The 94,272-nt window shown below is 67.7% G+C and carries 79 protein-coding genes and 3 tRNA genes (1 of these 82 only partly in view); 57 read left to right on the forward strand and 25 right to left on the reverse strand.

The genetic code is table 11. The features are described from left to right. A protein-coding gene (locus SB816_RS25095; protein WP_082401852.1) for a phospholipase D-like domain-containing protein crosses the window boundary here: on the forward strand, positions 1-1,371 show its 3' portion. It extends 24 nt beyond the left edge of the window; 1,371 of the gene's 1,395 nt are visible here — the last part of the coding sequence; its start codon lies off the left edge, out of view; its stop codon occupies positions 1,369-1,371. A gap of 34 nt (positions 1,372-1,405) precedes the next feature. On the opposite strand, the gene SB816_RS25100 is transcribed toward SB816_RS25095, so the two are convergent. The 4 genes from SB816_RS25100 to SB816_RS25115 form a co-directional block, all read right to left on the reverse strand. Then, on the reverse strand, positions 1,406-3,076 hold the full coding sequence (locus tag SB816_RS25100; protein WP_054501297.1) for an FMN-binding glutamate synthase family protein: 1,671 nt from the start codon (positions 3,074-3,076) through the stop codon (positions 1,406-1,408). Between the two features lie 189 nt (positions 3,077-3,265). Next, positions 3,266-4,489, reverse strand: coding sequence for a YeeE/YedE family protein (locus tag SB816_RS25105; RefSeq protein ID WP_116791056.1), 1,224 nt, complete (start codon positions 4,487-4,489; stop codon positions 3,266-3,268). 149 nt (positions 4,490-4,638) lie between these two features. After that, positions 4,639-5,583 carry an AEC family transporter gene (locus SB816_RS25110; RefSeq protein WP_054433276.1) on the reverse strand — a complete coding sequence of 315 codons (945 nt, stop codon included), beginning with the start codon at positions 5,581-5,583 and terminating at the stop codon, positions 4,639-4,641. A 31-nt stretch (positions 5,584-5,614) separates the two neighbouring features. After that, complete coding sequence (locus SB816_RS25115; protein ID WP_410547683.1) at positions 5,615-6,523, reverse strand: DMT family transporter; 909 nt, start codon at positions 6,521-6,523, stop codon at positions 5,615-5,617. Positions 6,524-6,641: 118 nt separating this feature from the next. Between SB816_RS25115 and SB816_RS25120 the strand changes: the two genes are divergently transcribed. Then, a complete protein-coding gene (locus SB816_RS25120; protein ID WP_410547684.1) occupies positions 6,642-7,085 on the forward strand; it encodes a GNAT family N-acetyltransferase in 444 nt (147 codons plus the stop codon). A 135-nt stretch (positions 7,086-7,220) separates the two neighbouring features. On the opposite strand, the gene SB816_RS25125 is transcribed toward SB816_RS25120, so the two are convergent. Continuing rightward, positions 7,221-7,305 (reverse strand) — tRNA-Leu (locus SB816_RS25125). A gap of 192 nt (positions 7,306-7,497) precedes the next feature. Between SB816_RS25125 and SB816_RS25130 the strand changes: the two genes are divergently transcribed. Then, positions 7,498-8,109, forward strand: a complete 612-nt coding sequence (locus SB816_RS25130; RefSeq protein WP_269874608.1) for a tRNA-uridine aminocarboxypropyltransferase — start codon at positions 7,498-7,500, stop codon at positions 8,107-8,109. Between the two features lie 282 nt (positions 8,110-8,391). Here the strand turns inward: SB816_RS25130 and SB816_RS25135 are convergent. Continuing rightward, a tRNA-Leu gene (locus SB816_RS25135) sits at positions 8,392-8,476 on the reverse strand. 196 nt (positions 8,477-8,672) lie between these two features. Here SB816_RS25135 and rnr point away from each other — a divergent pair. From rnr to SB816_RS25195, 12 genes are all read left to right on the forward strand, one after another. Then, the gene (gene rnr / locus SB816_RS25140) at positions 8,673-11,138 is read left to right on the forward strand and encodes a ribonuclease R (protein ID WP_054501293.1); all 2,466 of its coding nucleotides are present in this window, start codon (positions 8,673-8,675) and stop codon (positions 11,136-11,138) included. 88 nt (positions 11,139-11,226) lie between these two features. Beyond that, on the forward strand, positions 11,227-11,964 hold the full coding sequence (gene rlmB / locus SB816_RS25145; protein ID WP_410547685.1) for a 23S rRNA (guanosine(2251)-2'-O)-methyltransferase RlmB: 738 nt from the start codon (positions 11,227-11,229) through the stop codon (positions 11,962-11,964). A 42-nt stretch (positions 11,965-12,006) separates the two neighbouring features. Continuing rightward, positions 12,007-13,251, forward strand: coding sequence for a cystathionine gamma-synthase family protein (locus tag SB816_RS25150; protein WP_054501292.1), 1,245 nt, complete (start codon positions 12,007-12,009; stop codon positions 13,249-13,251). Positions 13,252-13,304: 53 nt separating this feature from the next. Then, entirely contained in the window at positions 13,305-13,985 is a 681-nt protein-coding gene (locus SB816_RS25155) for a Fe2+-dependent dioxygenase (protein WP_144658058.1), read from the forward strand. A 356-nt stretch (positions 13,986-14,341) separates the two neighbouring features. Next, positions 14,342-14,614 (forward strand): HU family DNA-binding protein, encoded by a 273-nt coding sequence (locus tag SB816_RS25160; RefSeq protein WP_003812968.1) that lies wholly within the window; start codon positions 14,342-14,344, stop codon positions 14,612-14,614. Between the two features lie 148 nt (positions 14,615-14,762). Continuing rightward, a tRNA-Val gene (locus SB816_RS25165) sits at positions 14,763-14,838 on the forward strand. Positions 14,839-15,203: 365 nt separating this feature from the next. Next, entirely contained in the window at positions 15,204-16,001 is a 798-nt protein-coding gene (locus SB816_RS25170; RefSeq protein WP_049072584.1) for an energy transducer TonB, read from the forward strand. A 1-nt stretch (position 16,002) separates the two neighbouring features. Then, entirely contained in the window at positions 16,003-16,983 is a 981-nt protein-coding gene (locus tag SB816_RS25175) for a MotA/TolQ/ExbB proton channel family protein (RefSeq protein ID WP_054501290.1), read from the forward strand. Further along, a complete protein-coding gene (locus SB816_RS25180) occupies positions 16,983-17,450 on the forward strand; it encodes an ExbD/TolR family protein (protein ID WP_054501289.1) in 468 nt (155 codons plus the stop codon). The genes SB816_RS25175 and SB816_RS25180 overlap by 1 nt, the downstream gene beginning before the upstream one ends. A gap of 65 nt (positions 17,451-17,515) precedes the next feature. Further along, positions 17,516-18,187 carry a response regulator transcription factor gene (locus tag SB816_RS25185; protein WP_006218435.1) on the forward strand — a complete coding sequence of 224 codons (672 nt, stop codon included), beginning with the start codon at positions 17,516-17,518 and terminating at the stop codon, positions 18,185-18,187. An 87-nt stretch (positions 18,188-18,274) separates the two neighbouring features. Beyond that, entirely contained in the window at positions 18,275-19,390 is a 1,116-nt protein-coding gene (locus SB816_RS25190; RefSeq protein ID WP_395757518.1) for a sensor histidine kinase, read from the forward strand. Beyond that, a complete protein-coding gene (locus tag SB816_RS25195; RefSeq protein WP_064524117.1) occupies positions 19,387-21,315 on the forward strand; it encodes a potassium transporter Kup in 1,929 nt (642 codons plus the stop codon). Before SB816_RS25190 ends, SB816_RS25195 begins: the two co-directional genes overlap by 4 nt. Positions 21,316-21,501: 186 nt before the next feature. Here SB816_RS25195 and argG read toward each other — a convergent pair whose 3' ends face one another. Both argG and SB816_RS25205 read right to left on the reverse strand, forming a co-directional pair. After that, positions 21,502-22,842, reverse strand: coding sequence for an argininosuccinate synthase (argG, locus tag SB816_RS25200; protein ID WP_006388517.1), 1,341 nt, complete (start codon positions 22,840-22,842; stop codon positions 21,502-21,504). Between the two features lie 69 nt (positions 22,843-22,911). Continuing rightward, positions 22,912-23,883 (reverse strand): LysR substrate-binding domain-containing protein, encoded by a 972-nt coding sequence (locus SB816_RS25205; protein WP_054501287.1) that lies wholly within the window; start codon positions 23,881-23,883, stop codon positions 22,912-22,914. 102 nt (positions 23,884-23,985) lie between these two features. On the opposite strand from SB816_RS25205, the gene SB816_RS25210 reads away from it, so the two are divergent. The 5 genes from SB816_RS25210 to SB816_RS25230 are packed head-to-tail and all read left to right on the forward strand — an operon-like array spanning position 23,986 to position 27,887. Continuing rightward, positions 23,986-24,852: an amidohydrolase family protein gene (locus SB816_RS25210; RefSeq protein WP_175142284.1), complete on the forward strand. Its 867-nt coding sequence runs from the start codon at positions 23,986-23,988 to the stop codon at positions 24,850-24,852. Between the two features lie 58 nt (positions 24,853-24,910). Beyond that, entirely contained in the window at positions 24,911-25,867 is a 957-nt protein-coding gene (locus tag SB816_RS25215; RefSeq protein WP_269875040.1) for a Bug family tripartite tricarboxylate transporter substrate binding protein, read from the forward strand. Positions 25,868-25,869: 2 nt separating this feature from the next. Next, positions 25,870-26,400 (forward strand): carboxymuconolactone decarboxylase family protein, encoded by a 531-nt coding sequence (locus SB816_RS25220; RefSeq protein ID WP_269875041.1) that lies wholly within the window; start codon positions 25,870-25,872, stop codon positions 26,398-26,400. A 12-nt stretch (positions 26,401-26,412) separates the two neighbouring features. Beyond that, positions 26,413-26,976 (forward strand): DUF4286 family protein, encoded by a 564-nt coding sequence (locus SB816_RS25225; protein ID WP_116793241.1) that lies wholly within the window; start codon positions 26,413-26,415, stop codon positions 26,974-26,976. 23 nt (positions 26,977-26,999) lie between these two features. Continuing rightward, entirely contained in the window at positions 27,000-27,887 is an 888-nt protein-coding gene (locus SB816_RS25230; RefSeq protein WP_081273677.1) for an alpha/beta fold hydrolase, read from the forward strand. 66 nt (positions 27,888-27,953) lie between these two features. Here the strand turns inward: SB816_RS25230 and argF are convergent, their stop codons facing one another. Both argF and SB816_RS25240 read right to left on the reverse strand, forming a co-directional pair. Beyond that, positions 27,954-28,895 (reverse strand): ornithine carbamoyltransferase, encoded by a 942-nt coding sequence (argF, locus tag SB816_RS25235; protein ID WP_026382721.1) that lies wholly within the window; start codon positions 28,893-28,895, stop codon positions 27,954-27,956. Positions 28,896-28,951: 56 nt separating this feature from the next. Then, positions 28,952-30,133, reverse strand: coding sequence for an aspartate aminotransferase family protein (locus tag SB816_RS25240; RefSeq protein ID WP_144658056.1), 1,182 nt, complete (start codon positions 30,131-30,133; stop codon positions 28,952-28,954). 148 nt (positions 30,134-30,281) lie between these two features. Between SB816_RS25240 and SB816_RS25245 the strand changes: the two genes are divergently transcribed. Beyond that, a complete protein-coding gene (locus SB816_RS25245; RefSeq protein WP_006388526.1) occupies positions 30,282-30,572 on the forward strand; it encodes a DUF3579 domain-containing protein in 291 nt (96 codons plus the stop codon). Positions 30,573-30,714: 142 nt separating this feature from the next. Here SB816_RS25245 and SB816_RS25250 read toward each other — a convergent pair whose 3' ends face one another. Continuing rightward, positions 30,715-31,434, reverse strand: a complete 720-nt coding sequence (locus SB816_RS25250) for a GntR family transcriptional regulator (RefSeq protein WP_054501281.1) — start codon at positions 31,432-31,434, stop codon at positions 30,715-30,717. A gap of 248 nt (positions 31,435-31,682) precedes the next feature. Here SB816_RS25250 and SB816_RS25255 point away from each other — a divergent pair, with 248 nt between their 5' ends. From SB816_RS25255 to SB816_RS25290, 8 genes are all read left to right on the forward strand, one after another. Beyond that, the gene (locus SB816_RS25255; RefSeq protein ID WP_410547686.1) at positions 31,683-32,426 is read left to right on the forward strand and encodes an aspartate/glutamate racemase family protein; all 744 of its coding nucleotides are present in this window, start codon (positions 31,683-31,685) and stop codon (positions 32,424-32,426) included. Positions 32,427-32,497: 71 nt separating this feature from the next. Then, positions 32,498-34,075: an ABC transporter substrate-binding protein gene (locus SB816_RS25260; protein WP_064528746.1), complete on the forward strand. Its 1,578-nt coding sequence runs from the start codon at positions 32,498-32,500 to the stop codon at positions 34,073-34,075. An 86-nt stretch (positions 34,076-34,161) separates the two neighbouring features. After that, a complete protein-coding gene (locus tag SB816_RS25265; protein WP_054434346.1) occupies positions 34,162-35,154 on the forward strand; it encodes an ABC transporter permease in 993 nt (330 codons plus the stop codon). After that, complete coding sequence (locus tag SB816_RS25270) at positions 35,144-36,085, forward strand: ABC transporter permease (protein ID WP_049072608.1); 942 nt, start codon at positions 35,144-35,146, stop codon at positions 36,083-36,085. The genes SB816_RS25265 and SB816_RS25270 overlap by 11 nt, the downstream gene beginning before the upstream one ends. Positions 36,086-36,115: 30 nt before the next feature. Beyond that, positions 36,116-37,309 (forward strand): amidohydrolase family protein, encoded by a 1,194-nt coding sequence (locus SB816_RS25275; RefSeq protein ID WP_410547687.1) that lies wholly within the window; start codon positions 36,116-36,118, stop codon positions 37,307-37,309. Further along, the gene (locus tag SB816_RS25280) at positions 37,309-38,796 is read left to right on the forward strand and encodes an amidohydrolase family protein (protein WP_410547688.1); all 1,488 of its coding nucleotides are present in this window, start codon (positions 37,309-37,311) and stop codon (positions 38,794-38,796) included. The genes SB816_RS25275 and SB816_RS25280 overlap by 1 nt, the downstream gene beginning before the upstream one ends. Further along, complete coding sequence (locus tag SB816_RS25285; protein ID WP_269875042.1) at positions 38,793-39,800, forward strand: ABC transporter ATP-binding protein; 1,008 nt, start codon at positions 38,793-38,795, stop codon at positions 39,798-39,800. Before SB816_RS25280 ends, SB816_RS25285 begins: the two co-directional genes overlap by 4 nt. Then, complete coding sequence (locus tag SB816_RS25290; RefSeq protein WP_269875043.1) at positions 39,790-40,773, forward strand: ABC transporter ATP-binding protein; 984 nt, start codon at positions 39,790-39,792, stop codon at positions 40,771-40,773. The genes SB816_RS25285 and SB816_RS25290 overlap by 11 nt, the downstream gene beginning before the upstream one ends. An 839-nt stretch (positions 40,774-41,612) precedes the next feature. Here the strand turns inward: SB816_RS25290 and SB816_RS25295 are convergent. From SB816_RS25295 to SB816_RS25305, 3 genes are all read right to left on the reverse strand, one after another. Then, the gene (locus SB816_RS25295; protein ID WP_054501276.1) at positions 41,613-42,890 is read right to left on the reverse strand and encodes a TRAP transporter large permease; all 1,278 of its coding nucleotides are present in this window, start codon (positions 42,888-42,890) and stop codon (positions 41,613-41,615) included. Between the two features lie 34 nt (positions 42,891-42,924). Beyond that, entirely contained in the window at positions 42,925-43,425 is a 501-nt protein-coding gene (locus SB816_RS25300) for a TRAP transporter small permease (protein ID WP_269875044.1), read from the reverse strand. A gap of 111 nt (positions 43,426-43,536) precedes the next feature. After that, positions 43,537-44,511 (reverse strand): TRAP transporter substrate-binding protein, encoded by a 975-nt coding sequence (locus SB816_RS25305; protein WP_269875045.1) that lies wholly within the window; start codon positions 44,509-44,511, stop codon positions 43,537-43,539. Positions 44,512-44,624: 113 nt separating this feature from the next. Here SB816_RS25305 and SB816_RS25310 point away from each other — a divergent pair, with 113 nt between their 5' ends. The 9 genes from SB816_RS25310 to SB816_RS25350 all read left to right on the forward strand — a co-directional run bounded on the left by SB816_RS25310 (position 44,625) and on the right by SB816_RS25350 (position 53,492). Continuing rightward, entirely contained in the window at positions 44,625-47,156 is a 2,532-nt protein-coding gene (locus tag SB816_RS25310) for an ABC transporter permease (RefSeq protein ID WP_064526569.1), read from the forward strand. Further along, positions 47,156-47,578, forward strand: coding sequence for a group II truncated hemoglobin (locus tag SB816_RS25315; protein WP_081273551.1), 423 nt, complete (start codon positions 47,156-47,158; stop codon positions 47,576-47,578). Before SB816_RS25310 ends, SB816_RS25315 begins: the two co-directional genes overlap by 1 nt. Positions 47,579-47,633: 55 nt before the next feature. Further along, positions 47,634-48,299, forward strand: coding sequence for a 3-deoxy-D-manno-octulosonic acid kinase (locus SB816_RS25320; protein ID WP_372415894.1), 666 nt, complete (start codon positions 47,634-47,636; stop codon positions 48,297-48,299). Between the two features lie 150 nt (positions 48,300-48,449). Then, complete coding sequence (locus SB816_RS25325) at positions 48,450-49,553, forward strand: polyamine ABC transporter substrate-binding protein (protein WP_054501271.1); 1,104 nt, start codon at positions 48,450-48,452, stop codon at positions 49,551-49,553. A 5-nt stretch (positions 49,554-49,558) separates the two neighbouring features. Then, the gene (locus SB816_RS25330; RefSeq protein ID WP_049072627.1) at positions 49,559-50,686 is read left to right on the forward strand and encodes an ABC transporter ATP-binding protein; all 1,128 of its coding nucleotides are present in this window, start codon (positions 49,559-49,561) and stop codon (positions 50,684-50,686) included. Next, complete coding sequence (locus tag SB816_RS25335) at positions 50,683-51,603, forward strand: ABC transporter permease subunit (RefSeq protein WP_049072628.1); 921 nt, start codon at positions 50,683-50,685, stop codon at positions 51,601-51,603. Before SB816_RS25330 ends, SB816_RS25335 begins: the two co-directional genes overlap by 4 nt. Then, positions 51,600-52,409 (forward strand): ABC transporter permease subunit, encoded by an 810-nt coding sequence (locus tag SB816_RS25340; RefSeq protein ID WP_006384055.1) that lies wholly within the window; start codon positions 51,600-51,602, stop codon positions 52,407-52,409. The genes SB816_RS25335 and SB816_RS25340 overlap by 4 nt, the downstream gene beginning before the upstream one ends. Beyond that, positions 52,406-52,762 (forward strand): Spx/MgsR family RNA polymerase-binding regulatory protein, encoded by a 357-nt coding sequence (locus SB816_RS25345; RefSeq protein ID WP_049072630.1) that lies wholly within the window; start codon positions 52,406-52,408, stop codon positions 52,760-52,762. The genes SB816_RS25340 and SB816_RS25345 overlap by 4 nt, the downstream gene beginning before the upstream one ends. Before the next feature lie 49 nt (positions 52,763-52,811). Further along, positions 52,812-53,492 carry a DNA-3-methyladenine glycosylase gene (locus SB816_RS25350; RefSeq protein ID WP_254607734.1) on the forward strand — a complete coding sequence of 227 codons (681 nt, stop codon included), beginning with the start codon at positions 52,812-52,814 and terminating at the stop codon, positions 53,490-53,492. A gap of 9 nt (positions 53,493-53,501) precedes the next feature. On the opposite strand, the gene SB816_RS25355 is transcribed toward SB816_RS25350, so the two are convergent. Continuing rightward, complete coding sequence (locus SB816_RS25355; RefSeq protein ID WP_054501269.1) at positions 53,502-54,245, reverse strand: PhoP regulatory network YrbL family protein; 744 nt, start codon at positions 54,243-54,245, stop codon at positions 53,502-53,504. 165 nt (positions 54,246-54,410) lie between these two features. Here SB816_RS25355 and rmuC point away from each other — a divergent pair, with 165 nt between their 5' ends. From rmuC to phoU, 5 genes are all read left to right on the forward strand, one after another. Then, complete coding sequence (gene rmuC, locus SB816_RS25360; protein ID WP_155755567.1) at positions 54,411-55,814, forward strand: DNA recombination protein RmuC; 1,404 nt, start codon at positions 54,411-54,413, stop codon at positions 55,812-55,814. Between the two features lie 99 nt (positions 55,815-55,913). Then, entirely contained in the window at positions 55,914-57,443 is a 1,530-nt protein-coding gene (locus tag SB816_RS25365; protein WP_116792797.1) for an amidase, read from the forward strand. 67 nt (positions 57,444-57,510) lie between these two features. Next, positions 57,511-59,175, forward strand: coding sequence for an isovaleryl-CoA dehydrogenase (locus SB816_RS25370; RefSeq protein ID WP_410547689.1), 1,665 nt, complete (start codon positions 57,511-57,513; stop codon positions 59,173-59,175). 36 nt (positions 59,176-59,211) lie between these two features. After that, positions 59,212-59,892, forward strand: a complete 681-nt coding sequence (gene rpiA, locus SB816_RS25375) for a ribose-5-phosphate isomerase RpiA (RefSeq protein WP_054501267.1) — start codon at positions 59,212-59,214, stop codon at positions 59,890-59,892. A 157-nt stretch (positions 59,893-60,049) separates the two neighbouring features. Beyond that, a complete protein-coding gene (gene phoU / locus SB816_RS25380; RefSeq protein WP_049072639.1) occupies positions 60,050-60,775 on the forward strand; it encodes a phosphate signaling complex protein PhoU in 726 nt (241 codons plus the stop codon). 84 nt (positions 60,776-60,859) lie between these two features. Here phoU and SB816_RS25385 read toward each other — a convergent pair whose 3' ends face one another. From SB816_RS25385 to argA, 3 genes are all read right to left on the reverse strand, one after another. Beyond that, entirely contained in the window at positions 60,860-62,812 is a 1,953-nt protein-coding gene (locus SB816_RS25385) for a phosphocholine-specific phospholipase C (protein ID WP_410547690.1), read from the reverse strand. A gap of 128 nt (positions 62,813-62,940) precedes the next feature. Continuing rightward, positions 62,941-63,213 carry an oxidative damage protection protein gene (locus SB816_RS25390; RefSeq protein ID WP_006384045.1) on the reverse strand — a complete coding sequence of 91 codons (273 nt, stop codon included), beginning with the start codon at positions 63,211-63,213 and terminating at the stop codon, positions 62,941-62,943. A gap of 120 nt (positions 63,214-63,333) precedes the next feature. Then, entirely contained in the window at positions 63,334-64,692 is a 1,359-nt protein-coding gene (gene argA / locus SB816_RS25395) for an amino-acid N-acetyltransferase (RefSeq protein WP_049072641.1), read from the reverse strand. A 136-nt stretch (positions 64,693-64,828) separates the two neighbouring features. Here argA and hrpA point away from each other — a divergent pair, with 136 nt between their 5' ends. The 3 genes from hrpA to SB816_RS25410 all read left to right on the forward strand — a co-directional run bounded on the left by hrpA (position 64,829) and on the right by SB816_RS25410 (position 71,974). Further along, entirely contained in the window at positions 64,829-68,767 is a 3,939-nt protein-coding gene (hrpA, locus tag SB816_RS25400) for an ATP-dependent RNA helicase HrpA (protein WP_144658046.1), read from the forward strand. 169 nt (positions 68,768-68,936) lie between these two features. Beyond that, positions 68,937-70,670 (forward strand): ABC transporter permease, encoded by a 1,734-nt coding sequence (locus SB816_RS25405; RefSeq protein ID WP_116792801.1) that lies wholly within the window; start codon positions 68,937-68,939, stop codon positions 70,668-70,670. 8 nt (positions 70,671-70,678) lie between these two features. After that, positions 70,679-71,974: a nitrate/sulfonate/bicarbonate ABC transporter ATP-binding protein gene (locus SB816_RS25410; RefSeq protein WP_064526552.1), complete on the forward strand. Its 1,296-nt coding sequence runs from the start codon at positions 70,679-70,681 to the stop codon at positions 71,972-71,974. Between the two features lie 71 nt (positions 71,975-72,045). On the opposite strand, the gene lpxO is transcribed toward SB816_RS25410, so the two are convergent. Further along, on the reverse strand, positions 72,046-72,945 hold the full coding sequence (lpxO, locus tag SB816_RS25415; protein WP_054501263.1) for a lipid A hydroxylase LpxO: 900 nt from the start codon (positions 72,943-72,945) through the stop codon (positions 72,046-72,048). A gap of 129 nt (positions 72,946-73,074) precedes the next feature. Between lpxO and dnaE the strand changes: the two genes are divergently transcribed. From dnaE to SB816_RS25450, 7 genes are read left to right on the forward strand one after another with little or no spacing between them, the layout of a single operon-like run. After that, complete coding sequence (dnaE, locus tag SB816_RS25420; protein ID WP_410547691.1) at positions 73,075-76,566, forward strand: DNA polymerase III subunit alpha; 3,492 nt, start codon at positions 73,075-73,077, stop codon at positions 76,564-76,566. Beyond that, positions 76,566-77,657, forward strand: coding sequence for a glycosyltransferase family 4 protein (locus tag SB816_RS25425; RefSeq protein ID WP_313037295.1), 1,092 nt, complete (start codon positions 76,566-76,568; stop codon positions 77,655-77,657). Before dnaE ends, SB816_RS25425 begins: the two co-directional genes overlap by 1 nt. Beyond that, entirely contained in the window at positions 77,654-78,502 is an 849-nt protein-coding gene (locus SB816_RS25430; protein WP_054501260.1) for a polysaccharide deacetylase family protein, read from the forward strand. The genes SB816_RS25425 and SB816_RS25430 overlap by 4 nt, the downstream gene beginning before the upstream one ends. Then, on the forward strand, positions 78,499-79,254 hold the full coding sequence (locus SB816_RS25435; protein ID WP_054501259.1) for a glycosyltransferase family 2 protein: 756 nt from the start codon (positions 78,499-78,501) through the stop codon (positions 79,252-79,254). Before SB816_RS25430 ends, SB816_RS25435 begins: the two co-directional genes overlap by 4 nt. Then, positions 79,251-80,366, forward strand: a complete 1,116-nt coding sequence (locus SB816_RS25440) for a glycosyltransferase family 4 protein (RefSeq protein WP_054501258.1) — start codon at positions 79,251-79,253, stop codon at positions 80,364-80,366. The genes SB816_RS25435 and SB816_RS25440 overlap by 4 nt, the downstream gene beginning before the upstream one ends. 17 nt (positions 80,367-80,383) lie before the next feature. Next, on the forward strand, positions 80,384-81,109 hold the full coding sequence (locus SB816_RS25445) for a polysaccharide deacetylase family protein (RefSeq protein WP_410547692.1): 726 nt from the start codon (positions 80,384-80,386) through the stop codon (positions 81,107-81,109). Next, positions 81,084-82,232, forward strand: a complete 1,149-nt coding sequence (locus SB816_RS25450) for a glycosyltransferase family 4 protein (protein WP_054501256.1) — start codon at positions 81,084-81,086, stop codon at positions 82,230-82,232. Before SB816_RS25445 ends, SB816_RS25450 begins: the two co-directional genes overlap by 26 nt. A gap of 57 nt (positions 82,233-82,289) precedes the next feature. On the opposite strand, the gene SB816_RS25455 is transcribed toward SB816_RS25450, so the two are convergent. Genes SB816_RS25455 through SB816_RS25465 form a run of 3 tightly spaced genes read right to left on the reverse strand, consistent with a single transcriptional unit; the run spans position 82,290 to position 84,319 of the window. Continuing rightward, entirely contained in the window at positions 82,290-82,562 is a 273-nt protein-coding gene (locus SB816_RS25455; RefSeq protein ID WP_410547693.1) for a YkgJ family cysteine cluster protein, read from the reverse strand. A gap of 2 nt (positions 82,563-82,564) precedes the next feature. Then, complete coding sequence (locus SB816_RS25460; protein ID WP_269875053.1) at positions 82,565-83,332, reverse strand: YdcF family protein; 768 nt, start codon at positions 83,330-83,332, stop codon at positions 82,565-82,567. A 15-nt stretch (positions 83,333-83,347) separates the two neighbouring features. Then, a complete protein-coding gene (locus tag SB816_RS25465) occupies positions 83,348-84,319 on the reverse strand; it encodes a glycosyltransferase family 9 protein (RefSeq protein ID WP_144658041.1) in 972 nt (323 codons plus the stop codon). A gap of 108 nt (positions 84,320-84,427) precedes the next feature. Here SB816_RS25465 and msbA point away from each other — a divergent pair, with 108 nt between their 5' ends. The 3 genes from msbA (at position 84,428) to SB816_RS25480 (ending at position 88,433) form a co-directional block, all read left to right on the forward strand. Beyond that, on the forward strand, positions 84,428-86,203 hold the full coding sequence (msbA, locus tag SB816_RS25470; protein WP_054501253.1) for a lipid A export permease/ATP-binding protein MsbA: 1,776 nt from the start codon (positions 84,428-84,430) through the stop codon (positions 86,201-86,203). 39 nt (positions 86,204-86,242) lie between these two features. Further along, positions 86,243-88,060 carry a monovalent cation:proton antiporter-2 (CPA2) family protein gene (locus SB816_RS25475; protein WP_054501252.1) on the forward strand — a complete coding sequence of 606 codons (1,818 nt, stop codon included), beginning with the start codon at positions 86,243-86,245 and terminating at the stop codon, positions 88,058-88,060. 145 nt (positions 88,061-88,205) lie between these two features. Continuing rightward, the gene (locus tag SB816_RS25480) at positions 88,206-88,433 is read left to right on the forward strand and encodes a hypothetical protein (RefSeq protein WP_054501923.1); all 228 of its coding nucleotides are present in this window, start codon (positions 88,206-88,208) and stop codon (positions 88,431-88,433) included. A 51-nt stretch (positions 88,434-88,484) separates the two neighbouring features. Here SB816_RS25480 and SB816_RS25485 read toward each other — a convergent pair whose 3' ends face one another. Further along, positions 88,485-89,630: a GGDEF domain-containing protein gene (locus SB816_RS25485; RefSeq protein WP_054501251.1), complete on the reverse strand. Its 1,146-nt coding sequence runs from the start codon at positions 89,628-89,630 to the stop codon at positions 88,485-88,487. 126 nt (positions 89,631-89,756) lie between these two features. On the opposite strand from SB816_RS25485, the gene SB816_RS25490 reads away from it, so the two are divergent. After that, positions 89,757-91,229, forward strand: a complete 1,473-nt coding sequence (locus SB816_RS25490) for a sensor domain-containing diguanylate cyclase (RefSeq protein ID WP_054501250.1) — start codon at positions 89,757-89,759, stop codon at positions 91,227-91,229. 85 nt (positions 91,230-91,314) lie between these two features. Here SB816_RS25490 and SB816_RS25495 read toward each other — a convergent pair whose 3' ends face one another. Both SB816_RS25495 and rng read right to left on the reverse strand, forming a co-directional pair. Further along, the gene (locus tag SB816_RS25495; protein ID WP_054501249.1) at positions 91,315-92,016 is read right to left on the reverse strand and encodes a DUF3053 domain-containing protein; all 702 of its coding nucleotides are present in this window, start codon (positions 92,014-92,016) and stop codon (positions 91,315-91,317) included. A gap of 296 nt (positions 92,017-92,312) precedes the next feature. After that, positions 92,313-93,776 carry a ribonuclease G gene (gene rng / locus SB816_RS25500; RefSeq protein WP_006393908.1) on the reverse strand — a complete coding sequence of 488 codons (1,464 nt, stop codon included), beginning with the start codon at positions 93,774-93,776 and terminating at the stop codon, positions 92,313-92,315. Positions 93,777-94,272: the final 496 nt, after the last annotated feature.

Genomic DNA, 94,272 nt, shown 5'->3' on the forward strand with positions numbered 1-94,272 from the left:
TGCGCGGCCCTGCTGGCCGCCTGCGCCAGCGTGCCCGATGCGCAGGAACGCGCCGCCCGCAAGGCCCAGGCCGGCCTGTCCGCCGACGCGTCGCAGGCCAGTTACCGCCGCGGCCACGACATCGCGGCGGATCCCCGCAATGCAAGGAATGACTTCCTGGCGCGCCACCTGGCGGTCGAGGAAGCGGTCAGCGGCGCGCCGCTGTTGGCCGGCAACCGCGTGCGCCTGCTGGCCGACGGGCCGGGGACCTACCAGGCCATGCTGCGCTCGATCGCGCAGGCGCGGCGTTACGTGCACATGGAAACCTACATCTTCGAGGATGATGCGGAAGGGGCGCGCTTTGCCGAGGCCTTGATCGCGGCGCGCAATCGCGGCGCCGATGTCGCGCTGATGGTGGACGCGGTGGGCACGATCAAGACGCCCGACGCGCTGTTCCAGCGCCTGCGCGACGCCGGCGTGCAGGTCGCGGTCTTTAATCCGATCAGTCCCGTGAATGGCAGCCGCGCCGGCTGGTCGCCGAACCAGCGCAACCATCGCAAGGTCCTGGTGGTGGATGGCAAGGTGGGCTACCTGGGGGGCATCAATGTCAGCGCCGTGTACGCCTCGTCGCCCGCCAGCGGCAGCGGCGCATCGGGCGGCGTGGGCAGCGGAGCCGACGCGAAGCGAACCGACGCCCAGGCCGCGCCCTGGCGTGATACGCATCTGCAGATCGAGGGGCCGGCCGTGGCCCAGTTGGAGGCGGTGATCCGGGACGGCTGGCAGTCGCAGGCCAAGGAGCCCCTGCGTGGCGGCGGCACGGCGATCGCGCCGCCCGTCGGGCCCACGCGTGTGCGTATCCTGGCCAACCAGCCCGATCGCAGTGACGGCTACACCGTCTATCTGACGCTCATGTCCGCGTTCGAGAGCGCGCAGCGCTCCATTCACATCACCATGGCGTACTTCGTGCCCGACCCGGCCTTTGTCGACGTGCTGGCCGCGGCCGCGCAGCGCGGCGTGGACGTGGCGCTGGTGCTGCCGGGCTTCAGCGATTCGTCGCTGGTGTTCAATGCCGGCCGCTCCCATTACGGCAAGCTGCTCAAGGCGGGCGTGAAGATCTACGAGCGGCGCGACGCGCTGCTGCACGCCAAGACCGCGGTGGTCGACGGCGTCTGGTCCACCGTGGGATCCAGCAACATGGATTGGCGCAGCTTCGCTTTGAACTACGAGGTCAACGCGGTGGTGCTGGGACCGGAGTTCGCGGCCGACATGGAAGCGCTGTTCCAGCGCGACGTGACCGAGTCGGTGCGCATCACGCCCGAGGCCTGGCGCGCCCGGGGCGTGGATGACCGCTTTATGGAGTTCTTCTCGCGCATGTTCGAGCGCTGGCTGTAGGCCGCGGCGAGCGCCATCGCGGCCCGGCCCGCGCTCAGGCCGGCGTCGCCTGGGGCGGATGCGCCATGACGTATTCCTGCGCCAGCGCGGTGCTGATGTCGTGGGTGGGCTGGAACGAATCGGCGCGCGCCATCGACCAGCCGGCGCGGAACACCTGGTGACGGAACTCGCCGCGCAGCAGTTCGCCCGGCGCCAGCTCCGGGAACAGCGCCGACAGCAGCCGGATCTCGCTCGATGAAATGCGGCGCGCGATATGGTGCGGGCGCAACTGGTTCGGATGCGTCAGGCCGGCGGCTGCCAGCAGCTCGGCCAGCGCGTGCAGCGTGTTCTTGTGGAAATTGGCTACGCGCTGGGCCTTGTCCGGCACCACCAGAGCGCGCTGGCGCAGCGGATCCTGGGTAGTCACTCCGGTGGGGCACTTGCCGGTGTGGCAGGCCTGGGCCTGGATGCAGCCGATGGCGAACATGAAGCCGCGCGCGGCGTTGCACCAGTCCGCGCCCATGGCCATGACGCGGGCCATGTCGAACGCGGTGATGATCTTGCCCGAAGCGCCCAGTTTGATGCGGTCGCGCAGGTTCACGCCGATCAACGTGTTGTGCACCAGGCGCAGCGCCTCGCGCAGCGGCGTGCCGACGTGGTCGACGAACTCGACCGGCGCGGCGCCGGTGCCGCCCTCGGCGCCGTCGACCACGATGAAATCGGGCGTGATGCCGGTTTCCAGCATGGCCTTGACGATGGCGAACCATTCCCACGGATGGCCGACGCAGAACTTGAAACCGACCGGCTTGCCGCCGGACAGCTCGCGCAGGCGTGCCACGAACTTCATCAGGCCAATGGGCGAGTCGAAGGCCGAGTGGCTGGCGGGTGAGTTGCAGTCCTGCCATGGCGCCACGCCGCGCGCCTCGGCGATCTCGGGCGTGACCTTGCCGGCTGGCAGGATGCCGCCGTGGCCCGGCTTGGCGCCCTGCGACAACTTGATCTCGATCATCTTCACCTGCGGCGTACAGGCGTTCCTGACGAAGGCTTCCTCGGAGAAGGCGCCGTGCTCGTCGCGGCAGCCGAAGTAGCCCGAGCCGATGTTCCACACCAGGCTGCCGCCTGGCTGGCGATGATAGCGGCTGATGCCGCCTTCGCCCGTGTCATGCGCAAAGTTGCCTTGCCGCGCGCCTTCGTTCAGCGCAAGCACCGCGTTGGCCGACAGGGCGCCAAAGCTCATGGCCGACACGTTGAAGGCGGACATTGCGTACGGTTGGGTGCAGTCCGGGCCGCCCACGGTCACGCGAAAGTCGGTGTCGCCGATGTGGGTGGGCGACATGGAATGGTTGATCCACTCGTAGCGATCGCCGTACACGTCTTCCTGGGTGCCGAAGGGGCGCTTGTCGATCTCGCGCTTGGCGCGCTGATACACGATCGAGCGTTGCGCGCGCGAGAACGGCGAGGCCTGGGTGTCGTCTTCCAGGAAGTACTGGCGGATCTCGGGGCGGATGAATTCGAACAGGAAGCGCAGATTGCCCAGCACCGGATAGTTGCGGCGGATGGCGTGGCGCGTCTGGATCAGGTCGTACACGCCCAGCAGGCCCAGCAGCACCAGCGGCACGGCGGCCCACAACCACCAGTACGAATCCGTGAACACCAGGATGGTGGTCGCGGCGGCGGCCACCAGGGTCAAGATAAAGGCCGTGTAGCGGCCGGCAATCCATTGCATGTTCGTCTCCGTATTGCGGAATGCAGCAACCATACACCAGGGCGGCTGTAAAACCGGTAAACGCAAGGCGCGGCCCGGCGGCCGCGACCACCCCGTCCGCCATTGCGGAAACCGCGCCAATGCTGGCGTTGCGAGGCATGGACGAAAAAAAGCCCCCTCGGAAGGGGGCTGTTGCTGGAACAGTGTTTCTCAGCAGCTGGATGCCGACGGCGTTTTTTCCACCGCCAGGCCAAAAAGCGGACGCAGGCGCACGCCCAGGGCGCTGCCGGCAAACGCCGCCGGCAACCACAGCCAGGCATGCAGGCTGCCCGACAGGATGCCGCTGAAGTAGGCGCCGATGTTGCAGCCGAAGGCCAGGCGCGCGCCGTAGCCCAGCAGCAGGCCGCCGATGACCGCGCCGGCCAGCGAGCGGGCGGGCACCTTCCAGACCGGCGCGAACTTGCCGGCGGCGCTGGCCGCGGCCAGCGCGCCCAGCATCAGGCCGATATCCATTACCGTGGTCACGTCCTGGCGCAGCGGCGCGCCCAGCGCGGCCTGCTTGCTCCAGTAGGCCCAGGTGGCCACGTCGCCGCCCATCGCGTCCAGCGCCTTGGCGCCCCACAGCGCGAACGCCGAGGTGATGCCCCAGGGCCGGCCGGCCAGCGCCAGCGTGGCGAAGTTCAGCGCCACCAGCGCCACGCCGCCCCAGATCAGCGGCCACGGGCCTTGGAGCAGCGAGGCCGGGCGCGCGGTGCGCGAGGCGAACGAGATCACGTGGCCGTGGCGGCGTTTTTCCAGCACGGTGGCGATCCAGGCGATCAGCGCGAACACCGCCAGGTTGGCGATGATGGCGGGCGCCAGGCCCCAGGTCTTGATGAGCGAGGTCGGCGCCAGCGCGGGCAGGGTCGACCACCAGCCGAAGTGGGCGGTGGCGATGACCGAGCCGATGATGAAGAACAGCAGCGTGACCAGCATGCGGGTATTGCCGCCGCCCACCGCGAACAGCGTGCCCGAGGCGCAGCCGCCGCCCAACTGCATCCCGATGCCGAACAGGAACGCGCCCAGCAGCACCGACACGCCCGGTGGCGAGACCAGGCCGTTGACGGGTTGGCCGAACAGCGAGCCTTGCGCCAGGAACGGGAAGAACAGCAGCACGCCGATGGCCAGCATGAACATCTGCGCGCGCAGGCCGGCGCCGCGGCGGTCCGACACGAACACGCGCCAGGCCTGGGTGAAGCCGAACGACGCATGGTACAGCGCCACGCCCAGCAGCGCGCCGACGATCCACAACGCGCCCTGGCGCCAACTGACGGTCTGGTTCAGGTACAGGGCGCCGGCCAGCACCAGCAGCAGCGCGATCCAGAGCGGCTTGCGGTTGATCTGGATTGGCGGCAGCGCCGAGGGCAGGGGCAGGGTGGAAGTGTTGGCGCTCATGGGAGAGTCCCGGGAATTCGATAAGGGAAAAGCAAACGGGCGCGTAGCCGCACCCGTTGTCGTGGATAAAGTCTAAAGGCGGTCAATAATTTCTCAAAGCATTTATTGGTGCTTTTTTAATAACTTTTGATTATATAAAGATGCGCGGCTCAGGAGATCGGATGCGCGCTGATCCAGGCTACCAGCAGGCTCACGGTCAGGACGGACAGCACCGTGGACACCAGGATGGCGCGCGAGGTGACGCGCGCGTCGCGCCCGTACATCTGCGCCAGCATGAAGGGGCCTGTGCCGATCGGCAGGGCGCTCATCAACACCGCCGTCCAGGCCCACAGCGGCGGCATGGAGAACACCTGGAACGCCAGCAGCGCCGTCACGGCCGGTTGCAGCAGCAGCTTGCCGGCCACCAGCCGCAGCACGCCTGGTCCCGGGCTTGCGGTCTCGGTCTGCGCCAGGAACAGGCCGATGGTGACCAGCGCGCAGGGGCTGGCGGATGCGCCCAGCAGCGACACGTAGCGATCCAGCCCCTCGGGCAGCGCCAGCCCGGTGCCGGCCCACGCCAGGCCCAGCACCGGCGCGGCCAGCAGCGGATTGCGCATGAGCGCGCGGCCGACCTTCACCAGCGTGGCGCCCAGGCCTGGCGCCTGCTGGCGGTCGAATTCGATCAGGGCGATGGCGAAACCGAACAGCACGCTGGCCGTCATCAGTGTGGTGAAGGCCGCCGGCGCCAGGCTTTCGGCGCCAAACAGCGCCAGGCACAGCGGGATGCCCATATAGCCGGCATTGGCGTAGGCCGCCGCCAGTCCTTCGATGCTGCGGTCGGTCAGGCCGCGCGGGCCGCGTTTGCGCGGCAGGAACGACAGCGCGAACGTGACGGCGATGCCGCCGGCGAACGCGCCGACAAAGCCCCAGTGCGCCATGTGCGCCAGGTCCACCTGCGTCATGGCGCGGAACAGCAGCGCCGGCAACGACAGGTAGACCACGTAGCGGTTCAGGGCGTCGGTGGCGGCCGGCCCCAGGATGCGCCAGCGCGCCGCCAGCCATCCGGTCAGGATCAGCGCGAAGACCGGCAGGGCGGCGGTGATGACGGCATTCATGGCAGCGGCGGAAATGGGCGCGAAAGGGCGCTCATTCTACTTGCCGCGCCGGCGCGGGCGTGCGCGCCGAGCGGGTCACCAGCAGGATGCCGAGCGCGGCCAGCACCATGCCGGGCCAGGCCAGCGGCGGGATCGGCTCATCCAGCACCAGCAGTGCGATGACCGCGGTCGATGGCGGCACCAGGAAGAACAGCGCCGACACGCGTGACGCTTCGCCATGGCGCAGCATGGCCAGCAGCAACGTGATGGCGACCAGCGAATTGCCCACCACCAGGTACGCCAGCGAACCCAGCAACGGCCCGGTCCAGTCGATGCGCATCGGCTCCAGCCAGAAGGCCAGCGGCGCCGTGACCGCCAGGCCCACGGCGTATTGCACCGTGTTGGAGGTGACAGGGTGGGTCTGCACGCCAAAGCGCTTCTCATACAGCGTGCCGCTGGTGATGCAGAGCAGCGCGGCCATCGCGAACACCAGGCCGAGCGTCGAAGCCAGGTCGACCGAGGCCTTGGCGATGATGACCAGCGCGGCGCCCGACACGCCCAGTCCCAGCCCGGCCCAGCGCCGCGCATCGACGCGTTCGTGCGCGATCACCGGCGCCAGCAGCCCGATCAGGATGGGCTGCAGCGATGTGATCAACGCCAGTCCGCCGGCGGACATGCCTTGCTTGAGCGACAGGTAGGTGAAACAGAAGTAGCCCGCCTGCAGCAGCAGGCCGACCATGGCCAGGTGGCCCCAGGCGCGGGCGCCTTGCGGCAGCGGCGGCCGCAGCGCCAGGAGGAACGGCATCAGCAGCGCCACGACACAGGCGTAGCGCAGTGCCAGGAATGTCATCGGGTCGGCATAGGCCAGCCCCACTTTCAGCACGACGAAGCCGCTGGACCACAGCAGCAGGAAAAGCGCGGGCGCGAATTTCAACCAGGCGGGCGTTGCGGCTTGCGGCATGATGGCAATCAGCTGCGGGAATGGGCCAGCCGCGATGGTACGCCTGTTTCGCCGACACGCCATCCCTGCGAAAATGTCGACAGTGGATTCATATTCAGCAGTGGCGCGAGGGAAAAAAATGGCCAACCAACAAAAGCCGACGGTACGTATCACCCTGGGAACCTGGGATCGCCTGCGCGAGGACGCCTCGTCGGTCCGCTATGACGTTTTCGTGGTCGAGCAGAAGGTGCCGCCCGAGGTCGAGATGGACGACGACGACGCGGTTTCGGTGCATGCGGTGGCCTACGCCGCCGACGGCACGCCGCTGGGCACCGGCCGGCTGCTGCCCGACGGCCACATCGGCCGCATGGCCGTGCACAAGCGGGCGCGCGGCCTGGGCGTGGGCGGCCAGTTGCTCGACGCCCTGATCGGCCAGGGTCATGGCGATGGCCACCGCATGCTGGTGCTGCACGCGCAAACCCACGCCAAGGGCTTTTACGAGGCCCACGGTTTCCAGGTGGAAGGCGAGGAGTTCATGGAGGCCGGCATCGCGCACGTCGTCATGACGCGGATGCTGGCCTAGGCGCTTGCGAGCGAACGATCGGCCGGCTGTCCAGGCTGGCCTGATCATTCGGGCCGCAAAAGAAAAAACCCCGGACGCTTTCGCGAACGGGGTCTTTCTTGGCGCATCACGACAGGTACCTCGTGATGTAATAATTGGTGCCCAGGAGAGGACTCGAACCTCCACACCTTGCGGCACATGGACCTGAACCATGCGCGTCTACCAATTCCGCCACCTGGGCGCTGATGTCTTACCTTCCGCGTCGCTTTCCAGTTTGCATTCCATCTTTCGACTTCTTGCTACCGGCTGCGTTTCGTTTCGTGTTCAACAGCAGAGGAACGAGATTATGCATACTTTTTTGGAAGTGTGCAAGTCATGCAGCATTTTTTTCACTTTTTTTTCCATGCGGCCGGCTTCGCTATAGTGTCGCCCCATGTCACGCCCTGTTTGCCTGCGCTGTAAGCGCCCCGAATCCCATTGCCTTTGCGCCCTGATCCCGACGCTGACTCCGCGCACCCGCGTCGTGGTGTTGCAGCATCCGAGCGAGGCGCGCCATGCGCTGAACACGGCGCGGCTGGCGGTGCTGGGGCTGCAAGGCGCGCGGCGCCTGGTGGGCGAGCGCTTTCAATATGAGCAGTGGGCCGAGCCTGGGTATGCACCCTGCGTGCTGTTTCCCGGCGAGGGCGCGGAGGTATTGATTCCGGGGTGCGCCGCCGCGACGGGCGGGCCGGTGCAATTGATCGTGCCCGATGGCACCTGGACTCATGCGCGCAAGCTGCTGCACATCAATCCGCAACTGGCCGCGCTGCCGCGCGTGATGCTGCCGGCCGGCCTGACGTCGCGCTACCGGGTGCGGCACGCGGACATTCCGGGTGCGCTGTCCACCATCGAGGCGGTGACGCACGCACTCAATGCGCTGGAGGCGCCAGGTAATTTCGATGAGCTGCTGCGGCCGTTCGAGGCCTTGATCGATGGCCAGATCGCGGGGATGGGGGCGGACCTGTATGCGCGCCATCACCTGAACCGCAAGGTGCCTTGGCGCTGAAGGTTGTCCGATCGAGCAATACTGTCCCGGGGGGGGGCTAACGTTGGGGTGGGGGCATCACCATCCTTGTGATGGCCTTTGAATCTGGTCGCGGATGGGTCGGCACAGGGCAATTGATGCCGTGCAAAGCAGTTCACGCCAGACCATTCACGCAGCTCAAAGCAAAAACCCCGAAAATCTTGCGATTTCCGGGGTTTTCAACTTTTTTGCCAATGCTGTCTGTTTGATTTCACGGCGATGTTTTTTTCATCGCAAACCCAAACAGCCTCAGCTGAAATTCCGTGGTGCCCAGGAGAGGACTCGAACCTCCACACCTTGCGGCACATGGACCTGAACCATGCGCGTCTACCAATTCCGCCACCTGGGCACTGAGACATTCCAGTCAGAACTTTGTGATACGCTGCCACTTCGATTGCATGAGGTTTTTATTCCCATGTATTTAAAGCGCATGTATTCAAAGCGTAATTGCAAAATCACTCTACAATCCGTCTGACCATTTCTGCTTCAGTGTTCAGCCTTGGGCGAACCACAGAAGCTGCGCATTATATACGGAAAAATTAGCTTTGGCAAAACGATCGAATAACGAATCGAACAACAACAGATCCACTCCGTTGCCGGAAGCGCCGCCAGACTTCGATCCCGATGTCCCGTCCCGTGAAGCCATCCTGAAAGCGCTGCGATCCGCGGGGGCGCCGTTATCTCCGGTGGAGCTCGCCGAGCGCATGGGCGTGGAGCGTCCTGCGACGATGGTGGGATTCGAGCGCCGCCTGGGCGCGATGGAGCGCGATGGCCAATTGATGCCCAACCGCAAGGGCGTGCTGCTGCTGGCCACCAAGCTGGACTTCGTGGCGGGCAAGGTGCTGGGCCACCGCGACGGTTTCGGCTTCCTGCTGCGCGATGACGGCGGGCCGGACCTGTTCCTGTCGCCGCGCGAAATGCTCAAGGTGCTGCACGGCGACCGCGTGCTGGTCAAGCCGTCGGGCGAATACCGGGGCAAGCCGGAAGGCACCATCGTCGAGGTCATCGAGCGCCGCACCAACAAACTGGTGGGGCGCTTCCTGCACGAGCATGGCTTGTCCATCGTGGTGCCGGAAGACCAGCGCATCAAGCATGACATACTGATTCCGCCCAGCGACACCAACGGCGCCCAGCACGGGCAGGTGGTGTCGGTCGAGATCATGGAGCAGCCCACGCGCCATACGCAGCCGCTGGGCCGCGTGTCCGAGGTGCTGGGCGAGATCGACGATCCCGGCATGGAAATCGAGATCGCGGTGCGCAAGTTCGATGTGCCCGTCGAATTCTCCGAGGCCGCGCGCAAGCAGGCCGCCCGCCTGCCGGACGTGGTCCGCAAGGGCGACCTGAAAGACCGCGTCGACCTGCGCGACGTGCCCCTGATCACCATCGACGGCGAAGACGCGCGCGACTTCGACGACGCCGTCTATTGCGAGGCGGTCGAACTGGGCACGGGCCAGCGCAAGCGGCCGGGCTGGCGCCTGTTGGTGGCCATTGCCGACGTCAGCCACTACGTGCGTCCCGGCGACGCGCTGGACGATGACGCGCTCGAGCGCGGCACCAGTGTGTATTTCCCGCGCCGCGTCATTCCGATGCTGCCCGAGTCGCTGTCCAACGGCCTGTGCTCGCTGAATCCCGATGTCGATCGCCTGGTGCTGGTCTGCGACATGGTGATCCCGGCGTCGGGCGCCAAGGCCGGCACCGTTACGGCATACCAGTTCTACAACGCGGTGATGCACTCGCATGCCCGCACCACCTATACCAATATCTGGGCGGCGCTGCAGCAGCCCGGCGGCCCGGCGGCCCATGCCATGCGCGCCGTCATGCCGCAGGTGCAGAGCCTGTATGAACTGTTCCACCTGTTGTCGCAGAGCCGCAAGAAGCGCGGCGCGATCGATTTCGACACGGTCGAGACCAAGATCGTCTGCAACGAGTTGGGCCGCATCGAACAGATCGTGCCTTCGGTGCGCAACGATGCCCACAAGCTGATCGAAGAGTGCATGCTGGCCGCCAACACCTGCGCGGCCGATTTCATGACGCGCAGCAAGCATCCTGGCCTGTACCGCATCCACGAGGGCCCGACGCCCGAGCGCCTGCAATCGCTGCGCGAGTTCCTGCGCACGATGGGCCTGTCGCTGGGCGGGGGCGATACGCCCACGGCCAAGGACTACGGCGACTTCCTCGACTCCGTGCGCGGCCGTCCCGACTACCAGTTGCTGCAGACCATGTGCCTGCGCTCCATGCAGCAGGCCATCTATAGCCCGGACAACGTGGGCCACTTCGGCCTGGCCTATCCCGGCTACAGCCATTTCACCTCGCCGATCCGGCGCTATCCCGACCTGCTGACGCACCGGGTCATCAAGGCCTTGCTGGCCGGCCAGCGCTACGTGCCGAGCCTGGACGACCAGCCGGTCGTCATTGGCCGCACCCAGCGCGAGCACGAACACGCCATCTGGGAAAAGATGGGCCTTGTCCTGTCGGCCAGCGAACGCCGCGCCGATGAAGCCTCGCGCGACGTCGAGGCCTGGCTCAAGTGCTGGTTCGTCAAGGAGCGCGTGGGCGAGGACTTCAGCGGCACCGTCACCGGCGTGGCCAGCTTCGGCATCTTCGTCACGCTGGATACGCTGCACGTCGAAGGGTTGGTGCACGTGTCCGAGCTGGGCGGCGAATACTTCCAGTTCAACGATGCGCTGCACGAGTTGCGCGGCGAACGCACCGGCATGCGCTACCGCCTGACCGACAAGGTCCAGGTGCAGGTGTCGCGCGTCGACCTGGAGGCGCGCCGCATCGAGTTCCGCCTGGTGCAAGGCACCAGTTTCGACGCCCTGCGCAAGGCGTCCGCGCGTGGTCCGGACGAGGGTCCGCGCCGCGTCAAGAAGGCGGCGGCGCCCAAGCCGGCCGCGCTCAAGGGCCAGACCGCGAAGGAGCGGCGAGCCGAAGCCAAGAAGGCCGGCAAGCCGCCCAAGACCCCGCAACGCGCCGCGCCGGCCAAGAAGGCGGTGCGCAAGCGCCACTAAGGGGTAACATTGCGGCTATGGCCGGATACGTCCGGCGGCCCGCCCCCCTCTGGGGCGGGCATCCGTTTTTCTAAAGGTATTTGCATTTATGGCGTCGACCCAAGTCCTTGCCGGGTTTCACGCGGTTGTCGCGCGGCTGCGCCACGCGCCCGACTCGATCAAGGAAATCTACGTAGAAGCGTCGCGTCGCGACAAGCGCATGCAGACGTTCATCGAGCAGGTTGAGAAGGCGGGCTGCCGTCTGCATCCGGTCGCCATGGAGCGCCTCGATGGCCTGGCGCGCGGCACCCGCCACCAGGGCGTGGTGGCGCTGGCCGAAGAACGCCAGTTGGCGGTGGACGTGGATGAAGTGCTCGACGTGATCGAGGGGCCGCCGCTGCTGCTGATCCTGGACGGCGTGACCGATCCGCACAATCTGGGCGCCTGCCTGCGCACGGCGGACGCCGCCGGCGTGCATGCCGTGATCGCGCCGCGCGACCGCGCGGTGGGATTGAACAGCACGGTGCAGCGCGTGGCGTGTGGCGCGGCCGATACCGTGCCCTACCTGATGGTCACCAACCTGGCACGCACCATGCGCGGCCTGAAGGACCGTGGCGTGTGGCTGGTGGGCACCGACGACCAGGCGAGCGACAGCATGCACCAGATCGACGCGCGCCAGCCGATGGCCTGGGTCATGGGCGCCGAAGGCGAGGGCATGCGCCGCCTGACGCGGGAAACCTGCGATCAGCTCGTGAACATCCCGATGCTCGGATCGGTCGAGAGCCTGAACGTCAGCGTGGCCAGCGCCGTCTGCCTTTACGAAACCGTGCGCCAGCGTCGCGCCTGAACTGTCTTTTCCATCGCTATCTTCCTTCCCGCGCAGCCCATCATGCACCAGAACGGCTTTACCACCACGATCCTCCATTCCGACCGCCAGCAATCCGTCGAGCACGGAGCGGTGCACAAGCCCATGCATCCCTCGTCGGAGTTCGCCTACGCCGATGCGCGCGAGCTGGCCGCGGTGTTCCAGGGCAAGCCTGGTTTCACCTACGCTCGCCAGGGGACGCCGACCACCACGGCGCTGGAAGCGAAGATCAACCACATGGAAGCCGGCAAGGGCACGGTGAGCTTTGCCACCGGCATGGCCGCGCTGGCCGCCATTTTCACCACGCTGCTGCGCCGGGGCGACCATCTGGTGTCGAGCCAGTACGTGTTCGGCAACACCAACAGCCTGCTGGGCACGCTGCTGGAACTGGGCGTGGAGATCACTTTCGTGGATGCCACCGATTCGGCGCAGGTGCGCGCGGCGATCCAGCCCAACACCCGCATGGTGTTCACCGAGACCATCGCCAACCCCGGGACCCAGGTCGCGGACCTGGCGGTCATTGGCGAAATCTGCCGCGAGAAGGGGCTGGTCTACGTCGTGGACAACACGCTGACCTCGCCGTGGATGTTCCGGCCGTCGACGGTCGGCGCGTCGCTGGTCATGAACTCGCTGTCGAAGTACATCGGCGGCCATGGCAACGCGCTGGGCGGCGCGGTCACCGACACCGGCCTGTTCGACTGGGCAGGCTATTCGAACATCTACGACGCCTATCGCAAAGGCCCCTCCACCGGTTGGGGGCTGACCCAGATCAAGAAGAAGGGCCTGCGCGACATGGGCGGCACGCTCGCGGCCGAGCCCGCGCATCGCATCGCGGTGGGCGCCGAGACGCTGGCGCTGCGCATGGCCAAGCATTGCTCCAACGCGCTCGCGCTGGCGCGCTTCCTGGAAGAGCATCGCGGCGTGGCCAAGGTGCATTATCCGGGCCTGGCCAGCCATCCGCAGCATGCGCGCGCCGCGGCGCTGTTCGGCGCGCGCTTCGGCGGGCTGCTGGGCGTGGAGCTGGCCGACGGCGTGGACTGCTTCGATTTCCTGAACCGCCTGCGCATCGTGCTGATGGCCACGCACCTGGGCGACACGCGCAGCCTGGCGCTGCCCGCCGCGCACACCATCTACTACGAGATGGGCGCCGAGCGTCGCAAGCAGATGGGCATCGCCGATAGCCTGATCCGGGTGTCGGTGGGCATCGAGGATGAGACTGATCTGCTATTTGACTTCGATCAGGCGCTCAACGGCTGCCTGCAGGGATAATCGGGCGGGGCTTCGGCGCGGTGACGCGCCGGCCGTGACCTGCGCAGGAATCCATGCTCATACAGATCGCCGAAGTATTCACTCCCGACGAGGCGGCCGCCATCCGCCAGCGTCTCGATGCCGCCGAATGGGTGGATGGCAAGGTTACCGCGGGCTTCCAGTCTGCATCGGTCAAGCACAACCGCCAGTTGTCCGAGCAGCATCCGCTGGCGCAGGAACTCGGCAACCTGATCCTGCAGCGCCTGTCCGGCAACAACCTGTTCATGTCGGCGGCGCTGCCGCGCAAGATCTTCCCGCCGCTGTTCAACCGCTACGAGGGTGGCGAGGCCTTCGGTTATCACGTCGACAACGCCGTGCGCGGCATCGCCGGCACCGCCGAGCGGGTGCGCACCGACCTGTCGGCCACGCTGTTTTTTTCCGATCCCGATTCCTACGACGGCGGCGAGCTCGTCATCGACGACACCTACGGTCCGCGCACGGTGAAACTGCCCGCCGGCCACATGGTGCTGTATCCCGGCACCAGCCTGCACAAGGTCAACCCGGTGACGCGTGGCGCGCGCGTGAGCGCGTTCTTCTGGATGCAGAGCCTCGTGCGCGAGGACAGCCAGCGTGCCTTGCTGCTCGACATGGACGTCGCCATACAGCGTCTGAACCAGGACGCGGCCGGCCATCCCTCGATCGTGCAGCTCACCGGCATCTATCACAACCTGCTGCGCCGCTGGGCCGATGTGTGAGCGAATTTCGGGGCGTTGCGCCGGTGTCGCGCAAACCCCGAAATGCGCGTTTTTGTTTATTGCGAAAAGGCCTAAAAGCTAGTATTGGTGCGGCTTGACGTGAGGTTTTCGCTTGACAGCCGCTCTACGCCAAGGCCTAATACATGTCTGCGTCGCTGACGGTTCACGGGCTCGAAAGCCCTTGAAACCTAGGCGGCGCAGCAGTTTAAAAGTTGTGCTTTGCAGCGCAAGAAAAAGTTTATCCACTAGTCTGTTCGTCGTTTGTCGGGTCTACGCGCAAGTCGTGATGTCCAAGATGGCAGCCATGATGAACTGCACTCCCGGCAGACTCCATACCTTGTGAGGGGTACACCTGAATGAACAAAACCGAACTCATCGATCACATTGCCAGCAAGGCCGATATCTCCAAGGCTGCCGCCGGTCGTTCGCTTGACGCCCTGATTGGCGCCGTCAAGACCACCCTGAAGAAGGGCGGTACGGTCACCCTGGTGGGCTTCGGCACGTTTGCCGTGTCGGCTCGCGCCGCTCGCACCGGCCGCAATCCGCGCACGGGCGAAACCATCAAGATCAAGAAGGCCAAGGTGCCGAAGTTCCGTCCGGGCAAGGCCCTGAAGGACGCCGTCAACTAATTGACGGATCGGCGAATCGAGCGGGCACGGCCTGCGTTGATTTGCCGACAGGTACGCGGTCCGGTATACTCCGGCCCGCGTATTGCTTTTGAGTACCCCGGCTAGCGTTTTCTCCGCAGTTCGTTCGCGGCGAAACCATCATCAGGACGGGTGCTTAGCTCAGTTGGTAGAGCGGCGCCCTTACAAGGCGTAGGTCACAGGTTCGACCCCTGTAGCACCCACCATCAGCAAGCCAAAACAGAAACCCGCACACGGTAACGTGGCGGGTTTTTTGTTTGCGCGCTTCGGGTTCGTGTTTCGGCTTCGTGTTTCGTTCGCATGCCTGGGTTGCGGTATGGGTCGCGTGCATTGGGAACGCGCGTTGGCGGTGTGCGTTGGCGGCGCTGCATTGGCAGCGCGCGTTGGTGGCGTGTATTCCGGCGCGGGGTTGGCGCCGCATCAGGGTGTTACGCTATTGCAGACGAAATATGACGTGCGAATCATTCGCATTTAAGCTATGATCTTTGGCTTGTACCGGTCAGCCGGCGTGCGCTCGTTGCGCGCGTTTTTTCCTGGCTGGCCAGATAAGTTAATGCACCCTGGCTGATTCATGCCTAGCTTTCAACGTGGTTTGAACTCTTCACCGCCGTCTTCCCTTGGTATACGCATAGGCGCAGGCCTGGCGGTCGTTGCGCTACATGCCGCGGTGGTCTATGCCATTTACCTGGCGCCCGAGAACCGCCCTGAACTGGAGGAACCCGAGGCCATCATGGTCAGTGTGGTGGATGCGCCCACGCCGCAGATCGCCAAAGCCGAGCCCACGCCGGAAGTGCCGCAGCCGGTGACGGAACCGCCGCCCGAGCCGCAGCCCGAGATCGAGCCCGAAACCGAACCGGATCCCAAGGTGGAGCCGGAACCCGAGCCCGAACCCGAGCCGGTGGTCGAGAAGCCGCCGATGCCGGCCCCCAAGCCGAAGCCCAAACCCAAACCCAAGCCCCAGCCCAAGCAGGAAGTCAAACCCGAGCCCAAGCCAGAGACGCCGCCGGTGGAAACGCCGCCGGCCGGCGCCACGGAAGGCGCGCAGACCACCCAGGCCCCGCGCCAGGGTCCGCCGCCCGACCAGATCCTGCAGGAAACCCAGATCGAATACCTGGGCGCGCGACCGATGCCCAACTACCCGATGGCATCGCGCCGCATGCGGGAAGAGGGGCGGGTGGTGGTGCTGGTGGAAATCAATACCCAGGGGCTGGTCGAGCGGGCCACGATCGACGCGTCCTCGGGCTTCCCCAGGCTGGACGAGTCGGCACTGGCCGCCGCGCGCAAGGCCCGCATGAAACCCTATAGCCGCAATGGCGTGGCATATCCCGCCAAAGCAAAGATTCCGTTCGATTTCGTAATGAGGAACTGAGATGTCCAACGCAATGCACAGCGCCACCCTGGTGGCGCAGGCGGCCACCAGCCCGGCAGCGGCTCCGGCGGCCGCGGCACCCGCCGCCGCCGCGGCGCCCGCCGCCCAGCAAGCCGCGACCGCGGCTGGCGGCATCGTCCAGCAGGCCACCGGCGCCGTCCAGCAATCCGCGGATGCGCTGCACAGCGCCGCCGCGGCGCTGCCTGCGGTCGCCCCGGCGCCCGCGCCCGTCCCCGACATGGGCTTCCTGCACTTCGTCGCCCAGAGCGACTTCGTCGGCAAGAGCCTGTTCATCATCCTGATCCTGATGTCGCTGGTGACCTGGTACCTGATCCTGGTCAAGGTCGGCAGCAACATCAGCATGCGTCGCCGCTCGGTCGATTTCCTCAACAAGTTCTGGAACGCCAGCTCGCTGGAGCAGGTCGAGCACGAGATCACCACGCACGGCGCGCGCGATCCGTTCTCGCATCTGGCCAGCCACGCCATGCATGCCCAGGCGCACCACAACAAGTTCGGCGCCACCAAGCTGGAAGAGGCGGGTTCGAGCAGCGATTTCGTCACCCGCACCATGCGCAAGGTGATCGACGAGGAAACCGCGAAGCTCGAAAACGGCCTGACGGTGCTGGCCTCGGTGGGGTCGACGGCGCCGTTCGTCGGCCTGTTCGGCACGGTGTGGGGCGTGTACCATGCCCTGGTCGGCATCGGCCTGTCCGATGGCGTCACCATCAACCGCATCGCCGGTCCGGTGGGCGAGGCCCTGATCATGACCGGCCTGGGCCTGGCGGTCGCCATTCCGGCGGTGCTGGCCTACAACACCTTCGTGCGCAACAACCGCGTCTACCTGTCGCGCCTTGACGCCTTCGCGCACGACCTGTTCGCCTTCCTGACGACCGGCCAGCAAGTGGCGCTGTCGGACAGCAAGGTGCGCGCCCTGCGCCGCCAGCACGGTAACGGCGCCGCGGTCCAACGCGGGAGCGAATAATGGCTTTTGGCAGCTTCGAGGGCAAAGGGTCCGGCACCCATACGGTTTCCGAGATCAACATGGTGCCGCTGATCGACGTCATGCTGGTGCTGCTGGTGATCTTCATCATCACGGCGCCGCTGCTGGCGCATTCGATCAAGATCAACATGCCTCAGGTGGCCGCCGAGCAGATCGAGGAAGAACCCAAGACCGTGGACCTGGCCATCGATGCCGGGGGCGCGCTGTTCTGGGACGAAAAGCCGGTCAATATCGACGACCTGCCCAATCGCTTCAAGTCGATCGCCGGCACCAAGCCGCAACCCGAGATCCGCATCCGCGCCGACCAGAACACGCGCTACGAGACGCTGGCCAAGGTCATGGCCTCGGCTCGCCGCTCGGGGATGACACGCATCGGCTTCGTCACCACGCCGCCCTCGAGCGGGGCGGCGGCAGAGGCCCCGGGCACCCCGGCGCCATCCGCCCGTTGAACGATTCCCAACAACGGGGCGCATTTCGCGCCCCGTTTTTTCCGGGATCGCGCTAGAATCGCGGCATGCGAGTTCTGGTAATCGAAGACGACACCACCCTGGGCCACGCGCTCCAGGAATTCCTGGCCGACCAAGGTTATGCGGTCGACTGGCTGACCGAGGGCGACCGGGTTCTGGGCGCACTGGCCGGCCAGCCGTATGACCTGATGCTGCTCGACCTCAATCTGCCCGGCATGAGCGGCCTGGACGTGCTGCGCCAGTTGCGCCAGGATGGCAACCAGGTTCCGGTGCTTATCCTGACCGCCCGCGACGGCATCGAGGACCGCGTCGCCGGCCTGGATGCCGGCGCCGACGACTACGTCACCAAACCCTTCGAGCTGCCCGAACTGGCCGCCCGGGTGCGCGCCTTCGGCCGCCGGCGGGCCGGACAGGCGCAGCCGTTGATCGAGGTCGGTCCGCTGGTGTTCGACACCGTCGGCCGCGAGGTGCGGGCCAACGGCCAGCGCCTGTCGCTGTCGGTGCGCGAGCTGTCCGTGCTGGAAATGCTGATGGCGCGCGTCGGCCGCGTGGTCACCAAGCGCCAGATCGTCAATTCGCTGTCCGCCTGGGACGCCGACTTCAGCGAGAACGCAGTGGAAGTCTATGTGTACCGCCTGCGCAAGCGCCTGGAAGGCACGGGCGCCAGCATCCAGACGGTGCGTGGCTTCGGCTACATGCTGGATGTGGAAACGGCCTGACGGCCCGGCTGGCCGCCCGAAGCCGGTTGGCCCCGCCAGCCCGCGGCGGCCTGACTCCCCATCCGCCCACAGCGAGGGCACCGCGTCATGATGTCAGAACGCATTCCTTCCGCTCCGCCCGCCCCACGCCCCTTGCTCCCGTCCCGCTCGCTCGCGCGGCATCTGGTCATCCGGCTGATGCCGCCGATCCTGTTGCTGGTGCTGCTGGACCTGGCCGCCACCTGGGTCATCACCCACAAGATCGACATGTCGCTGTGGATGCTGGAGGATTTCTTCTGGCTGATGGTGGTGGGGCAGGTGATGCTGATCGGCCTGTTCACCTGGGTGGTGGTGCAGGGCGTGCGTTCCGGCCTGCGCTCGGTCAATCATCTGTCCGAGGAAATCCGCCAGCGTTCCATCGACGACATGCAGCCGCTGGAAGTGGCCGGCGTGCCGGTCGAGATCGAACCGCTGGTCACTCACACCAACGATCTGCTGCTGCGGCTGGATGCCTCGCTGGCGGCGCAGCGCCGCTTCATCGGCCACGCCGCGCACCAATTGCGCACGCCGCTGTCCGGCCTGCGGCTGGAATCCGAACTGATGCTGGCGCGGCCCTTGCCCGACGACGTGCGCGCGCGCGCCGAACGCATCAAGGCGGTCAGTGACCGCATGATCCGGCTGGGCCAGCAACTGCTGGTGCTGGCGCGCGCCGATCCCAATGCGCGGCCGCAGGATAGTTTCGTGCGTATCGACCTGTGCGAATGGGTGCGGGCGCATGGCGCCGAATGGTTCCCGCGAGTGCGCGAAGCGCGCTATGAACTGGACCTGGTGGCGCCGGACGCGCCGATCTGGATCGACGCCGATCCCTTGTTGCTGGCTGAACTGCTGGGCAACCTGATCGACAACGCGCTGCGCTACGGCAACGCCACCGGCAAGATCACCCTGATCGTCGGCGCCAATCCGCCGTCGCTGACGGTGGAGGACGACGGCCCCGGCATCCCCCCCGAAGAACGCGATCGCGTGTTCGAGGCGTTCTATCGTTCGCCGTCGGTCACGGCCGGCGGTTCGGGATTGGGCCTGGCGATCGTGCGCGAGATCGCGCACGCCCACGGCGCCTGGTGGAAGCTCACCAGCCGGCCCGATTTTTCCGGAACGCGGCTTTCCGTCGTGTTTCCCGGCCCTCGCAAGGGGGCTCAACTCACTCGGCAAGAACCCACATCATGAGCCAGGGCTCGGTCAGCGTTCCTTCTTCTTCCACCGGTGGGGCGCCCGCCGGCCACGCCCCGTCCTCCCGCGCCGCCCTCGTCCTGGGGGCGCTGGGCGTGGTGTACGGCGATATCGGCACCAGTCCGCTGTACACCCTGCGGGCCTGCCTGACCGGGCTGAGCGTGCACACCGACCTGGAGCCGGCCCACTTGCTGGGCGTGCTGTCCATCCTGTTCTGGATGCTGATGGTGGTGGTGTCGCTGAAATATGTGACGCTGATCCTGCGCGCCGACAACCGCGGCGAAGGCGGCACGCTAGCGCTACTGGAGCTGGCGGTGCGCAACCGGGACGGCAAGCTGCGCTGGATCCTGATCGTGCTGGGCATCTTCGGCGCGGCGCTGTTCTATGGCGACAGCATGATCACGCCGGCGATTTCAGTGCTGTCGGCGCTGGAAGGGATTGGCATCGTTTCGCATACGCTGGATGCGTGGGTGGTGCCGCTGGCGCTGGTGGTGCTGGTGGCGCTGTTCGCGATCCAGTCGCATGGCACGGGCGCCATGGGCAAGCTGTTCGGCCCGGTGATGCTGCTCTGGTTTGGCACGCTGGCCGCGCTGGGCGGCTGGCAGATCTGGCAGACGCCCGAGGTGCTGGCGGCGCTCAATCCGATGTGGGGCCTGCGTTTCATCGTCGAGTTCCCGTGGATCAGTTTCGTGCTGCTGGGCGCGGTGGTGCTGGCGCTGACGGGCGCCGAGGCCCTGTATGCCGATATGGGCCACTTCGGCCGCCCGGCCATCCGCAGCGCCTGGTTCAGCATGGTGCTGCCGGCGTTGACGCTGTGCTATTTCGGCCAGGGCGCGCTGCTGTTGCGCGATCCCGGCGCGATCCGCAATCCGTTCTTCATGATGGCGCCGGAATGGGGCCTGGCGCCGCTGGTGGCGCTGGCCACGGTGGCCACCATCGTGGCGTCACAGGCGGTGATCTCCGGCGCGTACTCGGTGACGCGCCAGGCGGTGCAACTGGGCTTCTGGCCGCGCATGCAGATCCTGCATACGTCGGCGGTGGAGAAGGGCCAGATCTATCTGCCGCAGGTCAATGCGCTGCTGTTGTGCGCGGTGCTGGTGCTGGTGCTGGTGTTCCGCAATTCGGACAACCTGGCGGCGGCCTACGGTTTCGCGGTGACGGGGACGATGCTGACGACCTCGGTGCTGGCGTTCGCGGTGCTGCCCCGCGGCACCACGGGCGCCAAGCGCATGCTGTGGTTCGTGGTGCTGGGCCTGTTGCTGCTGTTCGATGTGCTGCTGTTCTCGGCCAACGTGTTCAAGATCCATGAAGGCGGCTGGCTGCCGCTGGTGGTGGCGATCGTGGTGTTCACGCTGATGATGACGTGGCGCCGGGGCCGCCGGCTGCTCTCGGACATGCAGCAGCGCGATCGCCAGCCGCTCAAGGAGTTCATGGAGCAGTTGGAGGCCTATCCGCCGTCGCGGGTGCCGGGCACGGCGATTTTCATGACGATGAATTCGGGCAACGTGCCGCCGGCGCTGCTGCACAACCTCAAGCACAACAAGGTGCTGCATGACCATGTGCTGTTCCTGACGATCCGGGTAGCCGACGTGCCCTATGTGTCCGAGGACGAGCGCTTCACGGTGCAGAAGATGAGCGCGTCGAGCTGGGCGGCGACGATCAACTACGGTTTCAAGGAAGATCCGGATGTGCCGGAGGCGCTGCGGCTGGTGGCCGAGGCGTATCCGGAGCTGGATCTGGAGCCGATGCGCACGTCCTATTTCCTTTCGCGGCAGACGGTGGTGGCGGCCAGGAAGCCGGCGCTGTGGCGCTGGCGGCGGGCGGTGTTCTCGTTCATGGCGCGCAATTCGACGCGGAGCACGAAGTTTTTCAAGATTCCGGCGAATCGGGTCGTGGAGATGGGGATGCAGGTGGAGTTGTAGGCGTTGTTGGGCTGGGGCGGTTGTTGTTTGAGTTCTTGAGACGCCCGTTGGCGGCTGCTGGGGCGGGTGGTTTTCTTGGCGTGCTTGCCTACAGTTTGTTGGCAGGGGCGAGTATCTTGTGGTTGTTGCGTAATAAAAAAGCCCCTCGGTGTTGCCGAGGGGCTTTTTGTTGGGCGGGAAGAAGTATTACTTCTTCTTGGCCTCGTCCTTCAGTTGCGGCAGCGAGGTGCCGGAGGCGGAGAGCAGGCCGGTCTTCGTGTAGGTGAACAGCTTGGCGCGGGTGTCGACGATGTCGAGGTTGCGCATGGTCAGCTGGCCGATGCGGTCGGCGGGGGTGAAGGGGGCGTTCTCGACCTTTTCCATCGACAGGCGCTCGGGAGCGTAGGTCAGGTTGGGCGATTCGGTGTTGAGCAGCGAGTAGTCGTTGCCGCGGCGCAGTTCGATGGTGACTTCGCCTGTGATGGCGCGGGCGACCCAGCGCTGGGCGGTTTCGCGCAGCATGATGGCTTGCGGGTCGAACCAGCGGCCCTGGTACAGCAGGCGGCCGAGCTTGCGGCCGCTTTCGCGGTACTGCTCGATGGTGTCTTCGTTGTGGATGCCGGTGACCAGGCGCTCGTAGGCGATGAACAGCAGGGCCAGGCCCGGGGCTTCGTAGATGCCGCGGCTCTTGGCTTCGATGATGCGGTTTTCGATCTGGTCGCTCATGCCCAGGCCGTGGCGGCCGCCGATGCGGTTGGCTTCGAGCATCAGCTCGACCGGGTCGCTGTATTCCACGCCATTCAGGGCGACCGGCTGGCCTTCCTCGAAGCGGACGGTGACTTCCTCGGCCTTGACGGCGACGTCATCGCGCCAGAACGCCACGCCCATGATGGGCTTGACGATGCGGATGCCGGAGTTCAGGTGTTCCAGGTCCTTGGCTTCGTGGGTGGCGCCGAGCAGGTTGGAGTCGGTGGAGTAGGCCTTTTCCGCCGACATCTTGTAGTCGAAGCCGGCCTGGCGCATGTACTCGGACATTTCCGAGCGGCCGCCGAGCTGGTCGATGAACTGCTGGTCGAGCCAGGGCTTGTAGATCTTCAGGTCCGGGTTGGTCAGCAGGCCGTAGCGGTAGAAGCGCTCGATGTCGTTGCCCTTGAAGGTGCTGCCGTCGCCCCAGATGTTGACGTTGTCTTCCTTCATGGCGGCCACCAGCATGGTGCCGGTGACGGCGCGGCCGATGGGCGTGGTGTTGAAGTAGGTGATGCCGGCGGTCGAGATGTGGAAGGCGCCGGCCTGCAGGGCGGCGATGCCTTCGGCCACGAGCTGCGCGCGGCAGTCGATAAGGCGGGCGTTCTCGGCGCCGTAGGCCATGGCCTTGCGCGGGATCTCGTCGTAGTCGGATTCGTCGGGCTGGCCCAGGTTCGCGGTGTAGGCGTAGGGGATGGCGCCGTTGTTGCGCATCCAGAGCAGCGCGGCGCTGGTGTCGAGGCCGCCGGAAAAGGCGATGCCGACCTTCTGGCCGGTGGGAAGGTTCGGGAGGATAGTGGTCATTGTTTGAGGTGAGACGCCAACGGGACTTTGACAGCAACGAGCCGCCAAACAAGAAATCTGTCCGCCATTTTAACGCGTTTGGGCGGTCCGGGCGGGGGGCCGGGCAGGGGGGCGGCCGGCGCTCCGGGCGGAGGGGGCGGCGGGCTCGAACAGGGCCGCCAGGTTCAACTGGCGGATCAGCTCGCCGGTGGCCGTGGCCAGCCGGGTGGCGGGGCGGTGGCGGGCGCTGGCCAGCACCAGATTGTTGGTGATGCCGGGCGCGACGATTTCGCTGAGCGATAGCGCGTGTTCGGCCGCCGGCCCGCGCGCGGCCGAACGCGGCAGGATGGCGTAGGCGTCGCCCTGCGCCGCCAGTTCGACGATGGTCTGCACCGCATCGACCTCGGCCGCCACCTGCAGGCGCACGCCCTGGGCGCGGCAGATGCTCTCGACCAGGGTGCGGATGGCGTTGGGCAGGCTGGGCAGCACCAGCGGATAGGCGCCCAGCCCGGCCACCGCGACGCGCGCGGGCAGCGGCGGCTGATGGTTGGCCGCGGCCACCAGCACCAGGTTTTCCCGGAACAGCGATTCATAGCCCAGTTGCGGCGACGGCGCCGGGTCGTACAGCAGCGCCAGATCGACGCGGCCGGCCAGCAGCCATTCGCGCATCTGCGCGCTCAGGCCTTCGGCCACGGCGATCGAGGCGTCGGGAAAACGGCGGCGGAAAGCCTGCACCAGGGGCGGCGTGAGGACCCGCGCGATGCGTGGCGGCAAGCCCACCACCACTTTGCCCGTCGGCGTTTCGCGCAGGGTCTGCAGGTCCTGCTTGGCGCGGTCGGCCAGGGCCAGCAGGGCGCGGGCATGTTCCAGAAAGCGCAGGCCGGCCTCGGTCGGTTCGGCGCCGCGGCCGTTGCGGTAGAGCAGGTGCTGGCCCAGCTCCAGTTCCAGCAGGCGCACCTGGCGGCTCAGCGTCGGTTGGGCCACGTCGAGCATTTCGGCGGCGCGCGAGAAGCTGCGGCGCTCGGCGACGCGCACGAAGTATTCGATCTGCTTGAGGTCCATGGCGATTTGATATTTATATTTTCTATATCTGAAATCAAAGATATAGCATTGTTCGGCAGGCCGCAATCCGCGAGGATGACGTTTTCCCCGCTGGATTCCGCCGTGCCTGACTGCCGTCCTCCGCTTGCCACGCCTTCCCGTCCCCGCCACGCGCTGCCGGCCGGGGCCTGCGACACGCATTGCCACGTGTTCGGTCCGGCTGACCGGTTTCCCTATGCCGAAGGACGTTCCTACACGCCGCCCGACGCGCCCTACGCCAGGATGGCGGCGCTGCACGCGCACCTGGGCGTGCAGCGCGCGGTGGTGGTGCAGGCCAATTGCCATGGCGGCGACCACGCCGCCTTGCTCGACGCGCTGGCGCAAAGCCAGGGCCGCTATCGCGGCGTGGCGCTGCTGGGGGCGGACGCCACGCCGGCCAGCGTGCGCCGGTTGCATGATGGCGGCGTGCGCGGCGCGCGCTTCAATTTTGTGCCGCACCTGGGCGGCGCGCCCGATCCGGCCGTGTTCGACCACGTCATCGGGCTGATCGCGCCGTTGGGCTGGCACGTCTGCCTGCACCTGGACGGCGCCATGCTGCCCGAGCTGCTGCCGCGCCTGCGGGCGCTGCCGGTGCCGTTCGTGATCGACCACATGGGCCGCGTCAAGGCCGCCGACGGCGTGGACGCGCCGGCGTTCCGCGCGCTGCTGGACCTGGCGCGCGAGCCGCTCGCCTGGGTCAAGGTGTCCGGCATCGACCGCATCGCCTCGGGCAAGCGCCCCTTTGCCGAAGGCATTCCGTTCGTGCGCGCTCTGGTGGACGCGCTGCCCGAGCGTACGCTGTGGGGCACCGACTGGCCGCATCCGAACGTGGCGGGCGACATGCCCGACGACGGCGAGCTGGCCGACGCTTTTTTCCTGGCCTGCCCGGATGCGGAAACGCGCCGGCAGGTCCTGGTGGACAACCCGGCGCGTCTCTACGGCTTCCTGTAGCCGCGCCATCGCCCGATACCGGGCAACAAGAAAACACGATATCCCGAGGAGACAATCCATGTTCAAGAAATTCCTATTCGCCGGCCTGCTCGGCTTGGCCAGCCTGGCGCCCGCGGCGCATGCCGATGGCCCGGTGCGCCTGATCATTGCCTTCCCGCCGGGCGGCCCGGTGGACCTGGTCGGCCGGGTGCTGGCCGAACAACTGGGCAAGGAGCTCAAGCAGTCGGTCATCGTCGAGAACAAGGCGGGCGCCAACGGCAACATCGCCGCGGCCTACGTCGCCAAGGCGCCGGCCGATGGCTCGGTGCTGTTCCTGACCAGCGTCGGCGCGGTGTCCATCAGCCCGGCCCTGTACAAGGACCTGCCGTATGACCCGGTGCGCGATTTCGCGCCGGTCTCGCGCGTGGTCAACAACGCCACCGTGTTCGTGGTGAACCCGGCCAACCCGGCCACCGACGCGGCCGATTTCGTCAAGCGCTCGCAGGCGGCCTCGCAATCCGTGGCGATCGGCTCGTCGGGCATCGGCAGCATCCCGCACCTGACGCTGGAAATGTTCGCCGACGCCAGCAAGGCCAAGGTGCTGCACGTGCCCTACAAGGGCGCCGCGCCGGTGATCAACGACGTGCTGGGCAACCAGGTGAACGGCTTCTTCGGCGACGTGCCTGGCCTGATCGGCCACATCCAGAGCGGCAAGCTCAAGGCGCTGGGCATCGCCGCGCCGACCCGTCATCCGCTGCTGCCCGACGTCAAGACGCTGGCCGAGCAGGGCATCGCCGGCGTCGAATCGAACAACTGGTATGGCATCGTCGCGCCCGCCGCCACGCCGCTGGCCACGGTCGAGAAACTGAACCAGGCCCTGCGCGCCGCGCTTGGCAACGAGGCGGTGCGCGCCAAGCTGGAGAAGTTCGGCGCCCAGGCCGCGCCCAGCTCGCCGCAGGAACTGGCGGCGCTGATCGCGGCCGACCGCGAGAAGTGGGGTTCGCTGATTCAACGCAAGAACATCCGTCCGGAGTGAGCATGAGCGATTGTCGAGTCTCGCCGGTCGTGCCGGGCACGCGCCCGGCCCTGGCCGAAATGGAAGCGCGCATCGCGGCCGCGCGCGGCCGCATCTCGCCGCTGTACCAGGTACTGCTGAACAGCCCCGCCGTGGTGCAGGGCTGGGAGGCGATGTTGACCGCGATCCGCCTGAACACCTCACTGTCGCCACGGGTGCGCGAACTGATCATCCTGCGCGTGGCGACCCTGAACAACGCGCCGTACGAGTTCGACGCGCACGTGCCGCACGCGCTGGCGGCGGGCATGCCGCAGGCGGTGGTCGACCAGTTGCGCGGCGGCCCGCAAGCGGACGCGGTGCAGGGGCTGGCGGCGGGCGAGGCCGACGTGCTGGCCCTGACCGACGCCATGACCCGCGACATCGAGGTGCCGGACGCGCTGTTCGCGCCGCTGCGTTCGCGCTACAACGACCAGGAGCTGGTCGAACTGGCCGCGACGGTAGCCGCCTACAACATGGTGTCGCGCTTACTGGTGGCGCTGCGCGTCGGGCACTGATAGGAGCTTTGCATGGACAAGACGGTATTGCTGGTGTCGCTGGGCGAGCGTTTCGACGCGGCGCGCGCGGCCGACATGGCGCAACGCCTGACCGAGGGCCTGGACGGCGTGCGGCTGCGCGCTTTCGCCGCGGTCGAGGAGGACGAGACCTATGTATATGTCGACGGCGACGCCGGTCGCCAGCCGGAAGTGCAGGCGCGCCTGGCCGAACTGTTCCCCGGGGCGCAGGCGCGCGTGCTGCACCTGACCCTGGACCTGGCCGGCGCTTCGGCCGGCTCGGATGCGCCCTGGCACTACATCGTCGAGACCGACGTGCTGCCCGAGGCCGAGGCGGACCTGAATGCCTGGTACGACCAGGAACACCTGCCAGGGCTGGCCTCGGTGCCCGGCACCGTGCGCGCGCAGCGCTATGAATGCCGCGACCAGGGGCCGCGCTACCTGGCCTGCTATGACCTGGAGACGCGCGAGACCTTCGGCAGCCCGCCGTGGCTGGCGGTGCGCGCCACTGACTGGAGCAGCCGGGTGCGGCCGTCGTTCCGCAACACGCGCCGCACCATGTTCCAGAAGATTCTTTGACACAGAAGAACGAGGAGACAACGATGAGCAAGCGATGGGCGAGGGTTGTGCTGTGGGGCGCGTTGAGCGCGGCCGGGCTGTCGCTGGCCGCGCAGGCCGCGCCGACGCCTGCCGCGGCAGCGGCGGCCGACAAGGTCGAGCGGGTCACGGTGCTGCCGGGCAACGGCGCCCGCATCGAAGTGCTGGTGCAGGGCCAGGGCCCGGCCCTGGTGCTGTTGCCGTCGCGCGGCCGTGGCCAGGAGGATTTCGACGACCTGGCGGCGCGGCTGGCGCAGGCCGGTTACCGCGTGCTGCGGCCCGAGCCGCGCGGCATCGGCGGCAGCAGCGGACCGATGAAGGACATCACGCTGCATGACTTCGGCAACGACATGGCGGCGGTGATCCGCGATGTCGCCAAGCAGCCGGTGGTGATGATCGGGCACGCGTTCGGCAACTGGGTGGCGCGCACCACGGGCGTGGACCATCCCGACCTGGTGCGCGGCGTGGTGATCGTGGCGGCGGCGGCCAAGAAATATCCCGCCGGCCTGAGCGAGCACGTCGACCGCAGCGCCGACCTGTCGCTGCCCGACGCCGAGCGCCTCAAGTCCATCCAGTACGCGTTCTTCGCGCCGGGCCATGACGCCAGCGTCTGGCTCAACGGCTGGTACCCCCAGGTCAGCGAAAGCCAGCGCCTGGCCGGCAAGGCCACGCGCCAGTCGGACTGGTGGTCCGGCGGCAGCAAGCCGCTGCTCGATCTGCAGGCGGGCGCCGACCTGTTCAAGCCGGAATCGACCCGCAACGAGATCCGCGACGAATTCGGCGAGCGCGTGTCGGTGGTGGTGATCCCGGGCGCCGGCCACGCGCTGGTGCCGGAAGCGCCGCAGGCGGTGGTCGACGCCATCGTGCGCTGGGAAAAGTCGCTCAAGCCCTGAATGCCGTGCCTGGCGCGGACAAAAAAAAGCAGCCCCACGAGGCTGCTTTTTTCATGGGCGCGCCGCTTACTTGAGCTGGCCCAGCAGCAGGAACTCCATCAGCGCCTTCTGCACGTGCAGGCGGTTCTCGGCCTCATCCCAGACCACGCTCTGCGGGCCGTCGATGACTTCGCCGGTGACTTCCTCGCCGCGATGGGCGGGCAGGCAGTGCATGAACACGGCCTGGGGATCGGCGGCGGCCATCATCTCGGCGTCCACGCACCAGTCGGCGAAGGCGGCGCGGCGCTCTTCGTTCTCGGCCTCGTAGCCCATGCTGGTCCAGACGTCGGTGGTGACCAGGTGCGCCCCCTGGCAGGCCTGCATCGGGTCCTTGAACTGGCGCAGCACCTTGTCGGACGGCGAACCGATGCGGGCGGCTTCGAGCTCGTAGCCGGCCGGGGTCGACACGTGCAGCGTGAAGCCCAGCATCTCGGCGGCCTGCAGCCAGGTGTAGGCCATGTTGTTGGCGTCGCCGACCCACGCGACCGTCTTGCCGGCGATGGGGCCGCGGTGCTCGATGTAGGTGAAGATGTCCGCCAGGATCTGGCAGGGGTGGAATTCGTTGGTCAAGCCGTTGATCACGGGCACGCGCGAGTGCGAGGCGAAGCGCTCGATGCGGGTCTGCTCGAACGTGCGGATCATGACGATGTCGACCATGCGCGAGATGACGCGCGCGGTGTCCTCGATGGGCTCGGAGCGGCCCAGTTGGGAATCGTTGGAGGTCAGGTTGATGACCGAGCCGCCCATCTGGTACATGCCGGCCTCGAACGAGACGCGGGTACGGGTGCTGGCTTTTTCGAACACCATCGCCAGCGTGCGGTCGTGCAGCGGCATGTGGGGTTCGTAACGCTTGAATTTTTCCTTGATCAGCCGCGCGCGGTCCAGCACGTAGGCGATCTCGGCGGACGAGAAGTCCTTGAACTGCAGAAAGTGCCGCAAGGGGCCGTTTTGAGTCGTGGGAGGAGTCATGGTGATGTCGCAGGTCATTGGGCCCGGACGGGCTCGTGGCCCGGGCGGGAGGTTGATTATGGATGTTCGGCCAGGAACTGTCGAATCAGCGGCGCCAGGATGTCTACGATCCGGTCGGCTTCGGCGCGCGACAGGACCAGGGGCGGCAGCAGGCGGATGACGCGGTCGCGGGTGACGTTGATCAACAGGCCCGCTTCCAGGGCGCGCAGCGCCAGCACGCCACAGGGACGGGCCAGCTCGATGCCCAGCATCAGGCCGCGCCCGCGCACATCCGCCACGCCGGGCAGGCCGGCCAGTTCCTGCGCCAGCCGCGCCTTCAGGTGGCCGCCGACGCTGTGCGCGTTGTCCAGCAGGTTTTCCGATTCCAGCGCGTCCAGCACCGCCAGGCCGGCCGCGCAGACCAGCGGGCCGCCGCCGAAGGTGGTGCCGTGGCTGCCGGGGGTGAACACGCCCGCCGCGGGGCCGGCGGCCAGCATCGCGCCGATCGGCACGCCGCCGGCCAGGCCCTTGGCCAGGGTCATGACGTCCGGCACGATGTCGGCCCACTGGTGGGCGAACCATTTGCCGGTGCGGCCGATGCCCGACTGGACCTCGTCGATCATCAGCAGCCAGCCGCGCTCGGTGCACAGTTGTCGTACCTCTCGCAGGAAGGCGGCATCGGAGGGACGGATGCCGCCTTCGCCCTGCAGGGCTTCGAGCAGCACGGCGGCCACGCGCGGCTCGGCGTCGCCGGCGGCGCGGATCGCGGCGGCGTCGTTGTACGGCACCTGGATGAAGCCGGAGGGCAGGGGCTCGAAGCCCTTGCGCGCCTTGTCGCTGCCGGTGGCCGCCAGCGTGGCCAGGGTGCGCCCGTGCCAGGACGAATCCATGGTGATGATGTGGGCGTGGCTGTTGCCGCGCTGATAGGCGTAGTAGCGCGCCAGCTTGATGGCGGCCTCGTTGGCCTCGGAGCCGCTGTTGTTGAAGACCACGTCGCGCATGCCGGACAACGCCGCCAGGCGCGCGGCCAGCTCGGTCTGCTGCGGGACTTCGTAGATATTGGAGGTGTGGATGACGCGCGCGGCCTGCTCGCTGATGGCCGCGACCAGCCGGGGATGGGCGTGGCCCAGACAGGAGACGCCGATGCCCGCCAGCGCGTCCAGGTACTTGCGGCCCTGCGCGTCCCACAGCCAGACCCCCTGGCCGTGCGTGAACGAGACCGGCAGCCGGGCGTAGATATTGGCCAGAGGCGAGGTCATGACGGGTCCTCCTGGGCATTTTTTCCCTGGGCGGAGCGCCTTTCGGGACAGGGCAAAGGATCAATCATATACAATTCGCGGCGCGGGGCGCATGTTTGATCACGCCGAAGATCCGGCCCAGTGAAGGGCGTCCCGTAGTGAAGAATCCATGGCAACTCGCGTCAGACAATTCGTAATTCATGGCGTTACCGAAAGCGGTAGCCGCTTTCGCCCCAGCGATTGGGCGGAACGGCTCGCCGGCGTAATGGCACAGTTCCGGCCCGCCGGCTGTGCGGGTAACCACCTCACCTATTCGCCCTACGTGCTTCCCGTCGTGATCGACGGCGTGCGCGGCATCGTGGTCGACCAGCGCTTGCGCGATCTCGAACCGCTGGCGTACAAGTTCGTGGTGGATTTCGCCCGCGACAACCACCTCAAGACGGAAGAACGCGAAATCTAGGCTTGCCGAAACCACAAAGCGCCCGAACCGGGCGCTTTTCCATTTCAGGCTTGCCACGTCAGGCCACGCCCCATTCGCCGGGGGCGGGTCGTCTCCTACCCGCGCGCCGCGCCCGCCCGCGGGCCGCCGCGCCGCGGTCCCCCTAGGTGCCGTAGCGGTCGAGGATCTTGCGGATGTCGCGCACGCCCGCGCCGTCCGGACTGAGCAGCGCGCGCGCCGTGACCGACTCCAGATGATGTCCCAGCAGGTGCAGCACGTGCTTTTCGTCGCGCGCACGCAGGCCGGCGACGATTTCGCGGTGCTCGCTGACCGCGCATTCGCTCGAATGCGGCCGGCCGTAAAGCGCCAGGATCAACGAGCAGCGCGACACGATCTCGTTGACGTAGCGGGCGTAGACCGCATTGCCCGATAGTTCCGCCATCAGGATGTGGAATTCGCCGGACAGGCGGATCGACTCGTTGACGCTGTTGCGCGCGCGCGCGGCTTCTTCCTGCGCCACGTGCTGTTCCAGCCGCGCCAAGCCGGCCTCGGTGACGTGCTGCACCAGCCGGCGCGCCACGTCGCGTTCGAGGCAGCGGCGCGCCTCGAAGATGTCGTGGGCTTCTTCCAGGCTGGGGCGCGCCACCGCCGCGCCGCGATTGGGACGCAGGTCGACCAGCCCCTCGCTGAACAGGCGCGTCAGCACGCCGCGCACGATGGTGCGGCTGACGCCGAAACGCTCGCCGATGACGTCCTCGGGCAATTTGTCGCCCGGCAGCAAGGCCTGCTCGATGATCGCCTGCCGCAAGTTTTTGTATACGATTTCCGTGCGGTTTACGTCTTTCCGTGCGGGCTCCGCCGCGTCGGCAATGGGGGCCGTCATCTGGTGTGGATCTCCGATGCGTACGCGTTCCGGTGGGGGGAATCTGCCGGCGGAACCGCGCCGGTGCGCACTTTTCTAAGTGTGAAACAGCATACACCATCAGCCGCTAAGGGTTAGCGATAGCTTGAAGCGGCAGACCAATGGCGTACATTGTCGGCATAAATCGTATACAAACATTTATACAAAATTCAGGAATCCGTGGGTTTTGTAAGGGTGGATTTGTATACAAACCATCAGGGGTCCGATTCATGTCCGCAGCACCCGCCGTCCTTCCCGACCGCCTGGCCGTCACGCCCAGCCGCCTGCTGGTGATCAATGGCAACACCACCGCCGACCTGACCGCCAGCCTCGCCGAGCAGGCGCGCGCCTTTTTTGGCGACGCGGCCTGGGTGCATGCCGTGACGGTGCCGTTCGGGCCCGCCTATATCGCCAGCCGGGCGCAGGCCGCGGTGTCGGCCCACGCCGTCTGCGAAACCGCCGAGCGCGAGGCCACCCAGGCCGAGGCCGCTGGCGAGCCATTCGACGCCTGCCTGCTGGCCTGTTTCGGCGAACCCGGCATCGGCGCGGTGCGCGAGCGCCTGCGCATGCCGGTGGCCGGCATGGCCGAGGCCGCCATCCTGACCGCCTTGCAGCGCGGCGACCGCTACGCCATCGTGACCGTCGGCCGGCTGTGGCCGGGCATGCTGCGCGAGCAGATCCGCCAGCTCGGGCTGGAGTCGCGCTGCGCCGGCCTGCTGGCGCTGCCGGGCAATGCGCTCGACTACGTCACGCGCTCGCCCGCGACCATCGCCGCCGTGGGCCAGGCGCTGGACGACGCGGTCGCCCAGGGCGCCGACGTGGTCATCGTGGCCGGCGCCGCGCTGGCGGGTTTCCTGCCCAGCCTGCCGCGCCTGCCCGCCGTGCCCGTGATCGATTCCTATCGCGCCGCCCTGTCGCAGGTGCTGGCGCTGGCCACGCTCGAGCGCGCCCAGCGCCAGACCGCCGGCCACTGATTACCGCCGCCGGCCGTCCGCGCCGGCCTCCAGACGTATTCCATACCCACCTCCAAGGGAGCATTGCCATCATGAAGACGCTGCTGAAGTGGACCGCCGGGGCCGTGATCGCGCTATCGGCCATCACCGGGGCATCCGCCGCCAACACCCTGAAGTGGGGCGCCGCCCGCGACCTCGACTCGCTCGATCCGTATTCCTACGGCAGCACCTTCAACCTGGCGTTCCTGAACCACGTGTACGAAGCGCTGATCCGCTACGACGACAAGTTCAACATCACGCCGGCGCTGGCCGAGTCGTGGGAGTCGCCGTCGCCGACGGTGCTGCGCTTCCACCTGCGCCGCGGCGTCAAGTTCCACAACGGCGCGCCGTTCTCGGCCGACGACGTGGTGGCGTCCATGACCCGCGTGTCCGACGACGCCTCGCCGCTCAAGGGCAACCTGCCGGCCTTCAAGGCGGCGCGCAAGGTGGATGACTACACGGTCGACATCGAGATGACGCATCCGTATCCGCTGATGCTCAATGACCTGACCAACATCTTCATCTTCAACCGCCAGTGGCTGGTGGACAACAACAGCCTGAAGCCCACCGACGCGGCCAAGAAGATCGAGGGCTACGCCACCCACCACGCCAACGGCACCGGCCCCTTCAAGGTGGAGTCGTACCGGCCCGACACCCGCACCGTGCTGGTGGTGAATCCGGACTGGTGGGACAAGCCGCGCCACAACCTGGACCGCATCGAGTTCACGCCGATCGCCTCGGCGCCGACGCGGGTGGCGGCGCTGCTGTCGGGCGACATCAACTTCACCGAGAACGCGCCGCTGCAGGACCTGGACCGCCTGCGCGCCGCGCCCAACGTCAAGGTGCTGGCCGCGACCGAGCTGCGCACGCTGTATTTCGGCTTCAACCTGGGCGACAAGCTGGTCGGCTCCAACATCACCGACAAGAACCCGCTCAAGGACCTGCGCGTGCGCCAGGCGCTGTACATGGCGCTGTCGCCCGAGCTGCTGCAAAAGCGCGTGATGCGCGGGCTGTCGCGCACCACCGGCGCGCTGGTGGCGCCGTCGATCCCGGGCTATGACGCCCGGCAGGAGGAACGCCTGCCATTCGATGCCGCCCGCGCCAAGAAGCTGCTGGCCGAGGCCGGCTACCCCGACGGCTTCACGTTGTCGCTGCTGTGCTCGAACGACATGTTCGTCAACGAAGAGGAACTGTGCCAGGCCGCCGCCTCGATGTGGGCGCGCATCGGTGTGAAGGCCTCGCTGGCCAGCGGTCCGCGTTCGCTGCAGAACCCCAAGCGCTCGCGCGGCGAGTTCGACATCACCATCCACGGCTGGGCCAACGAGCCGCAGATCGATGCGCTGTCGATCCTGCTGCAGGTGATGCACAGCCGCACCGGCCCGGCCGGGGTCTTCAACTGGGGGCAGTGGGGCGATCCGGCGCTGGACGCGCGCATCGACGCCGCCGCCGCCGAGATGGACCGCCCCAAGCGCGTGCAGATGATGAGCGACATCCTGCAGACTCTGCACGACGACGTGCGCTTCCTGCCGCTGCACCAGCAGCCCATGGCCTGGGCGGTGGGCGCCAACGTCGGCGACGTGCTGCAGATGCCCGACAACAAGGCGCGGCTGTGGACGGTGCGCATGAAGTGATGGGCAAGGCGCCGCGTCCTGCATCGGCCGCGGCGCTCCTGGCTTGGAATGTCGAGATGCCCCCCAGGGGCTGACAGGAGGCGCACATGCTGGCGTTCATAGTTAGGCGGGTCTGCAATGCGGTCGGCGTGATGCTGGCGGTGGCGTTGCTGGCCTTCGTGATTTTCCGTTTCGTCGGCGACCCGGTCGACATGATGCTCAACGAGCAGGCCTCGCAGACGCAGCGCGACGAGCTGCGCGAGCGGCTGGGCCTGAACGCCTCGGTCGGCATGCAGTTCGTGCACTTCGTCGCCAACGCGGCGCGCGGCGAGTTCGGCATTTCCTACCGCAACCAGCAGGATGTGTTCGCGCTGGTGGCCGAGCGCTTCCCGGCGACGTTCGAGCTGGTGATGATGGCGACGCTGCTGTCATTGGTGATCGGGGTGCCGCTGGGCGTGCTGACCGCCATCTACCGCAAGTCGCGCCTGGCGCAGGCGCTGCAGTTCGTCTCGATCCTGGGAATTTCGCTGCCCAGCTTCGTGGTCGGCATCATGCTGATCCTGGTGTTCTCGGTGCAGTTGGGCTGGCTGCCCGGTTTCGGGCGCGGCGACACGGTGCGCATCGGCGGCTGGACCACCGGCCTGCTGACGCCCTCGGGCCGCGCCGCGCTAGTGCTGCCGTCGATCACGCTGGCGCTGTTTCAGATCACGCTGATCATGCGGCTGGTGCGGGCCGAGATGCTGGAGACGCTGCGCACCGAGTTCATCAAATTCGCCCGCGCCCGCGGCCTGCCGGACCGGGTGGTGCATTTCCGGCTGGCGCTGCGCAATTGCCTGATGCCGGTCATCACCGTGACTGGCATGCAGATCGGCAACCTGATCGCCTTCGCGCTCATCACGGAAACCGTGTTCCAGTGGCCCGGCATGGGCCTGCTGTTCATCCAATCGGTCATGTTCGTGGACATTCCCGTCATGGCCGCCTATCTGGTGATCGTGTCCTTCATCTTCGTGGCGCTGAACACGCTGGTGGACATGATGTACGGCGTGGTCGATCCGCGCCTGCGCAGCCAGCACGTCAAGGGAGGCGCCAATGCTCACTAAACCGATGTCGAACGCGGGCCGCGGCCGGTTGGCGCGCTTCTTCCAGGGCGACCTGTGGTGGAGCCTGCGGCAGGATCCGGTGGCGATGGGGGCGGGCGTGGTGCTGATCGCCGTGGTGCTGCTGGCGCTGTTCGCGCCCTGGATCGCGCCGCAGAACCCCTACGACCTGGCGCAGCTCGACCTGCTCAACGCCGAGCTGCCGCCGCGCTGGATCGCGGGCGGCGAGGCCCAGTTCCTGCTGGGCACCGACACCCAGGGGCGCGATGTCTGGTCGGCGATCCTGTATGGCTCGCGCATGTCGTTGGTGATCGGGCTGGCCACGGTGGTGCTGTCGCTGGCGATCGGTCTGCTGGTGGGACTGGCGGCCGGCTATTTCGGCGGCTGGATCGACAATGCGCTGATGCGCCTGGGCGACACGCTGCTGAGCATTCCCACCATCCTGGTGGCGATCCTGGTGACGGCGGTGTTCCGGCAACTGCTGCCGCCGGGCCTGCGCGAGACGCTATCGGCGGTGATCCTGATCCTGGCGATCTCGATGACCAACTGGGTGCAGTACGCCCGCACCGTGCGCGCCTCGGCGCTGGTCGAGCGCGGCAAGGAATACGTGCAGGCGGCGCGGCTGATCCGGGTCAGCCCGCTGCGCATCATGCTGACCCACATCCTGCCGAACACGCTGACGCCAGTGATGGTGACCGCGACCCTGAACCTGGGCCTGGCGATCCTGATCGAGGCCACCCTGAGCTTCCTGGGCGTGGGCATGCCGCCGACCGAGCCGTCGCTGGGTACCCTGATCCGGCTGGGCAACCAGTTCCTGTTCTCGGGGCAGTGGTGGGTGGTGGTGTTTCCCGCGCTGTACCTGAGCCTGGTGGTGCTGGTGGTGAACCTGCTGGGCGACTGGCTGCGCGATGCCCTCAATCCCCGCCTGCGCTGAGCGCGGCAAGAACACGGAGACAAGAGAACCATGGACAACGCAACCCTGTATACCCATGTCCGCCCGGCGGGTGGCGAAGCCACCTCGGTGCTGGTGCGCGACGGCCGCTTCGCGGCCATGGACGGCGCGGTGCCGGACAGCGTGCCGCGCGTCGATGGCGGCGGCGCACTGCTGCTGCCCGGCCTGATCGACGCCCACGCGCACCTGGACAAGACCCTGTACGGCATGCCCTGGTACCGCAACGAGGTGGGCCCGCGCCTGATCGACAAGATCGAGAACGAGCGCGCCGAGAAGCGCCGCCTGGGCATCGATCCCTATCGCCAGTCGGCGCGGCAACTGGTGATGTCGGTGGCCGACGGCACCAGTCACGTCCGCAGCCACGTCGACGTGGATACCGACATTGGCGTGGCGGCGATCGAGGGCGTGATGCGCGCCCGCGACCAGTACCGCGACCAGATCGACGTGCAGATCGTGGCCTTTCCGCAGAGCGGGCTGCTGATCCGCCCGGGCACGCTGGAACTGATGGAGCAGGCCCTGCGGATGGGGGCGGACGTGGTAGGCGGGCTGGATCCGGCCGGCATGGACCGCGACCCCAAGGGCCATCTGGACGCGATCTTCGCGCTGGCCGACAAGCACGGCAAGCCGATCGACATCCACCTGCACGAAGCCGGCGAACTCGGCGCGTTCTCGATGCAGATGACCATCGACCGGGTGCTGGCGCTGGGCATGCAGGGCAAGGTGACGCTGTCGCATTCGTTCTGCCTGGGCATGCCCGACGCGCAGGCGGTACAGGGGCTGGTGGACGGGCTGGTGGAGGCGGGCGTGCACATCATGACGACCGGCTCGGCCTCGCGTCCGGTGCCCAATGTGGCGCGGCTGCACGCGGCCGGGGTCACCGTCTGTACCGGCAACGACGGCATGCGCGACACCTGGGGCCCCTACGGCAAGCCGGACATGCTGGAACGCACCATGCTGGTGGGCCTGCGCAACAACTTCCGCCGCGACGACGAACTGGCGCTGGCGCTGCATGTGGCGACCTATGGCAATGCGCGCGTCATGGACCTGGCGGACTACGGCCTGGCGCCGGGCTGCCACGCCGACTTCGTGCTGGTGGACGCCGAGACGGTGGCCGAGGCGATCGTCTCGCGCCCGGTGCGCAAGCTGGTCGTTAAGCGCGGCCGGGTGGTGGCGCGCGATGGCCGCGCGCTGGTGGAGGCGCCGTGATGGCCGCTCGCGACGACGCCACGCTGCTGACCGCGCGCTGGGTGGTCGGCCACGAAAACGGCCGCCACTGCCTCTACGAGAACGGCGAGGTGGTGTTCCAGGGCGACCGCATCGTCTATGTCGGCCCGCGCTATCCGGGCCCGGTGGCGCGGCGCCACGACTATGGCCGCGCCCTGATCGGCCCGGGCTTCGTCGACCTGGATGCGCTGTCGGACCTGGACACGACCATCCTGGGTTTCGACAACTCGCCGGCCTGGCGCAAGGGCCGCATCTGGCCTGACACGTATATGCAGCGCGGCCCGTACGAGATGTATACGCCGGACGAGCTGGCGTTCCAGAAGCGCTATGCCTTCGCCCAGTTGATCCGCAACGGCATCACCACCGCGCTGCCGATCGCCTCGCTGTTCTACCGCGTGTGGGGCGAGACCCGCGAGGAATTCCTGTCGGCGGCTCGCACCGCCGGCGAACTGGGGCTGCGCGTCTACCTGGGGCCGGCCTATCGCAGCGGCCACACCTATGTGGACGGGGAAGGACGCATCTGCTGCCATTACGATGCGGCGCGCGGCATGGCCGGACTGGAACAGGCGGTGGCGTTTGCCGACGAGGTCGAGGGCCTGTACGACGGCCGCGTGCGCGCCATGCTGTCGCCGGACCGCATCGAGACCTGCACGCCCGAGCTGCTGCGCGCCTCGGCCGCCGCGGCGCGTGAACGCGCCATCCCGATCCGCCTGCATTGCTGCCAGTCGCGCCTGGAATACGACCTGGTGCTGGCGCAGCACGGCATGAGCCCGCCTGAATGGCTGCGCAGCCTGGGCTTCCTGTCCGAGCGCGCGCTGCTGCCGCACGGCACCTACGTGTCCGGCTCGCGCCAGATCGAACGGCCGGGGCAGGACCTGGAGATCATCCGCGACGGCGGCGCCACGGTGGTGCATTGTCCGCTGGTATCGGCGCGCCATGGCGCCACGCTGGAATCGTTCGCCCGCTACCGCAAGCTGGGCGTGAAGATCGGCATGGGCACCGACACCTGGCCGCCGGACATGGTGCTGAACATGCAGGTCGGCATGATGCTGTGCCGGGTGATGGACCAGTCCACCGAGGCGGTGCGCTCGGAAGACTATTACGACGCCGCCACGGTGGGCGGGGCCGACGCGCTGGGCCGTGCCGACCTGGGGCGGCTGGCGCCGGGCGCCAAGGCTGACATCGTGGTGTTCGATTTTTCCCACGACCGCAACGGCCAGTTGATCGATCCGATCCAGACGCTGATGGTCGGCGGCAGCGGCCGCGACGTGTCGCAGGTGGTGATCGACGGCCGCTTCGTCATGGTCAATGGCCGCATTCCCGGCTTCGATGCCCGGCTGGCGCAGGACCAGGCGCAAGCGCAGTTCGACCGGCTGGTGGCACGCTACCCCGACCGCACCTGGGGCCATCCGCCGGTCGACGAGATCTTTTCCTCCAGCTACCCGAGATTTCCGAGGAGCCCGTCATGACGACCGTTCCGAATCCCGCCGCGCCCACCCTGTCGGTGCGCGGCCTGTCGGTGGAGTTTCCTTCCCGCCACGGCCTCCTGGTGGCCACGCGCGATATCAGTTTCGACATCCAGCCGGGCGAGATCCTGGGCATGGTGGGCGAGTCCGGCGCCGGCAAGTCGCTGACCGGCATGGCCGTGATCGGCCTGCTGGAACCGCCGGGCCGCCTGGGCGGCGGCGAGATTCACCTGGCTGGCCGCCGCATCGACAACCTGCCGGCCCGCGCGCGTCAGCAACTGCGTGGCAAGGAGATCGGCGCGATCTTCCAGGATCCGCTGACCAGCCTGCACCCGCTGTTCACCGTAGGGGACCAACTGATCGAGACCATCCGCCACCACGACAAGGTGTCGGCCGCCGCGGCCCGCCAGCGCGCGCTCGAACTGCTGCTGGCGGTCGGCATTCCGGCGGCGGACCGTCGCATCGACCACTATCCGCACCAGTTCTCCGGCGGCATGCGTCAGCGGGTGGTGATCGCGCTGGCGCTGGCGGCGCGGCCGCGGCTGATCATCGCCGACGAGCCGACCACCGCGCTGGACGTGTCGGTGCAGGCGCAGATCACCGCGCTGCTGCGCCGGCTGTGCCGCGAGCAGGGCACCTCGGTGCTGCTGGTCACGCACGACATGGGCGTGATCGCCGAGACGGCCGACCGGGTGGCGGTGATGTACGCGGGCCGCATCGTCGAGATCGGCCCGGTGCTGGAGGTGCTGCGGCGTCCCGGCCATCCGTATACGCAGGGCCTGATGAACGCGATTCCCGGCCTGCGCCAGCGCGCCGCGCGCCTGAACCAGATCGACGGCGCCATGCCGCGCCTGCACGCGATGCCGGACGGCTGCGCGTTCCATCCCCGCTGCGCCATGGCCGGTCCGCGCTGCGGCATGGACCGCCCGGCGCTGGCGTCCACTCCGTCGGGCGCGACCCTCAGCGCCTGTTGGCTGCACCAAGGAGGCGTTGCCCATGCCGCATGACGATGACATCCTGTTGCGGGCCGATGACCTGGCCTGCTGGTTCGACGTTTCGCCGCCCTGGCTCGAACGCACCTTGTCGCGCCAGCCGCCGCAGACGCTCAAGGCGGTGGACGGCGTGTCGCTGGCGGTGCCGCGCGGCACCACGCTGAGCATTGTCGGCGAGTCCGGCTGCGGCAAGTCGACGCTGGCCAAGCTGCTGGTGGGCCTGGTGGCGCCGACCCGCGGCACGCTGCGCTATGGCCGCAGCCGCACGGGCGGCGCGCTGCATCCGCAGATGATCTTCCAGGACCCGTACGCCAGCCTGAATCCGCGCTGGCGGGTGGGCGCGATCGTGGCCGAGCCTATCGTCACGCTGGGCCTGCGCGCCACGCCGGCGGACACGCGGCGCCGGGTGGAGGAGCTGCTGACTCTGGTGGGCTTGTCGCCGAACGACGCGTCGCGCTATCCGCACGAGTTCTCGGGCGGCCAGCGCCAACGCATTTCGATCGCGCGGGCGCTGGCGACGCAGGCCGAATTCCTGGTGTGCGACGAGCCGACCTCGGCGCTGGATGTGTCGGTGCAGGCGCAGATCCTGAACCTGATGGGCGATCTGCAGAAGGAGTTCGGCCTGACGTATGTGTTCATCAGCCACAATCTGTCGGTGGTGCGCCACGTGTCGGACCGGGTGGCGGTGATGTACCTGGGCCGGATCGTGGAGCAGGCTCCGGCGGACGAGTTGTTCGATGCGCCGGAACATCCGTACACAAGAATGCTGCTGGATACGATTCCAGATCTGGACTCCCCCAGGCGCGACCGCGAGCCGATGGGCGGCGAGGTGCCGAATCCGATTCAGCCGCCGAGCGGGTGCACGTTTCATCCGAGGTGCCCGAACGCGAGGGCGGTGTGTCGGGAGAGGGCGCCTGAGGTAGCGGTTGTTGGCGGGCGTGAGGTGCGGTGTCATGCCGTGGAGTGGGCGATGTTGCGGGCGGCTTGATGGCTTTCCTGGTGGGGGTTTGGTGCGGGAACGGGGTTCGTAGGTCGCCCCTCGGTCGGGCGGACCCGATGGCGGGCGCCCCACGATTGCGGTCCGGAGCGTTCGCTCCGGACTGCCCCATCCTCATCCTCGTCCTCGCCTTCGGCGACTCCTTCGGATTCCGTCGGGCGCATCGAGGTTGCCCGCCATCGGGTCCGCCCGACCGAGGGGCTGCGAGCGTCTTGGCTTGTTGCGTTGTTAGACCTGTGTGCAGGGTATGAAATCTACAGGGCTGCCCATCGCGGCCGCGCGGGCGGCCACGCTGGGCGTCTGTGCATCTGAAAGTAGGGCGGGGGCGCTGTGCGCGGGTGGCGAGCGGTTTTCTGGTGGTTCCGCACGTCAGGGGGAGGGGCGGTGGTGGTCGGCGCGATGTGCACCGTATTGCTTGTGAGGAGCTTCGCGCGCCGACCACAAACAGTCTTGGTGCCTACGATCTCTCAATAGCACTCGATTTCGCCATTCCCACACGCGATAGCGTCATCATCCCGACGCAAGACCCCGCGTAAGCCCCAAAAGGCCGCCCGCGCGGCCGGCCTGGGGCGGGCCCCGCAAATCTCTCTCCCCACACCTCGATGTAGCAGCGCCCCATGTCTGGATGCCGGTAGCCTGTTGCGGCGGGGTGGGCCGGGTGGGGCGCCGTCGATGCGCCCGACGGAATCCGAAGGCAGTCGCCGCAGGCGACTACGAGGATGAGGATGGGGCAGTCCGGAGCGAACGCTCCGGACCGCAATCGTTGGCGCCCCACCCGGCCCACCCCGCCGCAACAGGCGGCCTACGAAGCCCCCCCGCAATCAAAAAACCTACTTCGAATAAACCAAATCCCGTAGTCCCAACGACAACCCCGGCCAATAAGTAATCACCATCAGACAAACAATCACCACCCCCACGAACGGAATCAACGGCTTGATCAACCGCTCCAACGGCAGCTTCGCCACCGCGCAGGCCGCGAACAGATTCACCCCGAACGGCGGCGTGATCATGCCCAGGGCCAGGTTGACCACCATGATGATGCCGAAGTGCACCGGGTCCACGCCGAACTTCAGCGCCACCGGCAGCAGCAGCGGGGCCAGCACCACGATCGAGGCCGAGGTCTCGATGAACATGCCGATCACGAACAGCGCCAGGTTCACGCCCATCAGGAACGAGAACTGGGTGTCGAACAATTGCGCCAGCCACACGCCCAACGCATCGGGGATGCCGGCGCGGTTCAGCAGGAAGCTGAACACGCCGGCGTTGGCGATCACGAACATGATCACGGCGGTGGACACGACCGACTTGTGCAGCGTGTCCGACAACTGCCTGAAGCTCAGGCGGCGGTAGATGAACTTGCCCACCACCACCGCGTACATCACCGCCACCACCGAGGCCTCGGTCGGGGTGAAGACGCCGCCGTAGATGCCGCCCAGGATGATGACCGGCATCATCAGCGCCAGCCAGGCGCGCTTGAAGGCCGGCCACAGCGGCAGGCGGCCTTCGCCGTCGCGCTTGCCCAGGTTGTTGCGCTTGGCGTAGAGCCAGACGTAGAACATCAGCGCCACGCCGATCAGGATGCCGGGCATGACGCCGGCGATGAACAGCTCGCCGGTGGAGGTGTCGGTGGACACCGCGAACAGGATCATCGGGATCGACGGCGGGATGATCACGCCCAGCTCGGCCGCGCTGGCCTGCAATGACGCGGCGAAGGGGGCGGGGTAGCCGTGGCGGATCATGGCCGGGATCAGGATGGCGCCGACCGCGAAGGTGGTGGCGACGCTGGAGCCGGCCACGGCGGCGAAGATCATGCAGGTCAGCACGCAGGTGCAGGCCAGGCCGCCCTGGATGCCGCCGACCACGCTCTTGGCGAACTCCACCATGCGTTCGGAGATGCCGCCGGCTTCCATCAGGTTGCCGGCCAGGATGAAGAACGGGATCGCGACCAGCGGGTACTTGTCCAGCGCGGCATAGAGCTGCTGGGCCACCACCAGCCAGGGCAGGTTGGCGGCGCCGACCCCCGCCAGGCTGGCCAGCCCGATCGACACGGCGACCGGCACGGACAGCCCGAAGAAAATCAGCATCGAGACAATCATTAATTGGGACATGGCGATATCGGCTGCTTGGATTCGGGACGGGGGCTCAACCCTGCGCGTCGTTGCGCACGGGCGTGTTGTCTTCCTCGCCGGCGCACCAGCGCGCCAGCACGGCGATGGCGGCGAGCGTCGCGCCCACCGGGATCGCCAGGTAGATCCAGGAGATCGAGACGTCCAGGCTGGGCACGTTCTGGAAACGCACGCGGTAGGTCATCTGGCCGCCGATCCAGGCGATGAAGCCGAGAAAGCCGGCGCAGACCAGGCCGATGACGGCTTCCAGGATGCGGCGGCGCATGCCGCCCAGCAGGTTGCGCAGCAGTTCGACGCTGATCATGGCGCCGTGGCGGAAGGCCAGGGCCACGCCCAGCAGCACCGTCCAGATCAGCAGGGCGCGGGTCAGCACCTCGCTCCAGTCGGCGGGCGAATGCAGCACGAAGCGGGCGATGACCTGGTAGAAGGCGGCGGCCGCGGCGGCCACCAGCAGGAGTTGGGCGATGACCGACACCAGCTTGAACAGGATGCGGTCGAAGGCGCAGAGCAGACGCATGGGGGTTTCCAGGACGGATGGCGGAGTGCGCGGAGGGCGGAGCGGCAGGCGCCGCCGGGGACGAAATTCGCTTTCGTCATCCCGGCGCCTCGCGCCGTGCCGGCCTTGCGCTTACTTGGTGTCGCGGATCGACTCGATCAGCTTCTTGTCGAACTTCTTGTAGTACTCGGGGTAGGCCGGCTCGACGGCGGCCGCGAAGGCGGCGCGGTCGACTTCCGTGACCTGCATGCCTTCCTTCTTGAGCTGCTCGACGCCGGTCTTCTCGATGTTGTCGACGTAGGCGCGCATGGCCTGGGCCGATTCTTTGCCGGCTTTGTCGAACTTGGCCTTGTCCTCGGCCGACAGTCCGTCATAGACGTTGGACGACATCAGCACCAGCGCCGGGCCGTAGACGTGGCCGGTCAGCGCCAGGTACTTCTGCATCTGCGACAGCTTGGCCGAGGTGATGACCGACAGCGGGTTTTCCTGGCCGTCGATCGTGCCCTGCTGCAGGGCGGTGGCCACTTCCGGCCAGGCCATCGGGGTCGGCAGGATGCCGATCTGGCGGAAGGCGGTGATGTGGATCGGGTTTTCCGTGGTGCGGATCTTCAGGCCCTTGGCGTCGGCCGGCGTCTTGACCGGACGCACGTTGTTGGTCAGATGGCGAAAGCCCTGTTCGCCCCAGGCCAGCGCGATGATGCCGCGGCTGGGGAACTTTGCCAGCATATCCTGTCCGATCTTGCTGTCGAGCACGTTGCGCGCATGTGGCAGGTCGCGCAGCAGGAAGGGGATGTCGAAGACGCCGGTCTCGGGCACGAAGTTCAGGGTGGCGCCGGTCGAGACGATGGCCAGGTCGATGGTGCCGATCTGCAGGCCCTCGATCACTTCGCGTTCGCCGCCCAGCGCGCTGTTGGCGAATTGCTGTACCTTGTACTTGCCGTTGCTGGACGCCTCGATCGACTTGGCCAGGGCGTCGGCGCCGGCGCCATAGTGCGACGACGTCGACAGGGCATAGGCCATCTTCAGGGGAGTCTGGGCCGAGGCGGCCAGGGGCGCGGCGACCGCGCAGGCGGCCAGGATCGTGGCCGCGAGCCAGGAATTACGCATTGTCTTCTCCAGGGATTCGGTATTTTTTTGCAGTGGGTATGCGGCGCCGCAAGGCGCTTCGCGCATGATAGCGGGATTCGGCCCCCATTCCGGCCGTTGGTTAACATTGGCAGATGATGGATTTCCCTGATGTCTCACGGGCCAGGCGCCCCGGCTTTTGGACCACCCTGGCGCTGGGCGCCCGCATGATGATGCGCGACGCCCGCGCCGGCGAGCTGCGGCTGCTGGTGCTGGCCCTGGTGGTGGCGGTGGCCGCCGTCACCAGCGTCGGCTTCCTGGCCGACCGCGTCAGCCGGGCGCTGGAGCGCGACGCCGGGCAGATGCTGGGCGCCGACCTGGTGCTGGACGCGGACGAACCGGTGCCGGCGGCCTTCCTCGATCAGGCCCGCGAGCGGGGCCTGTCCGTCTCCAATACCTGGCAGTTCCCGTCCATGGTCAGCGCCGGCGACGGCGCCCAGTTGGCGGCCCTGAAGGCGGTCGAGCCGGGCTATCCGCTGCGCGGCGCCCTGCGGGTGACCGACGCGCCGTTCAATCCAGACGGTCCCACCCGCGACATTCCGCCCGAGGGCGCGGTCTGGGTGGACGGCCAACTGCTGTCGCTGCTGGGCCTGAAGGTCGGCGACACCCTCAACGTGGGCGACGCCCACCTGCGCATCGACCGGGTCATCACCTATGAGCCGGACCGCGGCATGCAGTTCGTCAACGTCGCGCCGCGGGTGATGCTGCGCGCCAGCGACCTGCCGGCCACCGGGCTGATCGCGCCCGGCAGCCGCATCGGCTACGCCCTGCTGGTGGCGGGCCAGCCGGACGCGGTGGCCGGCTACTCCGCCTGGCTGGGCCAGAACCTCAAGCGCGGCCAGAAGGTCGCCACGCTGGAATCGGGCCGGCCCGAGGTGCGCCGCACCCTCGACCGGGCGCAGCGCTTCCTGTCGCTGGTGGCGCTGCTGGCGGTGCTGATCTCGGCCGTGGCGGTGGCGTTGGCGGCGGGCCGTTACATGACGCGCCACCGCGACGGCATCGCCGTGATGCGCTGCCTGGGGGCGGTGCAGTCGCAGGTCTCGCGCATGCTGACCCTGGAATTCGCGCTGGTCGGCCTGTTCGCGTCGGCGGCGGGCTGCCTGCTGGGCTATGCGGTGCACCAGGTGCTGGTGATGGTGCTGGGTTCGCTCATCGACACGACCTTGCCGGCGCCCTCGGCCGTTCCGGCCCTGCAGGGCCTGCTGACCGGCCTCCTGCTGTTGCTGGGCTTCGCCCTGCCGGCCCTGGCGCAGTTGCGCCACGTGCCGCCGGCGCGGGTGCTGCGGCGCGACGCCGACGTCATCAGCGCGCGCAGCGCGCTCGGCTACGGCGTCGGCGCGGTCGGCTTCGCGCTGCTGATCTGGTGGTTCGCCGGCGACGCCAGGCTGGGCGGCGTGGTGGCGGGCGGGTTCCTGGGGGCGTTCGCGCTGTTCGCGCTGGTGGCCTGGCTCTGCATCCTGGGCCTGGCGCGCCTGCGCGGCCTGGCCGCCGGCCTGCCGGCGCTGCGGTTCGCGCTGGCCGGCGTGGTGCGCCGGCGCGCCGCCACCATCACCCAGGTGTGCGCGCTGGCGGTGGGCCTGATGGCCCTGCTGCTGCTGGCCATGACCCGCACCGACCTGATCCAGGGCTGGCAGCGCACGCTGCCGCCGGACGCGCCCAACCGCTTCCTCATCAATGTGCAGCCCGACCAGCGCCAGGCCGTGACCGACGCGCTGACCCGCGAGGGGCTGGGCCGGATCGTGCTGTCGCCGATGGTGCGCGGCCGCCTGATCGCCGTCAACGGCAAGCCGGTGGGACCGGACGATTACGAGGAACCGCGCGCCAAGCGCCTGGTGGACCGCGAATTCAACCTGTCCTACGGCGAGCAGATGCCGTCGTCCAACCGCATCGAGCAGGGCCGCTGGCTCAAGCCGGGCTCGGCCGAGGTGTCGCTGGAGTCGGGCCTGGCCAAGACCCTGGGCATCAAGCTGGGCGACAAGATGACCTTCGACGTGGCCGGCCAGCAGTTCGAGGTGGCCGTCTCCAGCACCCGGCGGGTGGATTGGGATACGATGCGCGTCAATTTTTTCGCCATCCTGACGCCTGAAACCCTGGCCGACATGCCGCAAAGCTGGATCACGTCCTTCTACCTGCCGCCGGAAAAGGCCCAGGTGCTGCCCGCGCTGGTGCGGCAGTTCCCGAACCTGACGGTGTTCGACGTGGGCGCCATCCTGCAACAGTTGCAGTCGGTGCTCAACGAGGTCGGCCGCGCGGTGCAGCTACTGTTCCTGTTCACCCTGGCAGCCGGCGTGCTGGTGCTGTCGGCCGCGCTGACCGCCACCCGCGACGAACGCATGCGCGAGGCCGCGGTGCTGCGCGCGCTGGGTGCCACCCGGCGCCAGTTGGCGCGTTCGCAGCGCATCGAGCTGTGGGCGGTGGGCGGCCTGGCCGGCCTGCTGGCGGCCGCCGGCGCCAGCGCGATCGCTTGGGTTTTATCAACCCAGGTGTTCGATTTCACGATTACCCTCAGCCTCTGGCCCTGGCTGGTGGGGATCGGCGCGGGTATGCTCGGCGCCTGGGCCGGTGGCGCGCTGGCGCTGCGCGGCGTGCTGCGCACCCCGCCGCTGGTCACCCTGAGAGAAACCTGATGACGTCTTCCGTCCAAACCCCTACCGAACCCGTGGAAACCTCCCGCAGCATTTTCGATCTCCTGGGCGGCGAACCCGGCGTGCGCGCCCTGGTCGACCGCTTCTACGACCTGATGGACATGGAGCCGGACCTGAAGGAACTGCGCGCCGCCCACGGCCCCAGCCTGGACGAGGCCCGCGACAAGCTGTTCTGGTTCCTGTGCGGCTATTTCGGCGGCCCCGACCACTATATAGAGCGCTTCGGCCATCCGCGCCTGCGGGCGCGGCACCTGCCGTTCTCGATCGGCGAGATCGAGCGCGACCAATGGGTGGCCTGCATGGGCCGCGCCATGGAGGACGAGGGCATCGACCCCGCCCTGGTCGAGCGCCTGCTGCAATCGTTCTTCGGCGTGGCCGACTGGATGCGCAACCGTGAAGGCTGAGCGGGATCCTTCCGGCGCCCGGCGCCACCGCTGGCCGGCGCCGCTGGCCGGCGCCATGCTGGCCGATCCGCGCCTGGGCGAATCCGGCCCGGAACTGTTCAACCCGGCCCACTATGGCGAGCGCGCCCGGCCGGTGGACGCCGGCGGCCGCCAGGCGGCCTGGTTCGTGCAGGGGCAGGGCTGGCAGGGCGTGCTGCGGCGCTACCGGCGCGGCGGCCTGATCGCCCGGCTCAGCCGCGACACCTACCTGTGGGCGGGCGAGGCGCGCACCCGCAGCTTCCGTGAATTCCGCCTGCTGGCCGCCATGCGTGCCCAGGGGCTGCCGGTGCCGGCGCCGCTGGCCGCGGCCTACTGGCGTCAGGGGCCGACCTACCGCGCCGCCATCGTGGTCGAGCGCATCCCGGGCGTGCGGCCGCTGGCCCAGGCGCTGGCCGAACCCCTGTGGCAGCCGGTGGCTGAGGCCATCGTGCGCATGCACCGGGCTGGCGTCTGGCACGCCGACCTGAACGCCTTCAACATCCTGATCGGCTCGGACGGCCGGGTCTGGCTGATCGATTTCGACCGCGGCACCCAGGGCGGGCTGTCCGACCGCCAGCGCCAGGGCAACCTGGAACGCCTGCGCCGCTCCCTGGTCAAGGTGGCCGGGGAGGACGGCGAGCGTTTCTGGCTCAAACTGCGCGATAGCTACTGGACCGCCTGGGGGGTTGGCGTACAGCCTTGAGGCAGGCAGCGCCGCGGCCCTGATCCGGGCCCAATTGCGCCAAATTACGCTAAATCTCCCGGTAAAGTTGGGCAGGCCAGCGCTAAAAGGCTTTATGATTCCGCCTTTTGGTACTCCTGTAACTTACGGCATATCGCTGGGGGGCTGGTAATGAAACTACGGGCGGGAATGCGCTGGGCGCTGGGGACGATGCTGGTCGCGGCAGCCACGTCGGCGGCGATGGCGCAGAACAAGGTCGTCAACGTCTACAACTGGGCCGAGTACACGGCCCCGGACACGATCTCGGGTTTCGAGAAGGAAACCGGCATCAAGGTCCGTTACGACGTCTACGACAGCAACGACACGCTGCAGGCCAAGCTGCTGGCCGGCAAATCGGGTTACGACGTCGTTGTCCCGTCCACGCATTACGCCTCGCGCCAGATCGAGGCCGGCCTGTTCCAGAAGCTGGACAAGTCCAAGATCCCCAACTGGAAGTACCTGGATCCCGACGTCATGGCGCTGGTCGCCTCGGTCGATCCCGGCAACGAATACGCCATTCCGTGGGGCTACGGCACCAATGGCCTGGGCTACAACGTCACCAAGGTCAAGCAGATCATGGGCGAGAACGTCGACCTGGCCAACTGGGACATGATCTTCAAGCCCGAGAACGCCGCCAAGCTCAAGGAATGCGGCATCTCGATGCTGGACGAGGCCGCGCAGGTGTTCCCGGCCGTGCTCAAGTACCTGGGCAAGGACCCCAACAGCGCCAACCCGGACGACTACAAGGCCGCGCTGGACGTGCTCAAGCAGATCCGTCCGTACATCCGCCAGTTCAGCTCGTCGGGCTACATCGACGAGCTGGCCGTGGGCGACCTGTGCATGGTCTACGGCTTCTCGGGCGACGTCATGATCGCCCGCAAGCGCGCCCAGGAGGCCAAGAAGCCGTATGAAGTGAACTACTTCATTCCCAAGGGCGGCGCCCCGGCCTGGTTCGACCTGATGGTCATTCCGAAGGACGCGCCGCATCCGGAAGAGGCCCTGGCGTTCATCAACTACATCGAGACGCCGCAGGTGCACGCCGCCATCACCAACACCATGTTCTACCCCAACGCCAACAAAGAGGCGCGCAAGTACGTGGTCAAGGACGTGGCCGACAACCCCATGATCTACCCGTCGCCCGAGGTCTCCAAGTCGCTGTATGTCATCAAGGCCCAGCCCTTGAACATCCAGCGCCTGCAGACGCGCATGTGGGCCGAGCTGAAGTCGGGGCGCTGAGCATCATGAGCGATAGCCGTTACTCGGCGCAGCATGCGGCCGATCCGGACGAGTTCGTCCGCGTCGCCGACGTGGTCAAGATCTTCGGCGACGTGGTCGCCGTCCGTTCCGTCAATCTCTCGGTCAAGCGCAACGAGATCTTCGCGCTGCTGGGCAGTTCCGGCAGCGGCAAGTCGACGCTGCTGCGCATGCTGGCCGGTTTCGAGGAAGCCACCTCGGGCCAGATCCTGCTCGATGGCGAGGACATCACCAGCGTGCCGCCGTACCGGCGGCCGGTCAACATGATGTTCCAGTCGTACGCGCTGTTCCCGCACATGACGGTCGAGGCCAACGTGGCCTTCGGCCTGAAGCAGGAAGGCGTGGACCGCGCCGAGATCCACGACCGCGTGTTCGAGGCGCTCGACCTGGTGCAGATGGCCGGCTATTCGCGCCGCAAGCCCAATCAGTTGTCCGGCGGCCAGCAGCAGCGCGTGGCGCTGGCGCGCAGCCTGGTCAAGCGGCCCAAGCTGCTGCTGCTGGACGAGCCGATGTCGGCGCTGGACAAGCAGATCCGCCAGAAGACCCAGATCGAGCTGGTCAAGATCCTGGAGCAGGTCGGCGTGACCTGCATCATGGTGACCCACGACCAGGAAGAGGCCATGACCATGGCGCATCGCCTGGCGGTCATGACCGAAGGCCAGATCGTCCAGTGCGGCACGCCGCAGGATGTCTACGCCTTTCCCAACTCGCGCTTCGTCGCCAGCTTCATTGGCTCGACCAACATGTTCACCGGCACCATCGTGGTCGATGAACCCGACCACGTCGCCATCGAAAGTCCCGAGCTGAGCCGCCCGCTGTACGTCAGCCACGGGGTCAGCGAGCCGCTGGGCATGGACGTGCACGTCTCCATCCGCCCCGAGCGCATGGTGGTGTCGCGCGAACAGCCGACGGGCGACTACAACTGGGCCCACGGCATGGTCAGCCACATGGCCTGGATGGGCAGCTACGCGCTCTACCAGATCCGCCTGGACTCCGGCGCCATGGTCGAGGCCAGCGTACCCAGCCTGCAACTGGCCCAACTGGACGCCCCGGGCATCGACGAAGACATCTTCGTCAGTTGGGACGCCGACAGCGCGACGGTGCTGGCGTCATGAGCCGCTTCTCGCCCCGCGACTGGCTGCCCTCGGGCCGGGCGCTGGCGGTGGTGCCGCCGTTCGCCTGGCTGGTGCTGTTCCTGCTGGTGCCGTTCCTGCTGGTGTTCAAGATCAGCTTCGCCGAGCTCAAGTTCGGCATTCCGCCGTACACCTCGCTGGCCGAATTCAAGGACGAGGCGGTGCAGTTCAGCCTGCACCTGCGCGGCTACATCCTGCTGTTCACCGACAGCCTGTATTTCGCCACCTACCTCAGCTCGGTCAAGATCGCCGCCATCACCACGCTGGCCTGTGTGCTGATCGGTTATCCCATGGCGTACTACATCGCGCGCTCGTCGCCGCGCGTGCGCAACCTGCTGCTGCTGGGCGTGATCCTGCCGTTCTGGACCTCGCTGCTGTTGCGCGTGTACGCCTGGGTCGGCATCCTGCGCAACGACGGCCTCTTGAACAACTTCCTGCAATGGCTCGGCATCATCTCCAGCCCGCTGGAGATCTACCGCACCGACCTGGCCGTGTACATCGGCATGGTCTATGCGTACCTGCCGTTCTTCATCCTGCCGCTGTACGCCACGCTGGTGAAGATGGACCTGCGCCTGCTGGAAGCCGCCTACGACCTGGGCGCCAAGCCGTGGCAGGCGTTCTGGCAGATCACCGTGCCGCTGTCGCGCCAGGGGGTCATCGCCGGCGCCATGCTGGTGTTCATCCCGGCGGTCGGCGAATACGTCATCCCCGAAATGCTGGGCGGCGCCAACACGCTGATGATGGGCCGCGTCATGTGGAACGAGTTCTTCAACAATACCGACTGGCCGATGGCCTCGGCGGTGACCTGCGTGATGGTGCTGTTGTTGCTGGTGCCGCTGGCGCTGTTCCAGTACAACCAGGTCAAGCAGCAGGAACTGGCCAGCGGGGGGCGCAAATGAACGGTCCCAACAAGACCCTGCGCGCCGTGGTGCTGGGGCTGGGCTACTTCTTCCTGTACGTGCCCATCATCAGCCTGATGGTGTTCTCGTTCAATGAGTCGCCCGCCGTCACTTCCTGGACCGGTTTCTCGTTCCGCTGGTACCACTCGCTGTTCAACGACGACGCGCTGTTGCGCGCGGCCTGGCTGTCGTTCCGCATCGCGGCCATGACCGCCACCGCGGCCGTCATCATCGGCACCTGGGCCGGCTACGTGCTGGGACGCATGGGCCGTTTCCGCGGCTTCGCGCTGTACGTGGGCATGCTGAGCGCGCCGCTGGTGATCCCCGAAGTGGTGCTGGGCATCTCCCTGCTGCTGATGTTCGTGGAGTTGCGCGGCCACCTGGGCTGGCCGGCCGAGAACGGCATCTTCACCATCTGGGTCGGCCACGTGACGCTGTGCATGGCCTTCGTGGCGGTGGTGATCCAGACCCGCATCCGCGACCTCGACCGTTCGCTCGAAGAGGCCGCGCTGGACCTGGGCGCCACGCCGATCACGGTGTTCTTCAAGATCACGCTGCCGCTGATCGCGCCGGCGCTGGCCTCGGCCTGGCTGCTATCCTTCACGCTGTCGCTGGACGACGTGGTGCTGGCGTCGTTCCTGTCCGGCCCCAGCTCCAGCACGCTGCCGATGGAAGTCTTCTCGCGCGTGCGGCTGGGCCTGAAACCCGAGATCAATGCGTTGGCGACGCTGTTCATCCTGGCGGTGGGCACCTGCGTCATCCTGGCCAACCGCATGCAATGGCGCAAGGAGTCCGAACCCAAATGAAGCAAACCACCCTGTATGGCCTGACCAAGTGCAGCACCTGCGTCAAGGCGCGCGAGTGGCTGACCGCGCACGGCGTCGACCACCAGTTCATCGACTATCGCGATCATCCGGTGCCGGCGGCCACCCTGAAGGAATGGGCCGGCCAGCTCGGCGGCTGGGAAAAGCTGGTCAACCGCGCCTCGATGACCTGGCGCAACCTGCCCGACGAGCGCAAGACCGCCAGCACCGACGCGCAGTGGACCAAGCTGATCGCCGAGTTCCCGGCGCTGGTGCGCCGCCCGGTGGCGGTGACGCCCGATGGCGAGGTCGGCGTCGGTTTCAGCGAAAAGCGCTACGGCGAACGCTTCGCCTGATCCCGTGGCGGCCAGGGCCGGCAAGGCATCGCGCGGCGCCGGCAAGGCGTTGCCCGATGCCTTTTTCAATCGCGATGCGCGCCAGGTAGCGCGCGAACTGCTGGGCAAGGTGGTGCGCCATCGCGTCGACGGCCTGTGGCTGTCGGCGCGCATCATCGAGACCGAGGCCTACTATCTGGAAGAAAAGGGCAGCCACGCCTCGCTCGGCTACACCCACAAGCGCCGCGCCCTGTTCATGGACGGTGGCGTGGTCTACATGTATTACGCCCGCGGCGGCGACTCGCTCAACTTCAGCGCCGGCGGTCCCGGCAATGCCGTGCTGATCAAGTCCGCCTATCCCTGGGTCGACGCCCTGTCCGGTCCCGACGCGCTGGCGCGCATGCAGGCCCTGAATCCCGATGCCCAGGGTCGGCCACGCCCGCCGGGCAGGCTGTGCGCCGGCCAGACGTTGCTGTGCCGCGCGCTGGGTCTGAAGGTGCCGGACTGGGACGCGCGGCGCTTCGATCCCGAGGCGCTGTACGTCGAGGACGTGGGAGAGTCGCCGCAGGTCCTGATCAGCACCACCCGTCTGGGCATTCCGGCCGGACGCGACGAACACCTGGAATACCGTTACGTCGATCCGGCCTACGCGGCGTGGTGCACCCGCAATCCCCTGCGGCGCGGGCAGCAGGCGGGGCGGGACTATCACTGGGTAGACCTGCAGGGCAGGCCGCTGGAGCGGGCGCCCTGAGCGCGCGATTCAGGTCGTGGGGGCGCCGCCGCCGTCGGCGCGGCCTGCGGCCCTGAGCGCCGCTTCCCGCGCGCGCCGCGCCATGGCGGCCCGCATATCGGCATACTTGCGCTGGATGCGCCTGCGGTTCAGGCGCTTGCTCCAGGCGTATACCGGCACCAGCGGCAGTACGCCGAAGCCGTCGATCAGGAACAGGCCCGACTTGCCGTCGGCATTCAAGCCGCAGGCGATGTTGCTGGGCGACAGGTCGTGCAGCACCACGTGGGCGTCGGCCAGGTCCTCGATGAATTCGTCCAACTGCGCCGACAAGGTTTCGTTCATCTTGCCCTGGCGCGCCAGGTCGGCCACGGTGGGCGCGATGTTGCCGGCTTCGTCCGTGATCTTTTCGACCAGCAGGCCCAGGCCCAGCGAGGTCTGGGCCACGCCCAGGATGCGCGCCATCGGCACTTGCCATACGCCCGACGGGCGCGTGGTGGTGGTGACGTATTCGGTGATTTCGTTCAGGTAGACGCGGTACGCGCTTTCGCGCTGGTACTGCTTGTACCAGCGCTTGAACGGGCGGGTTTCGAGATAGACGGCACGCGCCTGCATGTCCATGACCTTGACCAGCAGGGACGGCGCGTGGGGATGCTGGAAGATATGTCGGTCCCCCCCCATCGCGACCGGCGTTTCGTCATTGAGATTCAATGGACCGAAGACCGAGCCGAAGGCGACCGGGGGAGGACAGAGTGTGGAAAGATCAGCTGTATTCAACTGTTTTTAAGGTTATATGTAAGTTGTTAACAGTTTAATGCCGTTGCTTGCTTTTCGCCTTTTAATGGGTCTGGGAAGTCGTTTCCGATGGCTACGGGGGGGCGGATTAGAGTCCTATAATTTCACGCGCCGGGCGTGGGTGCGCGGCGTTGAAAAGGGGCCACTTTGTCGAATGAAGTTCTGCTGTGGGTTGCCGCCGGCGGCGCGGTGCTGGCTTGCCTGATCGCCTTGTCGGCATGGTTGTCGCGGCCGGCGCGCGATGACCGGCTCGACGCGCTGCTCGAGGGGCTGGAGCGCACAGAGCGGGCCCTGCGCGCCGATATGGCGGAAAGCCAGCGCGGCCTGCGCGCCGAGTTTGCCGAATCCACCCGCGGCCTGCGCCAGGAACTTGCCCAATCCCACGGCGACCTGCGCGCCGCCCTGACGCGGGACGCGCAGGCGGCGCGGGCCGAATCGGCCGAGTCGCTGGCGCGCTTCGCCGCCGGTTTCGGCGAGCAGTTGCAAGGGCTGATCCAGATCAACGAGCGACGCCTGATGGAGGTGCGAACCACCGTCGATCAGCGCCTGCAGGCGTTGCAAAATGACAACAGTGCGAAGCTGGACGATATGCGCCGCACCGTCGACGAAAAGCTCCACGCCACGCTCGAGCAGCGCCTGGGGGAATCCTTCAAGCAGGTATCCGACCGCCTCGAGGCCGTGCACAAGGGGCTGGGCGAGATGCAGGCGCTGGCCGCCGGCGTGGGCGACCTCAAGCGGGTGCTGACCAACGTCAAGTCGCGCGGCACCTGGGGCGAGGTGCAACTGGCGCGGCTGATTGAAGACAACATGACTCCCGAGCAGTACGCCGCCAACATCAAGCCGGTGCCGGGCAGCGACGCGGTAGTCGAATTCGCCATCCGCCTGCCGGGGCGAGGCGATGGCGGCGCGCCGGTCTGGCTGCCGATCGATGCCAAGTTTCCGAAGGAAGAGTACGAGCGCCTGATGGATGCGCAGGAAGCCGCCGACGCCGAGGGGGTGAAGGCGGCCGGCGCCGCGTTGGGCAAGGCGGTGGAGGTGCAGGCGCGGCTGATCGCCGGCAAGTACGTGGCGCCGCCGCACACCACCGACTTCGCCATCATGTTCCTGCCGACCGAAAGCCTGTATGCCGAAGTGCTGCGGCGCCCGGGGTTGCTTGACCGCCTGCACGACCTGCGCATCAACGTGGCCGGTCCGAGCAACCTGGCGGCGCTGCTCAACAGCCTGCAGATGGGCTTTCGCACGCTGGCCATCGAGCAGCGCTCGTCCGAGGTCTGGCAGGTGCTGCGCGCGGTCAAGACCGAGTTCGGCAAGTTCGGCGACGCGCTGGCCGGCGTCAAGAAAACGCTGGACACCGCCAGCAGCAAGATCGGCCAGACCGAGGTGCGCACGCGCGCCATGCTGCGTAACCTGAAGAGCGTCGAGGCCTTGCCCGAGGCCGAGGCGCTGCGCCTGCTGGGCGGCGAGGGCGCCACGGCCGACGAGGGCGCGGACGAGGCCGCCGCCACGGACGACGCGCCGGCCACGAAGGCTGCCCACGGTTCCGGCGCCTGATTCGCGCGCCGGTCGCCCGGCCCGGCTTGTGACCCGGCCGCTCTGTCGATATCCTCATCGTTGCGGCATTCCGCCGTCGATATCTGGAGCATCGTAAGCATGGGCACGGCTGACCGAGTTGATTCCTCTTCCTTCGACGCGATGGCGCTGGGCGCCGATATCGCCCAGGGAGCCACGACGGCGCATGCCGCGATGCAGCAGGCGCTCGAGCGGGTGGCGGCGCGCAATCCGGCGATCAACGCGGCCTGCGGCGTGCAGGCCGAACTGGGCCTGGATCTGGCGCGCGCGCTGGACGGCGAGCTGGCGGCGCTGACCGCCCAGCAGCGGCTGGCCCTGCTGGACGAGCGTCCGTTCCTGGGCGTGCCAACCCTGCTCAAGGACCTCGGCACCGCCGCGCTGGGCCTGCCCAGCGCCATGGGCTCGGTGCTGTACGGCAAGGTCGACTGGAGCGTCGACGCCGAGATCGTCAAGCGCTATCGGCGCGCCGGCCTGATCCCGTTCGGCCGCAGCACCAGCGCCGAACTGGGCCTGAGCCCCACCAGCGAATCCCCGGTCTACGGCGCGCCCACCCAGAATCCATGGAAGGCCGGCCACAGCGCCGGCGGCTCCAGCGGCGGCGCGGGCGCGGCGCTGGCCAGCGGCATGGTGCGCATCGCCCACGGCAGCGACGGCGGCGGCTCGATCCGCATCCCGGCCTCGTGCTGCGGCGTGCTGGGCCTGAAGCCCTCGCGCGGCATGATGCCGCTGGGACCGCTCAAGGGCGAGGGCTGGGGCGGGCTGGCCACCGAACACATGATGACCCTGTCGGTGCGCGACTGCGCGGCGGCGCTGGATATCAGCGCTGGCGCCGACGTCGGCGCGCCCTATGCGGCGCCGGCCAGACCGGGCGAATCGTATCGCGACATCGTGGCGCGGGTGTCGGCCGATCCGCGCTCGTCGCCGCGCCGCCGCATTGCCTACATCAACACCACCTACGAAGGCGGGGCGATCCATCCCGAGGTCGCGGCGGCGGTCGATGAGGCCGCGCGCCTGTTCGCCGGCCTCGGCCACGAACTGGTTCCGGCCGCGCCGCCGGTGGGGTCGGAGGAAGTGCTGTCGCCGATGCTGCCGCTGATCGCCAGCGCCGCGGCCAACGCCATCGACAGCCACGTCGGCGCCCGCAACCGCCGGCTCGCCGCCGACGAATTGCAGCCCACCACGCTCGGCGCGCGCGAATACGCCCGCGCCATTTCCGGCGCCCAGTACGTGGCCTGCGTCGACACCTGCCACGAGATCACGCGCCGCATCGGCCGCTTCCTGCATCGCGAAGGCACGCAGGGCCATGACCTGTTCCTGTCGCCGGTGCTGGCGCAGTTGCCGGCGCCGCTCGGCCGCTATGCGATGGACAACGCCGACTACCTGGCCTACCGTCTGGGCAAGAAGGGCGTGATCGGCTATTCGCCGTTCGCGCCGCTGGCCAACCTGACCGGCATGCCCGCCATTTCGATTCCGTTCGGCCTGTCGGCCGACGGGCTGCCGATCGGTATCCAGGTCATGGGCCCGCTGGGCAGCGAGGCCTGGCTGCTGGAACTGGCCGCCCAGGTCGAGGCCCTGCGGCCCTGGCAGCGGGTCGCGCCCATCGCCCGATAGGCGCGGGGCGGGGCGCGTCGTCAGCCGGGGGCGCGCCGACGAATGAATAGCGAATAGGAGCACCAGCATGCCGTCGTTCGTGACCCATACCGTCCTCAACCAGGTCCCGCCCCTGGAAGACTATTCGTTGTTCGACACCGACCCGGCGCTGCGCGAGGCCGCCGCGCGCGAGGGCGCCGGCGCCTGGAGCGGCGACCTGGCCGCGCATGGCGCCTGGCTCGGCCGCGCCCAGACCCTGGCTGCTGGCGTCGACGCCAACCGCTATCCGCCGCGGCTGCAGGCCTATGACCGGGCCGGCCATCGCGTCGACCACGTTGATTTCCATCCCGCCTGGCAGTTGTTGATGAGCGGCATCGTGGCGCGCGGCCTGCACAGCCGTGCCTGGGCGCAGCCGGTGCCGGGCGCGCAGGTGGCGCGGGCCGCGGCCTACCTGATGCAGGGCCAGGTCGAGGCCGGCACGCTGTGCCCCACCACCATGACCTTTGCCGCCGTGCCACTGCTGCAACGCGAGCCGGCGGGCGTGATCGACTACACCGGCGACTGGCTGCCCGCGCTCTATTCGCGTGAATTCGATGGCGCCGACGCGCCGCTGGCGGGCAAGCGCGGCGCGCTGATCGGCATGGGCCTGACCGAGAAACAGGGCGGCTCCGACCTGCGCGCGGTCACGACACGCGCCTCGCCGCTGGGCGCCATCGGGCGCGGTTGTCCCTATTCGCTGGTGGGCCACAAATGGTTCTTCTCGGTGCCGCAGGCCGACGCCCATCTGGTGCTGGCGCAGACCGACGAGGGTCTTAGCTGCTTTCTGGTGCCGCGCTGGATTCCGGAAGGCCCGCGCAACGCGGTCCGCATCCGTCGCCTGAAAGACAAGCTGGGCAACCACAGCAATGCCAGCGCCGAGGTCGAGTTCGAGGATGCCTGGGGCGTCATGGTCGGCGAGCCCGGCCGCGGCCTGGCGGTGCTGCTGGAGATGGCCGCCACCACCCGACTCGACTGCGTGCTGGGCAGCGCCGCGCTGCTGCGCCAGGCGCTGGTGCAGTCGCTGCACCACGCCGGGCACCGCCAGGCTTTCGGCAAGCCGTTGCTGGCGCAGCCGCTGATGCGCAATGTGCTGGGCGACCTCGCGCTGGAGTCGGAAGCCGCCCAGGCGCTGGCGCTGCGCCTGGCGCGCGCGGTGGACGAGCGTGGCGACCCTGGGGCGCGGGCCCTGGCGCGGGTCGGCACGCCGGCCGCCAAGCTGTGGATCTGCAAGCGCGCGATCGCGGCGGTGGCCGAATGCATGGAGGCCTGGGGCGGCAACGGTTACGTCGAGGAAGGCCCGATGCCGCGCCTGTACCGCGAAACGCCGGTCAATTCGATCTGGGAGGGTTCGGGCAACGTCATGGCGCTGGACGTGCTGCGCGCGCTGCAACGCGAACCCGAGGCGCTGCCGGCGCTGGAGGGCGAATTCGCGCCCGCCGCCGGCCGCTACCCGGAATTCGATGCGGCCCTGGCGCGGTGGCGCGCGCTGCTGGCCGATTCGGGCCAGGCCGAGTTCCAGGCCCGCCGCATTGCCTGCGACCTGGCGCGCCTGTGGCAGGCGGCGCTGTTGATCCGGCATGCGCCCGAGCCGGTGGCGCGGGGTTTCGTCGGCAGCCGGTTGGGCGCGGCGGGCGGCGTGTTCGGCGAGCTGGCGGCCGGCACCGAGGTGGCCGCGATCCTGGCGCGGGCCTGGCCGGCGGCGGTCGCATGCTAAATTTCCCTGCTTCACTCACCTTTCCGCATTTTCGCCATGCTCTCCCAGCAAGAACTCAAGCAGCAAGCCGCAGACGCCGCCCTGGAACTCGTTGAACAGGTCGCAGGCCCCGATGTCATCATCGGCGTGGGCACCGGCTCGACCGCCGATCTCTTCATCGACGGCCTGGCGCGCTTCAAGGGCCGTATCGGCGGCACCGTCGCCAGCTCCGAGCGCAGCGCCGCGCGCCTGGCCGGCCATGGCCTGAAAGTGCTGGACCTGAACGACGTGGCGTCGATGCCGATCTACGTGGACGGCGCCGACGAGATCGATGCCAACCTGCACATGATCAAGGGCGGTGGCGGCGCGCTGACGCGCGAAAAGATCGTGGCCTCGGTTGCCGACCGATTCGTCTGCATTGCGGACGAATCCAAGCTGGTCGAGGTCATGGGCAAGTTCCCGCTGCCGATCGAGGTCATCCCGATGGCCCGTGAATCGGTGGCGCGCGCCATGACGGCCATGGGCGGGCAGCCGCGCCTGCGGGAAGGTTTCGTGACCGACAATGGCAACATCATCCTGGACGTCTCCGGGCTGTCGATCACCGACGCGCCGGGCCTGGAAGCCCGCGTCAACAACCTGCCGGGCGTGGTCACCTGCGGCCTGTTCGCCATTGCCGGCGCCGACGTGGCGCTGCTGGCCACCCAGAACGGCATCCGCCGCCTGGATCGCCGCGCCTGAGCGCAAATCGCGCGTCCCGGCCGCCCTTGCGGGCGGTCAGGCCGCGATTCATAATCCTGTCACACTTGGGTCATAACCTTGCGGATTGTGCAGGCCCATACTTGAAACGCTTTCATATCGGGGCAATGCAATGAGACCAACCACGCAGGGAGCCCGGATGACGGAGCATACAAACAAGCAGTTCGACGCTGATCTGGAAAGCGTCCGTTCGCAATTCTTGCAAATGGGCGGCGTGGTCGAGGCCATGATCCAGGAGGCCATCGACGCGCTGGCCAGCGGCGACCTGACGCTGGTTGAAAAGGTGCGCGAGCGCGAAAAGGAAGTCAATCGCCACGAAGTGGAGATCGACGAAAGCATCAGCCGCATCCTCGCCCGCCACCAGCCCACCGCCATCGACCTGCGCATGCTGATGGCCGTATCGAAGATGCTGACCGACATGGAGCGCTCCGGCGACGAGGCCGAGAAGGTGGCCACCGTGGCGCGCCGCATCCACGAATCGGAAGTCCGCCACATCCCGGTGATCGAACTGCGCCACATGGCCTCGAACGTGCGCACCATGCTGCACCAGGCGCTGGACGCGTTCGCCCGCCTCGATCCCATCCTGGCCGCCGCCGTCGTGCGCAGCGACAAGGAAGTGGACAAGGAATGGAAGGGCGCGCTGCGCCACCTGATCACCTACATGATCGAAGACCCGCGCACCATCTCGCGCGCCATCGACATGATCTTCATCGCCCGCGCCCTCGAACGCATCGGCGACCATGCCAAGAACATGTCCGAACGCGTGATCTACATGGTCAAGGGCGCCGACGTGCGCCACACCGGCGTCAAGAACACCGAGCGCCTGGCGCGCGGCGAAGAAGATACCCCCGAACAGGACGACTGATCGCCGCGGCCGCCCGGTCGCCCGCCGTCAGGCAAAAAAACCCCAAGCCGCCTTGGCGCTTGGGGTTTTTCTTTGCGCGCGCGCCTACAGCGGCAGGTCGGCGCCCTGGCACAGGCGCGGGTCCGGCACGCCGGACTTGCCCGCGTTGATGCGGCCGGCCAGCCGGCGGCCAAACCGCGGCAGGCCCTGCGCGCTGACCTCCAGGTCGTACCAGCCTTCGCAGCCGGCGTATTTCAACTCGAGCGCGCCGCCGGCCTGCACGTGCGCCATGGCGCGCCAGCCGTCGCCCATGCGCGATTCGATATGCACCGGCTGGTGCGCGTCGCCATGGTTGATGAGGCGCAGGCGCAGTCCCGAGGTCACCGGCACCAGTTGCGTTTCCAGCAGGCCGGCGTCGCGGCGGTCGCCGCGGAAGTGGCGATGGAAGCCATCCGGGCCCAGCAGCCACAGGTCGTAGATGCCGTCGGCATCCAGGCGCCAGCCGTCGTCCAGCCGCGCGCCCGCGCCCACCGTGTAGCGGCGCGGCGCGTGCGCCAGCGCCCGCCGGTCGTAGACGTGCAGCACGGCGCCGACCGTGCCGGCATTGCGGAAGGTCAGGCGGTAGTGCTCGCTGTCGGCGGTCATGCGGCCCACCGTCTCCAGCGCGTAGGGCAGGGCACAGGCGTGACGCACGCTGTCGGCGTGTTGCAGGGCGCGGTCCCCGGCGAAATCGAAGGCCGAGGTCAGATCGCCGGCCACGGCGCGGCGCCAGGCGCTGATATTGGGCTCGGCCACGCCGAAGCGGGCTTCGAGGAAGCGGATCACCGAGGTGTGGTCGAACACCTGCGAATTGACCCAGCCGCCGCGGCTCCAGGGCGACACCACCAGCATCGGCACGCGCGGGCCCATGCCGAAAGCGCGGCCGTGCAGGGCGGGCGGATCGTCCGGGGTGGCGGCGCTGGGGCCGTGGCGCACGTCGTGGTATTCGCCGTCCAGCTCGATGGTTGACAGGCCGCCCGAGCGCCCGTCGGGGGCGCGCGCCGGCGGGGCCGGAGGCGGCATGTGATCGAAGAAACAGTCGTTCTCGTCGTAGGTGACCAGGAACACACAGCCGCTCCAGACCTCGGGGTTGCGGGCCAGGATCTCGAGCACGCGTTCGGTGTAGGCGCCGCCCTGGCGCGGCGACGAGACTTCGGGATGTTCCGAGTCGGCGGCGGGGGCGATGATCCAGGAGACCTGCGGCAGCGCGCCCTGTTCCACGTCGCGCGCCAGGTCGTCCAGGGTGTGGGTGGACAGGCCCCGGTCGCGCAGCGGCGCGTCGGCGCCGCCGGCATCGTGCTGGCGGCGGAACTGGCGAAAGCCGGCCAGCGGATTGTCGTGGAAGTTGTCCGCCATGTCCTGGTAGATGCGCCAGTCGATGCCGGCGGCCTGCAGGCGTTCCGGGTAGGTGGTCCAGCCGTAGCCCAGGTCGGCCGGCCCGAGGCGGTCGAAGGTGTTGACCAATGCCGGACCGCCCGCGCGTCCCAGCGGATCGTTGGTGCCGGTCCACAGGAACAGCCGGTTCGGATTGGTGCCGGCCTGGATCGAGCAATGGTAGGCGTCGCACAGCGTGAAGGCATTGGCCAGCGCCGTCTGGAAAGGCACCTCGGCGGGACGGTAGGCGCCCAGGCCGAGGCGGCTCTTGGCCGCCAGCCATTGATCCATGCGGCCGTCGTTCCAGGCGCGCTGGGCGTCGTCCCAGGTATGCGGGGTGATGTAGCCCACCGGCGTGTCGCTGGCGTACTCGCCCTGCAGCGCATAGGGACGCAGCCGCTGGGCGCCGTCGGCCTGGGTCAGCACGTCGCCGGCCAGTGTCGGCGCGGGATACGGGTCGGCAAAGCCGCGCACGCCTGGCAGGGCGCCGAAATAGTGGTCGAAGGAACGATTCTCCTGCATCAGGATGACGACGTGCCGCACATCGTTGATCGTGCCGGTCTTGCGGTCGGCGGCGACTGCAAGCGCGCGCCGGATGGCCGGGGGCAGGTCGGAGGCGTCGGCGGAACTCGGTTCTTCTTTCATGACGGCATTAGTACGGCCAGCAATGGCGCAATCTTAAGGCAGGGCGGCCGGGCGCACCGGCCAGAAGCAAGAAGCCCCTCGCGGACGAGGGGCTTCGCAGGCGTGCCGCGCATGGCGGCGCGGCGGCATCAGGCCGAGGGCGGAACGTAGCCCTGGGCTTCGACGCTGCCGTCCTCGAACAGGAAGCGTTCCATCTGCTGCTGCAGGTACTTGCGGGCGCGGGCGTCGGCCAGGTTCAGGCGGTTTTCGTTGACCAGGCGGGTCTGCACCTGCTTCCACTCTTCCCAAGCCTCCTTGGAAATGCTCTGCCAGATGCGGGTGCCGAGTTCGCCGGGGTAGGGCGGAAAATCGAGCCCTTCGGCTTCACGCTTCAATTTCACACAGTTGACGGTACGGGCCATGGTTCGCTGCCGGAAAGAATGGGTAATGCGCCATTTTAGCGGGCTTGGCGCCGGAAGGCCGCCAAGCCCCTGCGGGCACTGCGGGTAGGGCCCCCAAAAAGCCGCGGGGGCGGGCCCGCCTCACAGCTTCTTGATGAACACCAGGCTGTTGCGCGAGCGGTTGTAGTTGTTCTGCTTTTCGCGCGGCAGGTCGGTGATGCCGCCCTGCACGAAGCCGCGCTTCATGAACCAGTGCGAGGTGCGCGTGGTCAGCACGAACAGCCGCTTGGCGCCGGAAGCGCGGGCGCGCGATTCCATGTGGCGCAGCAGGATCTCGCCCTCGCCGGACCCCTGCCATTCGGGGTGCACGATCAGGCAGGCCATCTCGGCCATGTGATCCTCGGGGAAGTTGTGCAGCGTCGCGCAACCGTAGATCACGCCGTCGTGCTCGAGCACGGTGAAGTTCTCGACGTCGCGCTCGATCACGCTGCGCGGGCGCGGCACCAGCGTGCCGTCGGCTTCCAGCGGCTCGATCAGGCTGAGGATGGCGCCGACGTCATCCAGCGTGGCCGGGCGCAGGTCGTCCAGCGTGTCTTCGACCACCATGGTGCCGACGCCATCGTGGGTGAAGATCTCCAGCAGCACGCTGCCGTCCAGCGAGAACGGCACCAGGTGGGCGCGGGCCACCCCGCGCTTGACCGCCAGCGACGCGTATTGCAGGTAGGCGCCGGTTTCCTCGTCCAGCGAGCCGGCCGCCAGCAGCGCGTCGGCGTCGACCCGGGCCAGCTCGGTGTCGACCGAGCCGTCTTCGTTCAGCACGCCCTGTTCGCTGGACAGGAAGATCAGCTTTTCGGCGCGCAGCGCCACCGCCACGCTGGTGGCCAGGTCTTCCATGGCCAGGTTGAAGGCGTCGCCGGTGGGCGAGAAACCCAGCGGCGACAGCAGCACCACCGACGAACCCTTCTCGATGGCGAACTTGAGCGCGTCGACGTCGATCTTGCGCACCTGGCCGGTGTGCTTGTAATCGACCCCGTCCAGCACGCCGGTGGGACGCGCCGTGACGAAATTGCCAGAAATGACACGGATGTGCGCGTGCGACATCGGCGTGTTGGGCAGGCCCTGGCTGAAGGCGGCCTCGATGTCCAGGCGGATCTCGCCGGCGGCTTCCTTGGCGCATTCCAGCGCCGCGGCGTCGGTGGGCGCCAGGCCGCGGTCGAACTGCTGGGTGAAGCCCTTCAGGCGCAATTGTTCATTGACCTGGGGGCGCGAGCCGTGCACCAGCACCAGGCGGATGCCCAGCGACGACAGCAGCGACAGGTCCTGCACCAGCGCGTTCAGCGCCCCGGCCTGCACCAACTCGCCGCCAAACGCCACCACGAAGGTCTTGCCTCGGAACGCATGCACGTAGGGCGCGACGTCTCGGAACCATCGGACGAACTGGGCAGGGGCGAATTCGGGGGCTTCAAGGGCAGAGACGGTGTCTGGTTCCAGGTCGGGCATGATGGGTGGGGCAATTCCTGAGAGTGGCAACAACGCGGCCCGGGGGCCGCGTCAACGCGCCGTCACGGGACGGCGTGGCGAAATTATATGGCCGCGCGGCGTTTATATAATAGGCAGCTAACCGGACAAATCGTACATGCCAGAATCTTCCCGCCCGCGGCCGCCCGTACAGGCCGACGGGCCGACCCGGGCCCCGGGCAAGCCGCGCGCCGACGCCGCGGCCCCGGCGGCGCGCCAGGCGCCCCGCCCCGAGCGGCCCATTCCCGCCGTGACCTACCCCGAGGACCTGCCCGTCAGCGCGCGGCGCCAGGAAATCGCGCGCGCCATCGCCGGCCATCAGGTGGTCATCGTCAGCGGCGAGACCGGCTCGGGCAAGACCACCCAATTGCCCAAGATCTGCCTGGAACTGGGCCGCGGCCGCCAGAAGATGATCGGCCACACCCAGCCGCGGCGGCTGGCCGCCACCTCGGTGGCCAAGCGCATCGCCGAGGAGCTGAATACGCCGATGGGCGAGGTGGTGGGCTACCAGGTGCGCTTCAACGATCGCACCGGCCCCAATGCGTCGATCAAGCTGATGACCGACGGCATCCTGCTGGCGGAGTCGCAGCGTGACCCGCTCCTGCGCCGCTACGACACCATCATCATCGACGAGGCGCACGAACGCAGCCTGAACATCGACTTCCTGCTGGGTTATCTGAAGCAGCTACTGCCGCGCCGCCCCGACCTGAAAGTCATCATCACCTCGGCCACCATCGACGCCGAGCGCTTCGCCCGTCATTTTGCCGCGTCCGAGGACAAGCCGGCGCCGGTGATCGAGGTCTCGGGCCGGCTGTACCCGGTCGAGGTGCGTTACCGCCCGGTGCGCGAGGAAGCCGAGGAAGACGCCGCGCCGGCCAAGCCGGGCCGCGACCGCGAGCGCATGTCGGGCGACGAGGAACGCGACCTGATCGACGCCATCGTCGACGCGGTCGACGAATGCGCCCGCCATGGCCCCGGCGATGTGCTGGTATTCCTGCCGGGCGAGCGCGAGATCCGCGAATCGGCCGAAGCGCTGCGCAAGCGCCACCCGGCCGGCACCGAGGTATTGCCGCTGTACGCGCGCCTGTCGCAGGCCGAGCAGGAACAGATCTTCCATCCGCGCGGCAACGCGCGCCGCATCGTGCTGGCCACCAATGTGGCCGAAACCTCGCTGACGGTGCCCGGCATCCGCTTCGTGGTCGATAGCGGCCTGGCGCGGGTCAAGCGCTATTCCTGGCGCAACAAGGTCGAGCAACTGCGCATCGAGCCGGTCAGCCGCGCCTCGGCCAACCAGCGCGCCGGCCGTTGCGGCCGCGTGGGCCCGGGCCTTTGCATCCGCCTCTACGACGAGGCCGACTTCAACGCCCGCGCCGCCTTCACCGACCCCGAGGTGCTGCGTTCCTCGCTGGCCTCCGTGATCCTGCGGATGAAGTCGCTCAAGCTGGACGACATCGAGCAGTTCCCGTTCGTCGAGGCCCCGCCCGGGCGCGCGGTGGCCGACGGCTACCACCTGCTGCAGGAGCTGGGCGCGATCGAGCTGGCCGCGGCCGACGACGGCGACGACGCCAGCCGCACCGGCGCCTCGTTCGTCCTGACCCGCACCGGCCACGAGCTGGCCAAGCTGCCGGTGGACCCGCGCATCGGCCGCATGATCCTGGCCGCGCGCGAGCACCAGTGCCTGGCGGAAATGCTGATCATCGCTTCGGCGCTGTCGGTGCAGGACGCGCGCGACCGGCCCATGCAGGAGCGCGAGGCGGCCGAGGCCGCGCACGCCAAGTTCGCCGACGACAAGTCCGAGTTCATTTCCTTCCTCAAGCTGTGGCGCTGGTACGGCGAGCAGGTGCAGCACAAGGCCTCGCAGCGCAAGCTGGTGGGCCTGCTGCGGCAGAACTTCCTGTCGCCCATCCGGCTGCGCGAATGGCATGACGTCCACACCCAGTTGGCCGCCCTGGTGGGCGAGCAGGGCTGGCGCGTCAACCAGGTCGAAGCCACTTACGAACAACTGCACATGGCGCTGCTGTCGGGCCTGTTGGGCAACATCGGCTTCAAGAGCGACGAGGGCGGCCATTACCAGGGCGCCCGCGAGATCCGCTTCCACATCCATCCGGGCTCGCGCCTGGTGAAGAAGGCCGGCCGCTGGATCGTCGCCGCCGAACTGGTCGAGACCACCCGCCTGTACGCGCGCTGCGTGGCGCGCATCGACCCGGTCTGGCTGGAAAAGGTCGGCGCCCACCTGATCCGCAAGAACTGGTCCGACCCGCGCTGGGAAAAGAAGGCCGGCCAGGTGGTGGCCAACGAACGCGCCACGCTCTACGGCCTGACCATCTACAGCGGCCGCCGCATCCAGTACGGCCGGGTTCATCCGCGCGAGGCGCGCGAACTGTTCATCCGCCAGGCGCTGGTGCCGGGCGAGATCGACACGCGCTTGGCCTTCGTGGCCCATAACCGCAAGCTGATCGCCGGCATCGAAAAGCTGGAACACCAGACCCGCCGCCCCGACATCCTGGTCGACGACGAGCTGATCTACGCCTTCTACGACCGCCAGCTACCAGCCGACATCTCGCAGACCGCGACGCTGGAAAAATGGGTCAACGGCCTCGACAAGGCAGAGGCCGCCAAGCTGCTGCTGACGCGCGACGAACTGATGCGGCACGAGGCCGCCGGCGTCACCACCGACGTCTTCCCCAAGAAGGTGGAGTGGCAGGGCGTGTCGATGGCGCTCGATTACCACTTCGAGCCCGGCTCGCCGCGCGACGGCGTGACGCTGGCGGTGCCGCTGTTCGCCCTGAACCAGATCGATCCGGCGCGCTGCGAATGGCTGGTGCCCGGCATGCTCAAGGAGAAGGTGCACCTGCTGCTCAAGTCGCTGCCGCAGAAGCTGCGCCGCCATTGCGTGCCGCTGCCCGACTACGCCGCCGGCTTCTACGACCGCTGGTTCGAGCGCCTGGGCGACCCGCAGACCGGCCTGGTGGACGCGCTGGTCGCCGACATGTGGGACCAGGTGCAGGTGCGCCCGGCCGCCGCCGACTTCAAGCTCGAAACGCTGCCGGCGCACCTGTTCATGAACTTCCGCGTGGTCGACGAGCACGGCCGCATGCTGGCCGCCGGCCGCAACCTGGCACAGTTGCGCGCCGAGTTCGGCAAGCAGGCCCAGGCCACCTTCCAGCAACTGGCCGCCAGCGACACCCAGGTGGCGCAGGCGCTGGCGCACGAGAACCTGACGTCCTGGACCTTCGGCCCGCTGCCGGAAATCATGGAGATCAAGCGCCGCGGCCAGTCGGTCATCGGCTACCCGGCGCTGGTTGATCGCGGCGCGCATTGCGACCTGGACGTGTTCGACGACCCGGACGAGGCGCGCAAGGCGCACCGCGCCGGCCTGCTCAAGCTGTTCCGGCTGGGCCTGCGCGAGCAGGTCAAGTTCCTGGAAAAGAACCTGGCCGACCTCACCAAGATCAGCATGCTCTACATGACGCTGGGCACGCAGGAGGAACTGCGCGACCAGATCATCGACTGCGCGCTCGGCCAGGCCTGCCTGGCCGAGCCCTGGCCGGTCAATGAACAGCAGTTCGAGGCGCGCCGGGCCGAGGGCAAGGGCCGGCTGGGCCTGCTGGCCCAGGAAGTGGCGCGCCTGGCGGGCGCGGTGCTGACGGAATACGCGGCCCTGCAGCGCAAGCTGCCGCAGGCCAAACCGCACGCCGCGGCCTACGCCGACCTGCAGCAGCAGTTGGGGGCGCTGATGCCCAAGTGGTTCATCCGCGATACCCCCTATGCGCAACTGTCGCACTTCCCGCGCTATCTGAAGGCGGCGGTGGCGCGCATCGACAAGCTGCGCGCCGATCCCGGCCGCGACGCCAAGCTGGTGGCCGAGATGGCGCCGCTCGTGACGCAGTACCAGCGTGCGCGCTCGGCCCTGAAGGGCGCGCCCGATCCCCGCCTTGACGAGTTCCGTTGGCTGCTGGAAGAGTTGCGGGTGGCCCTGTTTGCGCAGGAGCTGCGCACGCCGATGCCGGTCTCGGTCAAGCGCCTGATGAAAAGCTGGGAGTCCCTGCAACGCTGAATTGCGGATTCGGGCCGGGGCGGCCGCGGCCTCCTCGCGGGGCAATGCGGGGCGGCGCGAGCCGTCCCGTATTACCGCCAGATTTCAGTCGTTTTCTGTTCAGTGACGCGTCATCTGGTTATGCTTCAATTCGCGGGCCTTCACCCCCGCTCCCTGGAGCATTGCCGACATGTTCGAGCTCTTCAGCACCCGGACGCGCCCGTCCTCGTCGTCCCGCTCCGCGCCCAACCGCTGGGATTGGGCGCTCCTGCCTTTGGTGCTGGTGGTGCTGGCCGCCATGGCCTACGGCGCCTCGCAGATGAGCCGTCCCTTCGCCGTCGGCGAAGCGCTGCCGATCTCGCTGGATCCGATCTACCTGCCGTATTACCTGCTGCGCACCATCCTGCGCATGTTCACGGCGCTGGCCTTTTCGCTGCTGTTCAGCTTCATCTTCGCGGCCATCGCGGCCAAGTTCCGCACCGCCGAAAAAGCCATGATCCCGATGCTGGACATCCTGCAATCGGTGCCCATCCTGGGTTTCCAGGCCATCGCCATCGCGCCCTTCATCGCGCTGTTTCCCGGCAACCTGCTGGGGGTCGAGTGCGCGGCGATCTTCGCCATCTTCACCTCGCAGGCCTGGAACATGGCGTTCAGCCTGTACCAGTCGATGCGCACCGTGCCGGCCGAACTGAACGAGGCCGCGCGGGTGTTCCGGCTGTCCGGCTGGCAGCGCTTCTGGCGGCTGGAACTGCCGTACGCCACCCCGGGCCTGCTGTGGAACATGATGATGTCCATGTCGGGCGGCTGGTTCTTCCTGGTGGCGGCCGAGGCCATCTCGGTGGCCGGGCAGGACATCAAGCTGCCCGGCATCGGCTCCTACATCGCGGTGGCCATCGACGCCGAGAACGGCCGCGCCATCGCCTGGGCCATCGGCGCCATGATGGCCGGCATCCTGCTCTACGACCAGTTGTTCTTCCGGCCGCTGCTGGCCTGGGCCGACAAGTTTCGCTTCGAGGAATCGCAGGCCGACGTGGCGCAGCAGTCCTGGCTGCTGGACTGGACCCGCCGCAGCCGCTGGATGCAGGCGCTGTCCAATATGTTCTGGGCGCAGATGCGGCGCGCGCTGGGCTGGTTCAGCGTGTCGTACGACGGCACCTCGATCCGCGCCCGCGCCAAGGCGCCGGACCCGCGCTGGACGCGCGTCTGGGATGCGCTGCTGGCCGCCGGCGCCTTGCTGGCCACCTACAAGCTGGTGGTGTTCGTGCACGCCGAAGTGGGCTGGAGCGAGGTGCTGCATGTGGTCGGCCTGGGGGGCATCACCCTGGTGCGGGTGATGGTGCTGATCGGGCTGGCGTCGATGATCTGGGTGCCGATCGCGGTCTGGATCGGCCTGCGACCCAAATATTCGCAGCGGGTGCAGGCGGTGGCGCAATTCCTGGCGGCGTTTCCGGTCAACCTGCTGTTCCCGGCGGTGGTGTTCGTGATGGTGGCGTTGAAGCTCAACCCCAACATCTGGCTCAGCCCGCTGATCATCTTCGGCACCCAGTGGTACATCCTGTTCAACGTGGTGGCCGGCGCCTCGACCATTCCGAACGAACTGCGCCTGGCCGCCAGCAACCTCGGCCTGAAGGGCTGGCTGCTATGGCGCCGGGTGTACCTGCCGGCGGTGTTCCCCAGCTTCATCACCGGCGCCATCACGGCCAGCGGCGGCTCCTGGAACGCCAGCATCGTGGCCGAGTACGTGTCCTGGGGCAATACCTCCCTGGTGGCCGATGGCCTGGGCAGCTACATCAAGCAGATGACCGAGCAGGGCGATTTCCACCGCATCGCGCTCGGCATCGGCGTCATGAGCATTTTCGTCATGCTGCTGAACCGGTTTTTCTGGCGCAAACTGTATTTGCTGGCCGAAGACCGCGGCCGGTAGGAGTCCTCATGAATTCCAATTTCCTGATCGAACTGCACGACGTCGGCAAGTCGTTCCGCGCCGCGGACGGCACCGCCCGGCACGTGCTGGAACACGTGGACTTCACGTTGCGCGAAGGCGAGATCGTGGCCCTGCTGGGCAAGTCCGGCTCGGGCAAGTCCACGCTGCTGCGCATCATGGCGGGGCTGGTCAACGCCGACCAGGGCACCGTCACCTACCGCGGCCAGCCGGTGTACGGCCCGGCGGCGGGCATCGCCATGGTGTTCCAGTCGTTCGCGCTGTTTCCCTGGCTGACCGCGCAGCAGAACGTCGAGCTGGGCCTGGAGGCCCAGGGCGTGGCGCCGGCCGAGCGCGCCAGGCGCGCCGATGCGGTGCTCGACCTGATGGGCCTGGGCGGGTTCGGCGGCGCCTTGCCGCGCGAACTGTCCGGCGGCATGCGCCAGCGCGTCGGCATCGCCCGCGCGCTGGTCATGAACCCCGACGTGCTGCTGATGGACGAAGCCTTCTCGGCCCTGGACGTGCTGACCGGCGAAACGCTGCGCGACGACATGCTTGAACTATGGGACGAGAGCCGCATCTCGACCAAGGGCATCCTGATCGTGTCCCACAACATCGAGGAAGCGGTCATGATGGCCGACCGCATCATCGTGTTCTCCAGCGACCCCGGCCGCATCCGCAGCCAGGTGCAGATCGGCCTGCCGCGGCCGCGCAATGCCGATTCGCCGCAGGTGCGTGCACTGATCGACGAGGTCTACGCGCTGATGACGCAGCGCCCGGCCCACGACATGCCGACGCCGCGCCAGCAGGGCCTGGGCTACCGCTTTCCGCATACCGAGGTCGAGCGCATGGAAGGCGTGCTCGACGTGCTGGCCGAGGCGCCGTTCAATGGCCGCGCCGACCTGCCCAAGCTGGCCGAGGAAGCCGAGATCTCCGACGACGACCTGCTGCCGGCCTGCGAAGCGCTGGGCCTGTTCGGCCTGGCCCAGATCGACAAGGGCGACATCTTCCTGACGCCGCTGGGCCAGCGCTACGTGCAGGCCGACCAGGGCCAGAAGCAGGCCATCTTCGGCCGTCAGTTGCTGGCGCACGTGCCGCTGGCCGCGCACATCCGCCACAGCCTGGAACAGGAGCCTGCCGGCGAGTTGCCGGAAAAGAACTTCCTGGATTCGCTGGAGGAATTCCTCAAGCCCGACGAAGCCGAGCGCGTGCTGAAGATCGCGGTGGAATGGGGGCGCTATGGCGAAATCTACGGCTACGACTACCACACCGGCCTGCTGACCTTGCCGGAGCGCGACGCGGGGTAGGGTGGGAAGCGGCGGGCCGGACGGCCCGCCGTGCTGGCGTGATGACCGCGCGATCCGCGCGGTCGGCCCGATCACAGGGCGATGAAGCCCGCGATCACCAGGATGATGAGGCCGTACTTGGTGGCCTTGTAGACGTTGCGGTTCCAGGCCTTGAAGGCCTTGCGCTTCTGGTCGATGACCCAGTGCGCATGGGTCAGCTTGTTGATGGCGCCGGTCTGGTCGCCGCCGTCGTTGGGCGAGCTGGCCGCGGACATCACGACCCGGCCGAACCAGCGGTTGAAGGCCTCGGCCCAGCCCCACTTGAGCGGCCGCTCGACGTCGCAGAACAGGATGATGCGGTTCTGGTCGGTGTGGTTGTAGGCCTCGTGCACGTAGGTCTCGTCGAACACCACGCTTTCGCCGTCGCGCCAGCTATAGGATTCGCCGTCGACGATGATGTGGCAGCGGTCGTCGTTGGGCGTGGCCAGGCCCAGGTGGTAGCGCAGCGACCCGGCGAACGGGTCGCGGTGCGGGTTGAGCTGGCCGCCGGGCGGCAGTTCGGCGAACATGGCCGCCTTGACCTTGGGCAGCGTCTTCAGGATGGCCACCGTCTTGGGGCACAGTTCCTCGGCCGAGGGGTGGCGGGCGTCATACCACTTCAGGTAGAAGCGCTTCCAGCCATACTTGAAGAACGAATTGAAGCCGATGTCGTTGTGGCTGTCGGCCGCCTTGATGCGGCGCATCTCGGCCATCTGCAGGGCTTCGTCGCGGATCGTCTCCCAGTTGTCGTCCAGCACCTTGAGCTCGGCGATTTCGCTGGTGGTCAGGTAGGGCGTCGACGGCACGCGCGAACTCAGCACCATGAAGGCGTTGATCGGCGCCAGCAGCACCGAGTGATCCAGCAATTGCCGGCCCAGCGGCAGCTTGACGCGGCCACGGAAGTGCGCGAACAGGATGGCGGCGAGCCAGATCCCGGGTATCAGCCATTTCATACGTAAATCTCGTCCTGCGGCGGGTGAGTCAGGTCCAATCGCCTATTGTTACACAGGGGCGCCCGGCAGGCCCGGGGCGAATCGTCGCAGCGGCGGTTTTCGCTCTTGCGACTGGGTACAATTCCCGCTATGTCCGAAGCCGTAACAACCCCGTCCCCATTTGTTCACCTGCGTGTCCACTCCGAGTTCTCGGTGGTGGACGGCATCGTGCGCATCCCCGACCTCATCAAGCGCGTGGCCAAGCTGGGCCAGCCCGCGGTCGCCCTGACCGATCTGTCGAACCTGTTCGGCCTGATCAAGTTCTACAAGGGCGCGCGCGGCGCGGGCATCAAGCCCATCGCCGGCTGCGACGTCTGGCTGAGCAACGACGAAGATCCCGCCAAGCCGTTCCGCGTGCTGCTGCTGGTGCGCAACCACCAGGGCTACCTGAACCTGTGCGAACTGCTGTCGCGCGCGTTCCTGACCAACCAGGGCAAGGGCCGCGCCGAAATCCGCCGCGAATGGCTGCAGGGCCAGGACGGCCTGATCGTGCTGTCGGGCGGCCGCGGCGGCGACGTCGGCCAGGCGCTGGACGCCGGCAACGCGGTGTCGGCGCTGGCGCTGGCGCGCCAGTGGGCGCACATGTTCCCGGGCAGCTACTACATCGAGCTGCAGCGCGTCGGCATGGACGGCGACGAAGCCTACACCCAGGCCGCCATGCGCCTGGCGGCCGAGGCCGGCCTGCCGGTGGTGGCCACGCACCCGGTGCAGTTCCTGGACGAATACGAATTCCAGGCGCACGAAGCCCGCGTCTGCATCGCCGAAGGCGAGATCCTGGCCAATCCGCGCCGCGTGCGCCGCTTTACCAAAGAGCAGTATCTGCTCAGTTCCGAGGAAATGGCGCGCCGCTTCGCCGACGTGCCCTCGGCGCTGGCCAATACGGTCGAGATCGCCAAGCGCTGCAACCTCAGCCTGGTGCTGGGCAAGCCGCGCCTGCCGAATTTCCCCACGCCCGACGGCGTGTCGCTGGACGACTATCTGGTGCAGCTGTCCGAAGAGGGCCTGGAAAAGCGCATGGCCTTCCTGTTCCCGGACGAGGCCGAACGCGAATCCAAGCGCGAGCAGTACTACGAGCGCCTGCGCTGGGAATGCAAGACCATCATCCAGATGGGCTTCCCGGGCTACTTCCTGATCGTGCAGGACTTCATCAACTGGGGCAAGAACAACGGCGTGCCGGTCGGCCCGGGCCGGGGTTCGGGCGCCGGTTCGCTGGTGGCGTACGCGCTGGGCATCACCGACCTGGACCCGATCCGCTACGACTTGCTGTTCGAGCGCTTCCTGAACCCCGAGCGGGTCTCGATGCCCGACTTCGATATCGACTTCTGCCAGGACAACCGCGAACGCGTCATCGACTACGTCAAGGAAAAGTACGGCCGCGCCGCCGTGAGCCAGATCGCCACCTTCGGCACGCTGGGCGCCAAGGCCGTGGTGCGCGATGCCGGCCGGGTGCTGGACATGCCCTACATGTTCTGCGACGGCCTGTCCAAGCTGATCCCGTTCAATCCGATGGATCCGTGGACGCTCGAACGCACCCTGAAGGACGAGCCGGCCTTCAAGGACCGCTATGAGCAGGAAGAGGAAGTGCGCGCGCTGGTCGACCTGGCCAAGCCGCTCGAAGGCCTGACCCGCAACATCGGCATGCACGCCGGCGGCGTGCTGATCGCGCCCGGCAAGCTCACCGACTTCTGCCCGCTGTATTGCCAGCCGGGGCAGGAAAACAGCGCCGTCTCGCAGTTCGACAAGGACGACGTCGAAGCCGCCGGCCTGGTCAAGTTCGACTTCCTGGGCCTGCGCAACCTGACCATCCTGGACTGGGCCGTGCGCTACGTGCGCCAGTTCAACGAGGACAAGCGCGACTTCGATGTCATGGCGCTCAGCCTCGACGATCCGGCCGCCTACAAGATCCTGTGCGACGCCAACACCACCGCGGTGTTCCAGCTTGAATCGCGCGGCATGAAGGAACTGCTCAAGAAGCTGCGGCCCAACACCTTCGAAGACATCATCGCCATGCTGGCCCTGTACCGTCCGGGGCCGCTGGAATCGGGCATGGTGGACGACTTCGTCAACCGCAAGCACGGCCGCGCGGCCGTCGACTATTTCCACCCGGATCTGGAAGCGACCCTCAAGAGCACCTACGGGGTCATCGTCTACCAGGAACAGGTGATGCTGATCTCGCAGATCATCGGCGGCTACTCGCTGGGCGGCGCCGACCTGCTGCGCCGCGCCATGGGCAAGAAAAAGCCCGAGGAAATGGCCAAGCACCGCGAGCTGTTCGAGAAGGGCGCCAAGGAAAAGGGCCACGATCCGGATCTCGCGGTCAAGCTGTTCGACCTGATGGAGAAGTTCGCGGGCTACGGCTTCAACAAGTCGCACTCGGCCGCGTACGCGCTGATCTCGTACCAGACCGCGTGGCTCAAGGCCTACCATCCGACCGAGTTCCTGGCCGCCACCATGTCCTCCGACATGGACGACACCGACAAGGTCCAGATCTTCTGCCGCGACGCCCAGGACAACGGCGTCGAGGTGCTGCCGCCGGACGTCAACTTCTCGGGCTACCGCTTCGAGCCGGTGGCCGACAAGTACACCGAAAAGGGCAAGCCGCCGCGCACCATGCGCTACGGCCTGGGGGCGGTCAAGGGCACCGGCCAGGGTGCGGTCGAGGACATCCTGCGCGCCCGCAAGGAAGGCGGCCCGTTCCAGAACCTGTTCGACTTCTGCCGCCGCGTCAGCAAGCACGCGGTCAATCGCCGCACCATCGAGGCCCTGATCAAGGCCGGCGCGTTCGACACCATCGAGCCGAACCGCGCCGCCATGCTGGCTTCGGTGCCGACCGCCATGGAAGCGGCCGAGCAGGCCGCCCGCAGCGCCAACCAGTCCTCGCTGTTCGGCGACGACAGCAGCGACGTGGTGGCCGGCGAGCTGGCCAAGGTGGCGCCGTGGGACCTGCACAAGAAGCTCACCGAGGAAAAATCGGCGCTGGGCTATTACTACAGCGGCCACCTGTTCGACGCCTGGCGCGACGAAGTGCGCCAGATCGTGCCGATGCAGCTGGCTCGGGTCGAGCCACAGCGCGACCTGCAATGGATGTGCGGGGTGCTGGCCAGCGTGCGCGTCATGATGACACGCCGGGGCAAGATGGTGTTCGCGGTGCTGGACGACGGCACCGCGCAGGTCGAGATCTCGGTTTTCAACGAACTCTACGAAAAGCACCGCAACCGCCTGCGCGAAGACCAGCTGGTCATCGTCCAGGGCAAGGTCAGCAACGATGACTATTCGGGCGGCATGCGCATCGTCGCCGAGCAACTGTACGACCTGCAGCTGGCGCGCGAGGCGCGCGCCAAGTCGCTGCGCGTCAAGCTCAATGGCGGCGCCGACGCCGCGCGCCTGCGCCAGATGCTCAACCCGTTCCGCGCCGAGCCCGAGAACGGCATCCCCGGCGTGCCGGTGGACATCGTCTACACCAAGAACAATTTCCTCTGCACGGTGCGGCTGGGCGAGGAATGGCGCGTGCGCATGGCCGACACGCTGCTCGAGAACCTGAACGCCTGGACCAAGCCGAACGGCGTGGAGGTCACGTACTGATGCGCATCGTCCACTCGGAAGCCGCGACCAGTTTCGGCGGCCAGGAAGGCCGCATCTTCAAGGAGATGAACGCCATGCGCGCGCGTGGCCATCACCTGGAAGCCATCTGCCAGCCGACCGCACTGCTGGCCGAGCGCCTGTCGGACGCCGGCTTCACCGTCCACACGCTGGAGATGGACGGGCCGGTCAACTACCTGAAGGGCGTCGCCGCCATCCGCCGCATCCTGCGCGAAGGGCGCTTCGACGTGCTCAACACCCATAGCCGGCGCGACACCGTGATCGCCGCGGCGGCCGGCCGCCTGGCGGGCACGCCGCTGATCGTGCGCACCCGCCACCTGTCCAACAAGGTCGGCTCGCTCTGGTCGTACACGCGCCTGCCGCATCGCGTCACCACTGTCAGCGACCACGTGCGCGAGCACCTGATCGAACGCGGCGTGCCGGCCGATCGCGTCGCCACGGTCTATTCGCCGATCGTGCTGCCGCCGCCGGTGGAGCATTCGACCCTGCGCGAGGAACTCGGGCTGGCGCCGGACGATCTGGTGGTCGGCTGTGTCGCCGTGATGCGCGCCACCAAGGGCCACAAGGACCTGATCGACGCCATCGCGCCGCTGATGGCCACCCGGCCCAAGCTGCACCTGGTGTTCGTGGGCGGCGGCTCGCCAGTGTTCGAGCAGACCCAGGCCTACGTGGCCGAACGCGGCCTGGCCGATCGCATCCACCTGATGGGCACGCGCCGTGACGTGCCCAATCTGCTGGCCGGCTGCGACCTGTTCGCGCTGGCGACCCAGCAGGAGGCCTCCGGCACCGTCTACGTCGAAGCCCAGGCCAGCGGCCTGCCGGTCATCGGCACCGACGTCGGCGGCGTGTCCGAGATGTTCCGCGACGGCGAAACCGGCATCCTGGTGCCGCCCAAGGACCCGGCCGCGCTCACCGCCGCGCTCGAAAGGCTGATCGACGACGCCGCCTTGCGCCAGCGCATGGGCGAGGCGGGCCGCAAGATGGTCTGGGAAGAGGGCGTGTTCTCGCCCGCCCGCCTGGCCGAAACCACCGAGGCCGTCTACACCCGCTGGCTGGCGGAGCGGCACCGATGAATGCGCCCAACGTCCCGGTGCTGATGTACCACCACGTCACGCCGGCCGGCGGCATGATCAACGCCATGCCCGACGTGTTCGAGGCCCAGATCGCGCGCCTGGCGCGCGCCGGCTACCAGTCGCTGTCGGCCGACCAGTTCGCCGCCTACCTGGCCGGCGCGCCGGCGCCCGAGCGCTCGGTGCTGATCACCTTCGACGACGGCTATCTCAACAACTGGGTCCACGCCCATCCGGTGCTGGCGCGCCATGGCATGCGCGCCGTGCTGTTCACCATCACCGGCTGGATCGGCGACGGCCCGGTGCGTCCGCATGCCGGGCAGGGCCTGCCGCTGCCGGCCACGCCCGACCACGACGCCAGCAAGAAGCTGATCGCCGACGGCCGCGCCGACGACGTCATGCTGCGCTGGAGCGAAATCGAGGCGATGCGGGCCGCCGGCACCTTCGAATTCCATTCGCACACCCATACCCACACGCGCTGGGACAAGATCTGTGGCGCCGATACCGAGGCCAAGCGTGCCCACATCGTCCAGGAGCTGGCCGATTCGCGCGAGACGCTGATGCGCCGCTTGGGGCAGGTCAGCGACCACCTCTGCTGGCCGCAGGGCTATTTCGACGCCGACTACGTGGCGGCCGCCCGCCAGGCGGGCTTCCGCCACCTGTACACCACCGACCCGTTCGGGCAGAACACGCCCGGCGCCGATCCCGGGCACATCTACCGCTTCGCGGTGCGCAACCAGGGCGGCACCTGGCTGAACCGGCGCATCTGGCTGTCGCGCGACCCCTTCTGGGGGCCGCGCTATCACGCCTGGAAAGCCTGGAAAAAGCGTCTTAGGAATCGCGGATGAAGTTATCAGTCATTGTCATCACCAAGAACGAAGCGGCCAACATTGCCGATTGCCTCAAGTCGGTTGCCTTCGCCGACGAGTTCATCGTGGTGGATTCCGGCAGCACCGACGGCACGGTCGAACTGGCGCGCGCCCTGGGGGCGCGCGTCGAAGTGACGGCCGACTGGCCCGGGTTCGGCCGGCAGAAGAACCGCGCGCTCGACCTGGCCACCGGCGACTGGGTGCTGTCGATCGACGCCGACGAGCGCGTCACGCCCGAGCTGGCCCGTGAGATCCTGGACACCATCGCCGCGCCGCGCGGCGAGGTCTACGAGATCGCCCGCCTGTCGAATTTCTGCGGCCGCGACATTCGCCACAGCGGCTGGTGGCCCGATTACGTGCTGCGTCTGTTCAAGCGCGGCACGGCGCGATTCAACGACGTGGCGGTGCACGAACGGGTCGTGCCGTCCAACGGCCAGCCGCCGCTGCGGCTCGCCGGCCACTTCCGGCATTACCCGTACGACAACCTGGATGCGCTGATCACCAAGATCAACCGCTACTCGTCCGACGCCGCCGCGATGATGTACGCCAAGGGCCGCCGCACCTCCGTGTTCGGCGCGCTCGGCCACAGCTTCTGGACCTTCGTGCGCATCTATCTGATCCGGCGCGGTTTTCTCGATGGCCGCCATGGCCTGGTGCTGGCGGTGACCGCCGCCGCAGGCAGCTTCTTCCGCTATTCGAAGCTGATGTTCCTGGCCGAGAAGAACAAGTGAGAATCCTCTACACCAACTTCCACGCCAACAACGGCGGCGGGCACGTCACCTATATCATCAACCTGGCGCGCGCCCTGGCCGCCGAGCACCAGATCACGGTCGCCGCGCCCGCCACCAGCCGCCTGTACCGCTACGCCAAGGCGATCCCGGGCGTGACCGTGGTGGAAATGCGCTACACCACGCGCCCCTCGTCCTGGTTCAGGGACCGCGCGCGGCTGCGCCGCCTCATCCGGGACGGCCGCTTCGACATCATCCACGCCAACGGCTCGGCCGACCACAAGCAGGTGATGCTGGCGACGCTGGCCATGCCGCGTCGCCCGCGCATCGTCTTCACCAAGCACAACGACCATCCGGTCGCCAGCTTCGGCCACAAGCTGCGCGTGGCGCTGGCCACCGATCACAGCATCGCGGTCAGCGACTACATCCATCGGCTGCTGGCCGATTCGCCCTATAGCAAGCGGCCCATCACCACCATCCGCCACGGCATCGACACGCGCTTTTTCGCGCCGCCGCCGCCGGACAGCCTGGACAAGCTGCGCGAGATATTCTTCGGACCGGACTGGCGCGGCAAACTGCTGCTCGGCAGCGCCGGCGGCACCGACTACGACAAGGGCTGGCTGGATCTGGTGGCCGCCGTGGCGGCGCTGCCGCCGGGCGACCGCGAGCGCGTGCTGCTGCTGGTGGCCGGCGACCCGCCGTCCGAGGCCAAGCTCGACCGGGTGCGCGAGCTCGGCATGATCGACCAGGTGCGCTTCCCTGGGCTGCTGGACGACGTGCGGGCGGCGCTGGCCTCTTGCCATGCCGGCTTCGTGTTGTCGTACCGCGAGGCGCTGTCTTTCGCCTGCCGCGAGATCATGGGCCTGGGCCTGCCGGCGCTGGTGACCGACGCCGGCGGCCTGCCCGAGAACGTGACCGACGGCGTCGACGGCTGGATCGTGCCGGTGCGCGACGTGGCCGCCATGACCGCGCGCCTGCGCCTCATGCTGGATGACCCCGCGCAGGTGCGGGCGATGGGACAGAACGCCCGCCAGACCGCCGAGCGCGACTTCAACCTGGCGCGTTTCGCGCAAGCCACGGTCGACGTCTACCAACGAACATTGGGTGGACACTGAGCCTCTATAATCGCGCCATGTCTATCCCAATTCTCATGTACCACCAGATCGGCGAGCCCAACCCCAAGGGCACGCCGTTTCGCGGCCTGACGGTGCACCCGGATGATTTCGCGCGTCAGATGCGCTGGATGCGCTTCCTGGGCTACCGCGGCCTGTCGATGCGCGACATCATGCCGTACGTGCGCGGCGAGCGCCGCGGCAAGGTGTTCGGCCTGACCTTCGACGACGGCTACCGCAATGTGGTCCAGAACGCGATGCCGGTGCTCGACAAGCTGGGCTTCACCGCCACCAACTATCTGGTGGCCAACCAGTTCGACGGCGGCAACGTCTGGGACGCCAAGATCGGCATCCCCTTCTCGCCGCTGATGACGGTCGACGAAATGCGCCAATGGGCCGCGTCCGGCCACGAGGTCGGCTCGCACACCCTGGACCACGTCCATCTGCCCGAAATGACGCCCGACGAGGCGCGCCGCCAGATGGTCGAGTCCAAGGACGTGCTCGAGCAGGCGCTGGGCGCGCCCGTCACCGCCTTCTGCTATCCCTATGGCGACCATGGCCCGGAACACCTGGTCATGGCGCGCGAAGCGGGCTACGACAACGCCACGCTGACCAAGCGCGGCCTGGCCAACGCCAGCGATGACCCCTTTGGCCTGCCGCGGGTGACGGTGTCGCGTTCGACCGGCATCTTCCGTTTCCTGCAGAAATGCCTGACGCGCTATGAAGACATCCGCGGGCGCGGCTGAGCGGCGGCTGCGCATCGCACTGCTGGTCGACCGCTTCGGCAACCGTTTCGGCGGCGCCGAGGCCTACGGCGTCGAGCTGATGCGCGTGCTGGGCGAGCGCCACGATATTTCCGTGGTGGCGCGCGACTACGACAGCGACCTGCCGTTCCCCTTCCTGCCCGTGCGCTTCCCCGGTTGGCTGCCCAGTTGGATGCGGGTGCTGTATTTCGCCTGGAAGGCCGATCGCCTGACCCGGGGCCGCTACGACATCGTGCACTCGCACATGAATGGCTGGGCCGGCGAAATCCAGGTGATGCACGTCACCCCGGTGCGCTACAACCGCCTGACCCGGGTCAAGCCGGTCAAGCGCGCGCTGGCCTGGCTCAGCCCGCGGCTGGCCACCTACCTGCTGCTGGAGAAATTCCGTGTGCGCCGCGCGCCCGCGCGGCGGGTGGTGGCGGTGTCCGGCCTGATCATGGACCAGTTGCACCGCAGCTACGGTCCGCAACTGCCGGTCGAGATCATCGCGCCCGGCGTCAAGCTGCCGGCGCCCGAGGCCGCCGCGGCCCGCCCCGCCACCCGCGCCCAGCTCGGCTGGGACGACGCCACCATCGGCTGCCTGCTGGTGGCCCGCAATCCGCTGCGCAAAGGGCTGCCCGCGCTGCTCGACGCCCTCGCGCTGCTGCCGGCGCCGTACCGCCTGCTGGTAGTGGGCGCCGACGAGGCCACCCGCGAGCGCGTGCGGGCGGCCGGCGCGGTGGCCAGCCGCGTCACGTTGGTGGATCCCACGCCCGAGGTCGCCCGCTATTTCGCCGCGGCCGACATCTACGCCCATCCCACGCTTAACGACAGCTATGCCATGGCGCCGCTGGAAGCCATGTCGCACGGCCTGCCGGTGGTGGTCAGTTCGCCGGCCTATTGCGGCTTCGCGCAATATCTGTCGGCCGGCAAGGACGCGCTGATCCTGCAGGATCCGCGCGATGGCGCGCAACTGGCGCAGGCCCTGCAACGCCTGGGCGACGAGCCCGAGCTGCGCGCGGCGCTGTCCGAGCGCGGCCTGGCGATCGCCCGCGACCAGAGCTGGGAAACCGTGGCGGCCCGCTACGAAGACCTGTACCAGGCAGTGCTGGCCGAGCGCGCCTGACGCCGGTCGCCAGGCGCGTCAGAAACGACAACGGGACCGCGAGGTCCCGTTGTGCATTCAGTGCGCCGGTGCCGTGCCCCGTTCCAGCTCGCCCAGCCAGCGCACGGCATATTCCCGATCCGGCCCGCACATCTCGGCCTGGGCCTGCAGTCCGCCGCAGAAGTCCGGCCGTGACGGCAGGCCGAATATCGCGCAGCGCATGTCCGGCAGCAACTGGATACAGGGCACGCCGGCCGGCTTGCCATCCGGCATTCCCGGAATCGGCCGGGTGATCGACGGCGCGATGCAACAGGCGCCGCATCCCGGCCGGCACGCCAGGGCCGTCGCCATGCTCAAACCCACCCGCGCAGCCAGTACACGAACAGGCCCGCGTATTCCTTGATGATCGAACGGCTGGCGTCGAAAGTGCGCTGGTCGGGCAACCAGGGGTTGAGCGACCCGTCGGCCGGCGCCACGATCTGCGGCGGCGCGGGGGCGGCGATGGCGACCACGCCCTGCTTGGAGAAGGCCGCCATGGCGCGCGGCATGTGCAGCGCGGAGGTCACCAGCAGCACCTTGCCGATGCCGCGGGTCTTGAGCTGGTCTTCGGTCAGGGCCGCGTTCTCGTAGGTGGTGCGGCTGGCGTTTTCCAGGATCAGGGCCGATTCCGGGACGCCCTGCTGGCGGATGGCATGGGCCATGCCGCGGGCCTCGCTGACATCGCCTTCCAGGGCGCCGCCGGACAGCACCACCTTGGGGGCGCGGCCGGCCAGGTACAACTGCGCCGCGGTGTCCACGCGCACCACCGCGGTGTCCTTGTCGTAAGGCAGGAACCAGTTGGCGCGACCATTGGCGGTATTGCCGCCCAGCACCACGATCGCGTCCGCCGTGGGCGATTCGGTCGGCTTCAGGTGCGGATAGCGGCTTTCCAGCGCGCCGCCCAGCCACAGCGAGGTGGCCGGCAGCGACCAGGCCAGCGCCCACAGCAGGCCGGCGACGATCAGGGTGCCGCCGGTCTTGCGCAGCCGGAACAGGCCCAGCACCAGGCCGACCACCACCAGGGTCAGGCACAGGTTGTAGGGAATGATCAGATTCGTGAGGTAGCTGGACATGATGGTCATTTCAAAACTAAGCGTTTACTGCGCGCCGTCCAGTAACTGGCCGGCCTGATGTTCCACCTCCTCGATGGACGGCCAGGCCGTTTCCGAACCGACGCATACCGCGCGGGGCGACCACGGACCGGTGCGGCCGGGGCGGGTGACGCCAAACAGCGTCAACTCGCGTGCGCCCGCCGCGGCGGCCACGTGCGAGACGCCGGAGTCGTTGCAAATCACCAACGTAGCGCGTGCCGTCAGCGCGGCGAACGCGCCCAGCGGCAGCGCAGGCAGCAACTGCGCCGTCGGCGCATTGCGCCGGGCTTCCTCGGCTTCCGCCGGAGGGGGGCACATTACCACGGTATGGCCCCGGGCTTGCAGCGCGCGGGTAAGTGTATCGAATCCCGGCCACACCTTGACCCTGCCTTTGTGCAGCCCGGTCGCGGTGGGCGCGATCAGGACGAAGCGCTGGCCGGCCAGGCCGGCCGCTTCCAGGGCCAGGCTGGCGGTCTGGTGATGGGCCGGCGTCAGCGGCAGGTCCAGCGTCGGGCCGGGCTCGGCAGGGCCGGTCGGCAGCCCCCAGCGGGCCAGCGCCTCGCGGGTCAGATGGTGCCAGGACTGCACCGCGTGCAGCCCGCCGTCCGGCTTGGCCACCGGCCAGCGCAACAGAAAGCTGCGGCCGTCGTCGCGATAGCCCGCCGATGGCACTCCCGCCAGCCGGAACACCAGCGCGCTGGACAGCGAATCCGGCAACAACAGGCCGCGGGCGCGCCGGCCCTCGGCACCCAGGGCGCGGCGATGGGCGCTGACCGTGGCTCTATCCGGCCCCACTTTTCCCAGCATTGGCAGGAACTCCCGTTTGTCGATCCCGTCCAACAGGTCCCGCGCCCAGGGGCGGGCACAGATCACCAGGGGCAGGCCGGCGGCCTGCAAGGCCCGCAGGCTGGGCAGGCTCATGCAGACATCGCCCACCCAATTGGGCAGGCGGACGTAGAGGCAACTGATTTCGGACATGGACAGGCGCACCGCGCGATAGGAACTGAAAGGGGGACGCCCGGCCCCGCGCGGCAACGCGTAGCCAGTACAATCCGGGGCACAATTGTATAAAAGCGAGTGATTCCATTGAATTCTGCCGCACGCAACACGCCCGCGGGCTCCCAGCCCGTCAGAGCCGAACTCTGGAGCCGTATCTATAGCCGGGTTGGTTCCTACTGGAAGGGGCTGGTGCTGGCGACCCTGCTGATGGCCGGCGCCGCCGCCACGCAGCCCACGCTGGCCGTCATTATGAAGCCCCTGCTGGACGACGGCTTCTCGGGCGCCAAACCCTACTACGTCTGGGCACTGCCGCTGGCGGTGGTGGGCCTGATCTTCCTGCGCGGGGTCTGTAACTTCTTCAGCGATTACCTGCTGGCCTGGGTGGCCAACAACGTCCTGCTGGGCATGCGGCGCGACATGTTCGAACGCCTGCTGGGCCTGCCGGACGCCGATTTCAAGCGCGGCGACACCGGCCGCCTGCTGAACCGCTTCACCATCGACGCGGGCAACGTCACCGGCTACGCCACCGACGTCATCACGGTGCTGGTGCGAGAAACCCTGGTGGTCATCGCCCTGATCTGCGTGCTGCTGTACACCTCGTGGGTGCTGACCCTGATCATCCTGATCATGCTGCCCGTCTCGGTGCTGATCGCGCGCACCTTCATCAAGCGCCTGCGCCGCATCAACCGCGACACCGTCAACATGAACGCCGAACTGACCCGCGTGGTCAGCGAGGGCATCGACGGCCAGCGCGTCATCAAGCTGTTCGACGGCTACGAGGTCGAACGCGGCCGCTTCGATTTCGTCAGCGGCCGCCTGCGCCGCTTCGCCATGCGCACCGCCACCGCCGACGCCGCCCTGACGCCCTTGACGCAGGTGTGCATCTCGATCTCGGTGGGCGCGGTCATCGCCGTCGCCCTGGGCCAGGCCAACAACGGCTCGCTCACGGTCGGCAGCTTCGCCTCCTTCATGGCCGCGCTGGCGCAGATCTTCGACCCCATCAAGCGCCTGACCAACCTGGCCGCCCGCATGCAGAAGATGCTGGTGTCGGCCGAAAGCGTGTTCACCCTGATCGACCAGGTGCCCGAAAGCGACACCGGCACGCGCGAGCTGCCCGAACCCGTGCGCGGCAAGGTCGAATTCCGCAACGTCACCCATCGCTTTTCCGACGCCGACCGCGACACCGTCAACGACGTGTCGTTCGTGGTCGAACCCGGCCAGACCGTGGCGCTGGTGGGACGCTCCGGCAGCGGCAAGACCACGCTGGTCAACATGCTGCCGCGCTTCGTGCTGGCCGACAGCGGCGCCATCTACGTCGACGACGTGCCGATCAACGACCTGAAGCTGCGCAGCCTGCGTTCGCACCTGTCGCTGGTCAGCCAGGACGTGGTGCTGTTCGACGACACCATCGCCGCCAACGTCGGCTACGGCGCCCTGGGCGAGGCCAGCGAACAGCAGGTGCGCGACGCGCTCGCCGCCGCCAACCTGCTGGACTTCGTCGAAGGCCTGCCGCAGGGCATCAACACCCCCGTTGGCGAAAACGCCGCGCGCCTGTCCGGCGGCCAGCGCCAGCGCCTGGCGATCGCCCGCGCCCTGATCAAGAACGCGCCCATCCTCATCCTCGACGAAGCCACCTCGGCGCTCGATAACGAGTCCGAACGCCAGGTGCAGGCTTCGCTCGAACGCCTGATGAAGGGCCGCACCACGCTGGTCATCGCGCACCGCCTGTCGACCGTGCAGAACGCCGACCGCATCATCGTGCTGGACGCCGGCAAGATCGTCGAACAGGGCCCGCATGCCGAGCTGCTGGCCGCCGACGGCCTGTACGCCTCGCTCTACAACATGCAGTTCCGCGAAGACTGATCGCGCGCGGCGCCGCGCCAGGCCACCCAGGAGCCGCCCATGTCCCTGCCCGCAGAAGGCAACCAGCTCGTCAACGTCGTCGTTCTGCTGGGGGCGGCGGTCATCGCGGTGCCCCTGTTCAAGCGCCTGGGGCTCGGCTCGGTCCTCGGCTACCTGGCCGCCGGCCTGGCCATCGGTCCGTTCGGCATCGGCTGGTTCTCCGATCCCCGTTCCATCCTGCACGTGGCAGAACTGGGCGTGGTGATGTTCCTCTTCATCATCGGCCTGGAGATGCAGCCGTCGCGGCTGTGGAAGCTGCGCGGCGAAATCTTTGGCCTGGGCGTGGCCCAGGTGGCGGCCTGCGGCGCATTGCTGACCGCGGTCGGCCTGGCCGCCGGCCTGTCAGGCCCGGCGGCCTTCATGGCGGCAATGGGCTTCGTGCTGTCGTCCACCGCCATCGTCATGCAGATCCTGGCCGAGCGGGACGAGACCGCCAGCGCCCAGGGCCAACGCATCGTTTCCATCCTGTTGCTCGAAGACCTGGCCATCGTGCCGCTGCTGGCCCTGGTGGCGCTGCTGGCGCCGGCCGGCGCCAGCGAGCATGGCGATCCCTGGCTGCAGTCGGCCATCGCCCTCGGTTGCGTGCTGGCGCTGCTGGCGGCGGGGCGCTGGCTGCTCAATCCGCTGTTCCGGCTGCTGGCCGCCGCGCATGCGCGCGAAGTCATGACGGCCGCGGCCCTGCTGGTGGTGCTGGGGGCGGCGCTGTTGATGGAATTCGGCGGCCTGTCGATGGCCATGGGCGCATTCCTGGCCGGCGTGCTGCTGTCCGAATCCACCTTCCGCCACCAGCTCGAAGCCGAGGTCGAACCCTTCCGCGGCATCCTGCTGGGCCTGTTCTTCCTGGGCGTGGGCATGTCGCTGGACCTGGCCGCCGTGGCGCGCGAATGGCAGTTGATCCTGGCCGGCGTGGTGGTGTTCATGGCGGTCAAGTCGGTGGGCGTCTACCTGATCGCCCGCCTGTTGCGCGCCAGCCACGCCGAGGCGCTGACCCGCGCGGCCCTTCTGGCACAGGGCGGCGAATTCGCCTTCGTGCTGTATGGCGCCGCCGCGGCCGCAGGCATCTTCGACGCGCACCTGGCGGCCGTGCTGATCGCGGTGGTCATCATTTCCATGGCGCTGACGCCGCTGTGCGTGCTGGCGCTGCGCTGGCTGCTGCCCAAGCCGGCGCCGTCGATGGAGGGAGTGGATGTCGCCCAGGACCTGGACGGCTGCGCGCTGATCGTCGGTTTCGGCCGCTTCGGCCAGATCGTGACGCAGGCGATGCTGGCGCGCGACATCAAGGTATCGATCCTGGATACCGACACCGATGCTATCCGCGCCGCCGCCAAGTGGGGCGTCAAGGTCTATTACGGGGACGGAACTCGCATCGACATGCTGCGCACCGCCGGCGCCGAAACCGCCAAGGTCATCCTGATCTGCATCGACAATCCGCAATCGGTCAATCACATGGTCAAGCTGATCAAGGCCGAATTCCCGCTGGTGCAACTGGTGGTGCGGGCCTATGACCGCATCCATTCCCTGGCGCTGGCCAGGGAGGGGGTCGATTACCAGGTCCGCGAGACGCTGGAATCCGCCCTGGTGTTCGGCGAAGCGGCGCTACGCGTCATCGGCGTGCCTGCGGACGAAGCCGCCGAGGTCCTGGCGGACGTGCGCAAGCGCGACACCGACCGGTTCGCGCTGGAAGTGGCGGGGGGGCTGTTCGCCGGCCGCTCGCTGCTGTACGGCAACATGACCGGCCCGGCGGACGGCCGCAACGACCAGCCCGACCGGGAAACCGTGGCGCCGGCCGGGCACGCCGAACCTGGCGCGCCGGCATGACCCGCGTATGACAGGTCTTTTGGATGATGTATTACAGCGTCTTTTCATTACTTTACGCTTCATTTCACGCGCAAGCCGCGGCGGCTGAGGTAGATTGATCTCCATCGGCGCTTCACTCCCGAAGCGCCTCTGCCAGGGGCCAGCCATGCTGCAATCCGATCGGATTTCCACGACCCCGCACGCTGTCGGGCTTGAGCTTGCGCGGCGGCAAGCCATGACCCTGCGCTGCGGATTTTCCGCCGGTGCGATGCGCCAATTAGTCCAGTCGACGCGTGGGGCCGGCCCGGCGTGGGCCATCAACGCCCACCGCGAAACCGACAAGGCGCGTGGCGCCAAGGCCTTTCCTTTCCGGATCGCCGCCACGGCATCCTGAACGCTGGCGCGGGCGCGTGGCCGTGGGGGCGCGCGCCCGGCTCGCCGGTCGTCAGAGCTGCGCCATCGCCGCCCGGCTTTTACCGGCCGACTTGGCCAGGTACAACGCCTGGTCCGCGGCGTGCAACACCGCGGCCGTGTCGGCGCCGTGGCGCGGGATCAGCGCGATGCCGATGCTGCCGCCGATGTACACCGGCATGGCCTGCTGCAGATCATACGGCTGCCTGACGCTGTCGATGATCCGTTCGGAAAACCGCCGGATGTCCTGGTTGCCGTCCAGCCCCATCAACAGCACGAATTCGTCGCCGCCGATGCGGCCGGCCTCGGCGTCCGGCGGCTTGAGCGCCTGCAGGCGCTCGGACACCTGCCGGAGCAGCATGTCGCCGACGCCATGGCCATAGGTATCGTTGACCGACTTGAAGCCGTCCAGGTCGAGGTACAACACCGCGAACTCTGCCTTGTCCTGGCTCGCCCGGCCCACCGCCTGGTCCAGCGCGCGCAGCAGGCCGTAGCGGTTCAGCAGCCCGGTCAGCGAATCCTGCCGCGCCTGGCGTTCGTTTTCGCGTTCTGCCAGCATGGTCGACACCAGCATGCCGTTGAGCCGGTACGAGGCCATCGACATCGAGGTCATGTAGAGCGGCACCTGCACCAGCACCAGCCAGAAAATCGGCTCCCGGGTAAACAGGGCCGCCAGTGCGCAGGGGCCCACGCTCAGCGCCACCATCGCCGCCGACAGCCGCGGCGCGCCGAAATTGCGCACGCAGATGCCCCCGACCATCGAGGCCGCCGACAGACAGGCCAGCGTCGCCGCGATCCAGTCGCCGCTGGTCAGGCTGATGAAGGTGCCGTAGCCCACGCTGGCGGCCCACAAGAGCGCCAGCACTACATACAGGTCGGTCGGGGTGGGCCGGCGGGCCAGCGCGGCGCGCCGCGCCGATACCAGCACCAGGATGCGGCTGGCGCAGATCAGCGCCTCCATCGCCAGCCACAGCAGGAATGGCGGCTCGGGTCGCCGCAGCGTAATCAGCGCTGCCACCAGCAGGGTATTGATGATGCCGCCAAAGAAGATCGGCAGGGATCCGAACAGGCCTCCCACCAGCGCTACGCGGATCTCCGGCGGCACGTTGCGGCCGGGGTCGACCAGCCACCGCGTGAACCGCAGGGTGGGTACGCTGTAAATCCTGTCCTGGGTGTTCATAGGTTCGTCGAATGGGAACGGCGGGCGCGGCGCTGTCGGCGCCATCTTGCCTGCCCGCATGGCCTTGCGGCATTATGACCGCTAAAAATGCCACGACCCCTACCGCGATAGCGAAGGAGCGCCGTATTGAAGTCCCATGGGTTATTACACCGAACTCTGTATGCCCTGGCGGGGCTGATCGCGGTCGGCATCTGTGCCGCGGCGGTGGCGCTGCTCTGGATGGACCGGCGCACGACCTGGAACCAGGCCTATGTCTCCGCTGGCAATCTCACCGAAGTGCTGGCCGCCGACATCGGCCGCACCATCCGCGTCTACGATCTGTCGCTGCAGGGCGTCATCGAGCGCCTGAATGAACCCGATATCGAGTCTCTGCCGCGCGGCACGCTGCACCGCTTCCTGTTCGACCGCGCCGCGAGCGCCGAATACCTGGGCACCATCCTCATTCTCGATCGCGACGGCAACGTCCGCTACGACTCGCAAAGCACCGAGCCCGTCACGCTGAACTTCGCCGACCGCGATTTCTTCCAGGTCCATCGGGATCACCCCGATGCGGGCATGTATGTCGGCCGCCCCTACCTCAGCCGCCTGCGCGGCGGCGATGAAAGCATCGGCATCAGCCGGCGGCTGTCCAATCCGGACGGCAGTTTCGCCGGTGTCGTCACCGGTTCGTTGCGGCTGGCCTATTTCCGCGACCGCTTCGCGGGGCTGTCGATCGGCCCGCGCGACGCCATCACCATCTTCCGCAACGATGGCGCCGTCCTCGCCCGCACGCCGTATTCGTCGGCCGATCTGGGCGCCGATATCGGTCAGGAACTGGATTTCCAACAGTTCCTCATTCGTCGCGAGGGCGTCTTCGTCGGCGTGCTGGCGCCCGACGGCGTCGACCGCCTCTATACCTTCGAGAGCGTGCCCGGCACGCCGCTGGTGATCGACGTGGCGATGGCGGTCGACGAAGTCCTCGAACCCTGGGTGCGGCGCGCCATGCTGATCATCCCCATCACGCTGGCGCTGTTCGCCTCGGTGATGGCGCAGATCGTGCTGTACCGGCGCGAGACCCGCCTGCGCCAGGAGGCCGAGAGCCGGCTCGAAAAGGAGGCCCAGACCGATGGCCTGACCGGTATCGCCAACCGCCGCACCTTCGACGAGGCGCTGGCGCGCGAATGGTCCAGCGCCATCCGCGATGGCCAGCCGCTGTCGCTGCTGTTCCTGGATGCTGACCATTTCAAGCGCTACAACGACCGCTACGGTCATCAGGAAGGCGACGAGCTGCTCAAGATGCTGGCGCTCACGGTGCGCGGCAAGGCTAGGCGACCGCGCGACCTGGCGGCGCGCTATGGCGGCGAGGAGTTCGTCGCCCTGCTGCCCGACACGACCAGCGAGCGCGCCCGGGTCATCGCCGAGAACATCCGCCAGGCCGTGGCCGGCCTGGGGGCGCCGCATGAAGACAACGAGGGCGGCATCGTCACCGTCAGCATCGGCGTGGCCACGTTGCGGCCGCAGCCGGGCGACGATGCCGCCGCGCTGGTGGAGGCAGCCGATGCTGCCGTCTACCGCGCCAAGGAGGCCGGCCGCAACCGGGTCATGATGGCGGATGCATGACGGTCTCGCGACGCCACCGATTGGCCGCGGCAAAAAAAAGACGACCCCTTTCGAGGTCGTCCCGGCAAGACTGGGGCGTTGGTGATCAGCCGCCCAGCATCACCGCCTGCAGGCGTGTCTGCGCCTGTTGCACCTTCTGCGCCTGGGCGGTCAGGTCCTGCAGCAGCTTGTTCAGCTCGGCCAGCACCGTCGGATCCTGCACCTTCGGCATCGGGCCCGACAGGTCGATCTGCGCCTTGTGCGCTTCCACGTATTCGGCCAGTTTCAGGCTGCTGTCCAACGTGCCGCTGATCTGCGGCAGCACTTCGCGGAACGTCTCGGCCGGCACCGTGACGGTCTTGGCGTAGGCCTTGTCGTAGACCGCCTTCAGGTCATCGGGCTGCTTGAGCTGCGCGCGGGCGGCATCCGCCTTGGCCTGTTCCTTGGCCAGGGCCTCGCTCATGTCCTTGAGCGCGGTCTGGACGGTCTTGATGTCGTCGCGGCGCGCGATGACGTCGTTCAGCGAGCGCACGGCGCCTTTCTGCATCAGGTTGCCCATCGGCTTGACGGATGCATCCATGGCGGCATTGAAGTCGGTGATCACGGCGTACTGCGCGGCGTAGTCACCGAACGACTTCTTCTCTTCCTCCGTCAGCTTCGGCACCCGCACCCCCGGCTTGTCGACGATGCGCGTCTGCAGGAACTGCGTGAACGCGGCGCGCTGTTCGGGTTCTTTGCTGCCGCAGGCGGCCAGCACCAGCGGCAAGGCCAGGGCCAGCAGCAGGAACGGACGGAATAGGGTTTTCATTACGTGATTCTCCGGAAAACATGGGAAATGGCAGGGCCCCTCAACCCTGGGGCCTGCCAGCCGGTGGCGAGCTTATCGGGTCCCCCTTCCGGTCGCCACCGGTTTCAAACTTCATTGCAATCGAATCGCCGCGATACAAACTTCACACATATTGACGTGAAAGTTTGCACCGTAGCTGGTATGTGGCGAGTGGGCAGGCGGAGCGGGCCGCGCACAAAGAAGAAAAGCCGCTATCGCGGCTTTCCGGCATCAAGGATATTGCGTCACGGGCCCGCAGGCCGGCAAGGCGTCGAGCCTCAAACTAGGATGATGTCGTATTTTTCCTGGGAATAGGTGCTCTCGACTTCCAGCGACACCCGCTTGCCCACGAAGTCACCCAGCATTGCCAGGTGCTGGCTTTCCTCTTCGAGGAACAGATCCACCACGTCCTGCGACGCCAGGATGCGGAATTCCTTGGGGTTGAACTGGCGCGCTTCGCGCAGGATCTCGCGCAGGATTTCGTAGCACACCGTGCGTGGCGTGCGCACGTTGCCGCGCGACTCGCACATGGGGCAGGGCTCGCACAACTGGTGCGCGAGCGAGTCGCGGGTGCGCTTGCGCGTCATCTCCACCAGGCCCAGTTGCGTGAAGCCGTTGACCGTCATCCGGGTGCGGTCGCGCGCCAACGCCTTCTTTAGTTCCGCCAATACGGTCTCGCGATGCTCCTGTTCCTCCATGTCGATGAAGTCCAGGATCACGATCCCGCCCAGGTTGCGCAGCCGCAGTTGGCGCGCGATGGCCTGGGCCGCTTCCAGGTTGGTCTTGAAGATGGTGTCGTCGAAATTGCGTCCGCCGACGAAGCCGCCGGTGTTGACGTCGACCGTGGTCAGCGCCTCGGTCTGGTCGATGATCAGGTAGCCGCCCGACTTCAGGTCCACGCGGCGCGATAGCGCTCTCGCGATCTCCTCGTCGACATTGGCGGTATCGAACAGGGGGCGCTCGCCGCTGTAATGCTGGATGCGATCAACCACGGACGGCGTATAGATGCGCGCCCACTCGAGCATCGCGGCCGTCGTGGTGCGGGAATCGACCAGGATGCTGCCGGTTGACGGCCCCACCATGTCGCGCAGCACCCGCTGCGCCAGCGTCAGGTCCTGGTGCAGCAGCGCCGGCGCCGGCTGGGTGCGGGCAGCGGCCTGCACGCTGGTCCACAGCTTGCGCAGGTATTCCAGGTCGGCGGCCAGTTCCTCGTCATTGGCGCCCTCGGCCTGGGTGCGCACGATGAAGCCGCCTTTCTCCTCGCTGGGCATCAGCGCCTGCAGCCGTTCGCGCAACTGCGTGCGCTCGGACTCCGAGTCGATCTTCTGCGAAATTCCGATATGCGGATCATGCGGCAGGTAGACCAGCATGCGGCCCGCCATGCTGATCTGGGTCGATAGCCGCGCGCCCTTGGTGCCCAGGGGGTCCTTGACCACCTGGACCATGATGGTCTGCCCCTCGAACAGCAGTTTTTCGATCGGCGTGGGCGTCAGGCCCTGGCTGCGTTCGCCCCGGTTTTCGCGCAGATCGGCGATATGGATGAAGGCGGCGCGCTCCAGGCCGATGTCGATAAAGGCGCTCTGCATGCCCGGCAGCACCCGGACCACCCGTCCCAGATAGATGTTGCCGACGTGGCCGCGCTGGATGCTGCGTTCCACGTGCAGCTCCTGCACCGATCCCTGCTCGACCAGCGCAACGCGGGTCTCGAAGGGCGTGACGTTGATCAGGATATCTTCGCTCAACGCGATGGTTGGTGGCATGGGGGCATCTTCTCCAGGTAAGGACTGTGCGGCGCAAGGCGAATAGTAAACGTACGGGTGCGCTTGGCAAGCAACGCAATAGCCTACAGGCAAGACGACCTATCTATATATATAGACAGGCGCCGCCGCGTGGATATTGGCGATCGCGCCGTGGGACAGGCGAGCACAACGCTATCTATATAGAGAGACGCGGCATTGGGCAAGTGCGTGGGCGGGGGAGGGGCGGGCGGAGAGCAGGCAGAGGGCAGGCAAGGGGCTCTCTCGTATCGGGCGGTCTGCAAATTCATCAGGCTTTTTGCGTCCGGCGTGTGACAGCCCAAATTTCTGTGCTATAGTCTCGCTCCTTCGCAGTTCACGCAGTCTTGTGAGCCGCGAAGCCAGGCAAGTGCAACGGATTTGAGGCTATGGCGACGAATCTGCCGCAGGGCAGCAAGGCGGTGAGTCAGCGATGATTCTCTCGAACCGGCGGTCAGCGAAT

The sequence above is a fragment of the Achromobacter sp. SIMBA_011 genome (assembly GCF_046535435.1).
Lineage (GTDB): Bacteria > Pseudomonadota > Gammaproteobacteria > Burkholderiales > Burkholderiaceae_B > Achromobacter > Achromobacter dolens.

Bases quoted from the DNA above. Each gene is read 5' to 3' on its own strand.
- SB816_RS25100 (WP_054501297.1), bottom strand. From the start codon at position 3,076: ATGCAATGGATTGCCGGCCGCTACACGGCCTTTATCTTGACCCTGGTG.
- SB816_RS25105 (WP_116791056.1), bottom strand. From the start codon at position 4,489: ATGAGCGCCAACACTTCCACCCTGCCCCTGCCCTCGGCGCTGCCGCCA.
- SB816_RS25110 (WP_054433276.1), bottom strand. From the start codon at position 5,583: ATGAATGCCGTCATCACCGCCGCCCTGCCGGTCTTCGCGCTGATCCTG.
- SB816_RS25115 (WP_410547683.1), bottom strand. From the start codon at position 6,523: ATGCCGCAAGCCGCAACGCCCGCCTGGTTGAAATTCGCGCCCGCGCTT.
- SB816_RS25120 (WP_410547684.1), top strand. From the start codon at position 6,642: ATGGCCAACCAACAAAAGCCGACGGTACGTATCACCCTGGGAACCTGG.
- SB816_RS25130 (WP_269874608.1), top strand. From the start codon at position 7,498: ATGTCACGCCCTGTTTGCCTGCGCTGTAAGCGCCCCGAATCCCATTGC.
- rlmB (WP_410547685.1), top strand. From the start codon at position 11,227: ATGGCGTCGACCCAAGTCCTTGCCGGGTTTCACGCGGTTGTCGCGCGG.
- SB816_RS25150 (WP_054501292.1), top strand. From the start codon at position 12,007: ATGCACCAGAACGGCTTTACCACCACGATCCTCCATTCCGACCGCCAG.
- SB816_RS25155 (WP_144658058.1), top strand. From the start codon at position 13,305: ATGCTCATACAGATCGCCGAAGTATTCACTCCCGACGAGGCGGCCGCC.
- SB816_RS25160 (WP_003812968.1), top strand. From the start codon at position 14,342: ATGAACAAAACCGAACTCATCGATCACATTGCCAGCAAGGCCGATATC.
- SB816_RS25170 (WP_049072584.1), top strand. From the start codon at position 15,204: ATGCCTAGCTTTCAACGTGGTTTGAACTCTTCACCGCCGTCTTCCCTT.
- SB816_RS25175 (WP_054501290.1), top strand. From the start codon at position 16,003: ATGTCCAACGCAATGCACAGCGCCACCCTGGTGGCGCAGGCGGCCACC.
- SB816_RS25180 (WP_054501289.1), top strand. From the start codon at position 16,983: ATGGCTTTTGGCAGCTTCGAGGGCAAAGGGTCCGGCACCCATACGGTT.
- SB816_RS25185 (WP_006218435.1), top strand. From the start codon at position 17,516: ATGCGAGTTCTGGTAATCGAAGACGACACCACCCTGGGCCACGCGCTC.
- SB816_RS25190 (WP_395757518.1), top strand. From the start codon at position 18,275: ATGATGTCAGAACGCATTCCTTCCGCTCCGCCCGCCCCACGCCCCTTG.
- SB816_RS25195 (WP_064524117.1), top strand. From the start codon at position 19,387: ATGAGCCAGGGCTCGGTCAGCGTTCCTTCTTCTTCCACCGGTGGGGCG.
- argG (WP_006388517.1), bottom strand. From the start codon at position 22,842: ATGACCACTATCCTCCCGAACCTTCCCACCGGCCAGAAGGTCGGCATC.
- SB816_RS25205 (WP_054501287.1), bottom strand. From the start codon at position 23,883: ATGGACCTCAAGCAGATCGAATACTTCGTGCGCGTCGCCGAGCGCCGC.
- SB816_RS25215 (WP_269875040.1), top strand. From the start codon at position 24,911: ATGTTCAAGAAATTCCTATTCGCCGGCCTGCTCGGCTTGGCCAGCCTG.
- SB816_RS25220 (WP_269875041.1), top strand. From the start codon at position 25,870: ATGAGCGATTGTCGAGTCTCGCCGGTCGTGCCGGGCACGCGCCCGGCC.
- SB816_RS25225 (WP_116793241.1), top strand. From the start codon at position 26,413: ATGGACAAGACGGTATTGCTGGTGTCGCTGGGCGAGCGTTTCGACGCG.
- SB816_RS25230 (WP_081273677.1), top strand. From the start codon at position 27,000: ATGAGCAAGCGATGGGCGAGGGTTGTGCTGTGGGGCGCGTTGAGCGCG.
- argF (WP_026382721.1), bottom strand. From the start codon at position 28,895: ATGACTCCTCCCACGACTCAAAACGGCCCCTTGCGGCACTTTCTGCAG.
- SB816_RS25240 (WP_144658056.1), bottom strand. From the start codon at position 30,133: ATGACCTCGCCTCTGGCCAATATCTACGCCCGGCTGCCGGTCTCGTTC.
- SB816_RS25245 (WP_006388526.1), top strand. From the start codon at position 30,282: ATGGCAACTCGCGTCAGACAATTCGTAATTCATGGCGTTACCGAAAGC.
- SB816_RS25250 (WP_054501281.1), bottom strand. From the start codon at position 31,434: ATGACGGCCCCCATTGCCGACGCGGCGGAGCCCGCACGGAAAGACGTA.
- SB816_RS25255 (WP_410547686.1), top strand. From the start codon at position 31,683: ATGTCCGCAGCACCCGCCGTCCTTCCCGACCGCCTGGCCGTCACGCCC.
- SB816_RS25260 (WP_064528746.1), top strand. From the start codon at position 32,498: ATGAAGACGCTGCTGAAGTGGACCGCCGGGGCCGTGATCGCGCTATCG.
- SB816_RS25265 (WP_054434346.1), top strand. From the start codon at position 34,162: ATGCTGGCGTTCATAGTTAGGCGGGTCTGCAATGCGGTCGGCGTGATG.
- SB816_RS25270 (WP_049072608.1), top strand. From the start codon at position 35,144: ATGCTCACTAAACCGATGTCGAACGCGGGCCGCGGCCGGTTGGCGCGC.
- SB816_RS25275 (WP_410547687.1), top strand. From the start codon at position 36,116: ATGGACAACGCAACCCTGTATACCCATGTCCGCCCGGCGGGTGGCGAA.
- SB816_RS25280 (WP_410547688.1), top strand. From the start codon at position 37,309: ATGGCCGCTCGCGACGACGCCACGCTGCTGACCGCGCGCTGGGTGGTC.
- SB816_RS25285 (WP_269875042.1), top strand. From the start codon at position 38,793: ATGACGACCGTTCCGAATCCCGCCGCGCCCACCCTGTCGGTGCGCGGC.
- SB816_RS25290 (WP_269875043.1), top strand. From the start codon at position 39,790: ATGCCGCATGACGATGACATCCTGTTGCGGGCCGATGACCTGGCCTGC.
- SB816_RS25295 (WP_054501276.1), bottom strand. From the start codon at position 42,890: ATGTCCCAATTAATGATTGTCTCGATGCTGATTTTCTTCGGGCTGTCC.
- SB816_RS25300 (WP_269875044.1), bottom strand. From the start codon at position 43,425: ATGCGTCTGCTCTGCGCCTTCGACCGCATCCTGTTCAAGCTGGTGTCG.
- SB816_RS25305 (WP_269875045.1), bottom strand. From the start codon at position 44,511: ATGCGTAATTCCTGGCTCGCGGCCACGATCCTGGCCGCCTGCGCGGTC.
- SB816_RS25310 (WP_064526569.1), top strand. From the start codon at position 44,625: ATGATGGATTTCCCTGATGTCTCACGGGCCAGGCGCCCCGGCTTTTGG.
- SB816_RS25315 (WP_081273551.1), top strand. From the start codon at position 47,156: ATGACGTCTTCCGTCCAAACCCCTACCGAACCCGTGGAAACCTCCCGC.
- SB816_RS25320 (WP_372415894.1), top strand. From the start codon at position 47,634: ATGCTGGCCGATCCGCGCCTGGGCGAATCCGGCCCGGAACTGTTCAAC.
- SB816_RS25325 (WP_054501271.1), top strand. From the start codon at position 48,450: ATGAAACTACGGGCGGGAATGCGCTGGGCGCTGGGGACGATGCTGGTC.
- SB816_RS25330 (WP_049072627.1), top strand. From the start codon at position 49,559: ATGAGCGATAGCCGTTACTCGGCGCAGCATGCGGCCGATCCGGACGAG.
- SB816_RS25335 (WP_049072628.1), top strand. From the start codon at position 50,683: ATGAGCCGCTTCTCGCCCCGCGACTGGCTGCCCTCGGGCCGGGCGCTG.
- SB816_RS25340 (WP_006384055.1), top strand. From the start codon at position 51,600: ATGAACGGTCCCAACAAGACCCTGCGCGCCGTGGTGCTGGGGCTGGGC.
- SB816_RS25345 (WP_049072630.1), top strand. From the start codon at position 52,406: ATGAAGCAAACCACCCTGTATGGCCTGACCAAGTGCAGCACCTGCGTC.
- SB816_RS25365 (WP_116792797.1), top strand. From the start codon at position 55,914: ATGGGCACGGCTGACCGAGTTGATTCCTCTTCCTTCGACGCGATGGCG.
- SB816_RS25370 (WP_410547689.1), top strand. From the start codon at position 57,511: ATGCCGTCGTTCGTGACCCATACCGTCCTCAACCAGGTCCCGCCCCTG.
- rpiA (WP_054501267.1), top strand. From the start codon at position 59,212: ATGCTCTCCCAGCAAGAACTCAAGCAGCAAGCCGCAGACGCCGCCCTG.
- phoU (WP_049072639.1), top strand. From the start codon at position 60,050: ATGACGGAGCATACAAACAAGCAGTTCGACGCTGATCTGGAAAGCGTC.
- SB816_RS25385 (WP_410547690.1), bottom strand. From the start codon at position 62,812: ATGAAAGAAGAACCGAGTTCCGCCGACGCCTCCGACCTGCCCCCGGCC.
- SB816_RS25390 (WP_006384045.1), bottom strand. From the start codon at position 63,213: ATGGCCCGTACCGTCAACTGTGTGAAATTGAAGCGTGAAGCCGAAGGG.
- argA (WP_049072641.1), bottom strand. From the start codon at position 64,692: ATGCCCGACCTGGAACCAGACACCGTCTCTGCCCTTGAAGCCCCCGAA.
- hrpA (WP_144658046.1), top strand. From the start codon at position 64,829: ATGCCAGAATCTTCCCGCCCGCGGCCGCCCGTACAGGCCGACGGGCCG.
- SB816_RS25405 (WP_116792801.1), top strand. From the start codon at position 68,937: ATGTTCGAGCTCTTCAGCACCCGGACGCGCCCGTCCTCGTCGTCCCGC.
- SB816_RS25410 (WP_064526552.1), top strand. From the start codon at position 70,679: ATGAATTCCAATTTCCTGATCGAACTGCACGACGTCGGCAAGTCGTTC.
- lpxO (WP_054501263.1), bottom strand. From the start codon at position 72,945: ATGAAATGGCTGATACCCGGGATCTGGCTCGCCGCCATCCTGTTCGCG.
- dnaE (WP_410547691.1), top strand. From the start codon at position 73,075: ATGTCCGAAGCCGTAACAACCCCGTCCCCATTTGTTCACCTGCGTGTC.
- SB816_RS25425 (WP_313037295.1), top strand. From the start codon at position 76,566: ATGCGCATCGTCCACTCGGAAGCCGCGACCAGTTTCGGCGGCCAGGAA.
- SB816_RS25430 (WP_054501260.1), top strand. From the start codon at position 77,654: ATGAATGCGCCCAACGTCCCGGTGCTGATGTACCACCACGTCACGCCG.
- SB816_RS25435 (WP_054501259.1), top strand. From the start codon at position 78,499: ATGAAGTTATCAGTCATTGTCATCACCAAGAACGAAGCGGCCAACATT.
- SB816_RS25445 (WP_410547692.1), top strand. From the start codon at position 80,384: ATGTCTATCCCAATTCTCATGTACCACCAGATCGGCGAGCCCAACCCC.
- SB816_RS25450 (WP_054501256.1), top strand. From the start codon at position 81,084: ATGAAGACATCCGCGGGCGCGGCTGAGCGGCGGCTGCGCATCGCACTG.
- SB816_RS25455 (WP_410547693.1), bottom strand. From the start codon at position 82,562: ATGGCGACGGCCCTGGCGTGCCGGCCGGGATGCGGCGCCTGTTGCATC.
- SB816_RS25460 (WP_269875053.1), bottom strand. From the start codon at position 83,332: ATGACCATCATGTCCAGCTACCTCACGAATCTGATCATTCCCTACAAC.
- SB816_RS25465 (WP_144658041.1), bottom strand. From the start codon at position 84,319: ATGTCCGAAATCAGTTGCCTCTACGTCCGCCTGCCCAATTGGGTGGGC.
- SB816_RS25475 (WP_054501252.1), top strand. From the start codon at position 86,243: ATGTCCCTGCCCGCAGAAGGCAACCAGCTCGTCAACGTCGTCGTTCTG.
- SB816_RS25480 (WP_054501923.1), top strand. From the start codon at position 88,206: ATGCTGCAATCCGATCGGATTTCCACGACCCCGCACGCTGTCGGGCTT.
- SB816_RS25485 (WP_054501251.1), bottom strand. From the start codon at position 89,630: ATGAACACCCAGGACAGGATTTACAGCGTACCCACCCTGCGGTTCACG.
- SB816_RS25495 (WP_054501249.1), bottom strand. From the start codon at position 92,016: ATGAAAACCCTATTCCGTCCGTTCCTGCTGCTGGCCCTGGCCTTGCCG.